At 36.6% G+C, this 88114-nt stretch carries 105 protein-coding genes and 2 tRNA genes (1 of these 107 only partly in view); 96 read left to right on the forward strand and 11 right to left on the reverse strand.

What is annotated here, in order from left to right:
* From ispG to CALHY_RS04780, 12 genes are all read left to right on the forward strand, one after another.
* Window positions 1-674: the 3' portion of a flavodoxin-dependent (E)-4-hydroxy-3-methylbut-2-enyl-diphosphate synthase gene (ispG, locus tag CALHY_RS04725; protein WP_041723112.1), read on the forward strand. Its footprint begins 373 nt before the window's first position; only the last 674 of its 1047 coding nucleotides appear in the window; the start codon falls outside the window, past its left edge; it ends in the stop codon at window positions 672-674.
* 20 nt (window positions 675-694) lie between these two features.
* Entirely contained in the window at window positions 695-1363 is a 669-nt protein-coding gene (locus tag CALHY_RS04730) for a glycosyltransferase family 2 protein (protein ID WP_013402862.1), read from the forward strand.
* A complete protein-coding gene (locus CALHY_RS04735; protein WP_013402863.1) occupies window positions 1360-5568 on the forward strand; it encodes a PolC-type DNA polymerase III in 4209 nt (1402 codons plus the stop codon). Before CALHY_RS04730 ends, CALHY_RS04735 begins: the two co-directional genes overlap by 4 nt.
* A gap of 30 nt (window positions 5569-5598) precedes the next feature.
* Window positions 5599-6234, forward strand: a complete 636-nt coding sequence (locus CALHY_RS04740) for a thiamine diphosphokinase (protein WP_013402864.1) — start codon at window positions 5599-5601, stop codon at window positions 6232-6234.
* Window positions 6235-6295: 61 nt separating this feature from the next.
* On the forward strand, window positions 6296-6571 hold the full coding sequence (locus CALHY_RS04745; RefSeq protein WP_013290897.1) for a GlsB/YeaQ/YmgE family stress response membrane protein: 276 nt from the start codon (window positions 6296-6298) through the stop codon (window positions 6569-6571).
* Window positions 6572-6768: 197 nt separating this feature from the next.
* Window positions 6769-7881 carry an ABC transporter ATP-binding protein gene (locus tag CALHY_RS04750; RefSeq protein WP_013402865.1) on the forward strand — a complete coding sequence of 371 codons (1113 nt, stop codon included), beginning with the start codon at window positions 6769-6771 and terminating at the stop codon, window positions 7879-7881.
* A gap of 137 nt (window positions 7882-8018) precedes the next feature.
* Window positions 8019-9113 (forward strand): PucR family transcriptional regulator, encoded by a 1095-nt coding sequence (locus CALHY_RS04755; RefSeq protein ID WP_013402866.1) that lies wholly within the window; start codon window positions 8019-8021, stop codon window positions 9111-9113.
* A gap of 18 nt (window positions 9114-9131) precedes the next feature.
* Window positions 9132-9851, forward strand: coding sequence for a cell division ATP-binding protein FtsE (gene ftsE, locus CALHY_RS04760; protein WP_013402867.1), 720 nt, complete (start codon window positions 9132-9134; stop codon window positions 9849-9851).
* Window positions 9808-10692: a permease-like cell division protein FtsX gene (gene ftsX, locus CALHY_RS04765; protein WP_013402868.1), complete on the forward strand. Its 885-nt coding sequence runs from the start codon at window positions 9808-9810 to the stop codon at window positions 10690-10692. Before ftsE ends, ftsX begins: the two co-directional genes overlap by 44 nt.
* A 44-nt stretch (window positions 10693-10736) precedes the next feature.
* Window positions 10737-11876 carry a murein hydrolase activator EnvC family protein gene (locus CALHY_RS04770; RefSeq protein WP_013402869.1) on the forward strand — a complete coding sequence of 380 codons (1140 nt, stop codon included), beginning with the start codon at window positions 10737-10739 and terminating at the stop codon, window positions 11874-11876.
* Window positions 11877-11890: 14 nt separating this feature from the next.
* Window positions 11891-13084: a S41 family peptidase gene (locus tag CALHY_RS04775; protein WP_013402870.1), complete on the forward strand. Its 1194-nt coding sequence runs from the start codon at window positions 11891-11893 to the stop codon at window positions 13082-13084.
* Window positions 13085-13102: 18 nt separating this feature from the next.
* Window positions 13103-14374 (forward strand): PDZ domain-containing protein, encoded by a 1272-nt coding sequence (locus CALHY_RS04780; protein WP_013402871.1) that lies wholly within the window; start codon window positions 13103-13105, stop codon window positions 14372-14374.
* A gap of 43 nt (window positions 14375-14417) precedes the next feature.
* On the opposite strand, the gene CALHY_RS04785 is transcribed toward CALHY_RS04780, so the two are convergent.
* Entirely contained in the window at window positions 14418-14696 is a 279-nt protein-coding gene (locus CALHY_RS04785; protein WP_013402872.1) for a hypothetical protein, read from the reverse strand.
* Between the two features lie 164 nt (window positions 14697-14860).
* On the opposite strand from CALHY_RS04785, the gene CALHY_RS04790 reads away from it, so the two are divergent.
* Window positions 14861-15760: a M23 family metallopeptidase gene (locus CALHY_RS04790; protein ID WP_013402873.1), complete on the forward strand. Its 900-nt coding sequence runs from the start codon at window positions 14861-14863 to the stop codon at window positions 15758-15760.
* Window positions 15761-15783: 23 nt separating this feature from the next.
* Here CALHY_RS04790 and CALHY_RS04795 read toward each other — a convergent pair whose 3' ends face one another.
* A complete protein-coding gene (locus CALHY_RS04795; protein ID WP_013402874.1) occupies window positions 15784-16896 on the reverse strand; it encodes an MGDG synthase family glycosyltransferase in 1113 nt (370 codons plus the stop codon).
* Window positions 16897-17012: 116 nt separating this feature from the next.
* Between CALHY_RS04795 and CALHY_RS04800 the strand changes: the two genes are divergently transcribed.
* From CALHY_RS04800 to CALHY_RS04950, 31 genes are all read left to right on the forward strand, one after another.
* A complete protein-coding gene (locus CALHY_RS04800) occupies window positions 17013-17570 on the forward strand; it encodes a cell wall hydrolase (protein WP_013402875.1) in 558 nt (185 codons plus the stop codon).
* 29 nt (window positions 17571-17599) lie between these two features.
* A complete protein-coding gene (ypeB, locus tag CALHY_RS04805; protein ID WP_013402876.1) occupies window positions 17600-19000 on the forward strand; it encodes a germination protein YpeB in 1401 nt (466 codons plus the stop codon).
* A gap of 77 nt (window positions 19001-19077) precedes the next feature.
* On the forward strand, window positions 19078-19251 hold the full coding sequence (locus CALHY_RS04810; RefSeq protein WP_013402877.1) for a small, acid-soluble spore protein, alpha/beta type: 174 nt from the start codon (window positions 19078-19080) through the stop codon (window positions 19249-19251).
* 140 nt (window positions 19252-19391) lie between these two features.
* A complete protein-coding gene (gpr, locus tag CALHY_RS04815; protein WP_013402878.1) occupies window positions 19392-20375 on the forward strand; it encodes a GPR endopeptidase in 984 nt (327 codons plus the stop codon).
* Window positions 20376-20474: 99 nt separating this feature from the next.
* A complete protein-coding gene (spoIIP, locus tag CALHY_RS04820) occupies window positions 20475-21605 on the forward strand; it encodes a stage II sporulation protein P (protein WP_013402879.1) in 1131 nt (376 codons plus the stop codon).
* 8 nt (window positions 21606-21613) lie between these two features.
* Window positions 21614-21928, forward strand: coding sequence for a hypothetical protein (locus CALHY_RS04825; protein ID WP_238524585.1), 315 nt, complete (start codon window positions 21614-21616; stop codon window positions 21926-21928).
* 52 nt (window positions 21929-21980) lie between these two features.
* Window positions 21981-22544 carry a hypothetical protein gene (locus CALHY_RS04830; protein ID WP_013402881.1) on the forward strand — a complete coding sequence of 188 codons (564 nt, stop codon included), beginning with the start codon at window positions 21981-21983 and terminating at the stop codon, window positions 22542-22544.
* A gap of 55 nt (window positions 22545-22599) precedes the next feature.
* Window positions 22600-23475, forward strand: a complete 876-nt coding sequence (xerD, locus tag CALHY_RS04835; RefSeq protein ID WP_013402882.1) for a site-specific tyrosine recombinase XerD — start codon at window positions 22600-22602, stop codon at window positions 23473-23475.
* Between the two features lie 90 nt (window positions 23476-23565).
* A complete protein-coding gene (locus CALHY_RS04840) occupies window positions 23566-24906 on the forward strand; it encodes a Mur ligase family protein (RefSeq protein WP_013402883.1) in 1341 nt (446 codons plus the stop codon).
* Between the two features lie 19 nt (window positions 24907-24925).
* Window positions 24926-25639 carry a type 1 glutamine amidotransferase gene (locus CALHY_RS04845; RefSeq protein WP_013402884.1) on the forward strand — a complete coding sequence of 238 codons (714 nt, stop codon included), beginning with the start codon at window positions 24926-24928 and terminating at the stop codon, window positions 25637-25639.
* Window positions 25640-25812: 173 nt separating this feature from the next.
* A complete protein-coding gene (locus CALHY_RS04850; RefSeq protein ID WP_013402885.1) occupies window positions 25813-26835 on the forward strand; it encodes a BMP family lipoprotein in 1023 nt (340 codons plus the stop codon).
* A gap of 104 nt (window positions 26836-26939) precedes the next feature.
* Complete coding sequence (locus tag CALHY_RS04855; protein WP_013402886.1) at window positions 26940-27674, forward strand: S-methyl-5'-thioadenosine phosphorylase; 735 nt, start codon at window positions 26940-26942, stop codon at window positions 27672-27674.
* A gap of 18 nt (window positions 27675-27692) precedes the next feature.
* Window positions 27693-29204, forward strand: coding sequence for an ABC transporter ATP-binding protein (locus tag CALHY_RS04860; protein ID WP_013402887.1), 1512 nt, complete (start codon window positions 27693-27695; stop codon window positions 29202-29204).
* A 6-nt stretch (window positions 29205-29210) separates the two neighbouring features.
* Complete coding sequence (locus CALHY_RS04865) at window positions 29211-30284, forward strand: ABC transporter permease (protein WP_013402888.1); 1074 nt, start codon at window positions 29211-29213, stop codon at window positions 30282-30284.
* Window position 30285: 1 nt separating this feature from the next.
* Window positions 30286-31215 (forward strand): ABC transporter permease, encoded by a 930-nt coding sequence (locus tag CALHY_RS04870; RefSeq protein WP_013402889.1) that lies wholly within the window; start codon window positions 30286-30288, stop codon window positions 31213-31215.
* A gap of 21 nt (window positions 31216-31236) precedes the next feature.
* Window positions 31237-31968 carry a GntR family transcriptional regulator gene (locus tag CALHY_RS04875; RefSeq protein WP_013402890.1) on the forward strand — a complete coding sequence of 244 codons (732 nt, stop codon included), beginning with the start codon at window positions 31237-31239 and terminating at the stop codon, window positions 31966-31968.
* A gap of 3 nt (window positions 31969-31971) precedes the next feature.
* Window positions 31972-32388 carry a cytidine deaminase gene (locus CALHY_RS04880; RefSeq protein ID WP_013402891.1) on the forward strand — a complete coding sequence of 139 codons (417 nt, stop codon included), beginning with the start codon at window positions 31972-31974 and terminating at the stop codon, window positions 32386-32388.
* Window positions 32389-32416: 28 nt separating this feature from the next.
* Window positions 32417-32587 carry a XapX domain-containing protein gene (locus CALHY_RS04885; protein WP_013402892.1) on the forward strand — a complete coding sequence of 57 codons (171 nt, stop codon included), beginning with the start codon at window positions 32417-32419 and terminating at the stop codon, window positions 32585-32587.
* Between the two features lie 18 nt (window positions 32588-32605).
* Window positions 32606-33931 carry a pyrimidine-nucleoside phosphorylase gene (locus tag CALHY_RS04890; RefSeq protein WP_013402893.1) on the forward strand — a complete coding sequence of 442 codons (1326 nt, stop codon included), beginning with the start codon at window positions 32606-32608 and terminating at the stop codon, window positions 33929-33931.
* 20 nt (window positions 33932-33951) lie between these two features.
* Window positions 33952-34614 carry a deoxyribose-phosphate aldolase gene (deoC, locus tag CALHY_RS04895; RefSeq protein ID WP_013402894.1) on the forward strand — a complete coding sequence of 221 codons (663 nt, stop codon included), beginning with the start codon at window positions 33952-33954 and terminating at the stop codon, window positions 34612-34614.
* Window positions 34615-34655: 41 nt separating this feature from the next.
* On the forward strand, window positions 34656-35828 hold the full coding sequence (locus CALHY_RS04900) for a phosphopentomutase (protein ID WP_013402895.1): 1173 nt from the start codon (window positions 34656-34658) through the stop codon (window positions 35826-35828).
* Window positions 35829-35845: 17 nt separating this feature from the next.
* A complete protein-coding gene (locus CALHY_RS04905; protein WP_013402896.1) occupies window positions 35846-36664 on the forward strand; it encodes a purine-nucleoside phosphorylase in 819 nt (272 codons plus the stop codon).
* A gap of 137 nt (window positions 36665-36801) precedes the next feature.
* A complete protein-coding gene (locus tag CALHY_RS04910) occupies window positions 36802-37155 on the forward strand; it encodes a response regulator (RefSeq protein ID WP_013402897.1) in 354 nt (117 codons plus the stop codon).
* 20 nt (window positions 37156-37175) lie between these two features.
* Complete coding sequence (locus CALHY_RS04915) at window positions 37176-39077, forward strand: chemotaxis protein CheA (protein WP_013402898.1); 1902 nt, start codon at window positions 37176-37178, stop codon at window positions 39075-39077.
* A 9-nt stretch (window positions 39078-39086) separates the two neighbouring features.
* On the forward strand, window positions 39087-39569 hold the full coding sequence (locus tag CALHY_RS04920) for a chemotaxis protein CheW (protein WP_013402899.1): 483 nt from the start codon (window positions 39087-39089) through the stop codon (window positions 39567-39569).
* Window positions 39570-39599: 30 nt separating this feature from the next.
* Window positions 39600-41150, forward strand: a complete 1551-nt coding sequence (locus tag CALHY_RS04925; protein ID WP_013402900.1) for a methyl-accepting chemotaxis protein — start codon at window positions 39600-39602, stop codon at window positions 41148-41150.
* A gap of 143 nt (window positions 41151-41293) precedes the next feature.
* Window positions 41294-41848: an ECF transporter S component gene (locus CALHY_RS04930; protein ID WP_013402901.1), complete on the forward strand. Its 555-nt coding sequence runs from the start codon at window positions 41294-41296 to the stop codon at window positions 41846-41848.
* On the forward strand, window positions 41845-42597 hold the full coding sequence (locus CALHY_RS04935) for a DUF6873 family GME fold protein (RefSeq protein WP_013402902.1): 753 nt from the start codon (window positions 41845-41847) through the stop codon (window positions 42595-42597). The genes CALHY_RS04930 and CALHY_RS04935 overlap by 4 nt, the downstream gene beginning before the upstream one ends.
* 88 nt (window positions 42598-42685) lie before the next feature.
* Entirely contained in the window at window positions 42686-43582 is an 897-nt protein-coding gene (ytxC, locus tag CALHY_RS04940; RefSeq protein WP_013402903.1) for a putative sporulation protein YtxC, read from the forward strand.
* A gap of 101 nt (window positions 43583-43683) precedes the next feature.
* Window positions 43684-43995, forward strand: coding sequence for a YerC/YecD family TrpR-related protein (locus tag CALHY_RS04945; protein ID WP_013402904.1), 312 nt, complete (start codon window positions 43684-43686; stop codon window positions 43993-43995).
* Window positions 43992-45107 (forward strand): THUMP domain-containing class I SAM-dependent RNA methyltransferase, encoded by a 1116-nt coding sequence (locus tag CALHY_RS04950; RefSeq protein WP_013402905.1) that lies wholly within the window; start codon window positions 43992-43994, stop codon window positions 45105-45107. Before CALHY_RS04945 ends, CALHY_RS04950 begins: the two co-directional genes overlap by 4 nt.
* Window positions 45108-45191: 84 nt before the next feature.
* On the opposite strand, the gene CALHY_RS04955 is transcribed toward CALHY_RS04950, so the two are convergent.
* Together CALHY_RS04955 and CALHY_RS04960 are read right to left on the reverse strand one after the other, a co-directional pair.
* On the reverse strand, window positions 45192-47057 hold the full coding sequence (locus CALHY_RS04955; RefSeq protein WP_013402906.1) for a hypothetical protein: 1866 nt from the start codon (window positions 47055-47057) through the stop codon (window positions 45192-45194).
* Window positions 47058-47086: 29 nt separating this feature from the next.
* Window positions 47087-48199 (reverse strand): S1C family serine protease, encoded by a 1113-nt coding sequence (locus tag CALHY_RS04960; protein ID WP_013402907.1) that lies wholly within the window; start codon window positions 48197-48199, stop codon window positions 47087-47089.
* Between the two features lie 204 nt (window positions 48200-48403).
* Here CALHY_RS04960 and CALHY_RS04965 point away from each other — a divergent pair, with 204 nt between their 5' ends.
* The 6 genes from CALHY_RS04965 (at window position 48404) to CALHY_RS04990 (ending at window position 51738) form a co-directional block, all read left to right on the forward strand.
* Window positions 48404-48607 carry a 4Fe-4S binding protein gene (locus tag CALHY_RS04965; protein WP_013402908.1) on the forward strand — a complete coding sequence of 68 codons (204 nt, stop codon included), beginning with the start codon at window positions 48404-48406 and terminating at the stop codon, window positions 48605-48607.
* 11 nt (window positions 48608-48618) lie between these two features.
* Entirely contained in the window at window positions 48619-48876 is a 258-nt protein-coding gene (locus CALHY_RS04970; protein WP_013402909.1) for a metal-sensing transcriptional repressor, read from the forward strand.
* Window positions 48877-49059: 183 nt separating this feature from the next.
* Window positions 49060-49284: a sulfurtransferase TusA family protein gene (locus CALHY_RS04975; RefSeq protein ID WP_013432999.1), complete on the forward strand. Its 225-nt coding sequence runs from the start codon at window positions 49060-49062 to the stop codon at window positions 49282-49284.
* Between the two features lie 17 nt (window positions 49285-49301).
* On the forward strand, window positions 49302-49778 hold the full coding sequence (locus CALHY_RS04980; protein ID WP_011917807.1) for a DsrE/DsrF/DrsH-like family protein: 477 nt from the start codon (window positions 49302-49304) through the stop codon (window positions 49776-49778).
* 132 nt (window positions 49779-49910) lie between these two features.
* Complete coding sequence (locus CALHY_RS04985) at window positions 49911-51518, forward strand: B12-binding domain-containing radical SAM protein (RefSeq protein WP_013402910.1); 1608 nt, start codon at window positions 49911-49913, stop codon at window positions 51516-51518.
* A 19-nt stretch (window positions 51519-51537) separates the two neighbouring features.
* The gene (locus tag CALHY_RS04990; RefSeq protein ID WP_013290141.1) at window positions 51538-51738 is read left to right on the forward strand and encodes a DUF6485 family protein; all 201 of its coding nucleotides are present in this window, start codon (window positions 51538-51540) and stop codon (window positions 51736-51738) included.
* 61 nt (window positions 51739-51799) lie between these two features.
* On the opposite strand, the gene CALHY_RS04995 is transcribed toward CALHY_RS04990, so the two are convergent.
* Window positions 51800-53014: an Nramp family divalent metal transporter gene (locus CALHY_RS04995; RefSeq protein ID WP_013402911.1), complete on the reverse strand. Its 1215-nt coding sequence runs from the start codon at window positions 53012-53014 to the stop codon at window positions 51800-51802.
* Window positions 53015-53227: 213 nt separating this feature from the next.
* Between CALHY_RS04995 and CALHY_RS05000 the strand changes: the two genes are divergently transcribed.
* On the forward strand, window positions 53228-54655 hold the full coding sequence (locus CALHY_RS05000; protein ID WP_013402912.1) for an aminopeptidase: 1428 nt from the start codon (window positions 53228-53230) through the stop codon (window positions 54653-54655).
* A gap of 61 nt (window positions 54656-54716) precedes the next feature.
* Here the strand turns inward: CALHY_RS05000 and CALHY_RS05005 are convergent, their stop codons facing one another.
* From CALHY_RS05005 to CALHY_RS05020, 4 genes are all read right to left on the reverse strand, one after another.
* Window positions 54717-55898 carry an MFS transporter gene (locus CALHY_RS05005; protein WP_013402913.1) on the reverse strand — a complete coding sequence of 394 codons (1182 nt, stop codon included), beginning with the start codon at window positions 55896-55898 and terminating at the stop codon, window positions 54717-54719.
* On the reverse strand, window positions 55895-56167 hold the full coding sequence (locus tag CALHY_RS05010; RefSeq protein ID WP_013402914.1) for a PqqD family protein: 273 nt from the start codon (window positions 56165-56167) through the stop codon (window positions 55895-55897). Before CALHY_RS05010 ends, CALHY_RS05005 begins: the two co-directional genes overlap by 4 nt.
* A gap of 23 nt (window positions 56168-56190) precedes the next feature.
* A complete protein-coding gene (locus CALHY_RS05015; protein ID WP_083790231.1) occupies window positions 56191-56430 on the reverse strand; it encodes an SPASM domain-containing protein in 240 nt (79 codons plus the stop codon).
* A 362-nt stretch (window positions 56431-56792) separates the two neighbouring features.
* Window positions 56793-58184, reverse strand: coding sequence for a phosphoglucomutase/phosphomannomutase family protein (locus tag CALHY_RS05020; RefSeq protein ID WP_013402916.1), 1392 nt, complete (start codon window positions 58182-58184; stop codon window positions 56793-56795).
* Window positions 58185-58324: 140 nt separating this feature from the next.
* On the opposite strand from CALHY_RS05020, the gene CALHY_RS05025 reads away from it, so the two are divergent.
* The gene (locus CALHY_RS05025; protein ID WP_013402917.1) at window positions 58325-59029 is read left to right on the forward strand and encodes a response regulator transcription factor; all 705 of its coding nucleotides are present in this window, start codon (window positions 58325-58327) and stop codon (window positions 59027-59029) included.
* On the forward strand, window positions 59013-60377 hold the full coding sequence (locus tag CALHY_RS05030; RefSeq protein ID WP_013402918.1) for a sensor histidine kinase: 1365 nt from the start codon (window positions 59013-59015) through the stop codon (window positions 60375-60377). The genes CALHY_RS05025 and CALHY_RS05030 overlap by 17 nt, the downstream gene beginning before the upstream one ends.
* A gap of 6 nt (window positions 60378-60383) precedes the next feature.
* Here CALHY_RS05030 and CALHY_RS05035 read toward each other — a convergent pair whose 3' ends face one another.
* Entirely contained in the window at window positions 60384-61562 is a 1179-nt protein-coding gene (locus CALHY_RS05035) for an HD-GYP domain-containing protein (protein ID WP_013402919.1), read from the reverse strand.
* Window positions 61563-61781: 219 nt separating this feature from the next.
* On the opposite strand from CALHY_RS05035, the gene CALHY_RS05040 reads away from it, so the two are divergent.
* The 40 genes from CALHY_RS05040 to mnmA all read left to right on the forward strand — a co-directional run bounded on the left by CALHY_RS05040 (window position 61782) and on the right by mnmA (window position 82762).
* Window positions 61782-62288 carry a ferritin-like domain-containing protein gene (locus tag CALHY_RS05040; RefSeq protein WP_013402920.1) on the forward strand — a complete coding sequence of 169 codons (507 nt, stop codon included), beginning with the start codon at window positions 61782-61784 and terminating at the stop codon, window positions 62286-62288.
* 59 nt (window positions 62289-62347) lie between these two features.
* Window positions 62348-62509: a hypothetical protein gene (locus CALHY_RS13725; protein ID WP_013402921.1), complete on the forward strand. Its 162-nt coding sequence runs from the start codon at window positions 62348-62350 to the stop codon at window positions 62507-62509.
* Window positions 62510-62847: 338 nt separating this feature from the next.
* Window positions 62848-63168, forward strand: a complete 321-nt coding sequence (rpsJ, locus tag CALHY_RS05045; protein ID WP_013290149.1) for a 30S ribosomal protein S10 — start codon at window positions 62848-62850, stop codon at window positions 63166-63168.
* 6 nt (window positions 63169-63174) lie between these two features.
* Window positions 63175-63807 (forward strand): 50S ribosomal protein L3, encoded by a 633-nt coding sequence (rplC, locus tag CALHY_RS05050; RefSeq protein ID WP_013402922.1) that lies wholly within the window; start codon window positions 63175-63177, stop codon window positions 63805-63807.
* Window positions 63808-63836: 29 nt separating this feature from the next.
* Window positions 63837-64463, forward strand: coding sequence for a 50S ribosomal protein L4 (gene rplD / locus CALHY_RS05055; protein ID WP_013402923.1), 627 nt, complete (start codon window positions 63837-63839; stop codon window positions 64461-64463).
* A 1-nt stretch (window position 64464) separates the two neighbouring features.
* Window positions 64465-64755, forward strand: coding sequence for a 50S ribosomal protein L23 (gene rplW / locus CALHY_RS05060; RefSeq protein ID WP_013402924.1), 291 nt, complete (start codon window positions 64465-64467; stop codon window positions 64753-64755).
* Between the two features lie 38 nt (window positions 64756-64793).
* A complete protein-coding gene (rplB, locus tag CALHY_RS05065; protein ID WP_013402925.1) occupies window positions 64794-65624 on the forward strand; it encodes a 50S ribosomal protein L2 in 831 nt (276 codons plus the stop codon).
* Between the two features lie 48 nt (window positions 65625-65672).
* Entirely contained in the window at window positions 65673-65957 is a 285-nt protein-coding gene (gene rpsS / locus CALHY_RS05070) for a 30S ribosomal protein S19 (RefSeq protein ID WP_013290154.1), read from the forward strand.
* 59 nt (window positions 65958-66016) lie between these two features.
* On the forward strand, window positions 66017-66379 hold the full coding sequence (rplV, locus tag CALHY_RS05075; protein WP_013290155.1) for a 50S ribosomal protein L22: 363 nt from the start codon (window positions 66017-66019) through the stop codon (window positions 66377-66379).
* A gap of 22 nt (window positions 66380-66401) precedes the next feature.
* Entirely contained in the window at window positions 66402-67070 is a 669-nt protein-coding gene (gene rpsC / locus CALHY_RS05080) for a 30S ribosomal protein S3 (RefSeq protein ID WP_013402926.1), read from the forward strand.
* A complete protein-coding gene (gene rplP, locus CALHY_RS05085; protein WP_013402927.1) occupies window positions 67070-67513 on the forward strand; it encodes a 50S ribosomal protein L16 in 444 nt (147 codons plus the stop codon). Before rpsC ends, rplP begins: the two co-directional genes overlap by 1 nt.
* Complete coding sequence (rpmC, locus tag CALHY_RS05090; RefSeq protein WP_013402928.1) at window positions 67500-67718, forward strand: 50S ribosomal protein L29; 219 nt, start codon at window positions 67500-67502, stop codon at window positions 67716-67718. The genes rplP and rpmC overlap by 14 nt, the downstream gene beginning before the upstream one ends.
* Window positions 67719-67746: 28 nt before the next feature.
* On the forward strand, window positions 67747-68007 hold the full coding sequence (gene rpsQ / locus CALHY_RS05095; RefSeq protein WP_013402929.1) for a 30S ribosomal protein S17: 261 nt from the start codon (window positions 67747-67749) through the stop codon (window positions 68005-68007).
* 40 nt (window positions 68008-68047) lie between these two features.
* On the forward strand, window positions 68048-68416 hold the full coding sequence (gene rplN / locus CALHY_RS05100) for a 50S ribosomal protein L14 (RefSeq protein WP_013290160.1): 369 nt from the start codon (window positions 68048-68050) through the stop codon (window positions 68414-68416).
* Window positions 68417-68438: 22 nt separating this feature from the next.
* Window positions 68439-68771, forward strand: a complete 333-nt coding sequence (gene rplX / locus CALHY_RS05105; protein WP_013290161.1) for a 50S ribosomal protein L24 — start codon at window positions 68439-68441, stop codon at window positions 68769-68771.
* A gap of 29 nt (window positions 68772-68800) precedes the next feature.
* The gene (rplE, locus tag CALHY_RS05110) at window positions 68801-69343 is read left to right on the forward strand and encodes a 50S ribosomal protein L5 (protein WP_013402930.1); all 543 of its coding nucleotides are present in this window, start codon (window positions 68801-68803) and stop codon (window positions 69341-69343) included.
* A gap of 26 nt (window positions 69344-69369) precedes the next feature.
* Window positions 69370-69555 carry a type Z 30S ribosomal protein S14 gene (locus CALHY_RS05115; protein WP_011917778.1) on the forward strand — a complete coding sequence of 62 codons (186 nt, stop codon included), beginning with the start codon at window positions 69370-69372 and terminating at the stop codon, window positions 69553-69555.
* A 27-nt stretch (window positions 69556-69582) separates the two neighbouring features.
* A complete protein-coding gene (rpsH, locus tag CALHY_RS05120) occupies window positions 69583-69981 on the forward strand; it encodes a 30S ribosomal protein S8 (RefSeq protein WP_013402931.1) in 399 nt (132 codons plus the stop codon).
* A 30-nt stretch (window positions 69982-70011) separates the two neighbouring features.
* Window positions 70012-70560, forward strand: a complete 549-nt coding sequence (gene rplF / locus CALHY_RS05125; protein WP_013402932.1) for a 50S ribosomal protein L6 — start codon at window positions 70012-70014, stop codon at window positions 70558-70560.
* A 16-nt stretch (window positions 70561-70576) separates the two neighbouring features.
* Complete coding sequence (gene rplR, locus CALHY_RS05130; RefSeq protein WP_013402933.1) at window positions 70577-70945, forward strand: 50S ribosomal protein L18; 369 nt, start codon at window positions 70577-70579, stop codon at window positions 70943-70945.
* 20 nt (window positions 70946-70965) lie between these two features.
* Entirely contained in the window at window positions 70966-71472 is a 507-nt protein-coding gene (rpsE, locus tag CALHY_RS05135) for a 30S ribosomal protein S5 (RefSeq protein ID WP_013402934.1), read from the forward strand.
* Between the two features lie 21 nt (window positions 71473-71493).
* Window positions 71494-71937 (forward strand): 50S ribosomal protein L15, encoded by a 444-nt coding sequence (rplO, locus tag CALHY_RS05140; protein ID WP_013402935.1) that lies wholly within the window; start codon window positions 71494-71496, stop codon window positions 71935-71937.
* Window position 71938: 1 nt separating this feature from the next.
* Window positions 71939-73246, forward strand: coding sequence for a preprotein translocase subunit SecY (gene secY, locus CALHY_RS05145; protein WP_013402936.1), 1308 nt, complete (start codon window positions 71939-71941; stop codon window positions 73244-73246).
* Between the two features lie 38 nt (window positions 73247-73284).
* The gene (locus tag CALHY_RS05150; protein WP_013402937.1) at window positions 73285-73932 is read left to right on the forward strand and encodes an adenylate kinase; all 648 of its coding nucleotides are present in this window, start codon (window positions 73285-73287) and stop codon (window positions 73930-73932) included.
* A 16-nt stretch (window positions 73933-73948) separates the two neighbouring features.
* Entirely contained in the window at window positions 73949-74692 is a 744-nt protein-coding gene (map, locus tag CALHY_RS05155) for a type I methionyl aminopeptidase (protein ID WP_013402938.1), read from the forward strand.
* Between the two features lie 13 nt (window positions 74693-74705).
* Window positions 74706-74975 (forward strand): KOW domain-containing RNA-binding protein, encoded by a 270-nt coding sequence (locus CALHY_RS05160; protein WP_013402939.1) that lies wholly within the window; start codon window positions 74706-74708, stop codon window positions 74973-74975.
* Between the two features lie 14 nt (window positions 74976-74989).
* Entirely contained in the window at window positions 74990-75208 is a 219-nt protein-coding gene (infA, locus tag CALHY_RS05165; RefSeq protein WP_013290172.1) for a translation initiation factor IF-1, read from the forward strand.
* Window positions 75209-75239: 31 nt separating this feature from the next.
* On the forward strand, window positions 75240-75353 hold the full coding sequence (gene rpmJ / locus CALHY_RS05170) for a 50S ribosomal protein L36 (RefSeq protein WP_013290173.1): 114 nt from the start codon (window positions 75240-75242) through the stop codon (window positions 75351-75353).
* 23 nt (window positions 75354-75376) lie between these two features.
* A complete protein-coding gene (gene rpsM / locus CALHY_RS05175) occupies window positions 75377-75751 on the forward strand; it encodes a 30S ribosomal protein S13 (protein ID WP_013290174.1) in 375 nt (124 codons plus the stop codon).
* Between the two features lie 19 nt (window positions 75752-75770).
* Window positions 75771-76163 (forward strand): 30S ribosomal protein S11, encoded by a 393-nt coding sequence (gene rpsK / locus CALHY_RS05180; protein WP_011917765.1) that lies wholly within the window; start codon window positions 75771-75773, stop codon window positions 76161-76163.
* 23 nt (window positions 76164-76186) lie between these two features.
* On the forward strand, window positions 76187-76813 hold the full coding sequence (gene rpsD / locus CALHY_RS05185) for a 30S ribosomal protein S4 (RefSeq protein ID WP_013290175.1): 627 nt from the start codon (window positions 76187-76189) through the stop codon (window positions 76811-76813).
* A gap of 58 nt (window positions 76814-76871) precedes the next feature.
* Entirely contained in the window at window positions 76872-77846 is a 975-nt protein-coding gene (locus CALHY_RS05190) for a DNA-directed RNA polymerase subunit alpha (protein WP_013402940.1), read from the forward strand.
* Entirely contained in the window at window positions 77843-78184 is a 342-nt protein-coding gene (gene rplQ / locus CALHY_RS05195) for a 50S ribosomal protein L17 (RefSeq protein WP_013402941.1), read from the forward strand. The genes CALHY_RS05190 and rplQ overlap by 4 nt, the downstream gene beginning before the upstream one ends.
* 136 nt (window positions 78185-78320) lie before the next feature.
* Window positions 78321-78394 (forward strand) — tRNA-Gln (locus CALHY_RS05200).
* Window positions 78395-78402: 8 nt separating this feature from the next.
* A tRNA-Glu gene (locus tag CALHY_RS05205) sits at window positions 78403-78478 on the forward strand.
* 667 nt (window positions 78479-79145) lie between these two features.
* Window positions 79146-79364, forward strand: coding sequence for a hypothetical protein (locus tag CALHY_RS05210; protein WP_013402942.1), 219 nt, complete (start codon window positions 79146-79148; stop codon window positions 79362-79364).
* Between the two features lie 203 nt (window positions 79365-79567).
* A complete protein-coding gene (locus CALHY_RS05215; RefSeq protein ID WP_013402943.1) occupies window positions 79568-80020 on the forward strand; it encodes an RrF2 family transcriptional regulator in 453 nt (150 codons plus the stop codon).
* A gap of 64 nt (window positions 80021-80084) precedes the next feature.
* Window positions 80085-81278, forward strand: a complete 1194-nt coding sequence (gene nifS / locus CALHY_RS05220) for a cysteine desulfurase NifS (protein WP_013402944.1) — start codon at window positions 80085-80087, stop codon at window positions 81276-81278.
* A complete protein-coding gene (gene nifU, locus CALHY_RS05225) occupies window positions 81271-81654 on the forward strand; it encodes a Fe-S cluster assembly scaffold protein NifU (RefSeq protein WP_013402945.1) in 384 nt (127 codons plus the stop codon). Before nifS ends, nifU begins: the two co-directional genes overlap by 8 nt.
* A 25-nt stretch (window positions 81655-81679) precedes the next feature.
* On the forward strand, window positions 81680-82762 hold the full coding sequence (mnmA, locus tag CALHY_RS05230) for a tRNA 2-thiouridine(34) synthase MnmA (protein WP_013402946.1): 1083 nt from the start codon (window positions 81680-81682) through the stop codon (window positions 82760-82762).
* Window positions 82763-82769: 7 nt separating this feature from the next.
* Here mnmA and CALHY_RS05235 read toward each other — a convergent pair whose 3' ends face one another.
* Complete coding sequence (locus CALHY_RS05235) at window positions 82770-83570, reverse strand: histidinol-phosphatase HisJ family protein (RefSeq protein ID WP_013402947.1); 801 nt, start codon at window positions 83568-83570, stop codon at window positions 82770-82772.
* A 93-nt stretch (window positions 83571-83663) separates the two neighbouring features.
* Here CALHY_RS05235 and CALHY_RS05240 point away from each other — a divergent pair, with 93 nt between their 5' ends.
* The 3 genes from CALHY_RS05240 to CALHY_RS05250 are packed head-to-tail and all read left to right on the forward strand — an operon-like array spanning window position 83664 to window position 88104.
* A complete protein-coding gene (locus tag CALHY_RS05240; RefSeq protein ID WP_013402948.1) occupies window positions 83664-84848 on the forward strand; it encodes a CCA tRNA nucleotidyltransferase in 1185 nt (394 codons plus the stop codon).
* Between the two features lie 32 nt (window positions 84849-84880).
* Window positions 84881-85900: a 2-oxoacid:acceptor oxidoreductase family protein gene (locus CALHY_RS05245; protein WP_013402949.1), complete on the forward strand. Its 1020-nt coding sequence runs from the start codon at window positions 84881-84883 to the stop codon at window positions 85898-85900.
* Window positions 85897-88104, forward strand: coding sequence for a thiamine pyrophosphate-dependent enzyme (locus CALHY_RS05250; protein WP_013402950.1), 2208 nt, complete (start codon window positions 85897-85899; stop codon window positions 88102-88104). The genes CALHY_RS05245 and CALHY_RS05250 overlap by 4 nt, the downstream gene beginning before the upstream one ends.
* Window positions 88105-88114: the final 10 nt, after the last annotated feature.

Consider the following 88114-nt stretch of genomic DNA (forward strand, 5'->3'; position numbering starts at 1 on the left):
TTAGGGTTGGTGCAAATTCAGGTTCGCTCCCAAAGGATATTTTGCAAAAATACAAATCTCCTGTACCAGATGCCATTGTTGAAGCAGCGATTTATCAGGTAAAACTTCTTGAAAGGTTTGAGTTTGACAATATTGTTGTGTCTGTCAAATCCTCAGATGTTTTAACCACAATTAAGAGCTATGAAATACTATCCCAAAAACTCAGCTATCCTCTTCATGTTGGTCTTACCGAAGCAGGTACTTTTGTTGCAGGGACTGTTAAGTCGAGCATTGCAATTGGCTATCTTCTCTTGAGGGGAATTGGTGATACCATAAGGGTTTCTCTCACAGATAGCCCAGAGAAAGAGGTTATTGTGGCAAAGGAGATTTTAAAAAGTTTAAAGCTCAGAAAAGGTGTGAAGATGGTATCATGTCCTACCTGTGCAAGGTGTAATGTTGACCTTTTAAAGATTGCAAATGAGGTTGAAAATAGGATACAGAATTTGGACTTGGACATTACGGTTGCAATAATGGGCTGTGCAGTAAACGGCCCTGGTGAGGCAAAAGAAGCTGATGTAGGTGTGGCATGTGGAGTTGGTGAAGGACTTCTGTTTAAGAAAGGCAAGATTATAAGGAAAGTGAAAGAGAATGAGATTGTAGATGAGCTTGTAAAGGAAATCTATTCTCTTTCTTAATTTTTCGATGAGGTGAAAATATGTGCAAAAAGGTGGTTTGTCTTATTCCTGCTTATAATGAGGAAAAGAGAATAGGTGCTGTGCTTAGTGTTGTAAAAAAGTGTGAACTTGTAGATGAGATTTTTGTAATTGACGATGGTTCTGTAGACAAAACAGCTGAAGTGGCAGAAAAAAATGGTGTGAGTGTCTTAAGACTTGAAAAAAACAGGGGAAAGAGCTATGCTATATTTTACGGTGTTGAAAATACACAAGGCGATATAATATTGATGCTTGATGCAGACCTTGTAAATCTCAAGGTTGAAGATGTTGAAAATTTAATTAGACCTTTGCTTGAGGACAAGGCTGACATGACAGTTGGAATTTTTTCTGACGGCAGGTTTTCCACCGACCTTGCCCAGAAGATTTCGCCTTTTTTGTCAGGCCAGAGAGGAATAAAAAGATGGGTTTTTGAAAAAATTTTAGAGTCACGCGAGGATATAAAAGATTTGGGGTATGCAATAGAGATTATTTTAACTGAGTATGCCAAAAAGTTTAACTTAAGAGTATTGACAGTACCACTGCCAAAGGTTTCGCATGTGATGAAGGAAGAGAAGCTTGGGTTTATAAAAGGTGCTCAGCACCGGATGAAGATGTATTCAGATATAATAAAAGGTTATGTCAATCTCAAAAAAAGTAGGGATGGGCAATGAGTGAGGCTCTATTTTTGCCAGTAAAACCTGTCAAGATTGAGTTTGACAAATCAAGTATGGATCTTAAGGTTTATGTTGAGAGCCTTGATAACCTGAAAGATATTGACCTCATTGGAATTGAGCAAAGATTCAAGTCTCTTTTAGAAAGTTGCAGGGATGTTGAGATAAAACTTTTCAAAACCAGAAACCTGACGTTGGAAGAACTTTTGAAAAAATATAGATGGTTTTTGTTTTATAAAATTTCAAAAAGATGTAACGGTCTTAGCCATTTTTTGAGAGAATGCGAGATTGTGCAAAGTTCAAGCGGCTTAGATTTTTTGGTTCCAAATGGTATCAGAGATATTCTTTTTGAAAGAAAAGTAGATGTGCTTGTAAAGCAAATACTGTCTGAAGAGTTCGGAATAGTATGCGACGTGGATTTTAAGATTAAAGACTTTTTTATCCAGTTTGACACAGACCAAGAAGTAGAAAAATATCTAAAGCTTAGCGAGGAAAAGAAAGAAGAAACTGAAAAAATTACAAGTGAAAAGAGTGAGGTTGAGACAGACCCGACCATTATATTTGGCAAAAAGATAGATGAAAAGAAAGAGGTAACTCCTATTTCTCTTGTCAAAGTTGGTACTGATTGCGTGATCGAAGGTGAAATTTTTAATCTTGAGATAAAAGAGACTAAAAACCAGAATGTGCTCATATACAAGCTTTACATCACAGACTATTTAAATTCAACCTTTGTAAAAATTGTTGCCAAGAAAGATAAAATTCCTACTTCAATTTCTGTTGGAGATTATGTTAAGGTTGAAGGCAGGGTAGAATTTGACGATTTTGAAAAAGCGGTTGTGGTGAATGCTAAAAACATAAACAAAAGTCAAAAACCTCAGCGACTTGATACAAGCGATAACAAGAGAGTAGAACTTCATGCTCACACCAAAATGTCTGCTATGGATGCTGTGTGCTCTGCAGAGGAGATTATAAAATTGGCAGCTTCAATGGGACACAGAGCAGTTGCGATAACAGACCATGGAGTTGTTCAGGCGTTTCCGGAAGCACAGGAGGCTAGCAAAAGCTGTAATATCAAAGTTATCTATGGGATGGAATGCTATCTTATTGATGATGGCGCGCCAGTTGTTTACAATCCTAAGGAAGGACAAGGATTTGACTCTACCTTTGTGGTTGTTGACATTGAAACAACAGGGTTTGACAGTCAAAGAGATAGAATAATAGAAATTGGTGCTGTGAAGATAGAAAACGGTCAAATAACAGAGAAATTTTCTACATTTGTTGACCCCGAAGGCAAAATCCCTGTCAGGATATCAGAGCTAACAGGCATATACCAAGATATGGTTGATAAAGCCCCAAAGCTGAGTGATGCCATTTTGGAGTTTGAAAAGTTTGCAAGCGGCAGCGTTCTTGTTGCGCACAACGCTCAGTTTGACATTGGATTTTTGAAAAAGGCGTACCAGGAATGTGGAATTATATTCGACTATACATATATCGATACGCTGGAACTTTCAAGAAGGCTTTTGACAGATCTGTCTTCTCATAAGTTAAACAAAGTTGCAGAGTTTTTAAATGTAGAGTTAAAACATCATCACAGAGCTGATTCTGACGCAGAAACAACAGCTGGTATCTTTATTTCTCTTGTGGAAAGATTAAAAGCAAGAGGGTACAAATGGTTAAAAGAACTTAATTCAATTGAGTCAAACGCAAAAGCAGACCTCAAATCTCACAGCTATCATGCAACTATACTTGTAAAGAACCAGCAGGGGTTAAAAAATCTCTACAAACTGGTATCGTATTCTCATTTAGAATACTTCTACAAAAGGCCAAGGATACCCAAAAGTCTTTTGATACAATTAAAAGATGGACTTTTGATAGGAAGTGCGTGTGAGTCTGGTGAAATTTTCAGGGCCTTTTTGGAAGGGAAAAGTGAGGAAGAGATAGAAAAGATAGCAGCATTTTATGATTTCCTTGAGATAATGCCGGTTGAGAATAATTCTTTTTTGATTAGAGAAGGATACTTAAAAGATGAAGAAGATTTAAGAGAAATCAATAAAAAGATTTACAATCTTGGCAAAAAACTTGGCAAGCTTGTTGTTGCGACATCTGATGCGCACTATTGTCATCCACACCAGAGAGTGTTGCGCCAGATTTTAAAACATAACCAAGGGTACGATGATGTTGAAAATGACCCGCAGCTTTATTTCAGGACAACAGATGAGATGCTCAAAGAATTTGATTATCTGGGAAATGAATCTTGTTATGAAGTTGTTGTAGAAAATACCAATAAGATTGCCGATATGATAGAAGATATAAAACCAATACCCGATGAGACTTTCCCACCCAAGATTGAGGGTGCTGAGGAAGAAATATACAACATGACAATGAAGAAAGCTCACGAAATATATGGAGACCCTCTTCCGGAAATTGTAAGAGCACGGCTTGAAAAGGAACTGAATTCGATAATCAAGAATGGTTTTGCGGTGATGTATTTGATTGCCCAAAAACTTGTATCTAAATCTTTGTCAGACGGTTATCTTGTTGGTTCGCGAGGGTCTGTTGGTTCTTCTCTTGTTGCAACAATGTGTGGAATAACAGAGGTAAATCCACTGCCCCCACATTATGTTTGTCCAAACTGCAAGTATTCTGAGTTTATAACAGATGGTTCTGTTGGATGTGGTTATGACTTAGAAGACAAAAACTGTCCACGCTGTGGGAAAAAACTTAAAAAAGATGGGCACGACATACCGTTTGAGACCTTCTTGGGGTTTGATGGGGATAAAGAGCCTGATATTGACCTTAACTTTTCTGGTGATTATCAGCCAATTGCACACAAGTTTACAGAGGAGCTGTTTGGACAAGGCTATGTTTTCAGAGCAGGTACAATCTCAACAGTTGCTGAAAAGACTGCACATGGTTTTGTGACAAAGTATGCTGAGGAAAAAGGTTTGAATCTTCATCCTGCAGAGATTTTGAGACTTTCTCAGGGTTGCACAGGAGTAAAAAGAACAACAGGCCAGCATCCCGGCGGGCTCATGATTGTTCCAAGAGACAAAGAGATATTTGATTTTACACCAATCCAGCATCCGGCAGATAGCGGGGACAAAAGCGTTATCACAACGCACTTTGATTACCATGCTATCTCAGGAAGACTTTTGAAGCTTGATATTCTTGGCCACGACGACCCGACTGTCATACGAATGCTCCAGGACTTGACGGGAGTTGACCCGCGTTCAATTCCTCTTGATGACAAAGATACGATGTCAATTTTTACAAGCACAGAAGCTCTTGGAATTTCTCCTGAGGACATAGATTGTGAAGTAGGGACTTTCGGTATACCTGAGTTTGGGACAAGGTTTGTAAGACAGATGTTAATTGAGACAAAACCAAAGACGTTTGCCGAGCTTGTTCGTATTTCAGGTCTTTCACACGGCACAAATGTGTGGACAAACAATGCTCAGGATTTAGTAAGAAATGGAATTGCAACGCTCAAAGAGGTAATTTCTACAAGAGACGATATTATGTTATATTTAATTCAAAAGGGTGTTCCACCAAAAGACAGTTTTAGAATCATGGAAGATGTTAGAAAAGGTAAAGGATTAAAGCCGGAGGATGAGCAGCTTCTAAGAGCTCACAATGTTCCGGACTGGTATATAGAGAGCTGCAAAAAGATAACGTACATGTTTCCAAAAGCACATGCTGCAGCGTATGTAATGATGGCGTTCAGGATTGCTTATTTCAAGGTACATTATAAGGAGGCTTTCTATGCAACATATTTTACAGTCAGAGCAGACGACTTTGATTATGCAACAATCCTCAAGGGGAGAGACGCTATAAGGCAGAAGATAAGAGATTTGGAAAATAGGATAAGTAGTCTTTCTCAGAAAGACAAAAACCTTCTGACAGTGCTTGAGATTGCAAACGAGATGTTAGCACGAGGTCTAAAGTTTTACCCTGTTGATTTGAACGAGTCTGATGCAGAGAGGTTCATCATAAAAGATGGAGGGCTTTTAATACCCTTTAATGCTCTGCCAAATGTTGGAGTGGCAGCTGCAAAAAGTATTGTTGAGGCACGAAAAGAAGGAAGGTTTTTGTCTGTGGATGACCTTATAAGACGTGCAAAGCTGAACAAGCAGGTTATAGAGATTTTGACTCAGTATAAAGTGTTAAAAGACTTGCCTCAAACAAGCCAGCTAAGCTTTTTCTAAAAATTTATTGTCAGGAAAGGGACAGAAGACATGAAAGGTGTTGTAATCTCAAGCGGTAAGATTGCAAGCAAGTCTTTTTACGATGAATATATAAAAGATGCTGATTTTATAATTTGCTGTGACGGTGGAGCAAACGTAGCATACAAATATGGTTTTGTGCCAAACTTGATAATAGGCGACTTTGACTCTGTAGACAGAATAGTTTTGGAATATTTCAAAATTAATGACATACAAATAATGGAATTTCCTTGTGAAAAGGATAAAACAGATACACAGATTGCCATTGAGTATTTGGCTGAGAACGGGTTTGACGAGGTTGTAATGCTTTCTTGTACAGGTCAAAGACTTGACCATGTTCTTGCCAACATAAGTCTTTTGTATTATCTGCTTGAGCACGATATAAAGGGTGCAATAGTAGATGAAAATAACATAATCATGATGACAAGAAACAAAATAAAAATCCATGGGAAAAAAGGCCATTTGCTCTCTTTGCTTCCATACACACAAACTGTAAGAGGTATTTGTACCAAAGGTTTGTATTATTCTTTAGAAGATGGTGTGATGGAGTTTGGCAATCCTTATGGTGTGTCAAATGTTATTATTGAAGATGAAGCAATTGTTGAGGTAAAAGATGGGGTATTATTGGTAATATTATCAAGTGATTAAATTTGATAAAAGTAATCATACTAATGAGTAGATGCTCCTTCAAAAAAGGGGGTCAAAACTTATGCTCGGGTTTATAATGACCCTGATTGTTGCAGCAATTGCAGGGTATATAGGCGATGCACTAACCAAATACAAGATGCCAGGCGGGTTTATTGGAGCTATGATTGCGGGGCTTGTCGGGTCTTGGATTGGAGCGTATATTCCGTTTTTCAGAAAACTTGGTCCTGTCATTGCTGGTATTCCTATTATTCCAACCATCCTAGGTGCTGCAATATTTATATTTGTACTGGGACTGTTCAGAAAAGGCGCCGAAGAGGCAACAAAACAACAGCAGTAGTAAGATTTGGCTGATAAGGTACAACTCCTTATCAGCCTTTGTTTTTGGTAAGATAGTTTAGACATGTTATCTAAAAGGTTTTTGAAAAGTTTGTTTAAAAAATCAATAGTTTTTAATCGCAAATAATTGTATAGTCTATATTAGAAGAAGATATTTTGCAAGTTTATATACAATACTGTGTAGGAGGTAAAAGCTTAATGGCAAGTGTAAGATTAAAAGGTGTTTACAAGAGATATCCAGGTGGTGTTACAGCTGTTTCTGACTTTAACTTAGATATCGAGGACAAGGAATTTATAGTTTTGGTAGGACCATCTGGTTGCGGAAAAACCACAACTCTCAGAATGATAGCAGGTCTTGAAGAGGTAACAGAAGGCGAAATCTACATAGGGGACAAGCTGGTAAATGATGTCCCGCCAAAGGACAGAGACATTGCGATGGTTTTCCAGAACTATGCTTTGTATCCTCACATGACTGTTTTTGAAAACATGGCGTTTGGTCTCAAGCTCAGAAAGTTTCCAAAAGATGAGATAAAAAGACGTGTACATGAAGCAGCTAAGATTTTGGGAATTGAGCACCTGCTTGACAGAAAACCAAAGGCTCTGTCCGGTGGTCAGAGGCAGAGAGTGGCTTTAGGTCGTGCTATTGTCAGAGAGCCAAAGGTATTCCTCATGGATGAGCCTCTTTCAAACTTGGACGCAAAGCTCAGAGTCCAGATGAGAACAGAGCTATCTAAACTTCACAAGAGACTTGGAACAACATTCATCTACGTTACACACGACCAGACAGAAGCTATGACGATGGGTACAAGAATTGTTGTTATGAAAGATGGATTTATCCAGCAGGTTGATACACCACAGGTTCTGTATGAGCAACCTGCAAACCTGTTTGTTGCAGGTTTCATTGGTTCGCCACAGATGAACTTCATTGAATCAAGGATTGAACAAAAGGATAAGAACTTATATGTTGTATTTGGAAACAACGCAATAAAACTTCCAGAAGGAAAAGCAAAGAAAGTTGAAGAGCTCGGCTATGTTGGAAAGGAAGTTATAATGGGTATAAGACCAGAGGATTTGCACGACGAAGAGATATTCCTACAGACAGCTCAAGATGCTGTTGTTGATGCAAATGTTGATGTTGTTGAGATGCTTGGTTCTGAAACACTTCTGTATGTAGTTGTTGATGGTCTTAACCTCATTGCAAGAGTTGATCCAAGGTCAAAAGCAAAAGCTGGCGACAAGATCAAACTTGCGTTTGATGTCAACAGAATTCACCTGTTCGACAAAGAAACAGAGAAGGCTATTGTTCACTAAGCAAAAGAGGAATAAGCCCTTGCCATGTGGTAAAGCTGTGGCAGGGGCTTTTTGTTTTCAAAAACCTTTTACAACTGCAAAGAAAAAAAGTATAATAGATTTATAAAATACTATGAAAAAGGGTGAGGTATTGAGGTATGATGACACAAAAGGTTATTGATGTTTTAGAGCAGGCAAAAGACATCATCGACGATGAATTTGGATATATTGAAGCTGATGGTAGAGTTATCTACAGCTCAAATCCACTTTCTCAAAACAGGATAAACACGGTTGCAATTGACATGATAAAAACTGATACAGACCTTGAGATATTTGAAGGCCGCACATACAAGGTTTACAGAAGCCAGACAGACACCTATGTTCTTTATATAAACAACACAGAACCTCATGCTGAAAAGCTTTTGGACATGTTAAACCTTGTTGTGATGAAGGCAAAAGAGCCGGCTTCTGCGTATGATAAAAAGCTGTTTATAAAAAATCTTTTGTATGACAACATCCTGCCGGGGGAAATCTACACAAAGGCAAGAGAACTTCACATCGCAACAGGTGCAACAAGGGTTGTGTTTGCTATCTATATTCCAAATGCAAAAGAGATTAAAGATGTGAATATCGGTGAGATTTTGACAAGCATATTCCCAAAGAGCACAAAAGATTTTATTATCCAGCTTGACAACAATATTCTGGTTTTCATAAAAGAGCTAAAACCAGGTTCAAATAATGAGGATGCATACAAGGTTGCAAGGATTATACTTGACACACTCAACTCAGAACTCTTGCTCAAGGCATATATTGGAATTGGCTCTGTTGTTGATGACATAAAAGAACTTTCGATGTCTTATAAGGAGGCAGAAGCAGCGCTCAAAATAGGCTACATCTTTGAAAAGGACAAGTACATCGTAAGCTATCACAAGCTCGGCCTTGGAAGACTTATATATCAGATGCCAACAAAACTTTGTGAGATGTTCTTGGAAGAGGTCTTCAAGGATGTAAAACTTTCTGATTTTGACCCAGAGCTCATACAGACTGTTGAGATGTTCTTTGAATGCAACTTGAACGTCTCAGAGACAGCAAGACAGCTTTATATTCACAGAAATACCTTGGTTTACAGACTTGACAAGATAGAAAGAATGATAGGGCTTGACCTTAGAAAGTTCGAAGATGCTATTATCTTCAAGATGGCTATGCTTGTAAATCAATATTTAGAGTATACAAAGGGCAACATCACATTTTAAAAATTGCAGGTGAAAAGAATGGTAAAGTTTATAAATGTGAGCAAAAGGTATCCAAACGGGGTGCTTGCGCTCACAAATATCAATTTGACCATTGAAAAAGGTGAATTTGTATTTTTGGTTGGTTCAAGCGGGGCAGGAAAATCTACAATTGTAAAGCTTCTTTTGAAAGAGATTGACCCGACTGAGGGAGAGATTATTGTTGGTGAGTACAAGCTCACACAGCTTCCGAAAAGGGAGATACCATATTACAGAAGAAAGATTGGAATAGTATTTCAGGATTTTAGACTTCTCCCCAACAAAACAGTATATGAAAATGTGGAGTTTGCTATGCAAATAACAGGAGCACCTGCAAAAATCATCAGAAGACAGGTTCCTTATGTTCTGTCTTTGGTAGGGCTTGCGCACAAGGCAAAATGTTACCCGCACGAGCTTTCAGGCGGTGAGCAGCAGCGGGTTGCCTTGGCGCGAGCAATTGTAAATAAGCCCAACTTGCTTGTGGCTGATGAGCCAACAGGTAACTTAGACCCTGACACATCATGGGAGATAATGAGACTTTTAGAAGATATTAACAAGAGAGGAACAACTGTGCTTGTTGCAACACATGCTAAAGAGATTGTTGATAGCATGAGAAAAAGGGTTGTGGCAATTGACTGTGGCAGAATTGTGAAAGATCAACCTAAAGGAGTTTACAGCTATGAGTCTTCAGACAATCAAGTACTTTTGCAAAGATGGATTTAAAAACATTTTTTTAAATAAGACCATGGCTGCTGCTTCTATCTCTATAGTGGTGGCAGCCTTAACTGTGGTTGGGATATTTATTGCAATCGGGATTAATCTGGAGTATATCTCACAGCAGATAGAAAAGACGGTTGATATAAGGGTGATTCTACAAAAAGGTCAGGAAGAAAAAGCGGTTGTAATTGAGGAGTATTTGAGGAAAAACGCTTTGGTTCGAGAGTTTAAATACATAAGTCCACAGATGGCTTTGCAAGATTTGAAAAATAAGCTTGGTAAAAATGCGTTTTTGCTTGAAGGACTTGAAAAAGACAATCCTCTGCGGGGATACTTTGTAGTAAAACCTGTAAAGATCGAGTATACTAAAAAGCTTACAGAAGAGTTAGAAACTTTAGATGGCGTTGCTCAGGTCTATTTTCCTTCTGAGACGGTGGACAAGCTGAGAAGGATTTTAAAGATAATAAATCTTTTTTGCATACTTTTGATTTTGGGTCTTTATATAGTTGCTGTATTTATAATTGCCAATACTATCAAAATAACCCTCTTTGCAAGGCGCAGAGAGATCTCAATTATGAGATATATTGGTGCAACTAACAGGTTTATAAGCGGACCTTTTGTTGTTGAAGGGTTTATTATAGGTATTTTGGGTTCGATTTTGGCATATGCTATTGTTTTGTTATTTTATCACTATGCAATAAGATACCTTTCACAGACTATTACGTTTATTGATTTTGTCAACATTTCTATTTACAAGTACAAAATATTAGGAGTGTTTATACTCACAGGAAGCATGGTAGGCATACTGGGAAGCTTAATTTCTCTAAGAAGATACTTAAAAGCCTAAAAATCAAGCCTCTTTTGTCTTTTGTAAAAGAGGGGGTTTGGCTGTTGAAAATCAGACTAAAAATTTTTTCTATTTTGCTTGTATTTGTTATCTTTTTTGAAACTGCTGTATCAAGCACTTTAAAAGAATATCAAAACAAGCTGAAATCTATTGAAAAGAACAAACAAAGAACACAGCAGAAGATAGTAGAGGTTAAAAAACAGCAGCAGCAAGTTTTATCACAAATAGATGGGCTTGATAAGAAGATTGATGATGTGGAAGGAAAAATAAGAAATTTAAAAGCAAACATTGCATCTGTTGAAAACAAGATTTTGCAGACAGAGGCTGATCTCAGAGAAGAAGAAAAAAGGAAAGAAATGTATTATGAAAAGTTCAAAGAGAGAATAAGATGTATTTATGAGCTAAATACTGTCTCTGTATCGTATATTGAAATGCTGCTTGACTCTCAAAACCTTTCAGATTTTTTTACAAGAATGTATCTTTTTAACGATATAATTGAATATGATAAGCAAATACTAAATGAGTACACAAAGAGCATTGAGACTATCAAAAATAAGAAAGAAAAACTTGTTCTGCTAAAGGAAGACTTGAGTAGAGAAAAGAGGGAGCTTGAAAACTACCAAGCTTCTCTTTTGGTAGAGCAAAATGAAAAGAAGAAGCTTTTGTCAGAACTTGAAAAAGAGCAAGACAAATTGGAAAAGATGCTTGATGAACTTGAAGAGATTTCAAATGAGCTTTCCAAGAAAATAAAGGAGATTTTGGCAAGACAGAAGACAAAACGCATATATAAAGGTGGCAAGCTCTTGTGGCCGCTTGAGGGGTATTATGGGATAACATCATATTTTGGCATGAGGTTTCATCCAATTTTGAAGAAAAACAAAATGCACACAGGGATAGACATTGCAGCGCCATATGGAGCAAGTGTTTTAGCAGCAGCAGACGGCGATGTGATTTTAGCCGGATGGGTGTCTGGTTATGGTAAGACTATCATTATAGATAATGGTAGTGGTATTTCAACCCTCTACGCTCATCTTTCTTCAATCAACGTAGCTGTGGGCCAAAAAGTGAAAAGAGGCGAAAGTATAGGTAGTGTTGGTGCAACTGGGTATGCTACCGGTCCGCACCTTCATTTTGAGGTTAGAATAAACGGAGATGTTACTGACCCGCTCAATTTCCTAAGGTGAGGAGCTGAAAAAGCATGAAAAGAAAACTTCAAACCCTTGCAATAGCTCTAATTACTGCAATTGTCACATATATTGTGACCACTTATGTCTATTTTGGAAGTCCTATATATACAAACAAATTAGTAACTAACTCCAAGGTGTCTAAGGTTATATGGCTTTTGAAAAAGTACTATTATGAGCCTAAGGATATAAGTGACCAGAAAATTATAGACGGTGCAATAGATGGGATTGCTGCAAGTGTTGGTGATCCGTACACTGAGTATTTTACTAAAAAAGAATATGATGAATTTATCATACAGAGTAAGGGCACGTATTTTGGGATAGGGGTGACAATAGAGCCTGGTGAACATTATATTGAAGTTGTAACACCGTTTGAAGGTTCTCCCGCATACAAGGCTGGGATAAAACCAGGGGATAAGATTATAAGAGTAAATGGGATAAATTTGACATCAAAAGATATAGAAAAGGCTGTAAATTTAATGAGAGGGCCAAAAGGAACAAGCGTGACAGTTACAATTTTGCGCAATGGCAGTTCAAAGCCTATCGACCTTAAAATTGTCAGGGATGAAGTAAAAATAAAAACTGTATCTTCTTCCATTTTGGAAAATAACATAGGTTATATTAAAATCACCAATTTTGATGAAAATACCCCACAGGACTTTTACAATAGCTATGACAAACTCAAAATTTCTGGCTGCCGTGGACTTATCATTGACCTGAGATTCAACCCTGGGGGGCTTTTGGAGTCTGTTGTTGACATTGCAAGCAATTTTCTCAAGAAAGGACAGCTTATAGTATATCTCAAAGACAGATACAATCACAAAGAGTATTTCAAGTCATACAAAAATGGGGACACGGTAACGCCGCTTGTCGTGCTTACCAACAAATATTCAGCGTCAGCTTCAGAAATATTAGCTGGATGTTTAAAGGATCAAAAAAGGGCAAAAATTGTAGGTGAAAAGACTTTTGGTAAAGGAGTTGTTCAACAAGTATTTGACCTTGGAGATGGTTCGGCAATAAAAATCACTGTAAGTCAATATTTGCTACCAAGCGGAGCATATATTCACAAAAAAGGTATAGTACCTGATTTTAAAGTGAATCAGCCTAAAGAGTATCAGGACAAAATGAATGTACCAATGGATAAAGACTTACAGCTCAAGAAGGCTATAGAGATTTTAAAAGATGAAATTTCAAAGAGTAAGTTTTGAAAATTTGAGGTGCATATTATGTTAAAATTTTTCTGGCAGATATTTGAACTGACAGGACTTAGTATATTTCGACTTCTTTTTAGCTGGAATTTCTGGGTTATAGTTATTTTAATTTCATTTTTATACAGAAGAGAGCAAGAGTTTGAACAGGCTGTACTCGGGCACAACCGAGTCAGCCTTCTTTACAAGGTTGTGGAGTCTTCCATCGCGGGGCTTGTAGGGGGTTATATAGTAAGTTTAATTACTTTGTTTTTTGGCATAGTGGTGGATGTGGATAGTCTTATGTATCTTTGGTATATTGCTTTGATTCTTGCACTAATAAATCCAAGATATCTTTGTTTTTCGTATGCGGCGGGAATTATTTCGGTGATATCTCTCATCTTCAAAAGACCAGCTGTTGATATCTCAGGGATATTGGTAATTGTGGCAATACTTCATTTTGTTGAAAGTCTTCTAATTTTCTTGGACGGTTTTCGTGGTGCAATACCTGTTGTGATTGAGAGAAGAAAAAAAGGAGGCATTTTTTCAACCTCAGGTGCTTATCTTATGCAAAGGTTCTGGGCTATACCGATGGTAATAATTGCGTATAACTATCAGACCACCGCGCAGGTTGTAAAAATTGAGCTGTTTGAACCCTCATGGTGGCCTCTTTTTAAACCACAGAATCTTTTGCCAAATACTATGCTTCTTATGACTCCTATTGTAGCTGCACTTGGATACGGGGATTTGGCGGTGGAAGATGAACCAGCTGTGATAAGCAAAAAAAGTGCCGGAATTTTGAGCATTTTTAGCATTGTTTTGTTTATTTTAAGCGCACTTTCATACAAGGTCTATGCTTTCAAGTGGGTGGCAGCTCTGTTTGCCCCCATTGCTCATGAAAGTATTATACTCTATCAGCAAAAGAAACAAAAAGAAGGAGATTCAATATTTGAAGCAGAGGAAAATAAAATAAAGGTGTTATATGTCGAAGAAAACAGTGTAGCAGCCAAGATGGGTATAAAACCGGGGGATGCTATTGTTTCTATAAACGGTCTTCAGGTTCAGAAAGAAGACGATATTGAGAGAATATTTACTGACGCACAGATTTACCTGTGGGTAAAAGTTGTGGATAAAAGAGGAAAGATAAAAGAGCTATATTATCAGGACTATGAAAATGGAATAAAAAATCTTGGAATAATAGTTATTACCAAAAATGTAAGCGCTAATTATCAGCTTGAGTCTGATGGATACTTTATATTTATAAAAAATATTGCAAGAAGAGTAAAAAATTTTTTGTTCAACAAAAGTTGAAACCTAGCAAAATTAAAGGGCGAAGCTATTGAGTCTTTGCCCTTTAACTTTTTGTTTTTGCAAGAAAGTCCACTAGGATTGCCGCACCAAGTCCTTCAATGAATATGTAGACTGAATTTTGCAAAAATCCTTGGGCTAAGACTTTCAGGTCTACTTTGTCTGATACATAGTGCAGTGACAAAATATAAAACTTTATTCCTATCAGTGCCATCACAATGGAAATAAGGCTTATTACAAGCAAGATTTTTTTTGAATAGGTAGAAATTTTTTGAAAAAATCTTTTCCTGCTCTTTTCCTTTTCCCTTTCCCTTTCCTTTTCCATTTCTCTGCACCTTCTTTTTAATCTTAAAGAAATCTTGTTTTGTAAGGTTATGATATCAAACTGCAGGGAAATATTCAAAGAAAATTTATGGATATCAATTTCTATTTATGTATAACCAAAGCAATGGATGGCAAAAATACTTTTATAGAAGGAGGTGCAGAGGTGTGAACAAGAAAAACTGGAAAGAAAAACTTTTAGATTTTTTTGACACTAAAGGTTTTTATATTATTGTGGCTGTATGTTTGCTGGTAATAGGATTTTCGGTTTATACCATTGCCACCACAGACTTTACAAAATACGAGGTAGAACAAAATCAAGAAAACAAGCAATCTTTAAATAACCAGGTTAAATTGCCCGAGATACCTCAGCCACAGGAAAGTTCAACAGAGGTAACAAAACAGGATGATTTGAAAAAAGAGGGTTCTAAATCTATAAGTTCAAAAAAGAAAAGCGAAGATAATAAAAATAGCAGTAATTCAAATTCTACTATCCGCCCTACACAGTCAGGAAATAATTCTAAAAATAGTAATAATAAAAATAAAAGCTCTTCTGTCTTCTCTAAGAAACAAGATAACAAAAAGATGGATTCAAACATCCAGATTGGAACTGGTACCAGCCAGGAAGATGTTGAGGTTATAAACCCTGTTGACTTCAAGCCAATCTTTCCTACCATTGGGAAGGTAATAAGAGAGTTTTCTGATCAGTCGCTTGTATATTCAAAAACTCTTGATGAGTGGACAGAACACCCTGGAATTGACATAGAAGCTCAGGAAGGTAGCGATGTAAAAGCTTGTTTTGACGGTACAGTTATTGATTTAGGAGAAGACCCTCTTTATGGAAAATATGTTGTAATCGATCATGGAGATGGATATATCTCAAAGTACTACAATCTCAAAGACTTAAAGGATATTCAGATAGGAGAGATTGTAAGGCAAGGAGAGAAAATAGGAGAGGTTGGTACAAGCTCTAACATAGAGTACATGGACCCGCCGCATCTTCATTTTGAGATACTTTACAATGGTGAAAATCAAAATCCGCTGAAGTTTTTACCTCAAACAAATTAAACAAAAGCGAGGGGAATGAGCAACTACATTGCCATTCCCCTTATAAATTCCGCAATGTCGATTGAAGAGTTTGGCTTTCCTAAAAACGAACAGGCAAGCTTCATATGTTCTAAACGTTGAGGATTGTTTATTATCTGACTAAATACTATATCAAAGTTTTCGGTATTTTTTACATACGCAGCAGCTCCGTTGTTCATGAGATAAAAAGTGTTTCTTTCTTCTTGCCCGGGAATAGGAGAAATCAATATCATGGGAAGTTTGCGAGACAGTGCTTCTGCGCATGTGAGTCCCCCGGGTTTTGTGATGAGAATATCACTTATTGCCATGAGCTTGTCTATGAAATCAATAAACCCGTATACTATTATCTTTCTTCCAAAATCTTTTTCTTCCAAAGCATTTTTGAGGGCCTTGTTTTTTCCTGCAACAACAATTATTTGATAGTTCTTATCACATATTGTGCAGGCCTTTTCGACAATCTCTTCTATGTTTCCAAGCCCTAAGCTTCCGCCCATTATAAGTATTGTTGGTCTATCTTCCAGGTTCAAATTTTCGACAATTTGTTTTCTGTCATATTTTTGAGCAAATGACGGGTTTATAGGAATTCCAAGTGGCACTACTTTGTTTTGTTGGGCACCTTTTTTGACCGCTTCATACACCAAGTTTTGGTGATGAACAATAATATAATCGGCGAAATGGTTTATCCAGTATGGATGAATGGTAAAATCAGTGACAATACTTATTATAGGCACATTTATGTTCCCTCTTTTTTTAAGCTGGGCCACCATGTCAACTGGTGATGGATGAGTACCAATTACTATGTCCGGTTTGAAATCCGAGATAATATTATAGAGTTTATAAAATGCAAAATAGAACTTTTCATACAAAGCTCTGCTCCATCTGGTTGGAGGTTCTTTGTCAGTAGAGTCATATACAAGACCATAAATAAAAGGCACTGACTTGATTGCTTTTAAATATGTTCCCACGGCAAGTTTGTCAAGTATTGGACTTATGATTTTCAGTGTATCTACAATTTCCACTTGTGACTCAGGATATTTTTGTAGAATAGCACTCTTGAGGGCATTTGAAGCAGCAAAGTGTCCTCCGCCTGCGTCAAGGCTTAATATCAAAACCTTCATTTGTTTTTTCCTCCACCCTTGCAAGTCTTTAAGTTTATTTTACCGCTAATTTTGAATAATAAAAATGAGCTTACAAAAAATAATTTTAGAAAAATTCATATTTGGGGGTTTGCAGCATGGGTAAAATCTTAAAAAGATATTCACTTTTTATCCTGCTTCTTTTGATAAGTTTTATCCTCAGTATATATTCTGCAAAGCTTATTTATGATATAAAAAGAGCAAGTTACGAGAATATTGAGAAAAAACTTGAAAAGGCATTAGAAAGTACTGACAAGGAAGTTTTAAACGAATTTATTGAAACGCAGGGGTCAACAAGCTACCAGAACAAAGATTTGTATCTTCTGGCCAGAGTTATAAATGGTGAGGCAAGAGGAGAACCTTATGTAGGCCAGGTTGCAATCGGGGCTGTAATTATAAACAGAACAAAACACCCCGGATTTCCAAAGACAATCAGCGGTGTAATCTATCAGCCGGGTGCCTTTACTTGTGTATCCGACGGTCAAATTAATGCAAAACTTGAACCAACAGCACTAAAAGCAGCAAGAGACGCGCTAAATGGATGGGACCCGACAAACGGTTGTATATATTACTACAATCCTGCAAAGACAACAAACAAATGGATTTGGAGCAGGAAGGTTATGCTTGTCATTGGCAAGCACAGATTTGCAAAATAAAATCAATAAACTAAAGAGGTGAGATTAGCTTGAGCATTTTAGGTGGATACAAAGAACTTCGGGAAAGGCTAAAGAGTGTAAGGCTTTGGAGTGTGATGGCGGTCACACTTGGTATTTTGGTTATTGTAGCGCTTTGGGGAGTAAACCAGTATAAAGGAAAAGCAAACTACCACAACTATCTTACCAATATGTGGCACAGAGCATTTTTCGACATGGTAGGTTATGTTCAAAACATCCAGGCATTGCTGTCAAAAGCTGAAGTGTCAGGCGATGACAGGCAAAGAGCGGTATTATATACCGAGGTGTGGCGAAACGCTTTTGCAGCGCAGGAGAACCTTTCCCAGCTTCCTATTGAAAATAATGTTGCACTTGAACGAACAGCAAAGTATCTTACTCAAGTTGGAGACCTCAGTTTTTCACTTTCAAAACAGCTTATGAGCGGCAAAAAAGAGACATTGCTTCAGCAAAAGCAGCTCAAAAAACTTCGAGCGTATGCAGATAAGCTCAGTAACAACTTAAATGAGCTTGCAATTGAGATAAGTCAGGGAAGGCTGAGATGGGGCGAGGTCAGAGTAGTTGGAACGTCAAGGTTCAGAAGGATAGCTCAGAATGTTACAAGCAGCAGGATGCTGGCAGTTGAGGCAGGGTTTAAAGACTACCCAACTTTGATATATGACGGACCTTTTTCTGACCACATCAGTCGCCAGACCCCAAAAGGACTTCCAGAAAAACTTATAAGCAAAGAACAGGCAAAAAAGATTGCGCTTAACTTTTTAAATTTTAAAAGAGCTGATATAGTCAATTATTTAGGACTTTCAGGAGATAGAATAAAGGTTTATACTTTTGAGATAATCCCTGACAGAAGAATTCGCGATAGAACAATTACAATAGCTATTTCTAAAAAAGGCGGCAAAGTAATTTGGATGATTGACAACAGGGCTTCCTCTTCCCCAAAAATAGGTGTTGCGAAAGCAAAGGAAAATGCTAAAAAGTTTTTAATTGAAAAAGGTTTTGCTAACATGATTGACACCTTTTATCTAAAACAGGATAACACTGCTCTGATAAATTATATCTACCAACAAAATGGTGTTAAGATATATCCCGATATGGTGAAAGTTAGAGTTGCTCTTGACACAGGGCAAATAGTAGGGTTTGATGCAACAGCATATTATATGTCTCACACTTCAAGGAAGATCCCTAAACCTGCAATATCTGAAAGACAGGCAAGAAATTTTATTAGCAAAAATTTTGATGTGCAAAGCGTATCGCTTGCTATAATTCCACTTGATTCTGGAAAAGAAGTCTTCACATACGAATTTTTAGGCAAATATGATGGTAAGTACTTTGCTGACTATATAAATGCAATCACTGGAAAGGAAGAAAATATCTTGGAGATAATTAAAGACCCTAATGGCATTTTATCAATGTAAGCAAATGGATAATAAATTGAATAGTTTTTGAACAAACTAAGATATGCGGTGAAAAAGCCGCAAGGGGGGCGATTGGCTTGGCAAGGCAAAAGATTATGTCAGAGGAGCTTAAAATGGAGATAGCAAAAGAACTTGGAGTGTACGATGTAGTCACAAAGTACGGTTGGGGAGAAGTAAAATCGCGCGACTGTGGTAACATCGTCAGAAAAGCTATCGAGATGGCAGAAAGAGCCTTGAAAGAAAAGCAATAACCCCCCTGTCAATAAAAAGAGGGGGCTGCAAGAGTATAATCTTGCAGTTCCCTTTTAACATACATTTTTGGTTAAATGACCTCAAAAGTGAAAACAATAATTTGTAGGAAGAAGTTTCAAAAGAAAGGTGGGAAAAGAGAATGTTTAAAATTCAAACAGACCTTGCCCTTGAGACGAGGGAACTTGTCCAAAAAGGGCTTGGAAGAGAGATAGAAGGTGTTGAGGTTGAAGAGAGAAAAGAGTTTGACGATAAAATTAAAATCACTAAGGTCAAGATTAACTCTATAAAAGGTGAAGCAATCTTGCAAAAGCCTATGGGCAATTATATAACAATCGAAGCTGACGGGCTGCGCGATGAAGATTTTGAGGTCCAGGAACAAGTTTCAAAGATACTGGCAGACGAGCTTGAAAGCTTAATAAATGTGTCACAAAAATCTACTGTGCTTGTTGTTGGACTTGGCAACTGGAATGTCACGCCCGACTCTTTAGGGCCAAAAGTTGTGTCAAAGGTGTTGATAACACGTCATTTGTTTGAGTTTGTGCCAGAAAAGGTCAAAGACAGGCGAATACGCTCTGTTTGCGCAATATCGCCAGGTGTTCTGGGCATAACTGGAATCGAGACCAGTGAGATAATAAGCGGTATAGTTCATAGAATACATCCTGATTTGATAATTGCAATTGACGCACTTGCTTCAAGAAGGCTTGAGAGGATATCAACTGCTATCCAGATAGCAGATACAGGTATCGTCCCCGGCTCAGGTATTGGAAATGAACGAAAAGGTATCACAAAAGATACAGTTGGTGTGCCTGTTGTGGCAATTGGTGTTCCTATGGTTGTTGACGCAGCAATTATTGCAAATGATGCCATAGACCTTCTGCTTGAAAGACTTAAAAATGAAACAGACAGGTCATCGCCGCTTTATATGCTTTTGGAGAGTATCCCTGATGAGGACAGGTTTAATCTTATCAAAGAGGTAATATTCCCTTACTATGGTAATCTCTTTGTGACACCAAAAGACATAGACAGGATTGTTGAAAACATTTCGACTGTGATAGCTGATGGAATAAATAAGGCAATTCATCCGGAGGTAAAAGAGAATGAAGAGTATAGATATGTGAATTGAGTGAGTTGTAATAAAAGGGGGGATTGAAGAATAAGAATTTTAAAAGAAAGTTTTTAGATAATATCAAAAGTTTTAAAAAGGAGTTTTGAATAATTTAAAATGGTGAAGGTTTTTGATTTTAAAAAGATAGTATTGGTAACTACTATACTTTTTGTGGTTGGTGTTGGCTTTTTAGTTGAAAGATTAATCTTTTTAAATCAAGCAGCAACAGCTCTGCTTTTCAGGTATTCAAAAGAGATTATTTCGTTTAATATACCCATTTTTTCTGACCATTTTGCAAACGAGGCTTTTAAAATTGAGAACATAGTAAGGTTTTCTTATCCGATGTTTACGGCAACAAACTTTCAAGAGGTTGCAAATGCACCTGTATATGAAGATGATGCCATTGTGATAGATTATAACCAGCAGACCCAAGAAGAGAAGAAAAATGGTCAAGCTGAAAGCCAGGATGAAAACATCGAATTTCAGAAATACTTTGAAAATAGTGCTCAAAAAATGGGAATTTACAACATAGAGATTATGAATCAGACAGATTATAAGATTGATGTTAATACCCTTTTGAAGACAAACTTCAAAATTTTCAATGGGAAAAAACCGTCCATTTTAATTTACCATACTCACACAACAGAAAGCTACAATACTTTTTCCCAAAACCTTGTATACACTCCTGGCACAACAGACAGAACACTTGACTTTAACTACAACGTTGTGAGAGTAGGGGAAGAGCTGAAGAAGATCTTGGAAAAACAGTATGGTTATAAGGTTTATCACAGCAAAGATGTAAATGATTATCCGGAATACAAGGGTTCTTATTCAAGATCATTGAAAGTGATAGAAAGATATAAAAGTGAACATCCTGATATAAAGATCTTTATAGATTTGCACAGGGATGCTATTGGAAATGGTTCAAAAAAGGTGAAGGTTTCAACAGTTGCGTTTGGATATGAGGTTGCAAAGGTTATGCTTGTTGTGGGGACAGACAAGCTTGGGCTTTATCATCCGTTTTGGCGACAGAACCTTCTGTTTGCTGTACATCTTCAAAAAAATCTCAGCAAAATATGCCCTCAGATTACAAGACCTATAAACCTCTCTGCTGCACGATACAATCAACATGTATCACCATATGCTATAATCATTGAAGTTGGTAGCAATGGAAATACCTTAGAAGAAGCCTTGAGGAGTTGTCAGATTGTTGCAAAGGCATTGGATGATACCATCATGGGAAGGTGAGTTTTGGTTTGAGAAGAAGCAGATACAGAAGATATTGTGAATATAAAAATTTTATCAGAAGAATAAGAAGAGGGCTAATTTTGGTAGTTGTTATCTTTTTAATTATGCTCTTTATAGTTGAGATGAACAAGCAAAAGATGTTGCCCCACGACGAGTACATCCTCAAAATACTTTTTAGCTATGACAGTATAAATTTGAAATTTGCAGGTGGAAGATTTTCAATCAAAGTTAGCAAAAGCTTGCCCAACCGCTTTTATAAAAAGACAAACTATCTCATTTTTAAATCAAAGGGGTATCTATTTTCTTTGGTAGGGAATAATTAAAAAAAGATTAACATATTATTTTACTATAAAATTTGCAAAAGAGAAGATAACAATGAAGACAAGGATAAAACTTTTAATTGTATCTATTTCTGTTTTGTATATTCTTAGTATGTTTTTTGGTATAAGATTTTTCTTGGGAATGAACACAAATCAGAAAAGCCAGCTTTCGAACTTTGTCTTACTTTCAATAAATATGGCAAAACAAGGAAATGCGGCTTATTGGAAAAATGTTTTGATTTCCTCATCAGGAGTAATACTGTTTTGCCTTTGCATATGGGGGCTTTCCAACCTTCACAGATACATGCAGCTTTTGAACATAGGAATTGTAATATTTAAAGGATTTTCATTTGGGCTTGCTACTGCTGTCTTTTTTTACGTGTATAAGATAAAAGGGCTTGCATTCTTTTTGTCTTATATGCTATTAAAAGAATTGATTGTTTTCATATTTTTGATTATACTTATTCTGTATTCATTTATAATGTTATTCTTTAAAGACAGAATGGTAAAAATAGATAAAAGGTCAACCGCTGTTGTGGGAATGATTATAATATTTTTAGTGTGCGGGATACTGGTGATTGACAACATGGTGGCAAAACTTGCTTGCAGGTTAATATGAGATTGCTATAAGATGGCAGGAACTTATTTATAGATAGAAGGGGATTTGAAGATAGATGAGTATCATAGAAGCTTTTGGTAATCACCTTCAGAGACAGAATAGATTTTCACAAAATACCATAAGCTCATATTTGCGGGACGCTAAAAAATACATAGAATTTTTAGATAACATAAAGATAAAACTTGAAAATACTTCTCAGGCAACCTTGATAGCATACATTATCAGTATGCAAAAAAGTGGCAAATCAAACAGCACTATTGCACGAGCAATTGTTTCACTAAAAGTCTTCTATGACTTTTTAAAAATTCAGAACATTGTTGATATTGGAAAGATTGAGATTGAACCTCCCAAACTTGAGAAAAGTCCACCTCAGATACTTACCAGAGATGAGGTGGAAAAGCTTCTTTCATGTCCGAAAGAAGATGATATTAAAGGAATCAGAGACAAAGCAATGCTTGAACTTTTATATGCAACAGGTATCAGGGTGAGTGAACTTATCAACCTCAATCTTGACGACATCAATCTTGAACACGGATATATCATCTGCAAAAACAAGAAAAGAGACAGGGTTATTCCCATTGGTTCGTACGCCATTTCGGCAGTTGAGAAGTATTTACGTCATTCGCGGCCTTACCTTGCTAAAAACAAGGATGAAGAAGCTCTGTTTCTGAACTTTAACGGTGAGAGAATGACAAGACAGGGATTTTGGAAGATAGTAAAGTTCTACGCGCAAAGCGCAGGAATAGATAAAGAAATAACACCGCATGTACTCAGGCACTCTTTTGCCACTCATCTAATTGAAAATGGGGCAGATGTGAGAGCTGTTCAGCAAATGCTGGGGCATGCTGATATTTCTACAACACAGAGATATCTTCAAGTTGCAAATGTTAAACTAAAAGAGGTTTATCAGAAAACTCATCCACGTGCATAATAAGATAATTTTTTTGAAAATAGAGGGGCAAGGCAATGCCTTGCTTTTTGTATTTTACAAACTTTTTCAGAAAATAGGAGATGAGCTAAGTTGCAGAAAATAAGACTTTACGTTGCTATTTTGCTGGGGATACTTGTAAAGTTTACTTTAAAGCTTTTCGGGAAGGACGCAACAAGTGCTCCGGGGAAGATTGCTCTCAAGATTTGTCCTTCTATCATAAAAGAAATTGATAAAAGAAGCAAACTAAAGATACTTATATCAGGTACAAATGGTAAGACAACCATAAACAACATAATAAACTGGCTAATTGCGGGTGATAAGGTTGTGCTTTCTAATCTGAAAGGGTCGAATATGGCAAACGGGATTGTAAGTGCTTTTATAAATAATCTAAGGTCAAGCTATGATATTGCGTGTTTTGAAGTTGACGAAGGCTCACTGCCAGTTGTAACAAGATATTTAAAACCAGACATATTTGTCACAACAAATGTGTTCAGAGACCAGCTTGACAGATACGGTGAGCTTGACAGAGTAAAGGAGTTGATTTTGAGCCATATTGGACAAGCTTTAGCCATAATAAATGCAGACGACCCAAACTTGGCAAGTTTTAGTGGTGAAAAGAAGGTATTTTACAGTGTGGATGAAAACGTGCTTAGCCGAAGAACCAATGTCACATTGGATTCACGTTTTTGTCCCAAGTGCAATGCTAAACTTGAATATTTGTTTTACAATGTTGGACATCTTGGAAAATATAAATGCTTAGTGTGTGGTTATAAAAATCCTGAAAGCAGGTTTGTCATTACAAACATAAGAGAAGATTCGGCAGGGTTTGTTTTTGACTTTTTTGACAGGGGAACAGGTATACATATTGAGAACATTAAATGGGAAATGGGTGGTATTTATAATCTGTACAATGTCTGTGCAGCCATTTCGGTAGCAATATTGACTGGTGTTGAAGAAAAAAGAATAAAAGAAAGGATTGAAACATTTGAAAATGAGCTTGGGAGGTTAGAGAAGAAAGAAGTTGGCGGCAAAAAAGTAATAATATCACTTGTAAAAAATCCCATAGGCATGAGCGAGACACTAAGCGTAATTAGCCAAGACCCCGACCCTAAGGCTATTGTGTTTATCCTCAACGACAATGCTGCAGATGGAAAAGATGTCTCATGGATTTGGGATGCTGATTTTGACATCTTGTACAGAATAGAAAACATCAAAGCTTTGTACTTTGGTGGCAAGAGAAAAGAAGATATGGCTTTGAGAGTAAAATACAGTGAATATATGCTTTCTAAGTTTGAATTTATTGACTACAAAGAAGAATTAGACAAGGTTTTTGAGCTAAAAGATATTGAGAAGGTCTATATTCTTCCAACATATACAGCTCTTTTTGAAGTAAAGAAAATAGTGGACAACCTTTCAAAAAGGATGGGATGAAAAAGTGGAGATAAATATTGTGAATATGTATCCAGAAGTTTTAAATCTGTATGGAGATAGAGGCAATATTATCTGTCTGCAGAAAAGATGCATCTGGAGAGGTATAGAAGCAAACATTTTTGAATACAATTTAGGCGCAGACCAAGAAATCCTAAAAAATGCAGATATAATCTTGCTTGGCGGGGCATCTGACAGGGAACAATCTATTGTGTATTCACATCTTTTGAAATTAAAAGAACTTATTAAGAGCCTTATTGAAGATGGAGTTGTGATACTTGCAATCTGTGGTGGATATCAGCTTTTAGGAGAGGCTTATATCGATGCAAGCGGAAGAGCAATAAAGGGTCTTCACATCCTGGATTTTATAACAAAAGCTGAAGGGAAAAGACTTATTGGAAATATTATTATTGAAACAAGCTTAGATGTGTTTCCCAAAACAGTTGTGGGATATGAAAATCATGGTGGAAGAACCTATCATGATTATCAGCCTTTTGGCAAGGTCTTAAAAGGTTATGGTAACAACAGGAAGGATGGGTTTGAAGGACTGATTTATAAGAATGTAATAGGTACGTATTTGCACGGACCTCTTCTTCCTAAAAATCCGCATATTGCAGACTTTATGCTCAAAAAAGCTCTTGAAAGAAAGTATGCTTTAGATAGCTTAGAATTTCAAAAATTAGATGATACATTAGAATATATTGCTCACAACAGGGTAAAAGAATTGTATATGTAAAACAGAAATTTGGGCAAAAGGCTGCTATTCAGAGGCAGCCTTTTATAATTATAATTCACAAATTTATAAATTTTCATATTGACTTTTTTGAACAAAGGTTATAAAATAATAACGTCAGATGTCAGATGTTAGATGTCTGACATCTAAAAAATAAAAAAGGAGGTCTGGTTTTTATGAAGAAAAGGTTATATGCAGTGTTAAGTCTTGTTGTGATTGCTGCACTTTTGTTAAGCTTAAATGTATCTTGGAACATGGCAAGTGGGTCTACATCCCAAAAAACTTTTAAGGTAGGGCTTGTCACTGACGTTGGTGGTGTCAATGACAGAAGTTTCAACCAGTCTGCATATGAAGGTCTGAAAAGAGCTGAAAAAGAACTAAAGATCAAAACAACTCTCATTCAATCAAAACAGATGACAGACTATATTCCAAACTTACAGAAACTTGCAAAAGCTAATTACGATTTAATTATTGCAGTTGGTTTTCTGATGCACGACTCGGTTGTGACAGTTGCAAAGCAGTTCCCTAAGACAAAATTTTTAATTATCGACTCTGAGATTTCTGACCTTCCTAATGTTGCCTCAGCTATGTTCAGAGAGGAACAAGCAGGCTACTTAGCAGGTGTTGCTGCAGCTTTGCTTGAGAAAGCTAAGTTTGGCAAAACAACTGGAAAGAATGTATTTGGAGTTGTAGGTGGCATGAAGATTCCACCTGTTGACAGATACATTGCAGGTTTTAAAGCTGGCGTCTTGAGCGAGATTCCAAAAGCAAAGGTTATAATCAAGTACACTGGCAAGTTTGACGACCCGGCATCAGGAAAACAGGTAGCTCTTTCAGAAATTGCACAAGGGGCTGACTTTGTATTTCAGGTTGCAGGGCAGACAGGTCTTGGTGTTATCCAGGCTGCAAAAGAAAAGGGAGTTTATGCAATTGGTGTTGACTCAGACCAAAGCTATGTGGCACCAACCACTGTTGTTACCTCTGCAATGAAGAGAGTTGACGTTGCAACATACAGTGTTATAAAAGATACATTAAATGGGAAATTCAAAAGTGGTATCATTTACTTTGATTTGAAAAACAATGGTGTTGGACTTGCTCCATTTATGAAAGGTGTTCCAAAGAGTGTGAGCGAAAAAATAAACAAGGTAATTGCTGATATAAAAGCTGGTAAGATAAAGATACCAACAGAAGTAAAGTAGTACCATGTAAGTTTTAAAGGCCTGCTGGGCAATATCTAATATCACAGCAGGCCTTTCGACAATATACAGGTTTATGATACGAATAGAAAGGGGATTTAATCCATATGATAGGGATAATAGGTGGTTCTGGATTTTACTCTTTTTTGGAAAATGTTAAAGAGATAGAGATTGAAACCCCGTATGGCAAACCAAGTGATAAAATAGCAATTTCAAAAGTAGAAGGGAAAGAAGTTGCGTTTATTCCGAGGCATGGTAAAACCCATATTTACCCTCCTCATAAAGTGCCATATAAGGCAAATATATATGCATTAAAAGAACTGGGTGTTGAGAAGATTATTTCAACAACAGCATGTGGAAGCTTAAAAAAGGAGATTAAGCCGGGTGATTTTGTAATTGTTGACCAGTTTATTGACAGAACATGGGGACGAGAGGACACATTTTCGGATATTGGAAATGTAAAACACACCTCAATGGCACAGCCTTATGATGATCAGATGAGAGAAATTGCAATTAATGTTTTAGAAGAACTTGGATATAGATTTCATAAAAAAGGTACATGTGTAGTTATTCAGGGACCGCGATTTTCTACTTTTGCTGAGAGCAGATGGTATTCCAAGATGGGGTTTGACGTTATTGGAATGACTCAGTATCCCGAAGTAGCTTTGGCAAATGAACTTGGAATAAAGTATTTAAATGTAACTCTTGTGACAGACTATGACGCTGGGTTGGAAGATGACCCAGATATAAGACCTGTTTCCCATGAAGAGGTTTTAAGAGTGTTTTCTGAAAATGTAGAAAAGCTCAAAAAGGTTATCATTGAAATAATAAAAAGAATATAAAGACAGGTGGGACATGATATGGAGTACATTTTGCAGGTAAAGGATATTTCTAAAAGATTTGGTAATATTCAAGCAAATGATAATGTGTGTTTGGATGTCAAAAAAGGTGAGGTACATGCCATACTTGGGGAAAATGGTGCTGGAAAGTCTACTTTAATGAATATCATCTATGGTCTTTATACTCCTGATTCTGGAGAGATATATTTTGAAGGGCAAAAACTTGAGGTCAAAGGACCTCATGAAGCAATTGAAAAAGGAATAGGAATGGTTCATCAGCATTTTATGTTGATACCTGTATTTACCGTGGCTGAAAATATTGTTTTGGGATTTGAGCCAAAAGGTTTTAGGTTTAATGTTCAAGAAGCTGAGAAGAAAATTCTTGAGATTTCGAAGAAATACAATTTAGAAATTGACCCAAAGGCAAAAGTTGGAGATTTAAGTGTAGGTATGCAACAAAGAGTAGAGATATTAAAGGCTTTTTACAGAGATGCAAGGCTTTTGATACTTGATGAACCAACAGCAATGCTAACACCCCAAGAGACAAGGGAGCTTTTTAAGATTATAAATAACCTGAAAGCTCAAGGGATATCCATATTATTTATAAGCCACAAACTTGATGAGGTTATGGAAATTTCAGATAGAGTAACTGTTATGAGAAGAGGAAAGACAATAAAGACCTTGAACACCAAAGAAACAACCGAACAGGAACTTGCAAATTTGATGGTCGGAAGAGAAGTTAAACTTGTTGTTGAAAAGACTGAACCGCGGTTAGGAGAGACTGTGTTAAAGGTTGAAAACCTTTCAGTCAAACTGAAAAACGGTGTTGAAAAGGTCAAAGATGTAAGTTTTGAAGTAAGAAGAGGAGAGATTTTTGGTATAGCAGGTGTTGATGGAAACGGTCAAAATGAGCTTGTAGAAGCTATTGTTGGACTTATTTCATCAACAGGGAAAATAATCTTCAACGGCCAAGAGATTCAAAACCTTCCCACACGCAAACGTTACGAAAAAGGGATTGCTTATATTCCAGCAGACAGGCAGCAGGACGGGCTTGTTTTGAACTTTACAGTGGCAGAAAACATTGTGCTCAAAAGATACTACAAAAACCCATATTCTAATAGAGGATTTTTAAATTACAAGGTTATAACTCTTGAGGCTGATAGACTCATACACGAATTTGATGTGCGTCCACCTGATTACAAGCTGTTTGCAAAGAACCTTTCAGGTGGCAATCAGCAAAAGGTAATCTTGGCAAGAGAGTTTTCAAGCAGTCCTGACCTTTTAATTGCTGTTCAGCCAACAAGAGGAATGGATGTGGGAGCTATAGAGTACATCCATAGAAAACTGATTGAACTTCGAGACAGTGGCAAAGCTATATTGCTTGTTTCTTTAGAGCTTGATGAGATTTTGAACCTCTCTGACAGGATTGCTGTGATGTATTCGGGCAGGATTATGGATATTTTGGAGAGTAAAAAGGCAACAAAAGAAGATATAGGACTTTTGATGATAGGCAAGAAAAAGAAGGAGGCCTAAACGGTGATGGTAAAAAAGGTTTTGCAGAGCATTTTAATGCCGCTTATTGCTATTTTTATATCCATGATTGTAGGTGGGATAGTAATATTAATCACAGCAAAACAAAATCCTATTTATGCGTACATTGCTCTTTTTAGCGGAGCATACGGGAATTTAATGAACTTTGCAACAACCCTGACAAACGCAATACCTCTCATAATAACCGGGCTCGGGGTTGCTATAGCATTTTCTTCAGGGCTTTTTAATATTGGTGCTGAAGGGCAGTTTTGGATAGGCGCAATTGTTGCAACTTATCTTGGGTACCAGATAAAGGGTCTTCCGTGGTTTTTACACATTCCGTTGATAATTATATGTGCTATGATAGCGGGTGCACTGTGGGGTGGAGTTGTTCCTGGTCTTGCAAAGGTTTACACTGGAGCTCATGAGGTTATCACAACTATGATGATGAGTTATATAGCTATCTATTTTAGCCATTATTTGTTAGAAGGCGGTCCAATGATGGATAAAGGAACAATACCACAATCACCGGTGATTCAAAACAGTGCAAAGCTAAGTACTTTGGTACCAAATACACAGCTGTCAAGTGGACTTTTCATTGCAATCCTGGCAGTTGTAGTGGTCTATATTCTCATGTACAAAACAACATTAGGTTACGAACTCAGAGCAGTAGGGTTTAATATCAAAGCTGCAAAGTATGCTGGCATGAACGTCGCTCAAAAACTTGTTTTGGCTATGGGGCTTTCAGGCGCATTTGCTGCTCTTGCTGGTGCTGTTCAGATAATGGGTGTGCAGTACAGACTATATGATAGCTTTACTTCAGGTTATGGTTATACTGCTATAGTTGTTGCACTTCTTGCGAATAACAATCCAATTGGTGTTGTAATTGCAGCACTTTTCTTGGCAGGACTTTCAACAGGTGCGCAAGAGATGCAGATGCAAACAAATATCTCTGGACAGCTTGCTGATGTTGTGGTGGGGCTTATAATCTTCTTCATTGCAATTGAAGAGCTTTATAGGATTATTATGGAAAAGATAAAAACCAGAAAAACAAAGTTGCAACCGGTAGGAGGGCAAGAGTAAGATGAATATACTCAGTATTTTCACAAATCCATATTTGTGGGCGTCAACCATTGCAATGGCAGTACCGCTTGCACTTCCGGCAATTGGCGGTACTTTTTCAGAACGAGCTGGCGTTGTCAATATTTCTATGGAAGGAATAATGCTAATTTCGGCATTTGTCTCTGTTGCGTTTTCGGCATACTTTCACAATGCATGGCTTGGACTTTTAGGGGGAGTAATATCTGGTATTTTGGTAGCATATGTATTTGCATGGGCAGCTGCAAAGATGTACGCAAACCAGATAGTCCTTGGTATGGCTTTTAACATATTTGCGTCTGGTATCACTGCTTACCTTTTCAATGCCATATATGGCCCGGAAGGGACACCTTTTGACACACCCAAACTTCCTGATGTTAGAATACCTGTGATAGATAGAATTCCTGTAATTGGACAGATTTTAAGCGGACAAAATGTGATGGTTTATATAATGTTTGTTTTGATAATACTTAGCCAGTGGTTTTTGTTCAAGACAACCATAGGTTTGAGGCTAAGAGCAGTTGGCGAAAATCCAGAAGCTGCTGAGACAGCAGGTATCGATGTTGTAAAGATGAAATACTTAGGTATTATTCTGGGTGGGGCGTTTTCAGCTCTTGGCGGTGCTTATCTTTCGATTGGGGTTTTGAACAGTTTTTCGCCAGAGATGTCGTCAGGAAGAGGCTATATAGCTTTGGCTGCCATGATTTTTGGTAAGTGGACACCTGTGGGGTCATTTTTGGCATCACTTTTGTTTGGTTTTGCAACAGCCCTAAGCTATACACTGCAGGAATCATCAATTTCAAAAAACATTATCATGATGTTACCATATGTAGTTACAATCTTAGCATTGATTGGAATAGGTGGTAAGAGCGTTGCACCTGCTGCCGACGGTATTCCTTACAGGCCTAAAAAATAGAAAAAAGGGCGGGTGCGAGCAATGGAAAGTTTTGAATTAGTAGGATATCCCCAAAGGTATGAGCTTGTGTTGAAGAGGTTAAAGCAACTCATTGAAGAAAAATTTAAAGAAGGCGACAAGCTTCCTTCTGAAATGGAACTTGCAAAGCTTTTTGGTGTGAGCAGAGCGACGCTCAGAGAAGCTTTAAGGATATTGGAAGAAGAAGGCTATGTTGTAAGAAAACATGGTATTGGGACTTTTGTATCATCACGGCCAATTTTGCAATCTGGAATGGAAGAGCTTCAGAGCATAACAAAGTTAATGGAAAAACAGGGGTACAAGCCGCACACGAAAGATATTGTTGTTACTAAAACCTATCCAAACGCAAAAGAGGCTCATATGCTCAGAATATCGCCAGCTGAAGAGATTATCAAAATAGAAAGAGTACGACTTGCGGAGAGTATTCCCGTTGTTTATTGTGTTGATAGACTTCCTGCAAAGCTATTTTCATCTGAGTTTAAATTTGTAGGAGAGTCGTTATTTGACTATTTAAATGATAAACTGGGAATATATATTGCGTATGCAATCTCTGATATCATCCCAATGCTTGCTGAGAAAAATAATGTGTATAAAAAGCTTGAACTTGAAAAGAGTGATGTTGTTCTTTTGCTTGACCAGGTTCATTTTGACCAAAACGACATTCCAATTTTGTATTCTTCAAACTATTTCTCACCCAAAAAATTCAGATTCTATATTGTGAGAAAGAGGGTATAAAAAATGAAGTATTTGGACAGGGTTGATGAACAAACTGCGTATTTTTTAAACTTGGCAAAAGAAGCTCAAAAAAAGGCATATGCACCGTACTCACGCTTCAAGGTTGGAGCAGCAGCTGTTGGTAGCAGTAGAAAGGTGTATACAGGGTGCAACATAGAAAATGCTTCATATCCACTTTCCATTTGTGCAGAAAGGGTTGCACTATTTAAAGCTATATCAGAAGGTGAGAGCAAAATAAAAGCTCTTTATATCATCGGTCCTGAGAATGAGCCTATATCGCCGTGTGGTGCGTGCAGACAGGTGATTTTTGAACTTGCAAGAAATAGTACTATTTATCTTTCAAATTGTGATATGACAAAAGTAATAGAAACTAATAGCAAAGAACTTTTGCCATACGGATTTGACTTGAAAGAAAGATGAAATTAAGGTGGGAGGGAGATTATCCAAGGTGAAAGTAGTATTTCTTTCTCTTATCACAGGATTTATTGTCGGTGCTATATTCAGACTTCTAAAGCTTCCAATTCCTGCACCAAATGCTCTTGCAGGAATAATGGGTATATTTGGGATATTTTTGGGAGCTGTTTTTGTTGAGCAGATTCTTAAGTTGTTAACAAAGTAGAACAAGAAGGTGAAAAGCGTGCTGGTGACAGAGATTATTAGGAAAAAACGTGATGGTGAGATCTTGAGCAAAGAAGAACTTGAATTTATTGTGAATGGGTATGTAAAAGGCGAAATTCCAGACTATCAGATGTCTGCTTTCTTGATGGCTATATATTTTAGAGGGATGTCAAAAGATGAGCTTGTAGAACTTACCATGCTCATGGCAAAATCAGGCAAGATGGTAGACCTGGGCAGTATAGAGGGTATCAAGGTTGACAAACACTCAAGTGGTGGTATTGCTGACACAACAACCTTGGTCTTAATACCACTGGCAGCATCTTGCGGTGTAAAGGTTGCAAAGATGTCAGGACGAGGGCTTTCTCACACAGGTGGGACAATTGACAAGTTGGAGTCAATCCCAGGTTTTAAAACAGAGCTTTCAGAAGATGAGTTTATAGAAGCAGTAAATAAAGTTGGTGCGGCAATTGTTGGGCAGTCAGAAAGCCTTGTTCCTGCAGACAAAAAGATATATGCTTTAAGAGATGTCACAGGTACAGTTGAATCTATACCACTTATAGCATCTTCCATCATGAGCAAAAAGATTGCAGCTGGTAGTGATAAGATAATACTTGATGTCAAGTTTGGCAAAGGTGCTTTCATGAAAGAGTATGAAAAGGCAAAAGAGCTTGCTAATACTATGGTTGAGATTGGAACTTTGGCAGGAAGAGAAACTGTGGCATATGTTACAGATATGAATCAGCCACTTGGTCTTATGATTGGCAACGCTCTTGAGGTTATTGAAGCAATAGAGGTCTTAAAAGGCAGAGGACATGAAGATTTGAAGAATCTTTGTATTGAATTTGCATCTGAGATGATGATTATGGCTGGAGTTGAAAAGGAGAAAAAATTAGCACAAGAAAGAGCAATTGAGAGCATTGAAAAAGGGCATGCTCTTGAAAAATTTAGAGAAATTATAAAAAACCAAGGTGGAGACCCTGAAATAGTTGACAATTATTCTTTGTTACCACAAGCCAAATATACTTATGAACTAAAATGCGATGAAGATATGTATATTAAAGATATTGATGCTCTCAAACTTGGGCTTTGCGCACTAAAACTTGGAGCAGGAAGACAAAGAAAAGAAGACAAGATTGACTATGCGGTTGGAATTCAACTTTTTGGTAAAATAGGCGACAAAATAGCCAAGAATATGCCGTTTGCTAAAATCTATGCAAATGATGAAAAAAGGCTTGAAGAAGCCATCTCAGATGTGAAAACTGCATTTGAGTTTTCAAAAGCGCCTGTTCCAAAAAGAAAAGTAATATTTGCAAAGATAACAAAAGATAATGTTTTTGAATTTTAAATTACGTGGAGGGGAACATGATGACCAGAGAAGAGATTGCAAAGTTTATTGACCATACACTTTTGAAGTCCTCTGCAACACCTGCAGATATAAAGAAACTATGTGATGAGGCTCTGAAATACTCGTTTGCCTCTGTTTGTGTGAATCCTTATTATGTAAAATTGTGTAAGGAATATTTGAAAGAGTCAAATGTCAAAGTGGCAACTGTGATAGGTTTTCCACTTGGTGCAAACACTCTTAAAACAAAGGTGTTTGAAGCAAAAGAAGCTTTTGAAAACGGTGCTGATGAGATAGATATGGTTATAAATATTGGAGCTATGCTAAGTGGTGACACAGATTATGTTTACGAAGAGATCAAGAGCATTGTTGATGTTGCAAAAGAGTATTCAAATAAAATAGTAAAGGTAATAATTGAAACATCTGAACTTGACAATGAAAAGAAGATAGAAGCATGCAAAATTGCAGCCGCAGCAGGCGCAGATTTTGTAAAAACTTCCACGGGTTTTTCTAAAAGCGGTGCAAAGTATGAGGATATACTTCTTATGAGAAAAGTTATAGGAGAGAAGTTGAAAATCAAGGCCTCAGGTGGAATTAGAACGTTTGAAGATGCTCTTTTGATGATACAAGCAGGTGCAAGCAGGATAGGTACAAGCAGCGGTGTAGCAATTGTGGGTGGGGAATAAAAATAACCTCAAGTATTCGTTTTTGGAGGGAAGATTTTTAAATGAGAGTTATATTAATTGTTCTTGACAGTGTGGGTGTCGGTGCGCTTGACGATGCAAATCTTTACGGCGATGAAGGGAGCAATACTCTTTCAAATACTTCTTATGCAGTTGGAGGCCTTGAACTTAAGAACTTATACAAGCTTGGGATAGGAAACATTACAGACATAAAAGGTACACCACCAAATCCCAATCCTATTGGAGTTTTTGGTAAAAGCAAGGAAATGTCAAAGGGCAAGGATACTATAACCGGTCACTGGGAGATAGCTGGTGTTGTGTTAGAAGAGCCTTTCAAGACATTTCCAAATGGTTTTCCTGAAGATTTGATTCAGGAATTTGAAAAAAGGATTGGGAGAAAAGTTCTTGGCAACAAAGTTGCATCTGGCACAGAGATAATAAAAGAGCTTGGAGAAGAGCATATAAAAACCGGCTATCCAATTGTTTATACTTCTGCTGACTCTGTATTTCAAATAGCTGCTCACGAAGAGGTTATTCCTCTTGAGGAGCTATATAGGATATGCCAAATAGCAAGGCAGCTTCTTGTTGGAAAATATCTTGTTGCAAGAGTAATTGCAAGGCCATTTGTGGGGAAAGATAGGAACAGTTTTGTAAGAACTTATAACAGAAAAGACTTTGCAGTTGAGCCACCTTATAATACGCTGCTTGACAATATTAAAGAAGCAGGTTTTGAATGTGTGGGAATAGGCAAGATAGAGGATATTTTTGCCAAAAGAGGACTGACAAAGAGTATTCACACAGAAGGAAACATGGACGGGATTGACAAAACCTTGAAGGCGATGGATGAAGTTGACAAAGGACTAATTTTTACAAACCTTGTTGATTATGATATGCTGTATGGTCACAGAAATGACCCTCATGGTTATGCAAAGGCTTTAATAGACTTTGACACAAGGCTTCCCGAAATCATGGAAAAGCTTAAAAAAGATGATATTTTAATAATCACTGCAGACCATGGTTGTGACCCGACAACACCTTCAACAGATCATTCGCGTGAACATGTGCCAATACTTGTGTATGGTCAAAATATCAAAAAAGGATATGACCTTGGAACAAGAAATAGTTTTTCTGATATTGGTCAGACAATAGCAGAGTATTTGAATGTAAAACCTTTAAGGTTTGGAGAGAGTTTTTTAAAAGAAATTGTGATAAAATAGCTATTGAGGTGATTTTTATGTCGTATTATGAAAGGGTAAAAGAAGCATCAGAATTTATAAAAAGTAAGATTCCAAACGTGCCAGAGGTTGCTATTATTCTGGGCAGTGGACTTGGTGGTTTTGCGGATACAATGGAAGATAAAATTGAAATCAAATATTCAGAGATACCTCATTTTCCTGTGTCTACTGTCAAGGGACACAAAGGCAACTTGGTTTTTGGAAGAGTAAAAGGAAGAGAGGTTTTGGCCTTTCAGGGAAGATTTCATCTTTATGAAGGGTATAAGGTTGAAGAGGTTGTATTTGGTGTGAGGGCAGCAGGACTTTTGGGAGTGAAAAACCTTATTGTTACAAACGCGGCAGGTGGAATTTCGCCTCTGCTTTCTCCTGGAGATTTGATGGTGATAAAAGACCATATAAATCTCTCAGGCGAGAACCCGGCAATTGGGCCGGAAGCAGAAAGATTTGGTGAAAGGTTTTTTGATATGACATATGCATATGACAGGGAGATAATTGAAAAAGCAAAAGATGTTTACAAGAAAAATGGAGTTGATTATAAAGAAGGTGTATACGCATTTTTAAAAGGTCCTTCATATGAAACACCTTCGGAGATAAGGATGCTAAAAATCCTTGGCGCTGATGCGGTTGGCATGTCAACAGTTCCGGAAGTTATTGCGGCTCGGCAGATGAATATCAAAGTTTTTGGAATTTCATGTATTACAAACATGGCAGCAGGAATTCTTGAAAAGAAACTTTCACATGAAGAGGTCATAGAAGTTTCAAAGATGGTTGAGGAAAAGTTTATAAAAATAATTAGGGATTTGATAGAGATTATTTAAAAAAGAAAAGTAAATACTTATAAATCCTACACTGCAAAGCTTTTGTGCAGTGTAGGATTTTTGTTTATTATACAAAAAAAGCGGGTAAAAATAAATTTGGGATATTATTTTTTCCTGCGGGGAGGGAAAATTGCTGTATGAAAAGGGTGTTGATAGTAGATGATGCAGCATTTGTGAGGTATTCCTTGAGACAGACATTAGAAAAACATGGGTTTGAAGTTGTGGGTGAAGCATGTGATGGAAAAAGCTGTATAAAACTTTTTCAGCAGCTTCATCCAGACATAGTGACTCTTGATATTACAATGCCAGAGATGAATGGTATAGAGGTTTTGAAAAAGATTATGGAGATTGACAAAAATGCAAAAGTTGTCATGATAACTGCTTTAGGGCAAGAAGAAAAGGTAAAAGAGGCAGTATTAAATGGGGCAAAAGGGTTTATTGTAAAGCCGTACAAAGAAGAGCATTTAGTAAAGGTCTTGGCTTCTTTATAAAAAGATGAGAAGGTGAGACTGTGAATGAGGCACAAAAAGACCCTATGTTTGAGATATTTGTCAGTGAAGCAAAAGAGATAGTAAGTTCGCTTGAGAGGATTTTTATTGAACTCAAAGAAGGAAACAGAAACTTTGATGTAGCAGTGGCAGAAGCTTTGAGATTTTTCCATACATTAAAAGGTTCCTCAGCGATGATGGGGTTTGATGACATATCCAAGGTTTGTCACAGGGTTGAAGACATCTTTGTTTGTATGAGAGATGAAGGTAAACTACCAACAAACCTTGATAATTTTATTTTAGACATGTTAAAGTTAATAGATTTTTTAACCATTCAGATAAATCGTATAGAAAACTCACAGCAGCCTCAAGATGCAGAAAATATCGAAGAGGTTTTAGAAAAGGTTGAAATGAGCTTGGCAGAAAATGATAAGGTGCAAGCTGAAAGTGAGAAAAGATATCATATAAGGCTGCTTTTTGAAGAAGGCTGGGAAATGGAGAATTTGAGGGCTTTTTTAATTGTCCAAAATTTGAAACAGTATGTGAAGGTTCTGGAATACTTACCTTCTGATATTGAGAGTAATATGGCATCTTCAGAAAAAATCAAAAAAGAGGGTTTTTTTATTTCAATTGAAACTCTACTTAAAAAAGAGGATGTGGTAAAACTTTTTGAAAGTTTTGCATGGGTAACAGATATCAAGGTTGAAGAGGTATCTGAGAAAGCTTCCTTAACCAAGGAGATAAGTTCATGGCAAAATGCTATACACTCTACCAATAAACTAATAAACGTTAATATTGAAAAAGTTGATAAACTAATAGACCTCATTGGAGAGGTGGTAATAACCTTTTCCATGATTGTTCAACATCAAGAAATAAAAACTGATGAGAATAGCAGTTTCAAAAATTTAACACTCCAGATGTCAAAGCTAATAAGAGAACTTCAAGAAGTTGCAATGTCAATGCGTATGCTACCGCTTTCTTCTACATTTCAAAGGCTAAAAAGGACCATTATTGAGATGTCTGCAAAACTTCAAAAACCAGTTGATGTTCATATCACCGGGGAGGAGACAGAACTTGACAAGGTTTTGATAGAACACTTAACAGACCCACTGATTCATATAGTTAGAAATGCTGTGGACCATGGAATAGAAGACAAAGAAGAAAGGTTAAAAAAAGGTAAAGGTACAACTGGTAATGTGTATATCAGTGCTAAAAATAGCGGGTCTGAAGTAGTTATTAGCATTGAGGATGATGGCAGAGGTCTTAATAAAGAGAAAATCTTACAAAGAGCTTTAGAAAGAGGCCTTATAACCTCACCTGATGATATTGGAGAAGATGAGATTTTTGAGTTAATATTTCAGCCAGGATTTTCTACAAAAGAAGAAGCGACAGAATACTCAGGAAGAGGTGTGGGGCTTGACATTGTGAAAAATAGCGTTCAAAAAATTGGTGGAAGAATTTTTGTTGAGTCTGAAAAGGACAGGGGCACAAGATTTACAATTAGAATACCTCTCACTTTGGCAATAATTGACGGAATGTTAATTGATGTTGATGGCAATGTCTTTGTTGTACCTTTGAGCTCAATAGTAGAGACATTTAAACTTGAAAAACAGCAGATAGTATTGGAAAACGAAATTCCGTTTGTGTACAGAAGAGGCATATGTTTTAGTGTAATTGATTTGAACAAGATGTTTTATGGGAAAGACATGCTTGCCAAAGAAAGACCTTTTTATCTGGGTATACTTGTTACAAATGGTGAGAAGAATGGTGTTTTGCTTGTGGACAATATGATTTCTCAGCAACAGATAGTTATAAAAACTATGCCTGCTATTTTAAAGCAGGTAAGAGGCATTTCAGGGTGTACACTTCTTGGAAGTGGGAATATAGCATTTATTTTGGATATTGATGCTTTGCTTGAAAGGTAGGTGAGAAAAGTGCAGGAAGATTTGCTCAGCAACAAAGTGGATGAGTTTGAAGAAGCTATGAAAGATATGTACCTTATATTTAAAGTGGATGACCAGTTATATGGAATAGAGATTAAGTATGTCATAGAGATTATAGGTCTTTTGCCCATAACCTATGTGCCAAATCAAGAAGAATATGTTAAAGGAATAATTAATTTGAGGGGCAAAATCATTCCTGTGATTGATGCAAGAATGAGGCTTTCAAAGCCTCAAAAGGAGTACAACGAAAGGACCTGTGTAATTGTCACAAGCATAGATGATTTTTTGGCTGGCATTATTGTTGACCATGTGAGCGAGGTTGCTGTGATAAACAAGGACCAAATTAGTTCTTTGCCACAAACATATGAAAAGATAGATGAAAGGTTTTTCAGAGGTGTTGCAAGCTTAAATGAAAGACTTGTATTGATACTTGATTGTGAAACTTTTGTCAAGCCTGATAGGATAAATCTCTAAAAAAAATAAATGAAAGGGGATAGGTGGTTTATGAAGTTCTTTAAAAATTTTAAGATTTCTGTTAAGATTTTGGCGGGGTTTGGAATTGTTTTGATTTTGATACTCTTCATGGGTATAATAGCTGTTACAAACATCAACAGAATAAACAATGCCTATACAAAGGTTTATCAGACTAATGTAAAAGCATTTATTGCAATCGGCAATGTGCTTGAAGGTTTTGAAAGACAGCGTGTTAACTACAGAAATATTTTGCTTGCGAGAAATGCCACAGAGATGAATTCGTATCTTCAGAAGACCGATGAGATAAATAATTTTTATAAAACAAACCTTGAAGAGTTTTCAAGACTGATAAATGAAGAGGACATAAAAAAAGAGTATCAAAAGTTGATTTCTTTATTTGATGAATATGATAGGCTAACAAATCAAATAATTGAACTTGCAAAAAGTGATAAAAAAGCGGCTACTGAACTTTTATTCAAACCAAGTTCAGCCCAGCTTGTAACTGATGTTCAAAACTCAATAAATACCCTCTATGAGCTTGAAAAAAAGTACATCGAAAAGTTAAACGTTCAAAATAATGCCCTTGCAAAAAGTACAGTAACATCAATGATGATAATAATTATTCTGTGCATAGCAATTTCTCTCTTTTTGGGTCTGGTTATTTCTTCTGCAATTAGCAGACCTCTTTCTAAAATGGTTTCTGCTGCCCAGAAGATTGCAGAAGGGGATTTAACAGTTGATGTGAGCTATGACTCAAAAGATGAAGTTGGAACTTTATCTGAGGCATTTTCGAAGATGATTGATTCGCTTTCTCAACTGATTTTTTCAGTAAAATCTTCTGCAGAGCAAGTTGCGCTTGGAGCAAAGCAGCTTGCAGATGCAAGCCAGAGCTTGGCCCAGGGTGCAACAGACCAGGCAAGCGCAATTGAAGAGCTAAATGCCTCTGTTGAAGAGGTGTCTGCTCAGACAAAACAGAACAGCAAAAATGTTGAGGAAGCTACAAATTTTGCTAATCAGATAAAGGATGAAGCAAGAGTTGGTATGCAGCAGATGGAAGATATGATGAAAGCCATGGAAGAGATAAATATGGCATCTGCAAATATCTCAAAGATTATAAAGACCATAGACGAAATAGCTTTTCAGACAAATATATTGGCGCTTAACGCTGCAGTTGAGGCAGCACGGGCGGGAAGTTATGGAAAAGGATTTGCGGTTGTAGCCGAAGAGGTAAGGAACTTAGCAACAAGGAGCGCAAATGCTGCAAAAGAGACAAGTAGTCTTATTGAATCTACCATCAAAAAGATTGAAGTGGGAGATAGTATTGCAAAGCAGACATACACCTCGTTAGATAGAATTACAAAGAATATTGATAAAATGGCCATGATTATGAATGATATAATGTATTCTTCAAAAGAACAGTCTGAAGCAATAGCACAGATTACAGAGGGAATAAACCAGGTTGCCAATGTGGTGCAGAGCAATTCAGCAAACTCTCAAGAGACAGCTGCCGCTTCAGAAGAACTTTACAGCCAGGCAGATGTTCTTAAAAACCTTGTTGAAAGATTTAAAACAAGAAGCTGATAAAAATCATAAAAAACTAATTGGGGCTGGGGAAACCAGCTCCTTTTATTTTTGTATCGATACAGTTTTGGTTTTAAGATTTGATTTTTGAATCTTTTTGTGTAGAATTAGGCAAGTAGAAATATTTTTAAAGAGGTGGTTTTATGAAAAACGGAGTGAGGTTTTGGGTATTTTCTGGGGTAATAGTTGCTCTTGTGTTTGTTTTAACATTTACAATAAAGATACCGCTCATGGCAGGGTATTTTAACATTGGCGATGTTGTAATAATACTTTCTTCTATTTTATTCGGCAAAAGTATAGGGTTTATGGGCGGAAGTTTTGGTTCTGCCCTTGCGGATATTGCTTCTGGTTATACCATTTATGCTCCTTTTACTTTTGTCATCAAAGGACTTGAAGGTTTTATCTGTGGCCTGATTTTCGAAAAATTAGAAGGAAAGCAGAAGAAGTGGGCATCTTTTATTATTTCGACAATGCTCAGTGGCATTTTTATGGCAATGGGGTATTTTTTGTCAGAAGCTTGTGTGTTAAAATATCTATCATCGGCATTAAATATTAATAGAAACTTACAATTTGGACTTAAAGTTGCTCTTGCGAATTTGCCTTTTAATTTGCTGCAGGGTATTTTGTCAGCAATAATTTCCATAATATTAGCTGTACCTCTTTATAATAATAAATTTATCGGGAAGATGAGAATTTGAAATACTTAAAATTTCCAAATATACCAGAAAGTAAAGCTACACACGTTTTGCTTGACAAAAGAGCGTACGATAAGTTTATCTATGCGTTAGAAGATTTGGGTATAAAAATAGTGATATGTGAAAGCTGTGATGACCTTTATCCTGCGATATCTTCTCACCCTGATATATTTTATTTTCACTATGAAGACAACTTAATCTTTGCCGCTCCCAACTCACCAAGAAAAACCACAGAGGAACTGAAAAAACTTGGATTTAATATAATATTTGGAGAGAAAGCTGTTTTGGGAAAATATCCTGAGGATGTAAAGTACAATATCGCAAAAGTTGGCACAAAAGTCTTTCACAATTTTAAATTTACTGATAGAATAGTAGCAAAAAGAATAGAAGAAGACAACCTTCAAAGGATTCATATAAAACAGGGGTATACTAAATGTTCAATCTTGATTGTAAATTCAAACGCAATTATTACCTCTGATAAAGGAATTTACAAAAAAGCAATTGAAAATGGAATAGATAGCTTACTTATATCGCCAGGCTTTATTAAATTGGAGGGGCTTAACTATGGTTTTATTGGCGGCTGTGGAGGATTAATTAGCAAAAATCTTATGGCTTTTAATGGTGATATTTCAATGCATCCAGATTATTTGAGTATAAAAAATTTTCTTAAAAAGTATGATATTGAAATCTTGAATGTGGCGGGTTTGCAGCTTTCAGATATAGGTTCTATCATTCCTTTGTGTCAGCAGTAGAAAAAAGAACATATTGAAAAAGAGCATTTGAGGGTATATTTATTATTGTGCTAAAAAGTTAAAGCTTATATTCAGGGATGTGAAGAAAATGCAAATATTGAGTTTGGGAGTGGCAGACGACCCTGTTTTTGTATATGAGAGATTAAAAAGGCAGCTGGATAGGAATGAAAATGTAAAAGGACTTTCCATTGAGCCAAATCAATGTGGCAATATCACATTTTACGGTATTTTTTTAAGCGACGATGAACTCAAAAAAAATTTCGATTTGAATGCGTATGACAGAGTAAAATATTTTGTTGCTGATGCAATAGCAAATGTAATAATTGAGTACACCAAAGAAAAGTTTCTTTTTAAACTGATAAAAGAAGATTATTATTTTTTAGATGAAATAGAAGCAAAAAAGATATTTCAAGAAAGTCAGAAAAGATTAAATGAACTAACAAGTGCCCAGAGCTTTTCAAAGGTAAAGTTCGAAATAATAAAAAAAGTGCTTGATTTTTTAGACTCTAATTTTGAATTTAATTTTGAAGGTTTTTTGACCTTCAGATTAAAAGATTATATAAAGACAATTCAAAATATTGTGGAAGATGTTACAAATAAATACCTTCTGGAAAGGGAATACTTTCAGTTTATAAACCTTCTGAGATATTTTACAGACATTCAAGAATCAAAGATAGAACATGTAGATGTTATCCCGACTGCTAAAATGTATTTGCTCCTTGATAGAGAAGGAAATGAGATAAAAGATGAGTTTTATGAGCTTTTATCAAGAAATTTTAAGTTAAATCTTTCGAAAGAAGATATACTTCTGAGTAGACTAATTTCGCTCTCCCCTCAAAATATTGTTTTTCACAAGCACCAGGATACAACTATTCCAGCGGATATACTTGAAATTCTTTCTCTTGTATTTGATAAAAAACTTCAATTTTGCACTTCTTGCAAGATAAAATACGTAGATAGTTTTTCGTCCAAGAGTGAGGAATAGTTCCTCACTTTTGTTTTGTCCTGTTTACTTCAATTATTTAAAGTGATATAATCTTAAAGAAGAGCAGAGTAAGCGGGGTTACAAAGAGGTGTATAAAGCATATGAATGAAAAACTTAAGAATGAGATGACAGACCATCTTTTTGAAGCAATACTTGAACTGAGAACAGTAGAGGAATGTTATAATTTTTTTGAAGATTTGTGCACAGTAAGAGAGATTCAGGAGCTTTCTCAAAGATTTGAGGTTGCAAAGCTTCTATTTGAGGGTGCAAAATACAGTGACATTACAAAAAAAACGGGGGCATCTCCTGCTACAATTAGCAGAGTAAACAGGTGTCTAAACTATGGAGCTGACGGTTATAAAACTGTGCTTTTAAGACTTAAACAAAAATCAAGATTGGATGATGAAAAGTGATAGAGCTTTTTGTTGCGACACCTTTAGGTACAGAGTCGGTTGCAAAGGAAGAGCTGGTAAGGCTGGGATATAAAAATTTAAAAGTTGAAAATGGAAGGATTTTTGTGTCAGCTGAGCTTGAAGACATACCCAAGCTCAATATAAATTTAAGAACGCCAAACAGAATTTTTGCTATCTTAAATAAGTTCAAGGCTCAGACTTTTGATGAACTATTTGATGGAGTGTACAGCTACTCTTGGCACGAAATACTGCCAAAAGATGCAAAGATTTTGGTAACTGGCAGAACAGAAAAGTCCAAGCTGTTTAGTATAAGAGCGTGCCAGTCTATAACTAAAAAAGCAATAGTTGAAAAACTAAAATCAAAATACAATGTAAACTTGCTTGAAGAGACTGGACAGCTTTTCAAGATAGAAATCGCCATGATAAATGACTGGGCTTATCTGCTTTTTGACACAACAGGCGATTCTCTTCACAAAAGAGGTTATCGGAAACTTATTTCTAAAGCGCCTTTGAAAGAAAACATAGCAGCAACTTTAATCCTGCTTGCCAAATGGCAAGACGATGAAGAAGTATTCTGGGACCCATTTTGTGGTTCTGGAACCATAGCAATTGAAGCAGCAATGATTGCCAGAAACATAGCTCCCGGTATTAACAGGACCTTTTTGGCTGAAAAAAATGGATTTATTTCACAACAGGAATGGAAAAAATCAAGGCTTGAGGCAATTGAGAGGATTGATTATCAAAAAAAGTTTGAGGTACTATCTTCTGATATTGATGAGAATATGATACACATTGCAAGAGCAAACGCAAAGGAGATTGGCGTTGACAAAGACATAAGATTTTTCAGGGCAGATGCAAGAAAGATAAAAAAACCATCAGAAAAAGGCATAATTGTGACAAACCCACCGTATGGAGAGAGGATTGACGATATGGATATATTTGAGCTTTATAGGGATTTTGGCAGATGTCTTAAAACATTTGATAACTGGCGCTTTTTTGTGTTATCTGCATATGAGAAAATTGAAAAAGCATTTGGCAAGAAAGCAGACAAAAACAGGAAGCTTTACAATGGTAAGATAAAAACATATCTTTATTTCTATTTTCAGTTGTGATAAAATGAGTTTAAAACAAAAGTAAATAAAAAAGGGCTTGCCGTCTGAAAAAGCATATGTATTTTTGGCAAGCCCTTTATAGTTTTATTCCTCTTTTTTCTTAAATTTTTCCAAATCCTCTTTTACAAATTTTATATTCAGCTTTGAAAACTCAATCTTGTCTATCTTTATGCTTTTCACAAAATTTTCAAAGTCAGAAACTGTATAGCTATTATAATACAAAACAGGAATTGACAGGTCGATGGTGTAATAATATTGATTGTATTTTATCATATAGATAATTCTGTTCTGAAGATTCATAAAATTAAAGTCTCTATTTGGATTTCCCTTTGCGAGTTCTGAAAGCTTAGAAATGTTATAGACATAAGTAAACTTATAAATAGAAAGATTTTTGTCAGCATACTTTAAAAGGCTCATATTTACAGTTTTGCTCTTGTATTCGTTGCTTTCAACCCATGCTTGCATAGTGTTTTTTATAATTTTTTCAGCAGGGTCTACGTTTATTCCACCATTTATTGTCAAGATTGAGTATGGAGTATTGTAAAGCATCACTGTTTCAATGTCTGAAATACCCTGTGCAGATGGAATTGAGGATCCTATTATCTGACTAAAGTAGCTATAGTAGTAATATGGCATATTTGTTTTATAATCCTTTGAAATCTTCATTTCAAATGGAGCTTTGTTAAGTTTTATGGTTTTCAAACTGTTCTGTGGTTTCAAATCTCCAGACCAAAGAATAGAATCAAAGTATCTGCTTTTTGCTGGCAATACTTTGAATGAATTTATTATCCTCTCATATTTTTGCTTATCTTTGTTATATTTTTCTTCTGCAGCGTACAGTCTTACCACATATTTATTATTGTTTGAGTCAACATAAAGTCTTTTTTCAACAAACGTCTTGTTAAGGCTTTTTCTGATTCTAAGTTCATAAATTTTTGCTTTGCTTGTTCCAATATTTAAACTTTTGTATGAGATGATTTTTAAAAGTTCTTTATTGTAAAGCTCAATACTTTTTATTTCCTGAGAAACCCATTTGTCAAAACTGACATTCGAGTTTGTCACAAAACTGACAGAAAGATATTCGTCATATTCCTGCTGACTATCTGAAGGTATTATACTTGAGGTATCCTGCTGTTTTTGGGTTGAGATTCCCATCTCCTCATCTGTGTAAAGTGGAGCAAATGATTGAGTTGATGAATTGTACTCAAGATTATAAATGTCTGTAGATTTCCAGTAAGGTGGAAGGTCAATCTGCCATCCATAACTTGTGTTTTTGTGAACTCTCCACGATGTTACGTTGTCTGCTAAATCTTTTATATTGGGGTTGTTTTTATCAAAGTTTGTTTCAAAAGAGTCAGCCATCTTGTATAGAAGATTTTTGTGTTGTAAGTAGAAATTTAAATCCATGCTAATCGTAAGTCTGTAAATGTAGTTGTATCTCTTATTTTTGCTCAAATAAATTCGCGTGAGATTAAAAGTGCCAGAACTTTCTTCTTCGTCAACAAATACATAAAAGGAGTCGGTATAAACACTTGTGGCTTCAATATATTCTTGACCTTGCTTGTCCTTTCCTTTTTTGAGCGAATATAGTTTTGAACCAGAATAATAACCTGAAATCAGGTCTTGACCATACAGCAAAATCTCATCTAAGGAGGTATAGCCTTCTTTATTTAAGATTGCCTCAATATTGATAGATGCCTTGTAGCTATTGCTTGACATTGAAAAATAGCTTCCTTTGGGGTCTTTGTTTATATAAGCATCCTGTGGCATGTAGATAGACCAGTTGTAAACACTGTTTCCAACCCGGTTCTTATTGACGTCGTCTTTTGAAAAAACTGTATAAAAGTCAATGACGCCACTGTCTTCTTGTGCAAGCGCGAAGATAGAAGATGTGAGAACGAAAGCAACTATTGTAAAAATACAAATTGCTATTTTTAACTTTCTTGACATATAACTATCACCCTTTCCATATATTTTAACTATTTGCTTGTTGGCCACTCTTTCAAAATAACTTCTTTTTCAAGAATTTTGCCATTTCTTTTGATTTTTATCTTTACCTTGTCACCAGGAAGATATTTCATAAGAGTTTGATTGTATTCTGCAATAGAATTGATAGGGTAGCTGTCAATTGCAACAAGTATATCATTTTCTTGAGCAAATTCTTTTAAAGGGCTGTCGGCTTTTACATCTATGATTTTAAGACCGAGGTTAGACGGAAGCCCAACATAAGATAGCCAACTGTCTTCAAACTCAAGACCTAAGTAACATCTTTTGATTCTACCAAACTTTTTGTAGTGGTCAAGGAAATAAAGTATATTCTCTGCAGGAATTGCAAAGTTAATTCCCTGCCAGTAGTCAATACCGAGAGTATTTATCCCTACAAGTTTTCCCTGCATATTAACAAGTGGACCGCCGCTGTTGCCTGGATTGATGCTTGCATCTGTTTGCAAAAATGTATAGACTTCATCTACAGGTCTATTAAGTCCGCTTATTATTCCCTTTGTGACACTATTTCGCCATCCTAAAAAAAGCGGTGTGCCTATTGCCAAAACTTCCTGACCCACATAGATATTTTTTGGGTTTTCAATTTCAATTGGGGTAAGATTGCTTCGGTTAACTCTCAAAATTGCAAGGTCAATTTCTTTGTCACTGTAAAGTACAGTTGCCTTGTAAGCCTTGGCATCGTAGAAGATAACATAAGGCTGTTTTAAATCTTCAACAACATGATTGTTTGTCAAAATCAGTCCATTTTTGTCTATTACAACACCAGATCCATGAGAAAGCCCAGCTGGAATTTTGCTGTAGTAAAAGTCGTCTGCTTTTATCTTTTTGCTGTCACCAATGATTGCTACAACAGACTTGTTTACCTTGTCAATGACCTCACTTATGGACAGGTCTTTTTTCTGAATTATCAGGCTATTTTGCGTTTTGGTGTAATCAAAGTTTAAAAAGTCTTTCAAAGAGTCAATATCAACGTAGGTTTTTCCGTCAATCTCTTTTGGAGTCACGGCAATAGTCTGGGCAAATACAATGTTTGAAAGAACAAATATCACAATAAATCCAGCCAGCCATATCTTTATACTTTTTCTCATTGCAGAACCTCCCATACCAAGAATTTGTCACCATATAATTATAACGTATTTTAGCCAAAAATGTTATCCCCTAAAAAATAAAATTTTGGTTGCAATTTTTATGCTTGATTATTTTTATTTTTTGCTTTATAATATACTTGTAAATGCAATACACCCCCATGGTATAGGGGTAAAAGCTACTGGGGAAGGAGAATATTCAGAAGAATGAGAAAAGCGGTATTGGACAAAAACATGTGTGACAGATCACCCTTTTGTCCTGCTTCGCGTTCGTGCAAGTTTGGTGCAATAAAAAGAAATGTAAGAGGATTTTTTGATGTAGAGATTGAAATTGACAAAGAAAAGTGTACAGGATGCGGCGTATGTACGAAGTTTTGTCCGCAGGGAGCTATAAAGATTGTTGAAGAGTAGGTGACGCTGAGGTGCCTGAAAATGAAAGGAAAGAAGAGGTTCTTTCAAGACTTAAAAATATCAAAGGGCACATAGAAGGAATTATTAAAATGGTGGAAGAAGAAAAAGAATGTGAAGAGGTTATGCTCCAGATAATTGCTGTCAAGAAAGCTTTGGAAAAAGTGGGATATTATATAATAGAAAGCCATGCTGAAAAGTGCTTGTCAGATGTCGAGAACAAGGCTCAGATTCAAAAAATTTTGAATATCATGATGAAATTTTTAAGTTGAAAGGTAAAGTTGGTATCTATTTTTCTCCTGTTGAATGCTTAAAAGCTTTTGTGTTCAAAAATGTTATTATTTTAACAATCTGATTTTAAAAAATTTTTTTGCAGAAGTTTGTTAAATAAATCTCATGCAAATGGGGTAACAATATAAAAGGTAAAAATAAAAATTTATGGAGGTGCGATCAAGATGGCAGAATATTTTATTGATGCAAAAGGGCTTCAGTGTCCAGGACCTATTACCCAGCTTTTTAAACAAATGAAGGAAGCACAAAGTGGAGATGTTGTAACAATTGAAGTGACAGACCCAGCGTTCAAACGTGATGTTGAGAGCTGGTGTAAAAAGACAAAGAATGAGCTTTTGGAGCTCAAAGAAGAAAATGGTGTAATTCAGGCAAAGATTAAAAAGGCTTAAAAGTGGGTGAGAAGATTATGAGAGAAGACAAAAAGACAATCATTGTGTTTTCAAACGACATGGACAAGGTTATGGCAGCATTTGTAATTGCAACTGGTGCTGCTGCAATGGGCGATGAGGTCACAATGTTTTTTACATTCTGGGGTTTGAACGTTTTGAGAGACGCGAAAAAGAAAGCACAAGGAAAATCATTCTTAGAAAAAATGTTCGGTGCTATGATGCCAAAAGGGGTTGAAAAACTCCCGCTTTCCAAGATGAACTTTTTAGGGATTGGTCCAAAGCTTATGAAATATATGATGAAAAAGAAAAATGTGATGATGTTACCTGAGATGATAAAACAGGCGCAAGAGCTTGGTATAAAGATGGTTGCCTGTTCAATGTCCATGGACGTTATGGGAATAAAAAAAGAAGAGTTAATTGATGGTGTTGAGATTGGCGGTGTTGCCACATACCTTGGTGAGGCAAGCGAAGCAGGTGTGAATCTGTTTATCTAAGTCATGGAAATCTGAACTAATAGAGGCAGGAGAAAGCCTGCCTTTTTATTTTTTTTTGCTCTTTTGAAATAAAAACTGTGATATAATAATGGAACAATAAAAAGTTTTTTAGTATCAGAAAGGAAAATCGCTATGATACTGCTTGTTGCAATAAACTCAAAGTATGTTCATACAAATTTAGCAGTAAGATACCTTTATCAGCTGTGCAAAGAAAACTATCCATGTGAGTATATTGAGTTTAATATTAATCAGCCTTTGCAAGATGTACTTTATGAAATTTTGAGTAAAAAACCTGAATATGTTGCAATTTCAACATATATCTGGAACAGAAGCTATGTTGAAAAGCTTGTTGAAGGATTAAAAAAGGCGCAAAAAAGCATAAAAATAATTCTTGGCGGGCCAGAAGTGTATTTTGACAGCCTTGAAGAGTGGAAATTTGTAGACTCAATAATCAGAGGAGAAGGAGAGTACCCTTTTTTAGATTTGTGTGAGCATATTGCAGCTGGGAGGCAATATACCCAAAAAGAATATCCTCCGTTTGATTTGAGTAAGCTTCCTTTTGCATACAAAGATGAAAAATTAGACACCAGCAGAATCTATTATTATGAAAGCAGCAGAGGCTGCCCTTTTAGATGTTCGTATTGTCTTTCTTCCATTGAAAAAGGTGTTCGATTTGCGCCCCTTGAAAAGGTCTTTGAAGAGCTTGACTATCTTTTTAAAAAGCAAGTCAGACTCATAAAGTTTGTTGACAGGACATTTAACGCAAACAAAGAAAGAGCAATTAGAATAATTGAGTTTTGCAAACAAAAGTCTCAAGCTACTCAAGTGCACTTTGAAATAGACCCAACACTTTTAGACAATGACATTATCAGTGCAATAAATAATTCTAAAGATGACCTTTTCAGACTTGAAATAGGTCTTCAGAGTTTCAACCCACAAACTCTTGATGCAATAGATAGATTTTTTGACATAGATAGAATTGATAAAAACTTGAAAAAGCTTATGGAAAACAAAAAGGCCATTGTTCATCTTGACTTAATAGCGGGCTTGCCATATGAAGATTTTTTGAGTTTTAAAAGAAGTCTTGACAAGACCATATTGTATTTTGCCGATGAAGTTCAGCTTGGGTTTTTGAAGATGTTAAAAGGAACAAAGATAAGAAATGAAGCAACTAAATACAATTATGAATTTTTCAAAGACCCACCGTATGAGGTTATCTCAAATAGCTTTATTAGCTTTGAAGAGATTTATAAGCTTAAAAAGATAGAAGATTTAATAGACAAAGTTTACAACAGGCAGTACCTCTATTTTACTTTAAGATACATCTTTCAAATAGTCTCTCCATCAGAATTTTTTGAAAAGCTCTCAAGCAAAGTGGATAACAATTTAAATACAAGAGAGTTTGTAAAAGAACTTTACAGAGTCATAAAAGATAATTTTGTTTTAGACAAGGCTGTATTTGATAGCTTGTTCAGATTTGACATTCTAAGAAGGTTTCCGGAAGAATTTTTGCCTGAGGAATTGGCAGTGACGAAAGAGGAAAAAGAAAGAATTAAACAAGCAATATATCAAGCTACAGAATACCAAGATATCGGAGAACCAAAAGAGATTATAAGAAGATCAAGAGCTTGCATATTTGAATTTGACATCGAAAGGTTTGTAGAAGATAATAGTATTGAAAAAGGGAATTTTTTATATATCTTTTTTGGAGAAAAAATGAAGAAGATAAAACTTCAGTAAAAAGGAGGAAAAGGGTAATATGGAGTGCACACTTTCAAAAAACCTTTCAATCTGCACATGTACTTATGAACCGTGTTCAAGAAAAGGAAGATGCTGCGAGTGTTTGCACTATCACAGGAAAAATGGACAGCTCCCTGCCTGCTATTTTTCAAAAGAGGCAGAGAGAACGTATGACCGTTCGATAGAAAACTTCATTCGTGACTATTCTTCAAGGAAATAAAAAATAAAGTAGAAGTGGGCAGACCAAAAGTTTTTTACTTTAATCTGCCCACTTTTATTATTTATAAAGATGCGATAAGTAAAAAAACATCGAGTCCTATTACTAAAGCTGCCACAATTCCAAGAATTACCTTATCTACTAAAGAGTTTGCGAATTTACCCATGACTTTTTTGGATGACGTCAGATAAATTTGAAGAATGATTGTGATTGGTAGCTGCATACTCAATAGCATCTGTGAGATTATCAGAGCTTTGAACGGGTTGGAGATAAAAAGTATGATAATGGATGCTAAAACTAATGGAATGGTAATTCCAATCTTAGTTGGCAACTCTTCTATGTTGTAAGGTCTTCTATAAAACCCTGCCATGATTGTTCCACCTGTATATGCAGCTGTGATGCTTGAGGAGATGCCAGAAAGCAATAAAGCGAATGCAAAAATTGTTGCAGAGAAACTTCCCAAAATGGGTTTTAACATCTGCTGAGCCTGTGGTAGCGATTCAACAAGGATACCTTTTGTGTAAAAGGTTGCATGAGCTATTATAATCATGCTGCTGTTAATTAAAAATCCTATAAACATTGAAAAAAGTGTATCAACAAACTCAAATTTGAGCTGATGTTTTATTACCTTTTCGTCTTGAGTGTTCCATTGCCTGCTCTGAATTATTTCAGAGTGCAAAAACAGATTGTGTGGCATGACAACCGCGCCAAGGATTGAAAGAACCACAACCAATGAACCAGAAGGTACGCTTGGAGTTATCCAGCCAAAGACCACATCTTTTACAGGGACCTTCACAAGAAAAAGCTCTATCAAAAAGGAAAGACCTATCAGCGACACAAACGCAATTATCCACCTTTCAACCTTTTTATATGAGTTAGAAAATAAGAAAAATATAGTAAAAGGCAGGATGATTAAACACCCAAGCTTAATAGGAATTTTAAAAAGCATCTCAAGGGCAATTGCCGCGCCTAAGATTTCTGCCATAGCAGTTGAGACTGTTGCGAGCATGGCAGATGAAAGCGCAACTGTGGCAAGAGATTTATTAAGATAGATTGAAGTTGCTTCAGCCAAGCAAAGACCTGTTGCAATGCCAAGATGAGCTGCGTTGTGCTGAAGCACTATCAAAATTATGGTTGATAGTAAAACTACCCACAAAAGCTTTAAACCAAAGCTACTGCCAGCAGCAACGTTTGATGCCCAGTTTCCAGGGTCGATAAATCCCACTGTGACAAGAAGGCCCGGTCCTATGTATTTGATTATTTCTCTTGCGTTTTTCATTTTGTGCTGCCTTTCACACCTTTCTTCTCAAGTAATTTTATGAAATATCTTCTAAAGTGGTGAATGATAAATAGTAAATCTTATCTCAAACTCTTATATTAAAATTAATACCCAAAAAAAGAGGATTGTGATATCATAGTTTGTATGAAGCTAAAAAAAATATTTAAATAGGAACTGGGCATTTTCGACACTAAAATATTGGAGGTAGAGACAATGAGCGAGAAGTCTTACGGCCAAGAGCTTTATGAAAAATTATCCTACACTTCTAAAAATGCATGGGAAGTTTTAAAAGAAGAAGAAAAGCCTTTTGTTTTTGATTTGGCAGAAAAGTATAAGCACTTTTTGAACTGTGCAAAGACAGAAAGAGAGGCTGTTGAATATTTCATAGAAAGAGCTAAAGAAAAAGGATATAAAGAATTTAACAATAATATCCAAGAATTAAAGCCAGGTGATAAAGTATATTTTATTAACAATAACAAAAGCATATTGCTTGCTCATATAGGCAAAAAGCCTTTAAAGGAAGGGTTTAATCTGATAGGTAGCCATATAGATTCTCCACGACTCGATTTAAAGCCAAAGCCACTATATGAATCAAACGAACTTGCACTTTTGAAGACGCACTACTATGGTGGTATTAAAAAATATCACTGGGTAAATGTGCCCCTTAGCATCCATGGTGTTATTGTGAAAAGCGATGGTTCTAAGGTAAAGATTACAATTGGTGAAGACGAAAATGACCCTGTTTTTTATATAACAGACCTTCTTGTTCACTTGTCTTCTGATCAGCTTCAGAAAAAGGCAAGCGAGGCAATTCCCGCTGAAAACTTGAATGTGCTCATAGGAAGTATGCCGTTTAATGATGAGAAGGTGAAAGAAAAAGTAAAACTTAATGTCTTGAAAATTCTGAATGAAAAATATGGTATTACAGAAGAGGATCTTATTTCAGCTGACATTGAGGTTGTGCCGGCTGCAAAAGCGCGTGATGTTGGACTTGACAGAAGCCTAATTGGCGCATATGGTCAGGATGACAGAGCGTGCAGTTTTTTGGCAGCAGAAGCTATATTCTCAATTGATGAAATTCCCGAAAAGGCTGCGATAGTCTACTTGGTTGACAAAGAGGAAATAGGAAGTGTAGGAATATCAAGTGCTGAGGCAAGCTTTTTTGATATATCAGTTGCAAAGCTAATGAAAGCTTTGGGTGAGTACGAGAATAGCCTTGATTTGGCTCTTTGCTTTGAAAACTCAGCAGCAATTTCGGGTGATGTTGCAGCAGCACTTGACCCCACATATGAAGGTGCTTATGATAAGCTCAATTCCACGTTAATTGGTCACGGTGTTACCATTGAAAAGTATACAGGAGTTAGAGGCAAATACAGTGGTTCTGAAGCAACAGCAGAGTATGTGGGCAAAATCAGAAACTTTTTGAATTCAAATAACATTTGCTGGCAGACAGGTCTTTTAGGTAAAGTTGACCAAGGCGGTGGCGGTACAATTGCTATGTTTATCGCAAGAAAAATGATAAATGTCATAGACTCAGGCGTTCCAGTTTTATCTATGCACTCAACATTTGAAATAACAAGCAAGGTTGATGTCTATATGACGTATAAGTTTTATAGCCAGTTTTTGAGAAAGTTTGAATGAAAGTTTTGCGAGGCTACAAATTATTTGTGTAGCCTCGCTGTTTAAAAAGATTTATATTATTTTATCTACCGTGCTGAAGTATTTTATAATAGTTTTTTGATAAATTAATAAAATAAACCATTCCTATTAATGTGATGTTAATTCCGCTGGTTAAGAAAATTATCTTAACTGATATAGTATTAGATATAATTCCTCCGATTAATAATGAAATAATTGAGGAAATATTTCCCACTATTGAATTAAAGCTAAAAACTCTTCCTAATAGTTTCTTGTTACAATTTTCTTGGATTATAGTAGTTCGAGCAATAGCATAAAATGAATTACATATTCCATTTGCAAAATAGAGGATAAGAGCAAATACAAAAATCTTATTTAATGAAAACAAAGCGATAGAAATTCCAAGACCTATTACTCCTGTTAAAAGAAGAGTTTCGTTTTTTATTGTTTTTATATATTTATAAACAAAAAGCGAGGTAATAACCATTGCAATTCCTTTTGATGTCAGAATAAAACCATATCCTTTTGAATCAGTATGTAAATAGTTAATCACATAAACAATTAACAGTCCGTTCAGAATTCCTGCAAATAAACCAATTAAACCATTGAGAATTATTAAACTTTTTATGATAAAATTAGATTTCAGATATTCTAAGAATTCCAAATATCTTATATTTTCGTTTTGGTTCTCTGTGCTTTTGTGTTTGTGGTATGAAATTTGACAAATAAAAATAGCAGAAACAAGAAAAGTAAATGAATCAATAAAAAAACAATATTTCAAATTAAGATAAGAAGTTAATAACCCACCTATTGAGGGACCAACAACCATCATAATAGAATTTAATGAGCTACTAAGACTGTTTATTTTACGTATTTCTTCTTTGGTGATTAGTTCTGGAATTATACTATTTCTTGTATTTTCATAAATAGCGGTGATAGAAGATATAATAAACACAATCAAAAACACATAATTGGTGAAATATGGCACTAAAATTACTAATAAAGCTCTCGAAATATCTCCAAATACTAAAATTGTTTTTTTGTTTGATAAATCAATTATTTTTCCAAATGGAATACCAAATATAACTGCAGGTAATAATATTAAAATAGAAAGAATGGACATTTGTAAATTTGACTTACTAACACTATACACTAATGTAAGTAAAGCAACCCTATCAATCCAATTTCCAATCTCTGATATAAATTGAGAGCATAACAAGTTAATAGCATTTCTATTATTTTTCATTCTGTAGTATCTCCCTGAATTAGAATGTTTTTCTCTAATAGAATTTTTATAAAGTTTTCTATAGTTTTAGTAGCCGCTTTAATATCATCGTTAGTCTTTTGACATACATATTTTACCAGTTCAGACATGCTCTTAGATTTGAGAGCACACTCAAAAATGATATACCCTATATCATTTAGTAAGAAAGTTTCACCTGTTTTTGTATTAAGGAAAATATACTCTTCTTCAGTTTCTTGCCTTACATTGATAAATTCATTTTTCTTAAACATTTCAATTTGTTCCTCCATTCATATTAATTATGCCAGCATCGACTGTCAATACCATTAAGATTTTTGTTAACATAAAAAGCAAGAGCCCTGCAACCACCCATACAAGTACTAAAATGAACACAAAGGGGGCAATTGTCATTGGAAAGTTCTCTAAAGAGATTGAAGACTGGGGAATGGTTCCATATAGATAAAAAATCATTTTGCAAAATGTTTCCTGCAACAAATTCTTTTTCTCTAAAAAACACATGGTGTAATATCTCCATTAGCTTTTATGTGAGCTATAATATTTGCTGCTTCACATATAACCTTTTTTCCCCTGTTAATCCATCGTAGTAAAGTAAAACCAGTTAAGCCTATTTTACCTTCATCAATACTGTTGAAAGGCAAAGCATATACAGGATTCAATAAATACTATCACAACCTGCAAACATCTCTACAATAATAGGTTGCTTTTTCATCAAACTCCCCTCCTCCCTTTTAATATAGACTTTAAGTTTTAATATCTAATGGTTCAATAATTTTACATAATAAATTGTAAAAAAAAAAGCAATATACAGAGTGCATAAATTATAGGTGTATCTATTGTGTTACATATTTAAATCTAATTGCCCAATTATTAATCTTTTTATTTCATTTTCTCTATAAGCTTCACAGCCTCATCTAAAAGTCTTTTGACCTCATCTTTGGTAAACTGTTCTGTGTAAACTCTCAAAACTGGTTCTGTGCCAGATGCTCTGAAGAGTATCCATGAGCCATCTTCAAAGATATATTTATAGCCGTCTAATGTTTGAATCTCTTTAATCTTTCTGCCTGCAAACTCTGTGTTTTGGGAAATCATCTTCAACGTCTTTTCTTTGATTTCGTTTGGCAAATGCAGGTCAACTCTGTCATAGTAGTGATAACCTATTTCCTTAAAAAGGTCGTCAAGTATTTGACTGATTGGTTTTTGATGGTATGCCATAATTTCAAGGAGCAGCAAGCTACACAAAATTCCATCTCTTTCAGGTATATGATTTTTAATTCCAATACCTCCGCTTTCTTCGCCACCAATGAGAATGTCTTCTTTTAAGAAAAGTTCGCAGATATATTTAAAGCCAATCGGTGTTTCATAGATTTTGAGCCCGTACCTGTTTGCCAAAATAGGAACCATATTGGTTGTTGAAAATGTTTTTACAACCCCGCCTCTTAAACCTTTTACTTCAACCAAATGTCGCAAAAGAAGGGCATATATTCTGTGTGAATCAATAAACTCCCCTTTTTCATCAACAGCGCCAACTCTATCTGCATCTCCATCTGTTGCAAGACCAATGTCTGCTTTGTTTTGGACAACAGTATCAATTAATTTTCCAAGGTTTTTATAAATAGGTTCTGGATTGACTCCTCCAAAGTACGGGTTTCGCTCATCTCTTATCTGGATGTGTTTGATTCCATATTTTTCTAACAAGGTTTTAACATATCCAACTCCTGCGCCGTGCATTGGGTCGATTATAGCAAAAGGCTTGGATTTTGCAATAAGATTTAAATCCACAAGCTTTTCAATGTGTTCAAAATACTCTTTGTCAGGGTCTATATAAGAAAAGAGATTACTACTTTCTGGCTCAGCAAATTTTACTTCATTTTTATATAAATGCTTCTCTATTTCTGCAATGATAGAAGGAAGAGCAGAACCTCCATAATCACCTTTAAACTTTATACCATTCCACTGTGGTGGATTGTGGCTTGCTGTAATCATTATAGCTCCTGCTAAATTCATGTTCTTGACAGTAAATGATACAACAGGTGTTGGTGTTGGCTTTTTTGTAAGATATGTCTTTATGCCGTTTGCAACAAGAACCCCTGCGCAAAGACGAGCGTACTCTTCTGACATAAACCTTGTGTCATATCCTACCAAAACAGGTCTTTTGTCGGCAATTTCTTTGATATAATCAGCAATTGCCTGAGCAACAATCTTTACATTGTCAAAGGTGTAATCTTTGCTTATCACTGCTCTCCAGCCATCTGTGCCAAATTTTATCATGATTCTTCACCTCCTGCAAAGAAATAATGATTGTGCTATAATAAATCTTGAAACCACTATATAGTATACAAGAGTTTCAGAATTTTTTCAAATATTTGAAAGGAATTGTCTAAACTTTTATAAAGAAAGGGAATTTCAAGATGTCTGCATACACTGTGTATGTGGTTGATGACGAAAAGGATATATTAGAACTTGTATCTGAATATTTGACCCAAAAAGGCTATGCAGTCAAAACCTTTGAGAATGGCGAAGGTTTTTTAGAAGAATTTGAAAAAAGTGAGCCTGATATAGTTATACTTGATATTATGCTTCCGGACATTGATGGTTATGAGATTTGTAAAAGAATAAGAAAAAATAGCGATGTGCCGATTATAATGCTGTCTGCAAAGGGAGAAGAGCTTGACAAAGTTTTGGGGCTTGAACTTGGAAGTGACGATTACATATCAAAACCGTTTTCTCTTTCAGAACTTGAAGCAAGAATAAAAAAAATTTTGCGACGGGTAAATAAAGGTCCAACAAAACAGGATAATGTCATAGAAATGTTTGGTATAAAGGTTGATTTTAGTCAGCGAAATGTTTTTTATAATGGCACACATATAGAACTTTCGCCAAAGGAATTTGAAACATTTGCACTTCTTTTAAAAGAGTCGACCAAGGTTTTAAAGAGAAGTTATATATTAGAAAGAATATGGGGAGACCCTGCTTTATATGATGAGAGGATGGTTGACGATGTTATCAAAAGGCTCAGAAAAAAGATTTTGCAATACAGCCTGCCTGTTGAGATAAAGACAATGTGGGGTTTAGGATACAAGCTTGAGGAGAAAAAAGATGAGTATAAAGGTTAAAATTTATTTGTCGTACGTGGGTATAATTTTATTTATATTTATAGTTTTTGTTATCCTCTTTTATGCTTGGTTTGAAAAAAATTTGATTGACCAGATGAAAGAGGATAACCTTCGTTTTGCGAGGCTTATAGAATTTGTTGTTACAAGCCAAAACAAGAACACAGTTAATTTGAAACCATTTGAGTCGTATTTTGAAAGCTTGGAATCAAAAATTTTGCAGGACTATATTGTGATTGTAAGCAGGGATGGTGCGATAGAATACTCAAATAAAGAGCTGGATGTTGAGGCAAGGGTAAAAATAATGAAGCTTTTTGACGAGAACAAAGATGCTCAATACGGATTTGAGATAGGGAGCATTAGGGAAAAGCCCTGTTTGTTCACAATATATGGCGGAAAATCAAAAAGTGTTTTTGTAATTATTATTACTGATCTTGCAAGGGTTTTGAACTTTGAGAGAAGATTTTTCCTACTCATTTTGCAAACAGCAGGACTCAGCTGTCTGTTTGCTGCTACCATTGCCATCTTTATATCCCGTAGGATGATAGGAGGGCTTTTGCGCCTTAAAGAAGCAATAGAGCAGGCTTCCCAGATGAGGTTTAACAAAAAAGTTGAAGTAACTTCAAAAGACGAAATTGGCTTAATTGCCACTGAATTTAACAGACTTATCGAAAAGATTGATGAATACAATCAAGCACAGATAAGGTTTTTACAAAACATCTCTCATGAACTCAAAACTCCTCTTACCTCAGTGCGAGGATATGCAGAGATGCTTGAAGAAGGAATTTTAGATAAAAGCAAGATGGAATCAGCTGCAGATAAAATAATTTGGCATGTTGACAGATTGAAAAGTTTGATAAACCAGATTATTGACCTTACAAAGATTGAATCTATTGAAAACTATTTTAATTTCGAAAAAAGTGTGCTTGAAGAGGTCATTTTTGAAGCTATTTTAGAAAATGAAGGCTATTTGCTTTCTAAGACAGTAGATATTGAATTTGCTCCGCAGACAAGGACGTATGTCCTGTGCGACAAGCACAGACTAAAAGAAGCTTTTTCAAATATTATCTCAAACTGCATAAAATATGCGAACAATAAGGTTACAATTGAGATAAAGTCTGAAAAAGATGAGTTTGAGGTGACAATTGAGGATGACGGAGAGGGATTTTTGCAAGGAGAGATTGATAAAATCTTTGAAAGATTCTATAAAGGCAAAAGGGGCGAAAGTGGACTGGGGCTTTCAATTGCAAAAGCTATATTCGACAAACATGGGTTTATGATAGAAGCTGAAAATAAAATATCAAAAGGCGCACGCTTCAAAATAAAAGGAAAAATCTACAAAGAGCAGTAAGTTTTTTTAGCTTACTGCTCTTTTTAAAAGCAAAAATTCTTCTTCTAAAAATAAGCCATTTTTAACCATGTCAGAAATAATGCTCAGTGCTGTAGATTGGGGAAGCCCTCTGCGGTAAGGTCTATCCTCTATTAAAGCCTGATAGACATCACAAATGCCTACTATTCTGTCTAAAAGCGAGAGCTCATCTTTTCCAAGTTTTTCGGGATACCCACTTCTGTCTATTCTCTCGTGGTGATTTCCTGCCCAGTTAGCAATGTCATCTTTGAAGGCAGGAATTTGAGAAAGAATCAATTTTGTATAATACGGATGGGATTTTATAATATAAAACTCCTCTTTTGTTAGCTTCCCTTCTTTGTTGAGAATTTCATTTGGAACAACCATTTTGCCAATATCGTGAAGGTAACCTGCGATTTTAAGTTTGTTTGCCATCTCGCTATCCAGTCCCATGATTTTGGCAATTGTATAAACCGTTTGTGAAAGTTCTTGGGAGTGAACATGAGTAAAAGGGCTTTTGTTGTCAATAAGCAAAGATATTGCTTCAGAGAACTTTAGCATCTGCTCTATGTCAAAATAAACCTCATCTTCAGGTGATAAAGCCATGACAATTTGCCTTAAATGAGGGTTATAAAGGTCCAACCAGAATCTATCTTTTTGAGCAAGTTCCAAAAAAGCTTCAACAATGATAGGGTTAAAAAGCACACCTTTCTTTTTCAACACCCAATTTGTTATCTCCTCAATCTGTTGATAATATGGGTTTGAAAAATCTAAGGTAATGTCAATCTGGTCAGCAAGGTTTATAATCTGAGAAGCAAATGGTGTGGTCAAGTGGTCATATCCAAATGCACCAGATCCGTTATAAAACTCATGATGATATTTTACAAACTCTGCAATATCTCTGTCTAAAGGAAGTTTTTGTAAAAATTCATAGCCAAGTAGACAGTGGTTTTTGGCAAGATTTAGGTCAATATGGGATGTGATAAATTTTTTATCTGCAACTGTTATTCCTATGTCGTGAAAAAAAGCTGCATAGTATATCTTCTTTTTTTCAACAGGTTTAAGTCCTAAAAGGTGTGAAAGCTGCAAAGAGATATATGTAACCTTAGGAGCATGTTCTCTTCTTCCTTGAGCTATATCGATAAGATGTGAGATAGCTGAAAGAAGATTTCCAACACTAATTTTCATAGGAAAGACCAACCACCTTTTTAAAAAGCACTGTTTCTCGTAAGCTTATTATAACTCAAAAGCTCAAAAATTTTTTGACAAAGTTTTTTAAATATCCACTTCATTTTTTATATAAGACTTTGCACAACTGAAAAGTAGTTTGGGTAGCAAAAATTTCTTTGAACAATATAATGTATTAAAAGCACAAACTGGGGATATAAAGGAGGGAAGAAAGTTAAAATGGATTGGACCAAATTTGCATATGATGCGCCTTATCCAGAACCTAAGGTAGAAGAGCCCAATAGACACTATGCAGAGATTCTACTTGATGACTATGCAGGATACGCAAGTGAGTTTACCGCAATCGCTCTATATTCGTATCAGCATTTTATAAGCGACGTAAAACACAGAGATTTTGCAGACCTCATAATTGGTATTGCCCAGGTTGAAATGAAACACTTGGACCTTCTTGGCACCACAATTTATCTGCTCGGTGCACTGCCAAAGTACAGAGGCTCTTACACAACCTATGGCCAGTACTGGAACGGATACTTTGTAAACTACGATAAAGATTTAAAAGATATGATAAAGATTGATATCCAATCCGAGAAAGAGGCTATCAAGAATTACAAGAGACACATTGAAATGATAGATGACAGGTACATCAAAAAGCTGCTTGAGAGAATAATTTTGGATGAGGAGAAACACATAAAATTGTTAAAAGATTATCTTGATAGAAAGTTTTGATTTGTGGGTATTAAATAAATAACAAAAGAAGTACAATATACTGAGGAGGGAAATTTAATATGCAAGAAAAATATGTGTGCGGTATTTGTGGCTATGAGATTGTAGATTTAAATTCCCCGTGTCCATACTGTGGTGCTGAACCAAACCATTTTGTTAGGGCGGATGAAGTTGATGTTGAGCTAATTAAAAAAATCTATCAAGAAGGCGGGGCAACTTATTAAAATTTCTCTTGCAAACCGCCTTTTTTTATTATAAAATTATAAAGTCGTTGTGTGGGTGAAAAATAATGTTCATATGTTGCGATGAGGCAAAAGGTTGCTGCAAGGTGCAAAGCCACTTTGCAGGGAATTTTTGCTGAGTATGTCTTGTCCTTTGAGACGGGCGACACGGGGAAGGTGTGAAAGAATATTTCATGCCCGGTGTTTTCATGCCCGAAAAGGAAAAACTCCGGGTATTTTTATATAAAGGTTGTGGACACACACGGCTAAGTTGCAAAGTTCCCCTGTCGCAAATTGCTTGAAAGATCTTAGAATCACATTATTTTAGAGGAGGGGAATGTATGTCAAAAGCACAGAGAATGCGAATTAAGCTGAAATCATTTGATTACAAGCTGTTAGAACAGTCAGCAAAAAAGATAGTTGAGACAGCTAAAAACACAGGGGCAGAGGTATCGGGTCCAGTTCCGCTGCCGACAGACAGAGAGGTAATTACAATCATCAGAGCTCCGCACAAGTACAAAGATTCACGTGAACAGTTTGAGATCAAAACTCACAAAAGACTTATTGACATAATCAAGCCCACACAAAAAACTGTAGATGCACTAATGCGTGTTGAACTTCCAGCAGGTGTAGACATCGAGATCAAGCTGAAGGAGGTGTAAATGTAAATGACAAAAGGGATACTTGGCAAGAAAATAGGTATGACCCAGGTATTTGACGAAGCAGGAAGAGCAATACCTGTTACTGTAATTGAGGCAGGACCATGTGTTGTTGTTCAGAAGAAAACTGTTGAAAAAGATGGTTATTCTGCAATTCAAGTTGGTTTTGAGGATATAAAAGAGAGCAAGCTCAATAAACCCTTAAGAGGTCATTTTGCAAAGCATGGAGTAAAACCAAAAAGATTTTTGAGAGAGCTGAGACTCAAAGATGCGGACAAGTATGAAGTTGGTCAGGAGATAAGAGTTGATATTTTCCAGCCGGGCGAAAGAGTAGATGTTACAGGTATTTCAAAGGCAAAAGGGTTCCAGGGTGTTATCAAAAGACATGGTCAGCAAAGAGGTCCTATGAGCCATGGTTCCATGTATCACAGAAGAGTTGGTTCAATGGGTTCAAACACATTCCCAGCAAGAACATTCCCTGGCAAGAAAATGCCTGGTAGAATGGGTGGTGAAAGGGTCACAGTTTTGAATTTGCAGGTTGTAAAGGTTGACCCAGACAGAAACCTGCTTCTTGTTAAAGGAAGTGTTCCAGGTAACAAGAATTCGCTTTTAATCATCAGAGATTCTGTCAAAAGTAGATAAGCTTTAAGTTTTAGGAAGGAGGAAACAGAATGGCAAAGGTGCCGGTTTACAATATAGAAGGACAGCAGATTGGTGAGATTGAGCTCAATGACTCAATCTTCAACGTGCCGATAAATACTCATGTTCTGCACCAAGCTGTTGTTGCACACTTAGCAAACAGGCGTCAAGGAACATTTGCTGCAAAGACAAGAGCTGAGGTTCGCGGTGGTGGAAGAAAACCTTGGAGACAAAAAGGAACAGGTAGAGCAAGACAAGGTTCTATCAGAGCTCCAACATGGAGAAAAGGTGGCGTTGTATTTGCTAAAAAGCCAAGAGATTTTTCAATAGACTTGCCAAAGAAGGTAAAAAGACTTGCTCTCAAGTGTGCACTGTCGTCAAAGGTAAAAGAAAACAATCTTATTGTGCTTGACAGGTGGGATATGAACCAGTACAAGACAAAAGAGGTTTTAAGAGTTTTGAAGAACTTAGGACTTGAAAACCAAAAAGCGCTAATTGTCATTCCTGAAAAGAATGAGTATTTGCAAAAGTCAACAAGGAATATTCCAGAGGTAAAAACTTTGCAGGTTGGCAACTTAAATGTATTTGACATACTCAAATATGACAAGTTTGTCATCCTCCAGGATGCTGTGAAGAAAGTTGAGGAGGTGTATGCATAATATGTTGCCAGAAGAAATAATCAAAAGACCTATAATTACAGAAAAGAGCATGAGCATGATTCCTCAGAAAAAATACACATTTGAGGTTGACAGAAGAGCAAACAAGATTGAAATAAAGAAAGCTGTTGAACAGCTATTTGGTGTTGAGGTTGAAAAAGTATGGACAATGAATGTAAAGCCAAAGAGAAAAAGAGTTGGAAGATTTGAAGGAAGAACAAAGGCATGGAAAAAAGCGATTGTAAAGTTAACAGATAGAAGCAAAACAATAGAGTTTTTCGACAGCTTAATCTAACACCAATATAAATGCTGAGTTTAAGGAGGGAAACAAAGGTGGGTATAATAGTCTATAAACCTACATCACCAGGACGAAGAAATGCATCGGTTCTAAACTACAAAGAAATCATTACCAAAACCGAACCTGAAAAATCATTAGTTTTCACAGAAAAGAAATGGGCAGGTAGAAACAACCAGGGTAGAATAACTGTTCGTCACAGAGGTGGCGGTCATAAAAAGAAAATAAGAATTGTAGATTTCAAAAGAGATAAAGATGGAATTCCTGCAAAGGTTGAGGCAATTGAATATGACCCAAACAGAACAGCTTTTCTGGCACTTTTGTGCTATGCTGATGGTGAAAGAAGATATATCATAGCACCCGAAGGTTTAAAAGTTGGCGACACTGTTATGTCTGGGCCAGATGCAGATATTAAGGTTGGAAATGCACTACCACTTAAAAACATTCCTGTTGGTACAATGATACACAACATAGAGCTTATGCCGGGAAAAGGAGGACAGCTTTGCCGTTCAGCAGGTAGTGTTGCTCAGCTCATGGCAAAGGAAGGGAAATATGCGCTGATAAAACTTCCATCCGGTGAGCTCAGGTATGTGAGCCAAGAGTGCAGAGCTACAATTGGTCAGGTTGGCAACTTAGACCATGAAAATGTCAGAATAGGAAAAGCAGGACGCAAAAGATGGATGGGTATCAGACCAACTGTTAGAGGTTCTGCAATGAACCCGGTTGACCATCCGCATGGTGGTGGTGAGGGTAAAGCACCGATTGGTCATCCAGGACCACTTACACCATGGGGTAAACCAACACTTGGTTACAAGACCAGAAAGAAAAACAAACCGTCAGACAAGTTTATTGTCAAGAGAAGAAAATAAAATGTGTGCTTATTCTGAATATAAAGATTGCTTGAGGAGGGATTGAGTGTGGGAAGGTCTTTGAAGAAAGGTCCATACTGTGACCCAAAACTTTTAAAGAAAATTGAGAAGATGAACCAAAACAATGAAAAAAAGGTTATTAAAACATGGTCAAGAAGGTCAACAATTTTACCACAGATGGTTGGCCATACAATAGCTGTATATGATGGTAGAAAACATGTTCCTGTATATATAACAGAAGAGATGGTTGGACACAAACTTGGTGAGTTTGCTCCGACAAGAACTTTCAAAGGACATGGGCATCACACTGAAAGGTCAACAGCTTTGAAGTAAAACTTTCAAAAGCTTTTGTAAAATTAGTTTAATTGTGATTTAGAAGGGAGGAGAAGCTATTGGAAAAGGCTACAAATACAGAGGTAAAGAAGGCAACAGCGACATTGAGGTATGCTATGATATCTCCACGAAAGGTTAGAGTTGTAATTGACCTTATTAGAAACAAACCTGTGAATGAAGCTTTGAACATCTTAAAATTTTTACCTAAAAGGGCTGCAAGAATAGTAGAAAAGCTTGTAAAGAGCGCAATTGCAAATGCAGAGAATAATCACAATATGAACGTTGATAAGCTCTATATAGCAGAAATTTATGCAAATGGTGGGCCAATGCTCAAAAGAATTAGACCAAGAGCACAGGGAAGAGCGTTTTTGATAAGAAAAAGAACAAGCCATATTACAGTTGTTCTCAAAGAAAGAGAGTAACTTTTAAAAAGGAGGGAAATAAATGGGTCAAAAGGTTCATCCGAAGGGGTTCAGGCTTGGAATTATTAGAGACTGGGATTCAAGATGGTTTGCAAATGACAAGGATTTTCAAAAATATGTTCTTGAAGACTATAAAATCAGACGTCACATAAAAGAAAAACTTTACCATGCAGGTATTTCGAGAATTGAGATAGAAAGAGCAGCAAAGAGAGTAAAAGTTATCATCCATACAGCAAAACCAGGTATCGTTATTGGAAGAGCAGGTTCTGGTGTGGAAGCTCTCAGAAAAGAGCTTGAAAAATTAACAGGTGGAAAGACAATATCACTTGATATAAAAGAGATTAAAGTGCCAGAGCTTGACGCTCAGCTTGTTGCTGAGAACATTGCTGCTCAGCTTGAAAAGAGAGTTTCATTTAGAAAGGCTATGAAACAGGCAATGGCAAGGGCTTTAAGGAGCGGAGCAAAAGGTATCAAAACAATGGTATCTGGGCGACTTGGCGGTGCTGACATTGCAAGAACAGAGTGGTACAAGGAAGGAAGAATTCCTCTTCAGACTCTCAGAGCAGATATCGACTACGGCTTTGCAGAAGCTCATACAACATATGGTAGAATTGGTGTGAAGACATGGATATACAAGGGTGATATTCTTCCACAGAAAGCAGCAGCTTCTGAAAAAGGAGGAGATAAGTAATGCTTATGCCAAAGCGTGTTAAGTGGAGAAAACAGCAAAGAGGTAGAATGAAAGGGAAAGCAACGAGAGGTAACTTTGTTGCGTATGGTGACTTTGGTATCATGGCGCTTGAACCTGGCTGGATTACAAGCAACCAGATTGAGGCAGCCAGAGTTGCAATTGCAAGACACATCAAAAGAGGCGGAAAGGTATGGATTAAGATATTCCCTGATAAGCCTGTTACAAGAAAACCTGCAGAAACTCGTATGGGTTCTGGTAAAGGTTCGCCTGAGTACTGGGTTGCAGTTGTAAAGCCTGGCAGAGTGATGTTTGAGGTTGGCGGTGTTGATGAAGAGGTTGCAAAAGAGGCTTTGAGGCTTGCAATACACAAACTGCCTATCAAATGCAAGATTGTTTCAAGAGAAGAAGCTAAAGTGGGTGGTGAGGCAAATGAAGGCGTCTAAGATTAGAGAGATGACAACACAAGAGCTGCATAATGAGCTTAAAAAGTTAAAAAGAGAACTGTTCAATTTGAGATTTCAGCTTGCAACAAATCAACTTGAAAATCCTATGAGAATCCGAGAAGTAAAAAGAACAATTGCAAGAATAAAGACAATAATGAGAGAAAGAGAATTAGAACAAGAAAGATCAAATAAAAATGCAAAATAAAGCAGAATTGAGTGGGGAGGGAATGTAAGTGGAGCAAAAAAGAGGTATGAGAAAAACAAGAGTTGGTGTTGTTGTAAGTGACAAAATGGACAAAACAGTAGTAGTTGCAGTTGAAAGGCTTGTTCAGCATCCTCTTTATAAAAAGACTATAAAGAGAACAACAAAGTTCAAAGCTCATGATGAGAACAATGAGTGCAGAGTTGGAGATAAAGTTTTGATTATGGAGACAAGACCACTTTCTAAAGAAAAGAGATGGAGAGTTGTTCAAATCTTGGAAAGAGCAAAATAATTAAATACAGCTTAGCTTTTTAAAGGAGGGGAAATGAAAGATGATCCAACCACAGTCAAGGCTGAAGGTTGCTGACAACACGGGTGCGAAGGAAGTAATGTGTATAAGAGTTTTAGGTGGTTCTAATAGAAAGTTTGCAAATATAGGAGATGTAATAGTTTGTTCTGTCAAAGATGCAACACCAGGTGGCGTTGTAAAAAAAGGTGACGTTGTAAAAGCAGTTATTGTCAGAACACGCAAAGGTGTAAGAAGAGAGGATGGGACATATATAAGATTTGATGACAATGCTGCAGTGCTAATAAGAGAAGATGGAACTCCAAGAGGAACACGTATTTTTGGACCTGTTGCAAGAGAGCTTCGTGACAAGGATTTTATGAAGATAGTATCTCTTGCACCAGAAGTTCTATAAGCTATTTTGAGGAGGGAAGGTTATGCCAAACAAGGTTCATGTAAAAAAAGGTGACACTGTTGTAGTTATCTCTGGCAAGTATAAAGGCAAACAAGGCAAAGTACTTACAGTATTGCCAAAAGATAAAAAAGTAGTAGTTGAAGGCGTTAATATAGTTAAAAAGCATGTAAGACCAAATCCCAAGATGCCACAGGGTGGTATAATAACTCAGGAAGCACCGATTTGGGCGTGCAAGGTAATGCTTGTATGTCCAAAGTGTGGCAAACCAACAAGGATTGGTCACAGATTTATTCAAGAAGGTGAAGAAGAAAGAAAGGTCAGAACATGCAAAAAATGTGGTGAGATAATTGACTAATTGGCAAAGTGAAGGGAGGTAAATTGTTTATGGCACCAAGACTCAAAGAAAAGTATTTTCAGGAAGTTGTTCCTGCTATGATGCAAAAGTTTGGATACAAAAATGTTATGCAAGTGCCAAGACTTGCAAAGATTGTTGTAAATATTGGTATTGGAGAAGCTAAGGATAATCCAAAGGCTTTGGAAGCAGCAGTAAATGATTTGATGGCAATTACTGGACAAAAACCAGTGGTCACACGTGCTAAAAAATCCATAGCAAACTTCAAACTCAGAAAAGGTATGCCTATAGGCTGCATGGTAACGTTAAGAGGCGATAGAATGTATGAGTTTTTGGATAAGATGATAAATCTTGCTCTTCCAAGAGTGAGAGACTTCAGGGGTGTATCAGATAAGTCTTTCGATGGTCGAGGAAATTATTCAATAGGATTTAAAGAACAGCTTGTTTTTCCTGAGATTGATTATGACAAGGTAGACAAGATAAGAGGACTTGAAGTTACTATTGTAACCTCAGCAAAGACTGACGAAGAAGCTAAAGAGCTTTTAAGACTTTTAGGGATGCCGTTTGCAAGCTAAGAAATGAAAGAGGAGGTATTACTTAGATGGCAAGGAAAGCTCTTATTATAAAACAACAAAGACCTCAAAAGTTCTCCACAAGGTATTACAATAGATGCAAGATATGCGGAAGGCCCAGAGCATATTTGAGAAAGTTTGGTGTTTGCAGACTGTGCTTTAGAAAGCTTGCTCACAATGGAGAGATACCGGGTGTTAAGAAAGCGAGCTGGTAATTTTTTAATTCGGAAGGAGGTAATAAGATGTACGTTATAGACCCGATTGCAGATATGCTCACACGTATTAGAAATGCAAACAATGCTCGCCATGAAGTTGTAGACATTCCAGCATCCAAAATGAAGAAAGCAATTGCCCAAATTTTGTTAGAAGAAGGGTTTATAAAAGATTATGAGATAATTGATGATGGTAAGAATGGGATTATCAGGATTAGATTGAAATATGGTCCTAATAAAGAAAGAGCAATAACAGGGCTCAAGAGAATATCAAAGCCAGGAAGAAGAGTTTATGCTAGCAAAGATGAGCTTCCAAGAGTGTTAGGCGGACTTGGTATTGCTATCATTTCTACATCAAAAGGAATAATGACAGATAAAAAGGCAAGGAAAGAGGGAGTTGGCGGAGAGGTTCTCTGCTACGTGTGGTAACAACACTTTATTTTTGTTGGAGGTGAAATGATGTCAAGAATAGGCAGAAAACCTATTGATATACCCAGCGGTGTTGATGTCAAGATAGATGGGAATGTCATCACAGTAAAAGGGCCAAAAGGGACACTTACAAGAAAGATACATCCTGAAATGATTGTTAAGATAGAAAACAACCAGATAATTGTTCAAAGACCTTCTGATGAGAGGTTCCACAAAGCACTGCATGGCCTTACACGAACACTTATTGCTAACATGGTAGAAGGCGTAACAAAGGGTTATGAAAAAGTATTAGAAGTTGTCGGAATAGGTTACAGAGCTCAAAAACAGGGCAAGAAACTTATACTCAATGTTGGATATTCACACCCTGTTGAAATTGAAGAGCCTGCTGGCATTACTATTGAAGTTCCTGACCAGAACAGAATAATAGTAAAAGGAATTGACAAACAACAGGTTGGTAACTTTGCTGCAAATATAAGAAAGGTAAGAGAACCAGATCCATATCTTGGAAAAGGTATCAAATATGCTGATGAAGTCTTGAGACTCAAAGAAGGAAAAGCCGGCAAAGGCGGTAAGAAATAGAGGGGAGTGATTTGGCTTGTATAAAAAGGTGAATAGAAATGAAAAGAGGCTTATAAGACACAAAAGAATTAGAAAAAAGGTTTTTGGCACAAGTGAAAGACCTCGTCTTTGTGTTTACAAGAGCTTGAAATATATTTATGCTCAGATAATTGACGATGAAAAAGGTCACACACTTGTTGCTGCATCATCGCTTGAGCCTGAAATCAAGTCAAGACTATCTTCAACAAAATCCATCGAGGCAGCAGAGTATGTAGGGAAAGTAATAGCTGAAAGGGCAAAAGAAAAGGGAATAACAAAGGTTGTGTTTGATAGAGGCGGTTATCCATATCATGGAAGAGTAAAAGCGCTTGCGGAAGCTGCAAGGCAAGCCGGTCTTGAGTTTTAATTTTAAAGGAGGGATATGGCTTGGCGCAAAAGAGAATTGATCCAAAGGGATTAGATTTAAAAGAAAGAGTTGTAAACATCAACAGAGTTGCAAAGGTTGTAAAGGGAGGAAAGAGATTAAAGTTTTCTGCTATCGTGGTTGTTGGTGATGAAAACGGTCATGTTGGTGCAGGACATGGAAAAGCTGCGGAAATTCCAGATGCTATCAGAAAAGCTATTGAGGATGCAAAGAAGCATCTAATTGAGGTGCCAATAGTTGGAACCACAATTCCACACGAAGCAATAGGTGATTTTGGAGCATCAAAGGTTTTGATAAAGCCTGCTCCAGAGGGTACTGGTGTTATTGCAGGCGGGGCTGTGAGAGCTGTATGTGAGCTTGCTGGAATAAAAGATATAAGAACAAAGAGCCTTGGTTCTAACAACCCTGCGAACGTTGTTCATGCAACAATTGAGGCATTGAAACAGCTCAGACGTCCAGAAGAGGTTGCAAGAATCAGAGGAAAGACATTAGAAGAGATACTCAAGTAAAAAAGGAGGGAACTTTTTGCTATGAAGCTTTATGAACTTAAACCCGCGCCAGGTTCTAAGAAAAGCAGAAAAAGAGTGGGACGAGGCGAAAGCTCTGGTCACGGTAAGACCTCGACAAGAGGTCACAAAGGTCAGTGGGCACGTTCTGGCGGTGGTGTTCGACCTGGTTTTGAAGGCGGGCAGATGCCACTTACCAGAAGAATTCCTAAGAGGGGCTTTAAAAATATCAATAAAAAGGTGTATACTGAAGTTAATGTAGAAAAGCTTGAGAGGTTTGACAATGACACTGTAATCACACCTGAGCTTCTTTTAAAGGAAAGGGTTATAAGCAAGATAGAAAAAGACGGCGTAAAGATACTGGGAAGAGGAGAGCTGACAAAGAGGCTGATAGTGAGAGTACAGAAAGTTTCAGAAGGTGCAAAGAAGAAGATAGAAGCTGCTGGAGGAAAGGTAGAGGTGATTTAAAGTGTTTGAAACTATAAAAAATGCGTGGAGGCTGCCCGACCTTCGAAGAAAGATTCTGTTTACGCTTTTCATGATACTTGTTTTTAGACTGGGGGCGTTCATCCCAGTCCCCTATATTGATAGGGATGCTTTGGCAAAGGTTATAAACGACCTTACAATGCTTGGGTTTTTTGATGTTGTTGCAGGTGGAACATTTAAAAACATGAGTATATTTGCGATGAGCGTAACTCCATACATTAACTCCTCCATCATTATGCAGCTTTTGACAATTGCTATACCTGCACTTGAAGAGCTTGCAAAACAGGGTGAAGAAGGAAGAAAGAAACTTGCTGAGTGGACACGATATGGAACTGCTATTTTGGCGTTTATCCAGGCAGTTGGTATCTATTTTGGCCTTAAGAATGCAACTGGGCTCACTGGCGGTGTTCCTGTTATTACAGCTCAAGGTCAGGGATTTTTGGGTTTTATCACCATAACTATTACTCTTACAGCTGGAACTGTATTTTTGATGTGGATTGGTGAACAGATAACAGAAAATGGTATAGGAAATGGTATTTCGCTTTTGATATTTGCAGGTATTATTTCAAGAATTCCAAACGGAGTTGTTTCTCTTTGGAACTATGTTGCAAAGCTAAACGAGTTTTCACTCACAAGTATTATTGGTGTGATTCTGTTTATAGTAATGGCACTTGCAATTATCGTCTTTATCATAGTTGTCCAAGAAGGTGAAAGAAGAATACCTGTACAGTATGCAAAGAGGGTAGTTGGAAGAAGAGTTTATGGCGGACAGAGCACACACATTCCTATAAAGGTCAATATTGCAGGTGTTATACCTATAATCTTTGCAATTTCACTGGTTATGCTTCCAACAACAATTGCTCAGTTTTTCCCAAATTCAGGATTCTATAAGTTTGTAAAAGCATACTTTTCATCAGGTTCGTTCTGGTATACATTCTTCTATGCATTGTTCATAATAGGGTTTACTTATTTTTACACAGCAATTGTATTCAATCCTGTTGAGATTGCTAACAATTTGAAAAACAATGGAGGGTTCATTCCAGGTATCAGACCTGGCAAACCAACTGTAGATTTTATAACAAGAGTGCTTTCAAAAGTTACCTTTGCTGGTGCGCTGTTTTTGGCGTTTATTGCTATTTTGCCAACCTTGGTTGGAATCATGTTCAAACACCAGCTTAACATCTATTTTGGTGGAACAAGCTTGCTGATTGTTGTGGGTGTTGCGCTGGAGACAATCAGACAGATGGAAGCTCAGATGCTGATGCGTCATTACAAAGGGTTTTTAAGCTAAAAAGAGTAGATTATTGTTAGTGCGGAGGTATAGTAAACATGAGGCTTATACTTTTAGGTGCACCGGGTGCTGGGAAGGGCACTCAGGCAGAATATTTGAGCAAAAGATTCTCGATACCTCATATATCAACAGGTGACATTTTGAGAGAGAATGTTAAAAATGAGACAGAACTTGGGAAAAAGGCAAAAGAATACATGGACAAAGGCCTTTTAGTTCCAGATGAGATAGTAATTGAGATTGTTAAGGACAGACTTTCAAAAGAGGACTGCAAAAATGGGTTTTTACTTGATGGTTTTCCGCGCACTATAGCCCAGGCAGAAGCACTTGATAAAGTACTTCAAGAGCTTGGTCAGAAGATTGACAAGGTTTTGAACATTGAAGTTCCAGACGAAAAGATTTTAGAGAGAATGTCTGGGCGAAGGATTTGTAAAAACTGCGGTGCAAGCTTCCATGTCATCTACAGGCCACCACAAAAAGAAGGTGTATGTGATGTATGTGGTGGAGAGCTTTATCAAAGAGAAGATGATAAAGAAGAAACTGTCAAAAAGAGACTGGAAGTTTATCATGCACAAACACAGCCACTAATTGATTATTACAAAGCAAAGGGCTTACTTGTTGTAGCTTACGGTCAGGAAGAAATAGCCGATACAACAAAAGAGGTTTTAAAAGCACTTGGCATAGAATAAGGAGCAAAGACCGAAAATGATTACTATAAAATCAGAAGCTGAGCTTGACTCAATGAGAGCAGCTGGCAGAATTGTTGCTATGGTTTTAAAAGAATTAGAAAAATTGATACGACCAGGTATCACCACAAAAGAGCTTGATGAATTTGCTGAAGAGTATATAATTAAAAATGGCGGGATACCATCATTTAAGGGATTGTATGGGTATCCTGCCTCCATATGTACCTCAGTCAATGACGAGGTAGTTCATGGAATTCCAGGTATGAGAAGGCTGGAAGATGGAGATATTATCAGTATAGACGTAGGAGTTTGTGTTGACGGACTTCATGCTGACGCTGCAAGGACCTTTGCTGTTGGAAAGATTTCTGAGACAGCAAGGTTTTTGATAAAGGTTACAGAAGAAAGCTTTTTTGAAGGTATTAAAAACGCGGTTGCTGGCAAGAGAGTTGGAGATATATCAAATAGTATACAAAGATATGTTGAAAGCCGTGGCTTCAGTGTTGTGAGGGATTTGGTGGGGCATGGAATAGGTAGAAAATTTCATGAGTCACCTCAGGTCCCTAACTTTGGCAAGGCTGGAGTTGGGATAAGGCTTATCAAGAACATGACCTTGGCGGTTGAACCTATGGTAAATGAGGGAAGTTACAAGGTGTACACTGACAAGGACGGTTGGACTGTAAAGACGCTCGATGGTAAGCTCTCTGCTCATTATGAAAATACCATAATCGTAACTGAGAGCTTGCCAGAGATAATTACATTATGAGGTGTTAATAAAGATGGGTCTTCAAATAGGGCAGATTGTTCTGTCCAAAATGGGAAGAGATAAAAATAGGTTCTTTGTAATTTTTGATATAACCGACGACGGGTATGTTTACCTTGTTGACGGGAAACTGCGAAAAATCAAAAAGCCCAAGAAGAAAAAGATAAAACACATAGCACCCACAAAGTTTGTCTCTGAAGAGATAAAAGAAAAGATACTCAAGAAAAAGCTTACTGACGCAGAGGTTGCAAAGGTGATAGAGGAATTTGAGAATAGAAAAGAGTAGGGGGTTGATAAGCCTTGTCCAAGGAGGATGTAATTGAATTAGAAGGGACTGTGGTTGAAGCACTGCCAAACGCAATGTTTCAGGTCCAGCTTGACAATGGGCACAAAGTCCTTGCCCATGTGTCAGGAAAGCTTAGAATGAACTTCATCAGAATACTTCCAGGTGATAGAGTGGTTGTTCAGCTATCACCGTATGATTTAACACGAGGTAGGATTGTTTGGAGATCAAAATAAACTCTCTTTAAAAAAGGAGGAATAAGGTAGAATGAAGGTCAGACCATCTGTGAAACCTATATGTGAAAAGTGCAAGATTATCAGAAGAAAGGGCAAGATAAGAATAATCTGCGAAAATCCAAAGCACAAACAAAGACAAGGTTAATTTATTGGAGGTGAATTTTTAGAATGGCACGAATTGCGGGTGTAGATTTACCAAGAGAAAAGAGAGTTGAGATAGCTCTGACATATATATTCGGGATTGGTCTTTCAAGATCAAAACAGATTTTAAGAGATACTGGCGTTGACCCAAACAAAAGAGTAAAAGACCTCACTGACGATGAGGTAGCTAAAATCAGAGACTATATAGACAAGAATTTCAAGGTTGAAGGTGAACTGAGAGCTGAAATTGCAAGAAACATAAAGAGATTAATTGATATAAGATGTTACAGAGGTTTGAGACATTTAAGAGGTCTTCCTGTTCGTGGTCAGAGGACAAGAACAAATGCAAGAACAAGAAAAGGTCCAAGAAAAACTGTTGGTGTTATGAGAAAGAAATCATAAGAAGGAGGAGTAAATTGATATGGCAAGACCAGCGAGAAGAACTGTCAGACGTTCAGAAAGAAAGAATGTTGAAAAAGGTATTGCACACATCCATTCAACATTCAATAATACAATTGTTACAATTACTGACCCATCTGGCAATGCTATTGCATGGGCAAGTGCAGGAACATGTGGTTTTTCAGGAACTAAAAAGGGCACACCGTTTGCTGCTCAGCTTGCAGCAGAAAAGGCAGCAAAGATGGCAATGGACCATGGTATGAGAACTGTTGAAGTGTATGTAAAAGGGCCAGGTGCAGGAAGAGAAGCTGCAATACGTGCTTTGCAAGCAGCAGGGCTTGAGGTAACACTCATAAAAGATGTTACTCCAATTCCGCACAACGGTTGCAGACCGCCAAAGAGAAGAAGAGTATAAAATTTTAGAGGAGGTGCTTTGTCTTGTCAAAATACATTGGACCGGACTGCAGACTGTGCAGAAGAGAAGGAATGAAATTATTTTTAAAAGGTGATAGATGTTATACCGAAAAGTGTGCGTTTGCAAGAAGACCATACCCACCAGGTCAGCATGGTCAGGAGAGAAAGAAGCTTTCTGAATATGGTATGCAGCTGAGAGAAAAACAGAAAGTAAAAAGAATTTATGGTGTTTTAGAGACCCAATTCAGAAGATATTTCGAAATGGCTGAAAAGATGAAGGGTATCGCTGGTGAAAATCTTTTGTCATTACTTGAAAGAAGACTTGACAATGTTGTTTACAGACTTGGATTTGCTTCCTCACGCGGAGAAGCAAGAGTTTTAGTATCCCATGCTCATTTTAAGGTAAATGGGAGAACTGTGAACATTCCATCTTATCTTGTAAAGGTTGGCGATGTAATAGAGGTTGACGAGAGAAGCAAGTCAAAAACAAGGTTTGTTGAGATAAAAGAAAAGTATGCAAAGAAGCCTTCTCCAAAGTGGCTTGAAAAGGACGCTGAGAACCTTGTAGGAAAGGTAATAGCTCTTCCAACAAGAGAAGATATTGATATGCCAATTAGAGAGCACCTGATAGTAGAGCTTTACTCTAAGTAATAAATGCCCTCGTAAAAAGGTCTGTGTGGTGTATTATTTTTAAGGAGGGTATATCAAGTTGATAGAATTTCAAAAACCAACAATAAGGTGTGAAGAGCTGAGCCCAGACAATAAATATGGGCGATATGTTATTGAGCCTCTGGAAAGAGGTTATGGTATAACAGTTGGTAATGCGCTTAGAAGAACACTTTTGTCGTCACTACCTGGTGCAGCAGTCACAGCAGTTAAGATTGATGGGGTTTTACATGAGTTTTCGACAATTCCAGGGGTCTTAGAAGATGTACCAGAGATAATACTCAATTTAAAAGGCTTGGCTATCAAGATGTCATCCCCAGGGCCAAAGGTAATGTACATTGAGGCTCAGGGTGAATGTGAAGTAAAAGCAAAAGATATAAAGGCAGATGCTGATATAGAGATTTGCAATCCAGACCATCATATTGCCACTCTTAACTCTGACGCAAGACTTTTTATGGAGATAACAGTAAATCAAGGGAAAGGTTATGTCCCGGCTGAAAGAAACAAACAGCCAAACCAGCCAATAGGTGTTATCCCTGTTGATTCTATTTATACGCCTGTTGTAAAGGTCAACTACAAGGTTGAAAATACAAGAGTTGGTCAGGTAACCGACTATGATAAGTTGACTATGGAGATATGGACAAACGGAACTATTCGTCCAGATGAGGCGCTAACCGTTGCCGCAAAGATTTTAATAGAGCATTTTAACCTGTTTACTGATCTTTCTAATATTCCTACAAAGATTGAGACAGTTGTAAAACAAGAGCCGCCGAAGAGAAATAAACTTTTAGATATGACCATAGAAGAGCTTGAGCTTTCAGTAAGGTCATACAACTGTCTTAAAAGAGCGGGGATAAACACAGTTGAGGACCTTGTCAACAAGACTGAAGAAGAGATGATGAAGGTAAGGAACTTGGGCAAAAAGTCCTTAGAAGAGGTCATCCAAAAACTTCACAGTTTAGGACTTAGCCTCAAAAAGAGTGATAGCACGCCGAAGGAGGAGGAAGAAGAGAAATGAACAAATTAAGAAAACTCAAACGCGATACAGACCACAGACAGGCCCTTATGAGAAACTTGGCAACATCTTTGTTCAAGCATGGTAGAATAATGACAACAGAAGCAAAGGCAAAGGATTTGAGAAGAATAGCTGAAAAGCTTATAACCATAGCCAAAAAAGGTGATCTTGCATCATATAGAAGAGTTTTAGGGTATTTGTATGAAGAAGATGTTGCATATGACTTGTTCCAGAAAATAGCTCCAAGATATCAAGGGAGAAATGGTGGTTATACGAGAATAATTAAGGTTGGTCCACGTAAAGGCGACGGTGCTATGATGGTTTATATAGAGCTTGTGTAAGGTCAAAGAGGCATTTTCCTCTTTGGCCTTTTTGCTTTTTAAGTTCATATTTTAATTAGCGAACAAAATTTTGCTATTTACAAAATCAAAAGTGTGTGCTAATATTATTAATGCTTTTTGATTGTTGCAAAAACGCTGCGGGATGGTGTAATGGTAGCACAGGTGACTCTGGATCACCTTGTCTAGGTTCGAGTCCTAGTCCCGCAGCCAAAAAAAATGGCCCTATCGTCTAGAGGCCCAGGACACCGCCCTCTCACGGCGGAGACAGGGGTTCGAATCCCCTTAGGGCTACCAACTAAATATAAAAGCAATTCGTCTGCTCTCAAAATTTCGAAAACAAAAGAGGGCAGACGATTTTGTTATGTTTATAAAAAGATAAAAATATAAATTAATACCAGCTATATAAATAAGTTCCTCCTCAAAAGAATGTACGGTATCCGGTAGCTATTTTTATTCCTCTTACAACAATGGAAATTAAAAGATTATTAATTGATTGAATTAATTAAGGAAGCATAAAGAAAGCTGTTTCTCACAAAAAATAGAGAGATAGCTTTTTTTATAGGCACTTCGTGCATTCTTTCGTTGTGGTAAATATTTTTTACACCTATTCGAGATTCTCTTGTTAATTTTAGTGGAAATAGCTTTATTTTTGTGATATAATAAAATTACACAAGTAATAATTTACATTATAAATAAGTTATTTGGAGCCAAGAATAGATGAAGATTATTTTTTCTTAACAGGTTCTTAAATTTTTAAGTCTACAAGATGCTAAAACAGCTAAAGGAATAATTGATGCGATTGAAAATAATTTGAGAGGGAAGCCTTTCAAGGGAGATATTAAAGTTTTAAAAAGGGACGAGAAGAGTTAAGGCTACGTGTAGGGAATATAAGAGTAATATTTATGGTTAAAGGTAATGAAGTACATATTTTGACAATCGGATATAGAGGAGATGTATATAAATGAGAAATCCCCGAGATGAACTTTATTCACTGATTGACAAGCTGACAACTGAAGATGTGATTAGCCTTTTACACATAGTTAGGAGGATAGTTACTTCAGATGAAGAATTAACAGATGAAGAAATCCAACAAATAGAATTGGCAAAAGATGAGATTTCTAAAGGGGAAGGAATAGAAATAGAGGAAGTAAAGAAGATATTGCATCTAAATTCGCAGTAAAACTCAATAAGCATGGTTTTTTGAGGATGTTTTTTGTAATAAACCTCTTTGTAAAAAAGCGAAAAGCAATAATAGATGACAAAGAAAGACCATGTAGAATGAATGGTCTTTTTTTATTTGCCCAAACTATTGACAAAAATAACTTTAAGATGTTATTATATAAATAAAACCGAGTATACAAGTCGGAATTGGAGAGATATAAGATGTTCAGGTTATCTACAAAGGGAAGATATGGTGTCAGAGCAATGTTTGATTTAGCGCTTCACTATGATGAAGGGCTTGTATCTTTGAAGAGCATAGCAGAGCGTCAGGAGATTTCTGAGCATTATTTAGAACAGCTCATTGCTGCCTTGAAAAAAGCAGGACTTGTCAAGAGTATAAGAGGTGCGCAGGGTGGCTATATGCTTTCAAGAGAGCCTTCAAAAATTACTATTGGTGAGATTTTAAGAGCTCTTGAGGGGTCACTTTCGCCTTCTGAATGTATAGATGATATAGAAAGGGTTGACTGTCCAAGAGCAGAGTTTTGTGTGACCAGAAAGGTTTGGGAAAAGGTCAAAGAAGCAATAGAAAACGTTGTTGATTCTGTGACGCTCCAGGATTTGGTTGATGATTATAAAAAGATGACAGCAGATGAGTCATACATGTTTTATATCTAAAAAATTGGGTATAATAGTTACAGAAACCCTACTAAAATGATAAAAATAATGGGAGATGATATATATGGAAGGAAAAATTATTTATTTTGACCATGCAGCGACAACTCCTCTTAAAAAGGAAGTATTAGATGAGATGATGCCGTATTTGACAGAGCAGTACGGCAATCCTTCAACAATTTACAAGCTCGGAAGAGAAGCAAAAAAAGCAGTTGAGCTTGCAAGAGAAAGAGTTGCAAAGGCCTTAAATGCAGATATTCAAGAAATTTACTTTACCTCTGGTGGAACAGAATCAGATAACTGGGCGTTAAAAGGAGTTGCTTTTGCAAATAAAGATAAAGGCAAGCATATTATAACAACAACAATCGAGCACCATGCGGTTTTGCATCCTCTGAAATATCTTGAAGGTTTAGGATTTGAAGTAACATATGTTCCTGTTGAGCCAAATGGTATTGTTGACCCTCAGAAGATAAAAGAGGCAATAAGAAATGACACTATTTTGATTTCTGTCATGCTTGCAAATAACGAAATTGGGACAATCCAGCCTGTCAAAGAGATAGCAAAGATAGCAAAGGAAAAGGGAATAATCGTTCATACTGATGCTGTTCAAGCAGTTGGGCAAATTCCTGTTGATGTAAAAGATTTGGGTGTCGACCTTTTATCACTTTCTGCTCATAAATTCTATGGTCCAAAAGGTGTTGGTGCACTTTATATCAGAAAAGGGACAAAGATTCATCCATTTTCGCATGGAGGTGCACAGGAGAGAAATAGGCGTGCTGGAACAGAGAATGTAGCAGGAATTGTTGGCCTTGGCAAGGCTATAGAGCTTGCAACTCAGAATCTTTCTGAGTATGCTGCAAAGCTTCAAAAACTGAGAGATAAGCTCATTGACGGGGTCTTAAGCAAAATTGATTATGTTCGACTCAATGGTGACAGAAATCAGAGACTTCCTAACAATGCAAACTTCTCATTTGAGTTTATTGAAGGTGAAAGCCTGCTTTTGATGCTTGACATGAAAGGAATTGCAGCATCAAGCGGGTCTGCATGTACATCCGGGTCTTTGGACCCTTCACATGTGCTTCTGGCAATTGGGCTTGAACATGAGGTTGCTCATGGATCTTTGAGAATAACACTGGGTGAAGATAACACCGAAGAAGATATAGACTATCTATTAGAAGTTTTGCCTGAAATTGTTTCAAGATTAAGAGAAATGAGTCCGCTTTATGAAAGCGTAAAAAAAGGGGGTAGTAAAAATGTATAGCGAAAAGGTTTTAGACCATTTTATGAACCCACGAAATGTTGGTGAGATTGAGAATGCAGACGGTGTTGCTCAGGTTGGCAATCCGAAGTGTGGGGATATAATGAAGATGTATCTTAAAATAGAAAATGGTATAATAGTTGATGCAAAGTTTAAAACATTTGGCTGTGGTGCTGCTGTTGCCACAAGTTCAATGGCAACAGAGATGGTGAAAGGAAAGACAATAGAAGAAGCTTTGCAGATTACTAACAAAGCTGTTGCAGAAGCTTTAGACGGTCTTCCGGCAAACAAGCTCCACTGTTCGGTTTTAGCCGAAGAGGCAATTAAAGCCGCAATTGAAGACTATCTTAGCAAGCAAAAAAGCAAAAATACCAACTAAACTTACTTTAAAAGGGTGAGATTTTTTGAAGAAAAAAGTCCTTGTTGCAATGAGTGGAGGAGTTGATTCTTCTGTTGCTGCAGCGATCTTAAAAGAAGAGGGTTATGAAGTATATGGAGCAACAATGCAGATTTGGCAAAGCGGGTGTGGTGAGGAGCTAATCACAGGAAAGAGTTGTTGTTCGCTTTACGCAGTGGACGATGCACGGAGAGTTGCTAATATACTCGATATTCCATACTATGTGTTTAATATGAAAGATGATTTCAAAAAAATGGTAATTGACTATTTCGTGGACGAATATATAAAAGGCAGAACTCCTAACCCTTGTATAATGTGTAACAGAAAAATCAAATTTGAGTTTTTTTTAAAAAAAGCGATTACTATTGGTATGGACTATATTGCCACTGGTCATTATGCAATTGTGGAATATGACAATAGTTTAAACAGATACCTTTTGAAAAGGTCAAAAGCAAAAGAAAAAGACCAGACATATGTTTTGTATAACATGACACAGGAGATGTTATCTAAAACTCTCTTTCCTTTAGGGAGATTTTCAAAGGATGAGGTCCGCAGACTTGCAGAAAAATTCAAACTTCCTGTTGCAAATAAGCCTGACTCACAGGAGATTTGTTTCATCCCTGACAATAACTATGGAAAGTTTATCGAAAAAGAAACAGGGATTAAAGAAGATGGCATATATGTAGACACAGAAGGGAATATACTTGGCAGAAGCAAAACTTATTATAATTACACAATTGGGCAAAGAAAGGGCCTTGGTATTTCAACTGGCAAGAGAATGTATGTAGTTGCTATAAAGCCTGAAGAAAACAAGGTTATATTGGGTGAGGAGGATAAAATATATGCTGATAACTTAGTTGCAACTGATTTGAACTTTATCCCGTTTGATAAATTAGAATCTGAGCTTGAAGTAACAGCAAAGATAAGGTATACTGCAAAAGAGGCAAAAGCAAGAATTATACCTATAGAAGATAATAAAGTACTTGTCAAGTTTTATGAAAAACAGCGTGCCATAACACCAGGGCAGTCTGTTGTGTTCTATAGCGGCGATATTGTTGTTGGTGGCGGAATAATAGAAAAAGCCCTCTGATGAGGGCTTATATTTTTACAAATATTGGCTCAAGATTTTCAAATTTTGTTAAATATTTAAAACCAATGCTCTTTAGCATGTCAACAGTATAATTGAACATATATGCAATGCATTCTGTAGAGTGGGCATCTGAGCCAAGCGTAATTATTTCGCCACCCAATTCATAAAATCGTTTTATGATTTTATATTCTGGATGTGGCATTCCAAGACCATATCTAAAACCAGAGGTATTAACTTCAATTCCTTTTCCTTTAAGAATAAGCAGTTTTAATATCTCATCTATCAAATCCCAATACTCTTCTTTATCTAAATCTTTGTTCTCATAATTTCCATATCGTTTGACAATGTCAAGATGACCATATACACAAAATTTGTCAAAGCTTTTGATGAAGTTCAGGGTTTCTTCAAAGTATCTTATATAAGCCTGCTGTTTTGTTTTTCCCTGATAGAAAACACCATCTGCCAAATCTTGAAAGTCTACAACATGGGTCGAGGCAATTACAAAGTCAAAGGAATAGCTGTTTAGAATCTCTAAACTTTTTTCTATAGAATGTGGTTGCAGTCCAACCTCGCTACCGAGTTTAATTTTTATCATGCTACTGTATTTTTCTTTGACAGAATAAAATTCATTCATGTAATCTTCATAGTTAATATCCCAAACAGGGTATGAAACTGGCGGGTATAAAAGGTCCATATGGTCTGTAAAAGCTATCTCGTCAAGGTTGAGTTCTATAGCTTTTTTTACAGCATCTTCCATACTCATATTTGAGTCAGATGAAAAGTTAGAATGAATGTGGTAGTCAAACATAGCAAGTCATCTCCTTTAAAAAGAGTTTTTTGCATACAATCAAATTGTATGATATTTTATTGACAATAGCAATTGTTAAAAAGGGTGATTTTTATGATTCAGCTAAAAGGTGAACCGATGAAGGTAATTAGGACATTAAATCAGCATGGATTTAAAGCATATTTGGTTGGTGGATGTGTGAGAGATTATCTGCTTGGGAAAGAACCTCAAGATTTTGACATTGCAACAGATGCAAAACCTGAAGATGTAATTCATCTTTTTGAAAAGACCATTCCAACAGGTATAAAACATGGAACGGTAACAGTGATTATAAATGGAGTCAAGATAGAGGTTACCACATTTAGAATAGAAAAGGAATATAAAAACCACAGATGGCCAAAAGTAGAGTTCATAAACAGTCTTTTTGAAGACCTCAGAAGAAGGGATTTTACTATAAATGCCATGGCATATCATCCGGATGAAGGACTTATAGATTATTTCGGTGGAATTGAGGACTTGAAGAATAAAATTGTTAGATGTGTTGGCAATCCACACGAAAGATTTTTTGAAGATGCACTGAGAATTTTGAGGTGTATAAGGTTTGTAACGCAGCTAAGTTTTGTCATAGAAAATGAAACTTTTGAGGCACTGAAAAGCCTAAAAGATCTTTTAAAAAAAATCTCAAAGGAAAGAATAAATATAGAACTATCAAAGACTTTGGAAAGCAAAAATTCTTCTTACGGGCTTAAACTTCTTTATGAAAGCGGTGTGGGTAGTATTATAATTTCTGAGTATTCGCAAATATACCTTTATTTAAGCCAAGTAGAGTTTGATTTTATTCCTACAAAATTCAAAGTTCCTGCCTTTTTTGCCTGCTTGAAAGATAATACATTAATTGAGAAACTAATGAGAGATTTGAAGTTTGAAAAAAAGAAAATTAATGCTGCTGCTAAACTCTGCAATTATTTAACCATGGAATGCTCTCAAGATAAACTTGTCAAAAAGATTTTTTTCGAGGAGGAAAAAGAAGCTGAAGAAATTCTGACAACCATTTCTATTTTAAAATCAGACCATAGAATTTTACAAATATTCAATGATTTAAAAAGAGAAAATAAGCTCATCCACAAAAAAGATGTTCAGCTCAGAGGAGAAGACTTGCTAATTTTAGGTTTGAAGGGTGAAATGATAGGCAAGGTCTTAAAGAGTGTATATGAATATATCTTAGAAAATCCTGAGAAAAATAATAAAGACGAAATATTAAACTATGTTAATTTGTATCTTCAGCAGGGTAAAAATTAATAAACAGAATTTTTAAACGAGGAGATGAGCGAATGTTACCTACTACAAACGAACTTGGATACTACGAAATTCGACTTGAAAGTATTGGCGGACTTGGTGCAAATGTTGCGGGCAAGATTTTGGCTGAGGCAGGTGTTGTTGGAAGTGGACTGAATGCCTTAAATTTTGCAAGTTATGGCTCTGAAAAGAAAGGTTCACCTGTAAAGTCGTATATAAGATTTGCTCCAAAGGAAAAACAGATAAGAATTAATTCGCCTGTTGTTCAGCCTCATTTGGTTGCTATATTTCACGAGAATATGGTAAATACAAACCCCGTCACACAAGGACTTAGAAAAGATGGAATAGTTATCCTGAATACAAACAAGAGCGTGGATGAGGCTCGTGACTTTTTGAAACTTGCAAGTGGCACGGTGGCAATAGTGGATGCAATAAGGATTGCCCTTGAAGTTAAAACGAGGATTAACATGGTTATGCTTGGTGCAATTGTAAGAATGCTTGGGTTTATCAGCTTAGATAGCGTGAAAGAGATTGTTAAACAAACTTTTGAGAAAAAATATCCACAGACAATTGCGTCCAACATGGCAGGTCTTGAAGCTGGATATAACCAGGTAGAATCTAAGTTTTTTGAATATGATGGTAATTACCAATACGTAGAGTACCAAGAAGAAAGAAGACCTATGGGATACAAAAACGCTCCAATTGGAGGAACTATTGTAGAGTATGCAAACACAATAACAAAAAACAATATAACCAGCAGGATTGGGAAAATTCCTGTGTTTATAAAAGAAAAATGCATCAACTGTGGGCTTTGTGAAACTACGTGTCCTGATTATGTCTTTGTTTGGGATAGAAGGATTGAAAATGGTAAGTTAAAAATGTTTAATCTGGGACCTGATTATCAATATTGTAAAGGGTGTCTAAGATGTGTTGATGTATGCCCAACAGCTGCACTTGTTGAAGGAATTGAAAGGGAATATGACATAGGAAAAATCTCTGCAAAACATGATTTTGATATATACGAAAAATGGTATGAGGATGGTGAGAAGAGATGATAAAACCACAAGAGACAATCTTTGAAAGTGGAAATGAAATGGCGGCTTTGGCTGCATCACAAATAAATTATCATATTATGGGATACTATCCGATAACACCTTCTACCCAGATTGCTGAAGAACTTGACCAGATGCGGGCAGATGGACTTCATGATATTTTATTGATTGCGGCAGACGGTGAACATGGTGCTGCAGGGATCTGTTACGGTGCTTCTTTGGGCGGTGGCAGAGTTTTTAATGCAACAAGTGCAAATGGGCTAATGTATGCTTTAGAACAGCTTCCTGTTCAATCTGGAACAAGATTTCCAATGGTATTAAATCTTGTTACACGTTCAATTTCTGGACCTCTTGACATAAAAGGTGACCATAGCGATTTAATGTTCACGTTAAATACTGGCTGGATAATACTTCTTGCTAAAGATCCGCAAAGAGTCTACGACATGAACATAATGGCAGTAAAGATTGGTGAACATCCTGATGTAAATCTTCCTGTAATTGTTGCATATGACGGATTTTTTACAAGCCATCAAAAGAGGGTTGTGAGCTATTTTAAGAATAAAGAAGATGTTCAGGAGTTTGTTGGTAAGCTCCCGCCAAAGCGAGTAGTTGCAATAGATCCTGAGAACCCTGTTACAATTGGACCTTATATGAACGAACCCGACCTTATAAACAACAAATATCAACTCAGCAAGGCAATGGATAAAGCGTATGAAATAATTCCACAAGTATTCGAGGAATTTTATAAGATTAGCGGTAGAAAATATGAGCTGGTTGAAGGATATAGAATGGAAGATGCAGAAATAGCTATATTTGTTTTGAATTCCACTTATGATACCGTATGTGAAGCTGTTGACATTTTAAGACAGAAAGGTATAAAAGTTGGCGTTGCAACAACAAACGTATTGCGACCATGGCCAAAAAGAGAAATCCAGGAGCTTTTGAAAAATGTAAAGCTTCTTGCAGTGTTAGACAGGCAAGAAAGCTACGGTGCAAAAGGTGGCAATATGACAATTGAAATCAAAGCAACACTTCAAGAGCTTGAAAAAGGTCCAAAAGTAATCAGCAGAATCTATGGACTTGGTGGCAAGGACTTTTTCCTGGAAGATGCTCTGACTCTCTTTGAAGATATGAACCTTGTACTTGAAGGCAAAAAAGAAATACCAGATTTTGATTATATCGGAGCATACCCAGGAGATGAAAATTATGTTCCTAAAAGGTATATGAAACCTATAAAAGCAGAATGGACCAAGAACATTCTACTGAACACGCGTGATTTGACAGCAATGCCAAAACGAATTGTTCCTGGCCATGGCGCATGTCCTGGCTGTGGTATATTCCCTAACTTGAATCTTCTTTTGAAAGGGATTGAAGGTGATGTAGTTCTTCTTTTCCATACGGGTTGTGGCATGGTTGTAACTACTGCTTATCCTCAAACAGCTTTCAGGACAACTTATGTGCACAACCTTTTCCAAAACGGTGCAGCAACACTTTCTGGACTTGTTGAGATGTACAACCAGAGAAGGAAGAGAGGAGAAATTCCTGACAGGGACCTGACATTTATCCTTGTGACAGGTGATGGCGGTAACGACATAGGTATGGGTCCTACAATTGGTGCTGCGCTGAGAAACCACAAGATGATTATATTTGAGTACGACAATGGGGGCTACATGAATACAGGGTACCAGCTTTCGTACACCACGCCTTACGGAGCGTCTACATCAACTTCACATGTCGGGAAGGCTCAGTTTGGAAAATCGACCTTCCATAAAGACACTCCTCAGATAATGGCGGCTACAAATATTCCATACGTTGCCACAGTGGCAGAGTCTGACCCTATTGATTTTGTCAAAAAAGCTAGAAAAGCTCAGAAAATCATGAGAGAAGAGGGACTTGTATATATCAAGGCGCTGTCGGCTTGCCCGCTTAACTGGGGTGATGAACCATCAAAGGAGAGAAGAGTTATTCAGGCGGCTGTTGATTGTTGTTTCCACCCGCTTTATGAGATTGATCATGGCAAAACCACTATAACATATGACCCGGAGAAAAAGGGCAAGAAAATCCCTGTTATTGAATGGTTTTCAATGATGGGAAGAACTAAACACCTTACACGACCAGAGTACAAACATGTCGTTGAAGAATTCCAAGCAGAAGTTGATAGAAGATGGGAAAGACTGAAAGCAAGACATGAACATCCTCTCTTGTAATGGACTACAA

The sequence above is a fragment of the Caldicellulosiruptor hydrothermalis 108 genome (genome assembly GCF_000166355.1).
Classification (GTDB): Bacteria; Bacillota; Thermoanaerobacteria; order Caldicellulosiruptorales; family Caldicellulosiruptoraceae; genus Caldicellulosiruptor; species Caldicellulosiruptor hydrothermalis.

What these genes read in the sequence shown, in the direction of transcription:
- CALHY_RS05150 (WP_013402937.1), top strand. Translation starts at nt 73,285, where the DNA reads ATGAGGCTTATACTTTTAGGTGCACCGGGTGCTGGGAAGGGCACTCAG.
- rplC (WP_013402922.1), top strand. Translation starts at nt 63,175, where the DNA reads ATGACAAAAGGGATACTTGGCAAGAAAATAGGTATGACCCAGGTATTT.
- CALHY_RS04905 (WP_013402896.1), top strand. Translation starts at nt 35,846, where the DNA reads ATGTCGTATTATGAAAGGGTAAAAGAAGCATCAGAATTTATAAAAAGT.
- CALHY_RS05160 (WP_013402939.1), top strand. Translation starts at nt 74,706, where the DNA reads ATGGGTCTTCAAATAGGGCAGATTGTTCTGTCCAAAATGGGAAGAGAT.
- CALHY_RS04930 (WP_013402901.1), top strand. Translation starts at nt 41,294, where the DNA reads ATGAAAAACGGAGTGAGGTTTTGGGTATTTTCTGGGGTAATAGTTGCT.
- CALHY_RS05250 (WP_013402950.1), top strand. Translation starts at nt 85,897, where the DNA reads ATGATAAAACCACAAGAGACAATCTTTGAAAGTGGAAATGAAATGGCG.
- CALHY_RS04855 (WP_013402886.1), top strand. Translation starts at nt 26,940, where the DNA reads ATGATAGGGATAATAGGTGGTTCTGGATTTTACTCTTTTTTGGAAAAT.
- map (WP_013402938.1), top strand. Translation starts at nt 73,949, where the DNA reads ATGATTACTATAAAATCAGAAGCTGAGCTTGACTCAATGAGAGCAGCT.
- rpsM (WP_013290174.1), top strand. Translation starts at nt 75,377, where the DNA reads ATGGCACGAATTGCGGGTGTAGATTTACCAAGAGAAAAGAGAGTTGAG.
- CALHY_RS04990 (WP_013290141.1), top strand. Translation starts at nt 51,538, where the DNA reads ATGGAGTGCACACTTTCAAAAAACCTTTCAATCTGCACATGTACTTAT.
- CALHY_RS04785 (WP_013402872.1), bottom strand. Translation starts at nt 14,696, where the DNA reads ATGGAAAAGGAAAGGGAAAGGGAAAAGGAAAAGAGCAGGAAAAGATTT.
- CALHY_RS05245 (WP_013402949.1), top strand. Translation starts at nt 84,881, where the DNA reads ATGTTACCTACTACAAACGAACTTGGATACTACGAAATTCGACTTGAA.
- rpsK (WP_011917765.1), top strand. Translation starts at nt 75,771, where the DNA reads ATGGCAAGACCAGCGAGAAGAACTGTCAGACGTTCAGAAAGAAAGAAT.
- CALHY_RS04795 (WP_013402874.1), bottom strand. Translation starts at nt 16,896, where the DNA reads ATGAAGGTTTTGATATTAAGCCTTGACGCAGGCGGAGGACACTTTGCT.
- rplF (WP_013402932.1), top strand. Translation starts at nt 70,012, where the DNA reads ATGTCAAGAATAGGCAGAAAACCTATTGATATACCCAGCGGTGTTGAT.
- rplD (WP_013402923.1), top strand. Translation starts at nt 63,837, where the DNA reads ATGGCAAAGGTGCCGGTTTACAATATAGAAGGACAGCAGATTGGTGAG.
- CALHY_RS05240 (WP_013402948.1), top strand. Translation starts at nt 83,664, where the DNA reads ATGATTCAGCTAAAAGGTGAACCGATGAAGGTAATTAGGACATTAAAT.
- CALHY_RS05215 (WP_013402943.1), top strand. Translation starts at nt 79,568, where the DNA reads ATGTTCAGGTTATCTACAAAGGGAAGATATGGTGTCAGAGCAATGTTT.
- rpsJ (WP_013290149.1), top strand. Translation starts at nt 62,848, where the DNA reads ATGTCAAAAGCACAGAGAATGCGAATTAAGCTGAAATCATTTGATTAC.
- CALHY_RS04800 (WP_013402875.1), top strand. Translation starts at nt 17,013, where the DNA reads ATGGGTAAAATCTTAAAAAGATATTCACTTTTTATCCTGCTTCTTTTG.
- CALHY_RS04870 (WP_013402889.1), top strand. Translation starts at nt 30,286, where the DNA reads ATGAATATACTCAGTATTTTCACAAATCCATATTTGTGGGCGTCAACC.
- CALHY_RS05235 (WP_013402947.1), bottom strand. Translation starts at nt 83,570, where the DNA reads ATGTTTGACTACCACATTCATTCTAACTTTTCATCTGACTCAAATATG.
- CALHY_RS04730 (WP_013402862.1), top strand. Translation starts at nt 695, where the DNA reads ATGTGCAAAAAGGTGGTTTGTCTTATTCCTGCTTATAATGAGGAAAAG.
- rplX (WP_013290161.1), top strand. Translation starts at nt 68,439, where the DNA reads ATGCCAAACAAGGTTCATGTAAAAAAAGGTGACACTGTTGTAGTTATC.
- CALHY_RS04875 (WP_013402890.1), top strand. Translation starts at nt 31,237, where the DNA reads ATGGAAAGTTTTGAATTAGTAGGATATCCCCAAAGGTATGAGCTTGTG.
- CALHY_RS04975 (WP_013432999.1), top strand. Translation starts at nt 49,060, where the DNA reads ATGGCAGAATATTTTATTGATGCAAAAGGGCTTCAGTGTCCAGGACCT.
- rplE (WP_013402930.1), top strand. Translation starts at nt 68,801, where the DNA reads ATGGCACCAAGACTCAAAGAAAAGTATTTTCAGGAAGTTGTTCCTGCT.
- CALHY_RS04865 (WP_013402888.1), top strand. Translation starts at nt 29,211, where the DNA reads ATGGTAAAAAAGGTTTTGCAGAGCATTTTAATGCCGCTTATTGCTATT.
- CALHY_RS05030 (WP_013402918.1), top strand. Translation starts at nt 59,013, where the DNA reads ATGAGTATAAAGGTTAAAATTTATTTGTCGTACGTGGGTATAATTTTA.
- CALHY_RS04775 (WP_013402870.1), top strand. Translation starts at nt 11,891, where the DNA reads ATGAAAAGAAAACTTCAAACCCTTGCAATAGCTCTAATTACTGCAATT.
- CALHY_RS04860 (WP_013402887.1), top strand. Translation starts at nt 27,693, where the DNA reads ATGGAGTACATTTTGCAGGTAAAGGATATTTCTAAAAGATTTGGTAAT.
- CALHY_RS04750 (WP_013402865.1), top strand. Translation starts at nt 6,769, where the DNA reads ATGGCAAGTGTAAGATTAAAAGGTGTTTACAAGAGATATCCAGGTGGT.
- ytxC (WP_013402903.1), top strand. Translation starts at nt 42,686, where the DNA reads ATGCAAATATTGAGTTTGGGAGTGGCAGACGACCCTGTTTTTGTATAT.
- gpr (WP_013402878.1), top strand. Translation starts at nt 19,392, where the DNA reads ATGTTTAAAATTCAAACAGACCTTGCCCTTGAGACGAGGGAACTTGTC.
- CALHY_RS04960 (WP_013402907.1), bottom strand. Translation starts at nt 48,199, where the DNA reads ATGAGAAAAAGTATAAAGATATGGCTGGCTGGATTTATTGTGATATTT.
- rplO (WP_013402935.1), top strand. Translation starts at nt 71,494, where the DNA reads ATGAAGCTTTATGAACTTAAACCCGCGCCAGGTTCTAAGAAAAGCAGA.
- CALHY_RS04945 (WP_013402904.1), top strand. Translation starts at nt 43,684, where the DNA reads ATGAATGAAAAACTTAAGAATGAGATGACAGACCATCTTTTTGAAGCA.
- xerD (WP_013402882.1), top strand. Translation starts at nt 22,600, where the DNA reads ATGAGTATCATAGAAGCTTTTGGTAATCACCTTCAGAGACAGAATAGA.
- CALHY_RS05035 (WP_013402919.1), bottom strand. Translation starts at nt 61,562, where the DNA reads ATGAAAATTAGTGTTGGAAATCTTCTTTCAGCTATCTCACATCTTATC.
- CALHY_RS05115 (WP_011917778.1), top strand. Translation starts at nt 69,370, where the DNA reads ATGGCAAGGAAAGCTCTTATTATAAAACAACAAAGACCTCAAAAGTTC.
- rplN (WP_013290160.1), top strand. Translation starts at nt 68,048, where the DNA reads ATGATCCAACCACAGTCAAGGCTGAAGGTTGCTGACAACACGGGTGCG.
- CALHY_RS04955 (WP_013402906.1), bottom strand. Translation starts at nt 47,057, where the DNA reads ATGTCAAGAAAGTTAAAAATAGCAATTTGTATTTTTACAATAGTTGCT.
- rplQ (WP_013402941.1), top strand. Translation starts at nt 77,843, where the DNA reads ATGAACAAATTAAGAAAACTCAAACGCGATACAGACCACAGACAGGCC.
- CALHY_RS04745 (WP_013290897.1), top strand. Translation starts at nt 6,296, where the DNA reads ATGCTCGGGTTTATAATGACCCTGATTGTTGCAGCAATTGCAGGGTAT.
- CALHY_RS04995 (WP_013402911.1), bottom strand. Translation starts at nt 53,014, where the DNA reads ATGAAAAACGCAAGAGAAATAATCAAATACATAGGACCGGGCCTTCTT.
- CALHY_RS04980 (WP_011917807.1), top strand. Translation starts at nt 49,302, where the DNA reads ATGAGAGAAGACAAAAAGACAATCATTGTGTTTTCAAACGACATGGAC.
- CALHY_RS04900 (WP_013402895.1), top strand. Translation starts at nt 34,656, where the DNA reads ATGAGAGTTATATTAATTGTTCTTGACAGTGTGGGTGTCGGTGCGCTT.
- CALHY_RS04880 (WP_013402891.1), top strand. Translation starts at nt 31,972, where the DNA reads ATGAAGTATTTGGACAGGGTTGATGAACAAACTGCGTATTTTTTAAAC.
- CALHY_RS04850 (WP_013402885.1), top strand. Translation starts at nt 25,813, where the DNA reads ATGAAGAAAAGGTTATATGCAGTGTTAAGTCTTGTTGTGATTGCTGCA.
- CALHY_RS04910 (WP_013402897.1), top strand. Translation starts at nt 36,802, where the DNA reads ATGAAAAGGGTGTTGATAGTAGATGATGCAGCATTTGTGAGGTATTCC.
- CALHY_RS04735 (WP_013402863.1), top strand. Translation starts at nt 1,360, where the DNA reads ATGAGTGAGGCTCTATTTTTGCCAGTAAAACCTGTCAAGATTGAGTTT.
- CALHY_RS05020 (WP_013402916.1), bottom strand. Translation starts at nt 58,184, where the DNA reads ATGATAAAATTTGGCACAGATGGCTGGAGAGCAGTGATAAGCAAAGAT.
- rpmJ (WP_013290173.1), top strand. Translation starts at nt 75,240, where the DNA reads ATGAAGGTCAGACCATCTGTGAAACCTATATGTGAAAAGTGCAAGATT.
- deoC (WP_013402894.1), top strand. Translation starts at nt 33,952, where the DNA reads ATGACCAGAGAAGAGATTGCAAAGTTTATTGACCATACACTTTTGAAG.
- CALHY_RS04740 (WP_013402864.1), top strand. Translation starts at nt 5,599, where the DNA reads ATGAAAGGTGTTGTAATCTCAAGCGGTAAGATTGCAAGCAAGTCTTTT.
- CALHY_RS13725 (WP_013402921.1), top strand. Translation starts at nt 62,348, where the DNA reads ATGCAAGAAAAATATGTGTGCGGTATTTGTGGCTATGAGATTGTAGAT.
- CALHY_RS04830 (WP_013402881.1), top strand. Translation starts at nt 21,981, where the DNA reads ATGAAGACAAGGATAAAACTTTTAATTGTATCTATTTCTGTTTTGTAT.
- rplW (WP_013402924.1), top strand. Translation starts at nt 64,465, where the DNA reads ATGTTGCCAGAAGAAATAATCAAAAGACCTATAATTACAGAAAAGAGC.
- CALHY_RS05015 (WP_083790231.1), bottom strand. Translation starts at nt 56,430, where the DNA reads ATGGAGATATTACACCATGTGTTTTTTAGAGAAAAAGAATTTGTTGCA.
- CALHY_RS05210 (WP_013402942.1), top strand. Translation starts at nt 79,146, where the DNA reads ATGAGAAATCCCCGAGATGAACTTTATTCACTGATTGACAAGCTGACA.
- CALHY_RS04925 (WP_013402900.1), top strand. Translation starts at nt 39,600, where the DNA reads ATGAAGTTCTTTAAAAATTTTAAGATTTCTGTTAAGATTTTGGCGGGG.
- nifU (WP_013402945.1), top strand. Translation starts at nt 81,271, where the DNA reads ATGTATAGCGAAAAGGTTTTAGACCATTTTATGAACCCACGAAATGTT.
- ftsE (WP_013402867.1), top strand. Translation starts at nt 9,132, where the DNA reads ATGGTAAAGTTTATAAATGTGAGCAAAAGGTATCCAAACGGGGTGCTT.
- CALHY_RS04985 (WP_013402910.1), top strand. Translation starts at nt 49,911, where the DNA reads ATGATACTGCTTGTTGCAATAAACTCAAAGTATGTTCATACAAATTTA.
- CALHY_RS04780 (WP_013402871.1), top strand. Translation starts at nt 13,103, where the DNA reads ATGTTAAAATTTTTCTGGCAGATATTTGAACTGACAGGACTTAGTATA.
- CALHY_RS05010 (WP_013402914.1), bottom strand. Translation starts at nt 56,167, where the DNA reads ATGTTTAAGAAAAATGAATTTATCAATGTAAGGCAAGAAACTGAAGAA.
- rplP (WP_013402927.1), top strand. Translation starts at nt 67,070, where the DNA reads ATGCTTATGCCAAAGCGTGTTAAGTGGAGAAAACAGCAAAGAGGTAGA.
- CALHY_RS05000 (WP_013402912.1), top strand. Translation starts at nt 53,228, where the DNA reads ATGAGCGAGAAGTCTTACGGCCAAGAGCTTTATGAAAAATTATCCTAC.
- rpsH (WP_013402931.1), top strand. Translation starts at nt 69,583, where the DNA reads ATGTACGTTATAGACCCGATTGCAGATATGCTCACACGTATTAGAAAT.
- nifS (WP_013402944.1), top strand. Translation starts at nt 80,085, where the DNA reads ATGGAAGGAAAAATTATTTATTTTGACCATGCAGCGACAACTCCTCTT.
- CALHY_RS05025 (WP_013402917.1), top strand. Translation starts at nt 58,325, where the DNA reads ATGTCTGCATACACTGTGTATGTGGTTGATGACGAAAAGGATATATTA.
- CALHY_RS05005 (WP_013402913.1), bottom strand. Translation starts at nt 55,898, where the DNA reads ATGAAAAATAATAGAAATGCTATTAACTTGTTATGCTCTCAATTTATA.
- rpsC (WP_013402926.1), top strand. Translation starts at nt 66,402, where the DNA reads ATGGGTCAAAAGGTTCATCCGAAGGGGTTCAGGCTTGGAATTATTAGA.
- CALHY_RS04965 (WP_013402908.1), top strand. Translation starts at nt 48,404, where the DNA reads ATGAGAAAAGCGGTATTGGACAAAAACATGTGTGACAGATCACCCTTT.
- ftsX (WP_013402868.1), top strand. Translation starts at nt 9,808, where the DNA reads ATGAGTCTTCAGACAATCAAGTACTTTTGCAAAGATGGATTTAAAAAC.
- spoIIP (WP_013402879.1), top strand. Translation starts at nt 20,475, where the DNA reads ATGGTGAAGGTTTTTGATTTTAAAAAGATAGTATTGGTAACTACTATA.
- CALHY_RS05040 (WP_013402920.1), top strand. Translation starts at nt 61,782, where the DNA reads ATGGATTGGACCAAATTTGCATATGATGCGCCTTATCCAGAACCTAAG.
- rpmC (WP_013402928.1), top strand. Translation starts at nt 67,500, where the DNA reads ATGAAGGCGTCTAAGATTAGAGAGATGACAACACAAGAGCTGCATAAT.
- CALHY_RS04755 (WP_013402866.1), top strand. Translation starts at nt 8,019, where the DNA reads ATGATGACACAAAAGGTTATTGATGTTTTAGAGCAGGCAAAAGACATC.